The organism is Pseudomonas trutticola BRTCR10 (genome assembly GCF_056155105.1).
The window spans coordinates 3,163,269-3,278,611 of the sequence record NZ_CM149552.1; the positions used below are offsets into that span (position 1 = coordinate 3,163,269).

A 115,343-nucleotide genomic window follows, 5' to 3' on the forward strand; every position below is an offset into this window, starting at 1 on the left:
CAATGCAGCCGCCGGACACGCTGCCCACCACGCGACCGTCGTCACGCAAGGCCATCATCGAACCTGTCGGCCGTGGTGATGAACCCCAAGTGCGCGCCACCGTGGCGAGCAACACACGCTCGCCGCCGGCAAGCCAGTCCCGCGCTGTGCGCAGGACCAGCAAGTCAATGCTTTCCATCAGAAAGTCCTCTTAGCGCATCTGCAGAATGATCGGGCTGCTGCTGGCCGGATCGGTGTGTTCACGCAACTTGCCCACCGTCTGCGCATCAACCGCCGTGCTCTGATTGCCCCAAGTGCTGCGCATGAACGTCAGCACTTCAGCGATCTGCTGATCCGACAACTGCTCACGGAAAGCCGGCATGCGATAGGCGTCCGGCACGCCGGCCGCGACCACTCGTTGAGAGCCATTCAGGGTGATGTTGATCGCCGAGGCACTTTCCTTGGCCAGTGCCGAGGTGGCGCCCGCCAGCGGCGGCATCCATTCGGACTGGCCCTTGCCGTCCAGACCATGGCACGAAGCGCAGCGCGTTACGTAGGTATGAGCACCGGTCGAGTCCAGTCGTTCCGCTGCCGAAACCGCTTGATACTGCCAAGGCGCGCCATCTCGTTCGCGATCGCCGGGAAGCGACTTCAGGTAGTGGGCAATCGCGGCCAAGTCATCATCGCTCATGAACTGCGTGGAGTTGTTGAACGCTTCGGTCATCGAGCCGTAGACCACCGCGTGTTGGTTGCGTCCGGTCTTGAGGAACTGCACGATCTCCGGCTCGCTCCAGCGGCCCAGCCCGGTGTTGTGATCGTCACGCAAGCTCGGCGCATACCAGCCATCGAGCAAGGCCCCGGCGAGGTACGGTTTACCGGATTCATCCAGTGCCTTCTCGTTGAACGCCAGACCACGCGGCGTATGGCAACTGCCACAGTGCCCGGCGCCCTGAACGAGGTAAGCGCCACGGTTCCACCGCTCATCCTGCGACGGTTTGGCCACGTAAGACTCGGTGTCGACAAACACGCCGTTCCACAGTGCAATCGGCCAGCGCAGGTTCAGCGGAAACGGAATCGAACTCGGGACATTCGCCTGTTTGACCGGCGCCACGCCCTTCATGAAGAACGCATACAGCGCACGCACGTCATCGTCACTGAGCTTGGCGTAGGACGGGTAGGGCATCGCCGGGTATAACCGGCGACCGTCGGGTGCCACGCCGTGGCGCACCGCTCGGTCGAAATCCGCGAGGCTGTAGTGGCCAATCCCGGTTTCCGTGTCCGGGGTGATATTGGTCGCATGGATCGCGCCCAGCGGCGTGGCCATTTCCAGGCCGCCGGCGAACGGCGCACCGCCCGGCACGCTGTGACAGGCCACGCAATCGCTGAGCCGGGCGACGTATTCGCCACGCGCTACCAGCGCCGGGTCGATGTCGGCCACGGCGATCTGAGGATTTTCCAGGTGCGAGACGGGCTCGCGGGTGACATACCAGGCCAGCAGGCCTGCCGCGACCAGGCACGGCACTGCCAGCCAGCTTACGGTTCTTGCGAATCGGCTGTTATTCATGGACGCTCCGGCGCTGATCAAGTGAAGGTGTGTCGGCTCATGGGCAGGCTGCGCACCCGCTGACCGGTTAGCGTCGCCACCGCGTTGGCGACGGCGGGCGCGACCGCTGGCAACGGCGGTTCACCGATGCCACCCATTTTTTCCCCGCTCTCGACCACACGCACGTGTACCCGTGCCATCCGCGCAGGCGGCAGGATCGGATACAAGTCGTAGTTGCGCGCCCGGGGTTTGCCATCCACCCACACGGCTTCTTCCACCAGGGTTTGCGACAGCCCCAGCGCCACGGCGCCATTGACCTGCGCCTCGACAATTGCCGGGTTGACGATGCTGCCCGGGTCAATCGCCTGCCAGATGTCATGCACCTTGACCTGGCCGTTTTCGATGGACACCTCGGCGATTACCGCAGTCTCTGTACCGAACGGCGAAGCCATGGCCACGCCGCGCGCACGTCGGCTGCCATCCTCGGCGGTAAACGGACCGCGCTTCCAGCCGCCCGACAGTTCACCCACCGCTTGCAGCAAGGTGGTCAGCCGTTTGTTGTCACGCAGCAAATGCAGACGCAGGTCGAACGGGTCTTTGCCGCCCTTGTCGGCCAGTTCATCAAGAAACGATTCATAGAAGAAGTCGTTGAGGGAATTGCCCACCGAACGCCAGTAGCCGAGCATTGCCGGGCCTTTGACGTAGATCTGCGCGATGCGCTTGTTGGGGATCGCATAAGACTTGCCCGACAAGCCTTCAAGCGCCGTCGGGTCGAGCTTTTCACCTTGCTTGCCGGCGAGGGCCTCGGTCGGACCTTCGGTGGCACTGATCGCTTCGATTGCCAGCGGCCAGCCGTCGTTGTCCAGCGCGGCACGGAAATTCACCGCTGCAACCGGGCGGAGCACATCACGCAGGAACTCTTCCTCGCGACTCCAGATGAGTTTGACCGGGCGGCCAACCGCTTTCGCCAGCGCGATTGCCTGAGGGTAGGGACTGGCCGAATCGTAGAGGAAATGCCGACCGAAGAATCCCCCCAGCAGCGGTGAATGCAAGGTGATGCGCGACGGATCTAAGCCCGTGCGTTTGGCAATGTCGGCACGGAACATGTCCGGCGCCTGATTCGGCAGCCAGACTTCCAGCGAACCGTCCGGGTTGAATCGGGCCAGAGCTGAAGGCGGCTCCAGTTGGCCGTGGTTCAGGTATTGGTTGTGGTAAGTGGCGTCAATCCGGGTCTTGGTCTCTTTGAGAATCCCAGCCACATCACCTTCATGTTCATCATCTTTGGCCGGGCCTTTATCTTCAGCGAGGCGCTTGAACCAGGCATCGCTGGAAAAGTCGGCGGGCATCGGCCGCACTTGGCTGTCGGCCGTTGGCTCTTGCCAGTCGACCTGAATCGCCTCGACGGCACGTTTGGCGTGCCACCAGCGCTCGGCGACCACCGCCACGGCGCCCGGCAGACGATGCACGGAATGCACGCCTTTCATTGCCTTGACCTGGTCTTCGTTGCGCAGGTTGCCCACGGTCATGCCCAGGCGCGGGGCATGTTGAACGGCGGCGTGAAGCATGTCGTCGACCTTCAGATCGATGCTGTACAGCGCCTTGCCGGTGGACTTGTCGTAGGCATCGAGGCGCTTCACCGGTTTGCCGATCCAGCGGAACTGACTCGGATCACGCAGTTGCACGGAGGCCGGATCGGGAACCGGCAGATCCATCGCGCGCTCGGCCAGTTCACCGTAGGCCAGCGAGCGACCGGACTTGGCATGCACGACTTTGCCAGGCTCGGTGCTCAACTCGCTCACAGGCACCCCGAGTTGCTGCGCGCCCGCCTGCAGCAGCATGGCGCGGGCGAGGGCGCCGAGGCGGCGCATGACCGGGTAACTCAGGCGCACCGACATGCTGCCGCCGGTGATGCGCATGCCGTTTTCCAACACCACATAGGCTTCGCCGGGCGGGGCGGCCTCGACCAGAAAGGTCGACGGATCAGCATCTAGCTCTTCGCCGACAATCTGCGCCATCGCCGTAAACGTACCTTGTCCGCCCTCCATGAACGGGCAGAGCAGACGCACGCGGTTGTCCGGACGGATTTCGAGAAACGCCGGCACCTGCGTACCTCGCTCGGCCGTCGTAGTTGCCGCAGCCGCTTGCACGCGTGTTGTACCGAGCGGCAGGCCGAAACCGAGGACCAGCGCGCCGACGGCAGTCCCGGTCAGAAAACGCCTGCGGGATACATTGATCGGTTCGTGCAGATCCAGTACCGAGGCTTGCAGTGAAGGGTCGATGCGAACGGTCATCAGGCGTCTCCTTTGCCGGCAAGCTCATGCACGGCGGCATGAATGGCGTTGTAAGTCCCGCAGCGGCACAGATTGACCATCGCCGCGTCGATCTGCGCATCACTCGGCGTGGGGTTCTGTTTGAGCAGCGCGGTGGCGGCCATCACCTGCCCGGACTGGCAGTAACCGCACTGGGCGACCTGCAGATCGACCCAGGTCGAGACCACCCGTTTGCCCACTTCATCGCTTTCGATGGCCTCAATGGTGGTGACCTCGCGGCCTACCACACCGGCCACCGGCGTAACGCACGAGCGCACCACATTGCCGTCCACCAGCACCGAGCAGGCGCCGCATTGCGCCAGTCCGCAGCCGTACTTGGTTCCGGTCATGCCCAGATCATCGCGGATCACCCACAGCAAGGGTGTATCGGCGTCGGCATCGACCTGATAGGTCTTCTGGTTGATTCGTAGTTCCATGGTTCACCCGCTGATCATCGGTTGACGTGCATTGTTATCAGCGGTGACACGCGGCGAGGCGCATCACCGGTTTTCGTTTAATTCGCGACTGTGCCGAGCGCTTCCGCTTCAAATGGCTGCCCGCGCAGGAGAGCGATGTCACGACTCGGCGCGGTGCCGAACAGCCGGGCATATTCGCGGCTGAACTGCGAAGGACTTTCATAGCCGACGGCAAACGCCGCCCGTGAAACATCCAGGCGTTCTACCAGCATCAGACGACGGGCCTCGTTCAGCCGCAACCACTTCTGGTACTGCAGCGGACTCATGCCGGTGAGCTGGCGGAAATGATGGTGAAAGGTCGGCGCGCTCATCTGCACCCGTGCGGCCAAATCGTCGATGCGCAGGGCATCGGTGTAGTTGACCTTGAGCCAGTCAATCGCCTTGGCGATGCGGTAACCCTGACCATCGACGGCTGTGATCTGCCGCAGCCGCGCACCTTGGTCGGTGTGCAGCAACCGATAGTGGATTTCGCGCAGAATCAGCGGCGCCAGCACCGGGATCGCTTCGGGTTCATCGAGCAATGCCAGCAGGCGATCGAGCGCGCCCTCCAGCGCAGAGGACAGGCTGCCAATCGCGGCGCCCGTGCCCGTTGCTGGCTGCCGCTTGGCCGGCAAGCCACTCTTGGTGATGACTTCGGCGAGCATGCCGACATCCAGTTTCAGCACCAGGCCGACACAGGGCTGCTCGGGACTGGCAAGCATCACTTCGGAGTTGGCGGGCAGGTCCAGCGACGTCACCAGAAACCGCGAAGGGTCATAGCTGTAACCCTGACCACCGACCCACAAACGCTTTTCGCCGCGACCGACGAGAATCAGGCTCGGTTCGATCATGCACACCACGGGCGGCGCCGGTTGGTCGCGTCGAAACAGCGATAGCCCGGGTATGGCCGTGGCGAAGTCACCCGGTACGCTCACACGCGGATCGATGTGCAACGCCAAAGGCGATTCCTGGGGCGGGGGGGTAGGGATCATGTAGGTCACTCCTGTTGGCCGAACTCTAATCCGCGCGCGAGACGTTTCCTATCCATCACCCTGCATCGCCAGAGGATCAGGCAAGCATTCAAGAGGAATGCACTAGGGAAGCGCCGGATTGACCGGGAGAATGTGTCTATCTGTTACAGGGACGGTGCCCGCAAGGGCGACAAAACACTTGTCCCTGCGCATCGCACCCACATGTTTTTTTAGCACCACAGGTAGTTCCCATGACGTTTCCTTCTACAGATCCTTCTAAAAGAACAGGCGGCTGGAGCGCGGTGCTGGCCATGTCGTTGGCCGCATTCGCCCTGGTCGCTTCAGAGTTCATGCCCGTCAGCTTGCTGACGCCGATTGCGGCCGACTTGCACATCACCGAAGGCCAGGCAGGCCAGGGGATTTCCGTGTCCGGTGCCTTTGCCTTGATCACCAGCCTGCTGATTGCGTCGGTCGCTGCTCGCGTCGAACGCAAAAAATTGCTGCTGGGCCTGACCTTGCTGATGATCGTCTCCGGTACGGTTGTCGCGGTCGCGCCGGGTTATCCGTCGTTCATGTTTGGACGCGCGTTGATCGGAATAGCGATTGGTGGTTTCTGGTCGCTGTCGGCGGCGACTGCAATGCGTCTGGTGCAGCCCGATCAGGTTTCCCGAGCGCTGGCCATCGTCAATGGCGGTAACGCGCTGGCCACGGTCATCGCCGCTCCGGCGGGGAGCTTTCTCGGCTCGCTGATCGGCTGGCGCGGCGCATTCTTCTGCGTCGTTCCGGTCGCCGTGCTGGCCGCCGTCTGGCTGCTGATCAGTCTTCCGTCGTTCAAGGTCGAGCGCCAGGCCGGTAGCGGCAATGTCCTGCGGCTGATGAAGCAATTGCCAGTCGCCTTGGGCATGGTCGCCGTCAGCGTGTTTTTCATGGGCCAGTTCATGCTGTTCACCTACCTGCGGCCCTTTCTTGAAGGCGTGACGGGCGTCAGTGTTTCAACGTTGTCCTTGATGCTGCTGGGGTTGGGACTGGCCGGTTTTATCGGCACCTTTCTGATCGAACGGTTTATGGGTCGCGGCCTCTACCGCACGTTGACCGTCATCCCGCTGATCATGGCGGCCATCGCGCTAGCGTTGGTCAGCTTCGGCCATTCACCGGTGCTGACTGCCGTGTTGCTCGGGCTCTGGGGACTGGTTGCTACCGCCGCGCCGGTCGGCTGGTGGACATGGCTGGCGCAAACGCTGCCGGATGATGCCGAAGCCGGAGGCGGCTTGCTCGTGGCCATTGTTCAACTGGCGATCGCGGGAGGGGCAATCATTGGCGGTCTGGCTTTTGATCTGAGTGGTTACAAAGCCACATTCGAGCTCAGTGCTGCGGTGTTGGTCGCCGCGTCTGTGCTGGCCTGGCTGGCGGGTCGCAATGCCACTGAAGTTCATCTTGTTGAGTCGGCAGCTCATTCGAGCGCTGTGTCCGGCGAAGCTGGTTCCCGATTTGTCTGATCAAGCAGGAAGCTGCTCAATGCGCCAATGACGGCTGGGTAGCGACCGAGACAGTGAAGATCACAACAAACAGCACGACGACTGCCCAGAACATCACCATGACTGTCCGCATGACGACCTTAAGGCCTTGATAAAGCCTGCGCAGCCAATGGCCTTCAGGTTTTGCTTCTGCGCGGGTTCTGAGTGCGCCTTTCAAATAAAAGCCGAGCAGCGCCAGCAGTGCGCCATCAATCGCCAGTGCAGGCATGCCGGCTATGGGGAAAATGCTTTCCCACCGATAGAAAGAAGACCGGCTCAGAAAGACCACATAACAAGTCAGACTGCCGTAGGGCAGTGCTCTCCACCATTTGCCGGCCAGCGCGCCGACCATCAGGCACATGATCACCATGAACGGGCTGAGGAGAATATGGAGCATCCACTCCAGTACGTTGGGCAAGTAGTCCGGGGAATGGATGTTGCGCCAGAGGTGTTCCAACATTGTTTGGGTTCCTGCCTTCTAGGGAGTCAGTGCTGCTGCGGTGCTTCCGTGCTGCTGGACGGTATCGGCGTGTTTTCGGGTTACATGAGGGCTGCGCAAGCGATCCACCCATGTGGAGCAGGTCGCGCGTCCCCCAGAAACGACAAAGCCCTGAATAGTCAGGGCTTTGTTGTATCCAGTGGAAGAACGGTTGCATGGGCTGATAGAGAACACCTGCTTTACGCCTCCACTCTCAGCAAAGGGCCGCCCCCCTGATGAACTCATTCACTGAGCATGTCGCCAGTTTGACGTCTTTTCCTTACACAATTGATCGTCAAAAGCACGCCGGCTGCAATGCCTTGTGTTCCGCACATAAGCCAGATTAGGCCTATGTGAAAAAGGACCCAGGCACTCAAACCTAGAATCAGTGTTAACAAAACCCCAAGTAAAAGTAGTGGCAGGTGTTGCACAGAGGGGCTGTCCTCCAGCGAGTCGGAAAAAATGCTCCAGCATGCCCATTGCGAGAACAGCGACAGCAGAAGCCACAACATGATCACCCCCCAACCTGAAAAGGATTGTGAGGTGAACAGGTTGATCGTCAAGGTGATGGTGAACCAGAGAGTGAAGACGAATGTAGTGCTTGAAGGTACGGTATAGGCTGGAAGGGCAATGGCTATCTGAATCAACTTGAGTGTTTGCAATCGAGTCATTCATACGCTCCCTGCAAGTTGAATTTCACCGCTTCCTATGGATTTTTCAGTGACTATAGATCAGGAGTCCTTCGAGGGGGAGCATGCTGACGGTCAGCTTCTGGCCGAAAGCGGACGTTCCTGAGCGGCCACTGTCTGCTGACATTAGGCGAATGGGCCCGTGGCGGTGGCTGCCAGAGAGCGGAAGAAGCTAGCGGCAGATTTGCGACAGGGTGTCGACTCGATTTCCGGGTTATCGATATCGTTCTCGGCATACACCAGCGTGGCATCGCCATTTAAGCTTGCTGAAACGTTTCATCACGTTTATAAAAAGCGCACAACTCCAAGAAAGGCTGCTGCCATGACCCCGCTCAAACTCGTTGTTGCCCTCAGCGCGCTGTCCGCTGCCTCCCACGCCATGGCCTGGGATTACGTTCTGCTCGACACCGACAAAGCCGCCCAGAACTGGCAGATCACCAGCCAGCAACTCGGCATAAAAACCGATAAACCCTTCAGCGTTAGCCTGCGCACCTTGCATGGCGGTCGGCAGGAAGGCGTCAGCATTGTCGACATCGATAACGGTACGATGAAACTCTCGGTAGTGCCGACACGGGGAATGAATGTCTTGCAGGCCTCGGTCGGCAATGTGCGCATGGGCTGGGATTCGCCGGTCAAGGAAGTGGTCAATCCGTCGTTCATCGAACTCAATGGCCGCGGAGGTTTGGGCTGGTTGGAAGGTTTCATTGAGCTGGTCACCCGCTGCGGATACGAATGGGTCGGCCACCCCGGCGTCGACAACGGCGAACTGCTGACCCTGCACGGTCGAGCCGCCAACATTCCCGCAAACAAAGTCACACTGCACATCGATGAAATACCACCGTACGCCATCACCCTGCGCGGCGAACTGAAAGAGCAGGCGTTCAAGAAGGTCGACTTCTCCGTCGCGACGGAACTGGTCACCGAACCCGGCAGCGTAGTGTTCGCCCTCAACGACACCCTGACCAACAACGGCGACTATCCGAAGGAATACCAGGCGCTGTATCACAGTAACTTCAGCACCCCGTTCCTGGAGCAGGGCGCTCGTTTCGCCGCGCCGGTGAAGCAAGTGTCGCCGTTCAACGACAAGGCCAAGGGCGATCTGCCCGAATGGCAAACCTACCGCGCGCCGACCAAGGACTACGACGAAACGGTTTACAACGTGGTGCCGTATGCCGATGCGAAGGGCGATACGTTGACCGTGTTGCATAACAAGGCCGGCAGCCTGGGCATTTCGGTCGGTTTCAATACGCAGACACTGCCGGTGTTTTCCCTGTGGAAAAACACCGATACCCAAGGCCAGGGCTATGTTACGGGGCTGGAGCCGGGGACAAGTTTTTCCTACAACCGCCGTTATCAGCGGCCACTGAACCTGGTGCCGACAATTGGGCCGAAGGAACACAAGCAGTTCCGCATCAGCTACAGCTTGTTGGCGGATAAGGCGGCAGTGGATAAGGCCTTGAAGCAGGTGAGCGAGATTCAGGGTGGGCGCGAGACGGAGGTGCGGGAGACGCCGTTGGTTGATCTGACCAAGGGGTGACTCCGACCTGGGCATTGTCGACCGATGAGCTGCTCGCAACGACAGAGACTGTCGGCTCTTGGCCGACTGCTGCCTTTGGCGAAGGTCAGGCTTGAGTGGATTTCTAATCCTCACGAGAGGCACTAACCGGCCACCTTTGCCAAAGAGCATTGCCAAACGACCACTTTCACCATAAGCCGGCCAGAACAACCTGTAGGCTTACAGGTGTGAACTTTTTGTTAAGTGTCTTCTTGAATTAAAATATAATTACTTATCATGGTCGGTTGGCAGTCGCATCATAATCGTGCTCGTCAGATATATAAATGTTTGCTTTTTGAAACTGCTTTCGATTAGCAGGTAAGCATCATCTGCACTCAGAAGAATATGGGCTTGTCCTTGGTATTGTTCGTTTTTGAAACCAATAACGTCCTCGGTCATTATCTTGTCGAATCTTAGTATGCCCGCGTAAAAGGAAAGCGCCACAGCCGACCCAGCAAGTAAATAGCTATAATCTCGTATTAGCGACCTTCTGAGGGCGACTCTTTTTTTATCTAGAATTCGTTGAATTAGTGTTTTTGGGCGGATAAGTATCCCGCATTTCAGTATGGCGGCTAAAGTTATGCCGGCTACCCATATCCATGTCATCCTGCCAACAGTGGAGTAGGTAAATTTCAAGTATGCAATGTTGAAAATAAAGCTGAATATAATAAAGAAAAATGTCCAGTAAATGAGTTTCTCCGCAATATTGGTTTCTCTGTGCAGACACAAATAGCAGCGAGACTTCCAGTGAGGAAACCGTAATCACAATACCCGCCAACAAAGGCCCGGCAACCCGACCGACAGTAACAACGATGCGCCGGACGCGAAATGCAGCCTCCGCACGATGTTTATCCACGGTTTCCGCAGGATAGATGCCCAACAGAGGCTGGATCATTCCAAATGCTGATGCAGCGATCACATCGATCAGTATCAGCGCATCAAGCGAATACCAGTTAGCGGCAAAAAAATATCGCAATACGCTGGCCATCAAGATCGCAAAACAGCCCACCTTGAGCGCCGTACTACGGCGCATCGACTCAACACGCGGCGCCAGACACAACATCGAAATGATCGCCGCGAGTGCGAGCGCTGTTTCGTAGGCGGCCAGCTCCAGCAGGCTTCCTCGCTGCACGATGATCAGCGGTAGCGTGGTATTCCAGCAACCGAAGGTAGATCCAAAGTAACAAGTCCAGGCAAAGATACTTTCGAAATGTACTCAAGGGGTGACTTCCTTGCTCCGCACCTTGTTGTTTGGGATGTCATTCGCACGCGCCGAATTATCCGCAATGCGGCTGCGCAAATATCAGCTTATACCTGCGCTGACATCCGGTGATGCTCCAGCAAGAAGTCCACGAACAACCGCACCCGCGCCGGCATCGCCGCGCCACCGACGAACACCGCATGAATCGGTTCCTGATCCCCCGGGTTCCACGCTTCCAACAGCGCAATCAGGTCGCCGCGCTGCAGATCCTCACTCACGCTGAACTCTCCGATACGGGCAATGCCAGCGCCCACTCGCGCGAGTTGTGCCAGCGTTTCACCGCTACTGCATTCGATGTTGCCGCTGACCTTCAGGGAAAACGCTTTGCCATCGCGGATAAATGGCCAGTTGGGTTCGGCACGCTTGAAATTGAAGCGCAGGCAGTTGTGCTGTAGCAGGTCTTCCGGTTCCTGCGGGACGCCGTGCCGCTGCAGATACTCGGGCGACGCCACGACGACCTGGCCGGTGTCGCCGATCCTGCGTGCGCTCAGCGGGCTGTCGGGCAGGTGGCCGAAGCGCACTGCGACGTCGGCTTGTCCGGCGAGAATATCGACCACTTCGTCGCCGAGGGTGAGGTCGACAACGATGTTCGGGTAACGCGCGCTGAAGGCTGCGACCAAGGGAACGATGGCCAGGCGTCCATGGACAAGGGCGGCACTGACCCGCAATCGCCCCTTGGGCACGCCTTGGTCGGCAATGGCTTCTTCGACCTCATCCATGTCGGCGAGGATCCGCCGGGCGCCGCGCAGGAACGCTTCGCCCTCGGCGGTGAAGGTGATCGCTCGAGTGGTGCGCAACAGCAGGCGGGTGCCAAGCCGTTGCTCGGTGCGCGCGATGATCCGACTGACAGCCGAGGGTGTCAGGCCCAGTGCACGCGCGGCGGCCGACAGGCTGCCTTCCTGCGCCACGGTGGTGAACACGCTCATTTCACCTGACCTGCCGTTGAAATCCACTTGTGCCTCCTACGCAAAGGTGATTGCCAAAAACGCTATCTACCGCCTTAAAAGACGGGATCGTAGCATTGGCGGCATAGATAAGGAGTTTTCCATGCGTATCAATCCACCACTTGTTGCACTCGCCATCGGTGCCTTCGGCATCGGTGTCACAGAATTCGCCCCCATGGGCATGTTGCCGGGTATCGCCGCGGATCTGGGCGTTTCCATTCCCGCTGCCGGTTTGCTCGTCAGCGCTTATGCGCTGGGCGTATTGCTCGGCGCACCACTGATGACTCTGACCACCGGCAGGATTCCCCGGCGCTCTCTGCTGATCGGGCTTATGGCGATTTTCACCCTCGGTAATCTGATGTCAGCGTTGGCCACCGATTACTACAGCCTCATGATCGCCAGGGTCGTAACCTCACTGAACCACGGTGCCTTCTTTGGCGTTGGCTCCGTCGTCGCCGCCACCCTGGTCGCTCCGGAGAAACGTGCCGGGGCGGTCGCGGCGATGTTCATGGGCCTGACGCTGGCGACCATCGGCGGTGTGCCGCTGGCCGCCTGGTTTGGCGAAATGTTTGGTTGGCGCACCGCTTTCTGGGGCATTACCGGCCTGGGCGTGGTGACGATGGCCTCGTTGTGGTTCGCCTTGCCCAATGTGCGGGCGCCGCAAAGTGTCGGTGTCATGGCAGAAATTCGAGTGCTGGGGCGCGGCCCGGTGCTGGCCGCGTTGGCCCTGACCGTGGTCGGCTCGAGCGCCATGTTCACAGTCTTCACCTACATCGCACCAATCCTCAGCAGCGAGACCCATGCGTCCACCGCTTACATCACTGCCATGCTGATGCTTTACGGTGTCGGGTTGACGCTGGGCAACATGTGGGGCGGCAAGGCTGCTGACCGCTCGATCGATCGCACCCTGATCGTCTCGCTGAGCGTACTGATTCTGGTCTTGCTGGCGTTCACCGTACTGATGCGCTGGCCGCTGCCGGCCGCCGTGGCCATCCTGATCTGGGGTATCGCCAGCTTTGCTTTGGTGCCGCCGCTACAGATGCGCGTCATGGAAGCGGCCAAGGACGCGCCCAATCTGGCCTCGGCGGTGAACATCGGCGCCTTCAATTTCGGCAACGCGATTGGCGCAGCGCTGGGCGGTGCGGTGATCAGCAGCGGGCTGGGTTATCCGGCGATCTCCCTGGCCGGCGCGGCAATGGCGGGCCTGGGGCTGCTGATGGTCTTGGCGTTTGCCTGGCGTTCCAGAATGATTGCAGCCACCGTGGTGTGACAAGCTCGCGGTGAACAGTTGAACAATGCTCGGCGAGTTGTCAGTCCTTGATGGGGTGAGTAAGCTGCCCTCATGAACCAGCCATCTCTATCTACCTCCTCGCCGAGCACTCGTGGCCCCGCCGAGCACGACATTCGTGACCAGATTGTCGCTGCGGCCAACGAACACTTCAGCCAGTATGGCTACGCTAAAACCACGGTTTCCGATTTGGCCAAGGCCATCGGTTTTTCCAAAGCGTACATCTATAAATTCTTTGATTCCAAGCAGGCGATTGGCGAGGCCATTTGCGCCAATTGTCTGGGCCAGATCGCTGCCGCTGTCGAACAGGCCGTTAACGCAGAAGCCATTTCAGCGACCGAGCGTTTGCGCCGATTGGTGAAAACCGTGATCGCCACGGGTGTGGACCTGTTCTTCAACGATCGCAAGCTCTACGACATCGCGGCGTTTTCCGCATCGGAGCGCTGGAACAGTGCCCAGGTGTATGAAGCGCAGATCAAGGGCTTTATCTTCGACATCGTGCGTCAAGGTCGAGAAGCGGGGGAGTTCGAACGCAAGACGCCGCTGGACGAGACCGTCGAGGCGATCAATCTGGCGCTGCGACCTTTCGTCAACCCGCTGCTGTTGCAACACAATCTGGATCTGATCGAGCAAGCGCCCACGCTGACCACCAATCTCATCCTGCGCAGCCTCATGCCTTGACCCTTCCCTGAGCAAAATTCTCAGGCGAATCAATTCCAGGCGACACCCTCTTAGTGACTATTGACTGAATTGGTCATATTAATGATATGACTACATGCACGTCTGGATGTCAGGTAACCATAGCAATAGCGAGTCGCACCCTCAGACGATCGATAGTCCAATATTGCTGCTGGCCAGGATGCAGTTATTTCTCGATAGGTGACCATTGACGATATTGGTCACAAGACTGAGAATATGATGATCATCCTATTCCTCAGTAAGGGAATCTATGCGCCGGCTCCGACCTTTCCCCATTGCCGCATGCTTGTTGCCTCTTGCCCTGACCGCCTGTGGCGAATCTGCCAGCGTTGCAGATCCCCGTACGCAGGCGCCGCTGGTCAGATCCGCTGCTGTTCAAACGTCACCCGATGTCGCTCGCTCTTTCACCGGAGTGGTCGCGGCGCGCGTGCAGGGCGACCTGGGGTTTCGCGTTTCGGGCAAGGTGCTCGAACGTCTGGTTGATACGGGGGAGGTCGTCAAGCGAGGGCAGCCGCTGATGCGTCTCGACCCGATTGATCTCGGGCTGCAAGCGCGGGCGCAGCAGGCGGCGGTCATCGCTGCTCGCGCCAGCGCCAAACAGACAGCCGACGACGAGGCTCGCTATCGCAAACTGGTCGGCGTTGGCGCCATTTCGGCATCAGCCTACGACCAGTACAGAGCCGCCGCCGAGACGGCAAAAGCGCAGCTCAACGCCGCGCAAGCGCAAGCGGACGTAGCGCGTAATGCTTCGGGTTATGCGCTGCTGGTCGCTGATGCGGACGGCGTGGTGGTGGAAACACTCGCCGAGCCTGGACAAGTGGTCAGCCCGGGACAACCGGTGGTGCGCCTGGCCCGCGCAGGGCAACGCGAAGCCATCGTGCATCTGCCCGAAACCCTGCGCCCGGCCGCTGGCTCTACCGCGCAAGCGAGCCTCTATGGGGTGAGTTCAGCGGCGGTGACGGCAAAACTGCGGCTGCTTTCAGACTCCGCAGACCGTACAACCCGCACGTTTGAGGCGCGCTATGTGCTTGAGGGCGCGCTGGCCAATGCGCCGATCGGTGCGACCGTGACCCTCAGCATTGCCGAAGGCGCCACGCAGACACAGGCGTTACAAGTCCCCATCGCCGCCGTTTACGACCCGGGCAAAGGTCCGGGTGTGTGGGTGATCGCCGGAACACCGGCAACAGTGAACTGGCGAGCGGTTCAGGTGCTGGGGGTGAGCGATGATTCGGCCCGCATCGCCGGCGACCTCACTACCGGTGAGCAGGTTGTAGCGTTGGGCGCACATCTGCTGCGCGATGGCGAAGAAGTGCGATTGCCGCAGCAGAGCGCGGCCAGCGTTGCCGGGAGCCGTCCATGAGTCAGGGGCGCTTCAATCTTTCGGCCATCGCCGTGCGCGAGCGGGCGATCACGGTGTTTCTGATTTTTCTGATTGCCGTTGCGGGGACTTTGTCGTTCTTTCAACTGGGTCGAGCGGAAGATCCACCGTTTACGGTCAAGCAGCTGACCGTCATTACCGCGTGGCCGGGCGCGACGGCGCAGGAGATGCAGGATCAGATCGCAGAGCCCCTTGAAAAGCGCCTGCAAGAACTCAAGTGGTACGACCGCTCGGAAACCTACACCCGCCCTGGACTGGCGTTCACGATGGTGTCGTTGCTCGATAGCACGCCGCCCTCGCAAGTGCAGGAAGAGTTCTATCAAGCACGCAAGAAACTCGACGATGAAGCCATCAGGCTGCCGGCCGGTGTGATCGGGCCGATGGTCAACGATGAGTTTTCCGACGTGACTTTCGCGCTGTTCGCCTTGAAAGCCAAAGGCGAGCCACAGCGCTTGCTGGTGCGTGATGCCGAAGCCATGCGCCAGCGTCTGTTGCATGTGCCGGGGGTGAAGAAGGTCAACATCATCGGTGAGCAAGCCGAGCGCATCTACGTTTCGTTTTCCCATGAGCGGTTGGCCACCCTCGGCTTGTCGCCGCAGGAGATCTTCGCCGCGCTGAACAGTCAGAACGTGCTGACGCCCGCCGGCTCCATCGAAACCAATGGGCCACAGGTGTTTCTGCGTCTCGACGGTGCTTTCGACAAGGTGCAAAAAATTCGCGACACACCGGTCTCCGTTCAGGGCCGCACACTGATGCTCTCTGATGTGGCGACGGTTGAACGCGGTTACGAAGATCCTGCCACCTTTTTTGTGCGTAATAACGGTGAAGACGCGCTGCTGCTGGGCGTTGTGATGCGCGAGGGCTGGAACGGTCTCGATCTGGGCAAGGCGCTGGATGCCGAGGCCGCGAGGATCAATGCAGAAATGCCATTGGGCATGACCCTCGCCAAAGTCACCGACCAGGCAGTCAATATCGACTCCGCTGTCGGCGAGTTCATGGTCAAGTTTTTCGTCGCGTTGCTGGTGGTCATGCTCGTTTGCTTTCTGAGTATGGGCTGGCGGGTCGGGGTGGTGGTCGCTGCCGCTGTGCCGTTGACCCTGGCTATCGTGTTCGTGGTGATGGCCGCCACCGGCAAGAACTTTGATCGCATCACGCTAGGGTCATTGATTCTCGCGCTGGGGCTGCTGGTCGATGACGCGATCATCGCCATTGAAATGATGGTGGTGAAAATGGAGGAGGGCTACGATCGCATCAAAGCGTCCGCCTACGCGTGGAGCCATACAGCGGCGCCGATGCTGTCCGGTACGCTGGTGACGACGATCGGCTTTTTGCCGAACGGTTTTGCCCAGTCCACTGCCGGCGAGTACACCAGCAACATGTTCTGGATTGTCGGCATAGCGCTGATCGCTTCCTGGGTCGTCGCGGTGGCGTTCACTCCGTATCTGGGCGTGAAGTTGTTGCCGGACATCAAGAAGGTCGAAGGTGGCCACGCGGCGATCTACAACACGCCGAATTACAACCGTTTCCGCCGGCTGCTGACCGCGGTGATCGCTCGCAAGTGGCTGGTGGCGGGCACGGTGGTCACGCTGTTTTTCGTTGCGGTTCCAGGCATGGGGCTGGTGAAGAAGCAGTTTTTTCCGACCTCCGACCGTCCCGAGGTGATGATCGAGGTGCAAATGCCTTACGGGACCTCGATCGAGCAGACCAGCGCCACGGCCGCCAAGGTCGAGGCCTGGTTGCACAAGCAGGACGAGGCGAAAATCGTCACGGCCTATATCGGCCAAGGTGCGCCACGTTTCTTTCTGGCGATGGCGCCAGAATTACCCGACCCGTCGTTTGCCAAAATCGTCGTGTTAACGGACAGTCAGGAAGCACGCGAAACCCTCAAGTTCCGGCTGCGCGAAGCGGTTGCCGAAGGACTCGCGCCGGAGGCCCGTGTGCGGGCAGCGCAAATTGTCTTTGGTCCTTATTCGCCGTTTCCGGTTGCCTACCGGGTGATGGGCCCTGATCCGGCGAAGCTGCGCGATATCGCCGAGCAGGTCCGCGGCGTGCTGCAAGACAGCCCGATGATGAGAACGGTGAACACTGACTGGGGGCCGCTGACTCCGACATTGCATTTCAGTCTCGATCAGGACCGTCTGCAGGCAGTGGGGCTGACCTCCAATGCGGTTGCCCAGCAACTGCAGTTTCTGCTGAGCGGAGTGCCGATCACCGCGGTTCGCGAGGATATTCGTTCTGTGCAAGTCGTCGGGCGTGCGGCGGGCAATATCAGGCTCGACCCGGCGCAGATCAAAGGTTTCACCCTGGTCGGCGCCGCGGGGCAACGCATACCGTTGTCGCAGATCGGCGAGGTCGATGTGCGCATGGAGGATCCGATTCTGCGCCGCCGCGACCGCACGCCGACCATCACCGTGCGGGGCGACATTGCCGAAGGCTTGCAGCCACCGGATGTGTCGAGCGTGATCCTCAAGCAGTTGCACCCGATCATCGAGACACTGCCTTCCGGTTACCGGATAGAGCAGGCGGGGGCTATCGAGGAATCCGGCAAGGCGGGCAAGGCGATCCTGCCGTTGCTGCCGATCATGATCGCCATGACGTTGCTGATCATCATGGTGCAGGTGCGTTCGATCGCGGCGATGATCATGGTCTTCCTCACCTCGCCGTTAGGGTTGATTGGTGTGGTGCCGACGCTGCTTCTCTTTAATCAGCCGTTTGGCATCAATGCGCTGGTCGGGCTAATTGCGCTGTCGGGGATCTTGATGCGCAATACGCTGATTCTGATCGGGCAAATTCATCACAACACGCAAGAAGGTCTGGACCCCTTTCATGCCGTGGTCGAAGCCACGGTGCAACGCGCGCGGCCGGTGCTGCTGACGGCGCTTGCGGCCATCCTGGCGTTTATGCCCCTGACACACTCGGTGTTCTGGGGGACGCTGGCCTACACCCTGATCGGCGGCACGTTCGTTGGCACCATCATGACGCTGGTGTTCCTGCCGGCGATGTACTCCATCTGGTTCAAGATCCGCCCTGACCACAAGACTCAGCCTGAAACAGTCAAACTGGCGTAGTGACAAAGCCTGAAATCGAGGCCCGCTTTGGCGGGCCTCTTTGTACCCACGTCAAAGCGTGGTGATCTGCCCATTGCGATCCAGTTCATACACCTTGTTGCCCTGCAATTTCTCCTTCAACCACCGTTCCGCCTTGCCCAGCGGCCGCTGCCGCGCCCACAGCAAATCGACACCAATCTGCCAGTCGGTATGCGGATACGCCGAGAGCTGCAGTTCCACCAGCTCACCCTTGGCCAGTTCGCGCTGAATGAGCTGGCGGGGCAGGGTGGCCCAGCCGAGTCCGGCACGGACCATTTCCAATAACGCCAGATAGCTTTCCGCCTGCCACAACTGGGTCGAGCGCAGGTATTCGCTGCTCGGCAGTTTGCTCGCGTGGGCGCTGAAGGCCAGGCGACGATGGACGTGCAGGTCGTCGAACGTGACGTTGTCGAGTTGCGCCAATGGGTGCTCGGGATGGCAGACGTGCAGCATGATCAGTTTGCCCAACTGCTGGAACGCCAGCTCCTTGGGGTAGCCGGGCTGTGAGAACGCCACGCCGAGTACCGCTTCACCGCTGCTGACCAGTTCGCTGACGTCGCCGTAGACCGGGTGGCGGATGATCAGGTCGACAAAGGGGAACGCGGCTTCGAAGGCTTTGAGCACCGGCATGATCGGGCCGTACGGCGTTTCAATGGCGAGCGTTAGGCTGGTTTCGACGTTGTCCGAAAGGCAATCGGCGTGGGCTTCGAAGGTCATGCAGCGTTCGAGCACGGCTTCGGCCTGCACCAGCAATTTGTGGCCGCTGGCGGTCAGGGCGGGGCTGCGGTTGCTGCGGTCGAACAGGTCGACGCCAAGGTCGGTTTCGAGGTTGGCAATCGCCGCGCTGATGGTCGATTGGGTCTTCCCCAGTGTGCGCCCGGCGGCGGAAAACGATCCGCTTTTGACCACCTGGACGAACATCAACAGTTGATCGAGTGAGAAGCGCAAGCGGTGAACTCCCGAGTCGAAGACGAAGGTTTGGAGCGGCTAACGAATGCCTGATTGTGCCATCGAAAAAAGCGATGGTTGCTAATTTGTTTCATCGTAATAAACGTTCAACTATGGCCCCGCGTCAAACGATCTCCGGGGCCGATCTGATTTTCAAACGCCCCTGAGCATGCCCGCGATCTCAACAGATGCCGCACCTTCAGGAGCGTGTGAAATGACCACACAACGCATTCATCCGGTGGACGAGGTTTTGCCACTGCGACAGTTGTTCACGTTTGGCTTGCAGCATGTGCTGGTGATGTACGCGGGAGCGGTGGCGGTGCCGCTGATTCTTGGCAGTGCGATGGGGCTGACTTCGGCGCAGGTGGTGTTACTGATCAACGCCAACCTGTTGACCTCTGGTGTGGCGACATTGATTCAAACCCTCGGTTTCTGGAAATTCGGCGCGCGTCTGCCGTTGATTCAAGGCTGCTCGTTCATTGCCCTGGCGCCGATGATCATGATCGGCAAGGAGTTCGGCCTCAGTCAGATTTTCGGCGCGGTGATCGCCGCGGGCTTTATCACCATCGCGCTGGCACCGGTGTTCAGCCGCTTGCTGCGGTTTTTCCCGCCGGTGGTGATTGGCAGTCTGATCACCATTATCGGCATCTCGCTGATGCCGGCGGCGGCGATCTGGCTGGGCGGTGGCAATCCCGATGCGGCGGATTTCGGTAATCCCGCCAACCTGTTGCTGGGCTTGGCCACGGTCAGCGTGACGTTGGTGATCTACGCCAAATTCAAGGGCTTCATCGGCAACCTCAGCGTGCTGATTGGCCTGTTCGTCGGCAGCCTGATCGCAGCGGCTTGCGGCATGACTCACTTCAACCGGGTCAGCGAAGCGGCGTGGTTTGAACTGAGTGCGCCGATGGCATTTGGCGCACCGGAATTCGCGCCTGTGCCGATTCTGATCATGACTTTGGCGATGCTGGTGATCATGGCCGAGACCACCGGCAACTGTCTGGCGATTGGCAAATTGACCGGCAAACCGACCACGCAACAGACCCTTGGCAACGCGTTTCGCGCCGACGGCTTGTCGACCATGCTTGGCGGCCTGTTCAACAGTTTTCCCTACAACGCCTTCACCCAGAACACCGGTTTGATCGCGCTTTCCAACGTTAAAAGCCGTTTCGTCGTGGCCGCTGCCGGGGCAATCATGGTGCTGATGGGCCTGTTCCCGAAACTCGGCGCGTTGATCGCCGCAGTGCCGACGCCGGTGCTCGGTGGCTGCGCGATCGTGATGTTCGGCATGACCACGGTGGCGGGGATTCAGGAACTGTCGCGGGTGCAATTCGAGGGGACGCGCAACGGCATTATCGTCGCCGTGTCGGTGAGTGTCGGGGTGCTACCGATGTCCTGTCCGGCGCTGTTCGAACACGTCGGCCCGACGCTGAAACTGGTGCTCGACAGCGGGATTTTCCTCGGTGCGATCACCGCCATCGTCCTCAACATCCTGCTCAACAACGAAAAAAAATCGACCGAAACCATCGGCGCTGAACTGGCCGAATGATTGTTTGTTTTCCACTGCCCAGGAGTTACCCATGAATCAATTGACTCAGCTCATCCCGGCCGGCGTCAGCGAGCTTGATCTGACGTTACTGCGCCAAACCATCGCCTTGTCCGAGGCATCGAAACAGCGCGGTCGCCATCCGTTCGCGGCATTGGTGGCCGACCGCAACGGCAAGGTGATTGTCGAAGCAGGCAATAACTCGATGCCCCCGGAAGGCGATCCGACTCAGCATGCGGAGTTGGTGGCAGCGGCGGCAGCGGCAAAACTGCTGTCGCTGCAGGAGCTGGAACTGTGCACGTTGTACACCAGCGCCGAACCTTGCTGCATGTGCGCCGGCGCCGTGTATTGGACCGGGATCGGGCGGGTGGTGTATGCCTTGTCGGAACATGCCTTGCTGGGGGTGACGGGGGATCATCCGGAGAATCCGACGTTCTCCTTACCTTGCCGCGAGGTGTTCGCCAAGGGGCAACGCAAGGTCAGTGTATTGGGGCCGATGCTGGAGGGGGAGGCGGCTGAACCGCACAAAGGGTTCTGGTCATAACGCGCAACGTGCAGGAAGTCGCTATCCCCGCGCCGCGTTCTTGCCACTGGTGATTCGCGGATCGATCCATGGGGTGGCCCTTCAATCAAATGAATGAAGGGCCGGCGCTGATGATCGCCAACCGCAGGGGAAAAACGTAATTATCCTGATCCGAGAAATTGATTGCCCGGTGGTGCACGTTAATGATCGGACACGCCTGGCACATCCATATTGATCTTGCGCCAGAACGCTTCTGAAAAACTGTAGACCGAGAAGGCAATCAGCCCCAGCGCCATCACCATCAAAATCAGCCAACCTGCGGGTAGATTCTGCAGTGCATCAAGTGCTTCCTTCATCCCCGGTGGATCCATGGCCTGATAGGCGGAACCACTGATTGCCAGCAGCACGGCAATCTCGATGAACACCACGCCGCGAGCTATCAGACCGAATCGGGACACCGGACGGACATAGCGCATGACATCTTCGTCGGCCTCGAAATATTGTTCGAACGACGCTTTCCAGCCCTTGATGATGTGAGCAATGCCCACCCCAAGCGGAATGAGAGCGATCAGGTACACCAACAAGTTCGAGTGTTTCCACGACAAGAGATGCGCCAGCCAGTCTTTGGTTTGCCCTCCGCCATCGCCCGAGCTCTGGATGCCGCTGACGAGCAGGCCCAACGCAAAAAACGCCAGCGCCCCGTTGACCAGACCTCCAGCCAACAGACCAGCGCGAATCACCAGACCTTTGAGTTGTTTGCCGTGATGATCGACATCGCGCGTGGCTTGCAGGACACGCCAGGCCGCAAATGCGAGCAGACCCGCCACCACAAGTCCGACTAAAAAATAGCCGAATGGCTGGCCGAGCAAAGCTTCAAGGCTCTTGTGGCTGTCTTTGGCTCTGGTCGAGTCCTGGGCTGCCAGCAATGCGAAGATACCGATGATCAAATACAACACTCCCCGAGCGGCATAGCCTCCCCGGGCGAGTATGACAAGGCTGTGTTGCGCGGACATGGGTGTATTCCTGAAAGGGCATAGAGAGCAGACCCTTCTTGCCAGGAGGGGTTCTATTCGCCTTCCTGACGCTCAAACCCTGGTTACGTGCTGCGAGCTGATGAGGCGCTTATTCAAGGTCGCCTGGCAGTGAATGGCGACTTCCGTCGAGCGGGGCATCGCCTATGGCGGTAACTGCCGTGACGCTTATCGCGCATCACACTGCGGCGCAGGCTCGCCGCTCAACGCATCCACCATCGGCGGATGCTCCTGCACGGCCTGACGCAGATCTTCGGTCACACGCAGTTCCGCCCCTGTCGGCGAAAAAGTCGCTGCCGCTGCAAAAGGTGCGGGATTGGCCGGAACCGGGCGTTTACCGCGTCGCCACAAGAAGAAGGTGACCATGCACAGATTGACCAGTGCAAATACCCAGAACAGGCCATTGGCGCCGAACGAGTTCATCACCGGCGAAATCATCATCGGACTGATCGCCGACCCCAGTGAGTTAATCAGCAGCAAACCCTGAATCATCGGCACCAACGCTTCGGCAGGGGCGCGGTCGGCGGCGTGGCTGACGGCAACCGGATAAAGCGCGAATACACCGCCGCCGAGCAGAAACAACATCGCGGCGAGCAGGGTTGGGGACAAAGGAAGCAGGACGATCACCAGCGATAACACCGAGCACGCCCCCGTCAGCAGGGTCAGCACCTGCAAACGATCCCTACGGTCGGACCAGCGTCCGACCGGGTATTGCAGAAGCATGGCGCCGAGGATTGTCCACGCCATCATGCTGCCGACCTCACCGACATTCAGGCCGCTGCGCTGCAGATACAACGGCAGCAAAGTGTAAATCGCCGCGATGCTGACACCCGAGCCGAAACAGCCGACCAGCCCGGTCGGTGTGACGCCCAGCAGTTGGCGTGGTTTGAGCGGTTCCACCTGATCGAGCAGGGGCGACACGCGCGGCAGGATCACGATCGGCAACACCGACAGCGAGGCGAGCATGCCGGCGACCATGAACGGTGCGCTGTCGCTCAATCCAGTAATTTTGCCCAACGTTGCCTGCCCAAGCACACCGGCGCCATACAGGACGATCATGTACAGCGCGAGCAAGCGGCCGCGGATCTTCGCGTCGCCCGCCAGCAGCAACCAGCTTTCGATCACCAGAAACACACCGACCGTGGCCCAGCCGTTGATCAGGCGCAGGGCGAACCAGCCCCAAGTGTCATAGAACAATCCCTGCAGCAGGATGGTCACGGCGATCAGCGAAGCAAAGCTGCCGTAGGCGCGGATATGGCCGATGCGCAGAATCAAGCGGTCATTGAACACGGCGCCCAGGGTCAGACCGATGAAGTAGGCCGACGAAACGAAACCGATTGTAGTGGCCGAGGCACCGGCGGCATCGAGGCGAAGGGTGGTCAGCGAAGACAGAAAACCGTTGCCCAGGGCAACAATGAACAGCCCGAGCAGGGGCGCCAGCGCCATGGCCAGCAAACGCGGAGACATAAAAACCTCTGGAGATCGAACAGCACAACGTGCGCCTCTGCGCAGGTGATTGCCAAGCCGAAAAAGTGTGTGATGCGAGTGCCCGCCGAACGGGCAGGGTTGTAGAGCCGGACACCCATCAGCGAGGTGTGCCCAGGCATTCAGCTAGACGTCAGTCACCGGTTTCGGCGCCTGCAAGATTGCGCGGGATTCTAAGGCTTGTACGGAATTTGCCAATGGCTGTTGGCTGCGACGGTTGGACGCAGGTGAAAAGCCTTGAGGCCCCCACTGCAGTTGATCAATGACACTGCAAAGTTCTAACGTCGGTTGATGTCGCTCACGGCAGCGAGCCCGAAGCCTTCAAGGCTCTTGCCCAATTTGGCAAAAAAACGGCAGAGCGCTTCGCAGCGTCTGCCGTCCATTCGCAATGCTGTAGTTCAAACCGCAATTTATTCTCTGGGTCACTCAATCCGGACAGGCTCTCCTGCCTCAAGCATGAAATGGATAATCAATGTACCCACGCTGATCCCCGCCGAAAAAGCTACCCGGGTCCGGCGCGTTGAGTGTCAGGCCATCGTGAAGCCGACGCGGCAGGTCCGGATTGGCCAGGAACGGGCGGCCGAATGCAATGATGTCGGCACGATCGGCGATCAGTGCCTGTTCGGCAGATTGCGCATCGTAGCCGCCCGCCAGGATCAGCACGCCGTTCCACGTCTTGCGCAACTGGGCAATGATCGCGTCCCAGCGTGGGTCGAAATTTTCATCCTTGACTGTGCCGACCATCGCCGGCTCGACCAGGTGCAGGTAGGCCAGATTCCATTGGTTGAGCGCTTCGACGAGGTGGCCGAAGGTCGCCTCCGGGGTGTCATCGCCCATGCCCATGAAACGGCCCATCGGCGTCAGGCGTACGCCGACTCGCTCGGCGCCGACTTCTTCAGCCACGGCCGCGACCACTTCCAACAGAAACCGTGCGCGATTCTCCACGTTGCCGCCATAGGCATCGTCGCGCTGGTTGCTGTTGCTGTTAAGAAACTGATCGAGCAGGTAACCGTTGCCGGCATGAATCTCTACACCGTCCATGCCCGCCTGCAATGCGTTGCGCGCGGCCACGCGATAGTCCTCGACGATGCCGGCGATTTCCGCGGTTTCCAGCGCGCGCGGCACCGGTACATCGCCCCAGACACCGTTACCGTTTTCGTCGACGATAAACGTCTTGCCGGGCACCGGCAGCGCGCTAGGCGCAACCGGCAGGCCGGCATCGGGTTGAAAGCTGGGGTGGGACACCCGGCCGACGTGCCACAGTTGCATGAAGATCAGACCGCCGGCCTCGTGCACCGCCGCGCTGACGTCACGCCACGCCTGGACCTGCTCAGGGCTGTAGATGCCCGGCGTCCAGGCGTAGCCCTGAGCCTGCCGGGAGATTTGCGTGGCCTCGGTGATGATCAGTGCGGCGCTGGCCCGTTGGCGATAGTACTCGGCGTTCATGGACGTTGGCACATCCCCCGGTTGGCCGGCGCGTGAGCGCGTCAACGGCGCCATCGCCACGCGATGGGCGAGGGTGTAAGGACCGAGTGCGAGGGGTTGGAACAGGCGACGGGTCATGGGTAGCTCCAGATATCAATAGAGGGAATTCAAGCGCGGCAGCGGTGCCGCGAACCAGTGGCGCTAACTTAACCGGGTGTAGCGGGGCTGATAATCGGTGGCCGGCGCTACGCTGTTTTGCGCAGGGCGCAACGGCACCCGTGCTCATCGGCGATGAACACGGGCGTGGCTCAGGCGGGTGGGTTGGAACGGGTCAGCGGCAGATTCAGCCAGCGCCGGCCGGTGGCGTTGGCGACGGCGTTGCCAAGGGCGGCGGCCATCGGCCCCTGGACGATTTCAGCGGCACCGAGGAAGGGTTCTCCCGGCTGGTCGAGCAAATGCACATCGACTTTTTTCGGCAGTTGCGTGAAACGCAGAATCGGATAACCGCTCCAGTCGTAGCTGCGAATGCCGCCCGCGTCGTAGGCGACTTTTTCATACAGGGTCCAGCTCGCGGACTGGACGATGCCGCCCTCGACCTGATTGCGCAGGCCATCGGGGCTGACGATCTGGCCGACGTCCACCGCCGTCACCGCGTGATCGACGCGGATCTCGCCGGTCTGCGGATGCACCCGCAGCTTCACCGCGATGGCGCAGTAACCCATGATGTTTTTGTAGCGGGCAAAAGCGAAACCGATACCGGCGCCGGGCTCGCCGCTTTTCTGCGGCCAACCGATCTCATCACGCACACGTTCTACGACCGCGCGAGCACGCGGGTCGCTGAGATGGGCCAGACGCAACGTGACCGCGTCGATCCCGGCCCGGATCGCCAGTTCGTCGATACTCGCCTCGATGGCGAAGATGTTGATGTGCGCCCCCAGCGAACGCATGGCCGAGGTGCGAAAGGGCATCTGGGTGACGAAGGTCATGTTGATGCGCGTCGAGTTGAGTTCGTACAGCGGCACCGCGTTGCGATCACCATCGCCTTCGGGCTGGGCGATCGGCACGGAGGGCGCCGAGGCGAAGGGCCGCGCGAGCAAGCGTGCCGGCAACAGACGCCCGGCGTTGACGATGCGTTCGTTGTGCGGCGTGGTCCATAGTTCGTAGGCCCAGTCCTGCAGGCGGCCCTGGCTGAGGCTGGCGTCAACTTCGGTGACCATCGCCGAGCTATACGGCTCCCATAGATTTTCCTGCTCGCGCATCCATTGCACGCGCACCGGCGTACCGGGCATGCGCATGGCGATCAATGCTGCATCGGCGGCGGCATCATCGGCGCCGTTGTGCCCGTAACACCCTGAGCCTTCGGCATGAATACAGCGCACCCGCTCAAGTGGCAGACCGAGCATTTCGGCAATGCCGGCGCGCAGCGGGTAAACGCCCTGGGTGTGGGTCCAGACGGTGAGAGCGCCGTCCTTGAACCAGGCCACTGCGCAAGACGGGCCGATCGAGCCGTGCATCAGATATTGCTTGGTGACCCGCGCCTGAAAACGCGTGTCGGCCGCGCCGCTCGGCGTGCCGTTGTGGCTGATCGGATAGCACCGTGAGGGCAGGCGTTTGAGCAGACCATGAATCTCGGCCGCCTCGGGAATCGCCTCGCCCTCGCTCCATTGCGTCACCTCGCTGGCACGGCGCATGGCTTTGATCGCTTGCCACTCATCACGGGCGACCACCGCCAGATAGTTGCCGTCGCGGATCACCTTGACCACGCCAGACAGCGTTTCGATGGACGCCGCATCGAACGCTTGCAGCGCGCAGCCCTGACGGGGCGGGCGGATCACCCGCGCATGCAACATGCCCGGCAGGCGCATGTCCTGGACGAATGCTGCGCCACCGCTGACCTTCGCCGGGATGTCGAGGCGCGGCAACGAATGGCCGATGAGTTTGAAGTCAGCGGCGGCCATCGCCGGTGACTGAGCCTTGGCATATTGATGCACATCGACATGTCTGACCGCGTCGGCGTAACTCATCCGCTGAGCGGCCGGGCCTTCGACCACACCGTCGCGGGTGCTCAGCAGCGCCGCATCAACCTGCCAACTGCGCGCGGCGGCATCGACGAGCATTTCGCGCACCTGCGCGGCGGCGTTATACAACGCGGTACCGCTGTCGAAAATGCTGTGGCTGCCGGCGGTGTAGCCTTCGTTGGGCGTCAGCGCGGTGTCGGCGGTGAGTAAGTTGATGGAGGATGCCGGTACCTGCAAACGCTCGGCGGCTATTTGCAGAAGTGCGGTTTTCACGCCGGTGCCCAATTCGACCTTGCCGGTGTAGACGGTAATGCCGTCGGCGCCGATGCGGATCCAGGCGTCGAGCCACGGGTTGGTGCGCAGGCTTCCGGGGAGGTCGGGGGCGAGGACCACGGTGCCGAGCGTATCGACTTCCGTATCCGCCAACACACGTCGCGCCACCGGCATCAGGGTGAACGCCATCAGCAACGCGCCGCCGCGCAGGAAGGCGCGTCGGCTTGGGTTCAATTCATTCGACTCACTCATGTCAGGCTCCCGTTGTGCCCGGCCACCTGTCTGATCGCCTCGATAATCCGCAAATGCGTTCCGCAGCGGCACAGGTTGCCGGCCATGTGCTCGCGAATGGTGGCCTCATCCGGGTGTCGATTACGCTCAAGCAACGCCTGCGCGCGCATCAGCATGCCGGCAATGCAGTAGCCGCATTGCGCGGCCTGTTTCTCGATGAATGCGGCTTGCAGGGGGCCGGGTTGTTCCGCGCTGCCGAGGCTTTCCACGGTGCGGATTTTTTTGCCTTCGAGGCCGGCGCAGGGCGTCAGGCAGGCGAACACCGGTTGATCATCGACGATCACTGTGCAGGCGCCGCATTGGCCGAGACCGCATCCGTATTTGGCGCCGTTGAGGTTCAAGTGATTGCGCAGCGCATACAGCAGCGGCATGTCTGGCTCCAGCTCAAGCGGTTGCGCGGCTCCGTTGACGTTGAGGGTGATCTGGCTCATTTCGTCTCCTGACGTAACGCTTCAATAGTGGAAGAGAGGTCGGCCCACGGCTGATCGGGGCTGGCTTGCTGACGCAGATACGCGGCCAGTGCGGCGAGTTGTGCGTTGTCCAGGCTGGCGGCGAATGCAGGCATGACCGGGCCGGGCGATCCGGGTGTGGCGGGCAGACCTTCAAGCACGGTTTTGAGGAAGTTGCGCGAACTGGCCGCTTGCAGCACCGAGGTGTTTTGCAGGCCCGGGCGGTCATCGATGGTGCGCATCGGCGCCGCCGTGCCATGGCAACCGGCGCAGGCGCTGCTGAAGAGCAGGGCGCCGTTCGAAGGGGCTGCCGGTTCACTGGCAGGCGTCTTCGGTGTCGTCTCTATCACCGAACGCGGGTTTTCCAGGCTGAGCAGATACTCGGCAATCGCCTCGGCCTCACTGGCGGGCAAGCGGGCCAGACTCAAGCTGACCGGCCGCATCGGCCCGGCGGGTGTGCCGTGGCCATCGACGATTTCGGCGCGCAGATAGCCCACCAGTTGCTCGCGACTCCACGAGTTGCTGCGTTGGCCCATACCGACCAGCGCGGGCGCTTGCCAGCCATCGACGCTGCCGCCCTGCAGATAGTCCGCGGATTTTTCCGCGCCGATCAGGTTCAGCGGCGAATGGCAGCCGGCGCAATGGCCCGGACCGTCAACCAGATAATGCCCGCGATTCCACGCCTCGCTGCGCTGCGCCAGCGGCGTCAGTGGCTCACCGTGCAGAAACAGCAGGTTCCAGAACGCCACCAACGGCCGAATGTTCATCGGAAAATTCATCCGGTTCTGCTCAGCCGGCGCGTGCACGGCGGGGCCGCTCATCAAGTAGGCATAGGCGTCGGCGATGTCTGCTGGGCTCATGCGCCGGTAGTGCACGTAGGGGAACGCCGGATAGAGGAAGTGACCATCGCGAGCAATGCCCTGACGCATCGCCCGCTCAAAGGCTGGCAGTGACCATTGGCCGATACCGGTCTCGACGTCCGGGGTGATGTTGGTGCTGTACAGCGTGCCGAAGGGCGTTACCAACGACAGCCCGCCGGCCAGATATTCACCACCGGGGCGGGTATGGCAGACCGCACAATCGCCGGCCTCGACCACCCGCGCCCCGCGTTGCAACTGCGCAGTATCGAACATCGTCGGGCGCTCGATCGGCGCAATTGCCGGGCGCCACATCAGCCAAACGGCACCGATCAGGCCGAGCACGGCGACCACTGCCACGCTGATCCAAAGCGTTCTGGACTTCAGGAAGTGGCGGTTCATGGGACAGGGAAAAACGCGGCGGGCAATGGCAGAACGGATGGGATACGGGTCATGACAACGCTCCTTGTGACAGCCGGGGAAGGGCGCCGCTGAGGGCGGCGGCGCCATGGGTCAAAGCGTAGAGATACCGCCGGCGCGGGAGAATCATCGGCGCACGCAACAGCGCGTTGCGCGAGAAGCAACGCCTGCGCCGTTGCGCCGGACGCATCACTGCGTTGCCCGCTGCGTGGATTCTGCGCATCGCCACAGGGCCGTAGCCTTGGCCGCACTTTCCTGAACTCAATGAGGTGTCATCATGCTCACGGGCAACCCGGTCGTTGCGACCAACGCTGAACAGCCGGCTGCACTTTCCGGCCTGATGGTCGCGTTCCTGGCATTCTGCTGCGGAGCGGTTGTGGCCAATCTGTATTACGCCCAGCCGATCGTCGAACTGATTGCACCGCAGATCGGTCTGTCCAGCGCCAATGCCAGCCTGATCGTTTCACTGACGCAGTTTGGTTACGCGCTGGGCCTGTTGTTGCTGGTGCCGCTGGCCGATCTGATGGAGAACCGTCGGCTGGTGGTCAGCCTCACCCTCGCGGCGAGCGTGACGTTGTTGTGCGCCGGGCTGACCCATTCACCGTCGATGTTCCTGGTGTTGTCTTTGCTGATCGGACTGACCTCGGTGGCCGTGCAGATTCTAGTGCCGCTGGCGGCGCACTTGGCGCCGGAGGCCAGCCGTGGCCGCGTCGTCGGCAATATCATGAGCGGTCTGCTGCTGGGGATTCTGTTGTCGCGGCCACTGTCGAGCCTGTTGGTCGACGTGTTCGGCTGGCGCGGGGTGTTTTACAGCGCAGCGGCCCTGATGGCGGTCATCGCTCTGATTACCGCCGTGGCATTGCCGCGTCGGCTGCCGACGCATAAGGCCACGTATGCTGCGCTGATCGGTTCGGTGTTTGCCTTGGCTCGGCGTTATCCGGTGTTGCGTCAGCGCTCGCTGTATCAAGGGCTGCTGTTTGCCAGCTTCAGCCTGTTCTGGACCCTCGCACCGATTGAATTGATACGTCATCAAGGCTTCACCCAGGCACACGTGGCGATTTTCGCGCTGGTCGGTGCGGTCGGTGCCATTGCAGCGCCGATTGCCGGGCGTCTGGCCGATGCCGGGCATGGTCGTCGCGGCACACTGGTCGCATTGTTGCTGGCGCCGGTGGCGCTGTTGATCGCCGCGCTCCCGGGCAGCGGCTATGTCTGGCTGGTGGTGTGCGCGGTGCTGCTGGATTTCGCCGTGCAATTGAACATGGTGCTCGGCCAGCGTGAGGTGTACGCCCTCGATCCCCACAGCCGTGCGCGCCTGAACGCCGTGTACATGACCAGCATTTTCGTCGGCGGTGCGGTGGGGTCTCTGGTGGCGAGCCCGCTGTACGAGCATTTCGGCTGGAACCTGACCGCCGTCGCGGTGGCGCTGTTGCCAGCGCTGGCGCTCGGATTATTCCTGAGCCGCAAGGCCGATGTCTGAACAGCCGGCGAGTGCGGGCAAGCACGGCGGTACAAGACGACGGGGGCACAGTGATGCACAATCATCCGCGTTCCCTATCGACCGGACCCCGCTTATGGACAAGTTGCTGGCACTGAAGATGTTTGTGGAAACCGTGCGCTGCGGGGGCTATTCCTCGGCAGCGCGCAAACTCGGGATATCAACGTCGTCAGTGACACGGCAAGTGGCAGGGCTGGAACACGAGCTGGGCGCGAGCCTGCTCAATCGCACCACGCGCAACACCAGCGTGACTGTTGCCGGCCAGACCTATTTCGAAAAAGCCGTGGCGATTCTCGACGCGATCGACGAAGCCGATGCCGTGGTTGCGGATCGTGGCAGCGAAGCGCAGGGCCGTCTGCGCATCAGCGTGCCGGTGGAGTTTGGGCGACGCCTGATCGCGCCGCACCTGAGCCGCTTGCTCGAGCGGCATCCGGGTCTGGAGATCAGTCTGTCGCTGAGCGATCAGGTCAGTGACCTGCTCAGCGAGCAGATTGATGTTTCGGTGCGCCTGGGGTCGTCCGTGGTCAGTGATGACATCGTCAGCAAACGCGTGGGGCATTTCGAACGCTGGGTGGTGGCCAGTCCGGAGTATCTGGCGCGTAGCGCAGCGCTTTGTCACCCACGGGATTTGCTGGAGCATCAATGCCTGCGTTTCGATTACGGCGCCACACACCAGCACTGGACCTTTCAGAATGAAGATGCGCCCATTCAGCTCAACGTCCACGGGCGCCTGCAAAGCAATAACGCCGACATCCTGCGCGAAGCAGCCATCGGCGGTGGCGGGGTGACGCTGCTGGCTGACTGGCTGGTACGCGACGACGTCGCAGCCGGCCGGCTGACCCGGTTGCTTGAGCATTACGAGGTCAATCCCGGCAGCGCCAGCACCTGCATCAACGCGTTGTATTTACCCAATCACCGAGGGTCCAGCAGGATCAATGTGTTTATCGATTTCCTGATGGAAATTCTCAGCCCGACGGCCGTGACTACCCCCGCAGCGTAATTCCTGTGGCTCAACGGCGCCCGGTTCGTGTACTCACATCCACCTACCTCTGGTGAGCGATTGACGGCGTCTGGAAGGGAACTGAGTAGTTCAAGAAGTGCGGGTGATCAAAGGACCTATTGGGTCCATTATGCTTAGAAGCTGTTATTCAGAAGCCGTTGTTACCTGGTCACTTATAAGCTGAGCCAAAATTCGCACGGGCTCCGTAAAACTCCGCCGAGACCGATGTATCAGTCCGATATCACGGTGAAAGGTATGCTGTCCCAAATCGAGCGCTCGTACACCCGCGGGCCATTCCTGATGGGCTTCCGTCTGTGGCACCAGGGCTATGCCTACACCATTTCCCACCAGCTTGATGATGGCCTCCAGTTCATCCAGTTCGCAAACTTCCTGCAAGGTGAAATGCATTTGCCGCAGGAAACGATCGACCTGCCTGCCGCCGAAGGATGATCGGTCATAGCGAATGAATGGCTGGCTGGACAGCAGTTCCGACCAGTCTTCGCCCTCTAGGTCACGTGGCACGATCAGTCGGTAGGGCTCTCGCGCCAACGTCGTCCAGCGCAGGTCACTTTGAAGGGAGAAGGGCGGGCGAATGATGACGGCCATGTCGATTTCGCCGGCGTCGACAAGGTTCACCATCTCCATCGAAAGGCCCGGGATGACACGTGTGCGGCACTGCGGACACTGTTGGTGAAACTTTGCTAGCGCATCTGGCAAATAGGAGCGCTGCACGGACGCGATCGCACCGATGTTGATCAGCACGCTGGGAGGCTTGCCCAGCGTTGTAGAGCCCAAATTGTCGTAAAGCCTCAGCAGCTCTTGCGCCTGCAGAAGTATCTGGTGGCCCATTTTATTGAGATTGGCCGAACGTCCTTTCCTGTCGAAAATTTCGAACCCGAGCTCGGCCTCCAGGCGCTGGATTTGCGCGCTCACGGCGGCCTGAGTCAGGCCGATCTTATTGCCGGCAGCGGCGAATGTGCCTTCCCGCGCCACGGCAATGAGTGTCTTCAATTCTTTGATCATTCACAAATATTAGTTGTGTTTCTAAGAAATATATATTGATTTTTATGTTGGGTTTTCCGTCCTACGATGTTTCCCATCCCCGGCAACGGCTGAATCCAAAGAGCCAATGACGGTGGGAATGTTCGACAACCAACAAAAAATATTTGGAGTTCTGATGAGCCTCTCGCCATTCCACCTCGCAATCCCTGTTTACGACCTGGCTGCAGCTCGCACCTTTTATGGTGAGGTTTTTGGTCTTGAAGAAGGGCGCTCCAGCACGCAGTGGGTCGATTTCGATTTTTATGGTCACCAACTGGTGATTCACGAACATCCAAAAACCGCTTCGCAGGAGAGCGTCCATAGCAACCCGGTCGACGGACACGATGTTCCAGTTCCGCACTTCGGCATCATTTTAGGTTGGGAACAGTGGGAGGCACTGGCCGAACGTCTGAAGGCGTTTGGTACCGAATTCGTGATCGAACCATACATTCGTTTCAAAGGCCAAGTGGGCGAGCAAGCCACCATGTTTTTGTTTGATCCGTGCGGCAACGCTCTTGAGTTCAAGGCTTTCAAGGATATGAGCCAGCTCTTCGCCAAGTAACAACGCCCATGGCACAACCGCGTTGTGCCATTTGATCTCAAGTGAGCTGGAAGCTCATGAATCTAGCAACTGCGAATAGACGCAGACCTTTCATTCCAACAAGAAGGCTAGACATGAAACGTATTCCCTTGGTGTGGCAAATCGTTGCCGGGCTACTGCTTGGCGTGCTTGTCGGTTGGTACTTCAATACTCATCCGTATTATCAGACGTGGGTGAGTGCGGAGATCCTCAAACCGCTCGGTGACATCTTTATCAAGATGATGAAGATGGTGGTTGTACCGATCGTGTTTTGTTGCATGATCCTGGGCATTGCAGGCGGTGGCGATAACAAGTCGTTTGGCCGCATGGGGATAAAGTCGCTGGGCTACTTTTTTGCGATTACGGCCTTGGCCATTGTCATCGGCTTGTGTTTCGCCAACGTTTTCGAGCCGGGTACCGGCACCGACATTTCCGGTATTTCGCACGGTACTGCGGCGATCACTCTGGAACCGTCCAAAGGCGCATTGGTCATCTTGCAAAACATCGTCCCTGACAATGTGCTGGTTGCTATGTCAGAAGCGAAGTTGCTGTCCGTGCTGTTTTTCGCCGTGTTGTTAGGCATGGCATTGAACGCTCTGCCGAAGGACAAAAGCGCACCTTTCATCGCGGTGGTTCAGAGCCTTTCCGATGCGATGTTCAAGGTCGTCTCAATCGTCATGGCATACGCACCGATCGGTGTGTTTGGGATGATCGGCGCGACCGTGGCGACGTTTGGTTTCGCATCATTGTTGCCGTTGCTCAAGTTGATCGGGGTGGTTTATCTGGCGCTGATTGTTTTCGCATTGGTGATACTCGGCGGCATTTGCTACTTGATTGGCGAAAACATTTTCAAGTTGATCCGCTACTTTCGCAATGAGTTGATTCTGGCGTTTTCGAGTGCCGCATCAGCCGCCGTCATGCCGCAGTTGATGACGCGATTGGAGAGCTACGGTGTACCGCGTCGGATCGTCAGTTTTGTGGTGCCGGTGGGTTATGCGTTCAACCTGGATGGCGCATCGATTTTTCTCGGTGTGGCGACAATTTTCGTGGCGCAACTCTATGGCATCGACCTCTCGCTGTCGCAGCAGATCCTGTTGGTGGTGACGATGGTGCTGACTTCAAAGGGCGCAGCAGGGGTGCCGGGTTTTGCCATCATCATCTTGTCAGCGACATTGGCGTCTGCCGGGTTGCCGTTGGAAGGGGTGGCGTTGATTGCCGGCATTTTCAGGATTATTGACAGCGGCACTACCACGTTGAATGTGCTGGGCAATGCCATCGCACCTTTGGTTATCGCCAAGTGGGAAAGGGTCGAACTGGAACCCGCGCGGGGTCATCCAGCAGCTAGCGTCTAGTCGTTCGTCAGAGATTAAACAGGTCTTTTGGACGACCTGAGGAGAAATGCCTGGTGGTAAAAATCGGCGCGGAAGTGTCCGACCTGTCGGAAGACATGCGCGGTGTATTGGAGGAGGGCACCGCGCTGATCATCCAGAGAATCACGCGCTGTGTTCGACAAGGAATGACTGATGGCTCAATCACTTCGATGCAGACGCCGAAACACTGACTGAATCGCTGTATCGATTGTGGTTGGGGGCATCACTGCTGGTGAAAGTCCGCAATACCACAGCTGCCTTTGACACGGCACTGATGACGAGTGAGCGCCTGCTGGCATAGAGGCGTTTTTTTTTAATATTTTTACTAGACGACCGGTCTAATCAACTGGAGTTTTCATGACTGATATTGCCGTAGGCACCGACCTTTTTTCGCCCATGAATATGGGCGCGCTGCAACTGGCTAACCGAATTGTCATGGCGCCCGTGACTCGCAGCCGTATGGCCGAGGACGGCGTGCCGAATGAAATGCACGCGACTTACTACGCCCAGCGTGCCGGCGCAGGCCTGATCATTGCCGAGGCCACGAACATCTCTGCTCAGGGACGTGGCTATGCCATGACGCCGGGTATCTGGTCGGAAGAGCAGGTGGCAGGTTGGAAGAAAGTCACTGACGCAGTACACGCGGCAGGCGGCAAGATCGTCAGCCAACTGTGGCACGTAGGTCGTTTCTCCAGCGTCGAGTTGCAGCCAAACGGCGAAGCGCCGGTCGCGCCCTCGGCAATCAAGGCCGAAGGTACCACCTATACCAACAATGGCATGGTCGAAGTGTCCATGCCTCGGGCGCTTGAGACTTCGGAGATCCCGGGGATCATCGAGCAGTACAAACATGCGGCAGAAAATGCCAAGCGAGCCGGTTTTGATGGTGTGGAAGTCCATTCTGCCAACAGCTATCTGCTCGACCAGTTCCTGCGTGATTCCACCAACCAGCGGACTGACCAGTACGGCGGCTCCATCGAGAATCGGACACGACTGACACTTGAAGTCACCGAAGCCGTGGTGGCGATTTGGGGCAGTGATCGGGTCGGCATCCGCCTTTCACCAGTAACTCCTGATGCAGGTAACACGCCTCCAGACAGCAATGTCATGGCGATCTACGGTCACCTCATTCAGCAGTTGAACACATTCAATCTGGCCTATCTGCATTTCGTTGAAGGCGCCACCGCCACCTCTCGTACCGTTCCCGAGGGGGTGGATCTGGACGCGCTGAGTGCGCAGTTCGAAGGACCGTACATTGGCAACAACAACTATGACCTGGAAATGGCGCTGGAGCGAAGGGGGCGAGGGCGGATTGATGCCGTGGCATTTGGTCGATTATTCATTGCCAACCCCGACCTGGTAGAGCGCCTGCGTCGCGGTGTCGAGCTGACCATAGCTCCGCGCGAGAGTTATTACGGCGGAGGCGCCAAGGGCTACATCGATTGGCCAACGGCCAACTCCAACTAATTAGAAGTTCCCGATTTGATCGACTCGCCAGGATTGGTAATTGTCGTTTGAGTTTTCCGTGTCCGATTGACCAAAAGGGTCACCGGCAACATGCAACGAGGAGTACATCATGAGCAATCCAACTTACGTCCAGGAATACAACGCGATCGTTGCTGTTCTGAGTCGGTACAACGAAGGTGGTGCCAAGGCTGACAGCACTTTGATGAAGCCCGTTTTCAACGAGCAAGCGACGATGTTTGGGGTCGACGACGACAAGCTCGTCGGCGGTGCGATCCAGAATCTGTACGACGTCATCGACAACTCTTTCCGCCCATCTCCCGAAGCCAAGGCCGCGATCGTTCGCATCGACATCGTGGGCTCTGCCGCCAGTGCTCGCGTCGATACCGACAACGTTTCGGGATTTCGTTTCACCGACTTTTTTAACCTGCTGAAGGTAGAAGGCAAGTGGACGATCGTAAGCAAGATTTACCACACCCATCCTACAAAGACTACCTGACCCTGATCAAAATCGACGGCAACTGGAAGGCCATCGCCAAGGTTTATCACCAGTTCGAAGGTTGAGCGTTCACCGATCCCGGTTGAATCAATACCGGGATCGGAGTTCGTTCATCGTCAAATGTAGAAGCGATCATGATCCGTGCCGCTGGCAAAGTTGCTTGCAGATTCAGAAAATTTCCGTCCGATGATTACGAAGCGCTGACACTGCGAGTGCTTGTAGCGTGGTACATGATTTAACATAATATACATTACACGTAACAAGATGTTTCAGGTTCACGCGGACTGCCTACGAGATTTCAATCTCCAGCACAGCCTCAAAAGCCCTGTCCTTTTGTGGCCCTCCCTTAAATATGGCGCCTAAGGTGGCGCCTAACGTGTTCACCCCGAAAGCCTTGCAATCCGGGCCTTTGCGAGCAATCAACCTCGCAGATATCTCCATTTCAGTGTTTTTTAATTCTGGCGGCATCGGCTAAAACCCAAGGTTTGGTCAATTTTTGTGGGATCGAGACGTCGTATGCCGAGCAAAAAGGCTTCCATGCGTCCTGCTAAGCGTCCATTTAGACCAGGCTCGTTCAGCGCAAAAAAACGCTAGGATGCGAAACCTCTTTTAAAAACGGCTGAACCCTTTAAAAGTGATCACGCCTGTAGCCCAATGAATGCAACGGTTTGCGATTTGCTGAGAGCTGAGACGCGCTCGAAACACGTGACTAGCCGCATAGGCTCAATCGCTCACCGTCAGATCGTTTCAGTCTCAACCGCCGGTGCACGATTATCTACAAAGGTCGAATATCAAGGAGAAAACTCGGGAGCCATACCGAGGTGATGTGAACCTCGCCCTCGGCGTGAAGACTCAGCCTGGTTGCGGACTAACTCCGTCGGCGTGCGTAGCGTGGATAGATGTTGGAGCGCGTGACCAATATGTCAGCTCAGGAGAGATTCAAGCGTTTAGAACAGCGCTATATACGCGGAAGGAGACTATCTAAAGGTGGCTTAAATGCTGAAGCTTCGAAGAAGCTTCATTATAAATCACTAATGGTTTTGAATTTCAATAGTCTTTTTCATGAGCTGATAACTGGTCGTTCTCAAGGAGCCCTTACACATTCAAAACATTAACTTTTAAAAATGGCCGAAACTTTTAAAAATGATCAAGCCCGTTAAGTATGGCGACGAACTGCCGTGCCTCCGTATTTCCGCAGCTGTACAGCTAAACACTTTTAAAAATGCCCGAATCTTTTAAAAGTGACCTCCTAGGTCACGTCTTTCGTGAAGGCCAGCCCATCCATCTAAAGCAGCAGTGGCGCCTCTCAAGATCTGGACGGTTCAAGTGCTGATCCCGCACGGCTTGGGGCGTGCAGCCGTGCGGTCGGAATTTCCTAATTCAGATTCGACCATAACTCTCAATATATAACTAAAGCGTAGTTAGTTGCCTGGCCGCCAGTGAAACTTTCCAAGAGCGTACTTGCAAAGCCAGGCTTGCTGTGTATAACCTACATGACATCGATCAAATGGTAAGGGCTAGGTGATGAGTGATTCATCCAGGCAGACGGACGCGCTCGCCTCGAAAAAACGAAAGAGTAAGTCCCCTACTTCCGATAACTCTCAGAATCGGAAGTGTGCAATCCAGCATTCAAAGAAGAATGGCGAGATGCCGAGCCCACATCCCCTGTTTAATACCTATAAAGAATTCATCAACCACACTAGCGATGAGCCCGACCCGAGCCTACCGCTGGTGATGAACTATTTGGCTAACTTTGATGCTCTGCTAAAACCCATAGACGGTTTCGAAGCCGTCAGTGGTTTTCTGCGTTCATACTCCAACGTCGAGGCTACATTCGTTTCGTATCGCACTCATGCCGAGCGCCTGCTGCTTTGGGCACTGTTGATCAGAAAGAAGTCCCTCATGGAGCTGCGTCGCGCAGACGCCGAAGCTTTCTTGGAATTCTGCATGAATCCACCCACGGGCTGGCTTGGCCCCGTGACACGCAGTAGATTTCTGATCAAGGCGTCAGACAAAGATTCAGGGTTGTGCCCAAATCCACGCTGGCGTCCATTCTCGGTGAAGTCAGCGAATTCCGCGGATCTTGACGGCTCGGGTACCAGCGCTCCGTATCAGCCATCCCGAGGGAGTATTTCCCAGGTTTTCTCGGTTTGCAGCAGCTTGTACGAATATGGTCTCGATGAGGGGCTGACGTCGTCGAATCCCTTCAGAGCGATCAAACAGAAGTCGCGCTTCAAAGCGTCGCGCTCAATGGAGCAAACCGGACGCGCCCTTACGCCTCTTCAATGGGACTTCGTACTTACCACCGCTGAAAAAATGGCAGCAACGGCTCCTGAGCGCTATGAACGCACCCTGTTCATCGCCGCGACGTTGTTCTCGATGTACCTACGCGTTTCAGATGTCTGTGGTCGAGTGAATTGGCAGCCCACAATGGGCTCATTCAAAGCAGATCATGAAGGCAACTGGTGGTTCCACCTCATTGGTAAGGGTGACAAAGCCGCCAAGGTAGCGGTTAGGCCGGAATATATTGATCGGTACCTAAAGCGCTACCGGCGGTTCATGGGGCTGTCCGAACTGCCGCTACCTAATGAACAAACCCCTCTGATTGCGACCTTGAATGGTCGTCCAGGGTTATCCACTCGAATGGTTCATTCGATCATCAAGGAACTGTTCGACCGAGCCATTGATGAGATGGTGAGCGAAGGTCGTCAGTTGGGCGAAATCGAGGCTCTGCTACTGGCCTCCACTCACTGGTTAAGGCATACGGCTGCGACACTTGATGCCCCCTGGCGAGACGCCAAGGACTTACAGATGGATCTACGTCACAACAATTTGTCGACAACTCAGGACATCTACTACAGCAGTTATGAAGATAAGCGCTCGTATTCGCTTAAAAAATTGGGTTTGAAAAATCGCGACTAATTTCCAGAGATAACAATAAAGCGCCAAAAGTGCCTACTAACGTTTTTTTTGCGTGGTGTGGTTAGGATTTAGCAAACCTGCCCTACTCTTTGCGGGTTGTTTCTAGTAAGTCTTTATAGCTCAACTAAATAGTTATTTAGTTGAGCTAAGTATATTAATTTGTCCGTGGGCTGATTCTCTGCATCAGGCACACGACTTGATGTTGAACGCTATCTTGACTTGGCATTGCTCCTCCTCAGCGAGTGCCGGGATACGTTGTTTAGGCAACACTCCTCTTATTAGGCTTACGTGCAGCAAATTGGTCGCATAGTCGATGCTCAGCAGCCCTCCCTTTTCGCGTACAAGGAACCACTCAAGCGCAGCTACGTACCCATACTGTTTGTTTTTCTGCTCCTCGGGTTGGTCGAAAAGCACCGCTTGGCGCACGTCACCAACCATTCGGACGTCGATCTGCGACTCAAGAAATTCATGGACGATTTCCCAGTCGTAGCCACTCAGATCTTGCACCTCGTCGATAAGAATTTCGTCGTAAAGAGACTCAAATCTTCGTAACAACACCGGCGTGGCGGCCAACAACTCTCGCGCGAGGTGTCCGAGCTCGCATGCGAGTTCAGGGAGGCCTACAACCCGCTCGTTGTCTCTAAGAGATCCAGTGGCTCACGCCCCATCGCCTCCATCAGCGCATTGGCAAGCCACACCGCGTCGATCATGCTGAACGAATAGCACATGAAGTTAAAAATCAGCTCAACTCCCCCCTCTTCAATTGTGTAGACGCTTACCTTTTCAGTTGTGTCGCTCTCTTCTGTCGCGAGTTCAACAACGTAGCCTTCTTTTTCCGCTTCGTGACAGTCGAACTTGCCATCGGCGAAGTAATGCCACTCTCCAGACACTCTTTTTCGATATCTCCTTTCAAGAATGCTTTCGCGATCCGCTGGCGTCGGTACAAACCCTGCAAGATTTCCCACGGTTATGAGTACGGCATCGTAAAGGCAGCGCGCGATATCTTCAGCTACGGCGTCGGCAAATCTAAAAGGCATGATGTCTAACTTTAGACTGACATACTGATCAACCTGCCTGGATACTTGACACGGATACAGCTCGTCAAATTCACGACCACGCCAGCATATGAATTCGCGTTCTGCAAAAAAAGCTGCCGATTGCATTTCAGTTTTGCTCACAAAATTCACCATCGTTATGTTCATAAAAATAACAACGGATGCTTTGTAGAAAAACTTTAGCGAAAAGTTGGAATAATTTTTTTGGGGGGGCTAGAGCTTTAAGAATCTGAGCTAGGGCCGGGCGAGGTTTGACCACCTAAGCTTGAGATCAAGCTACGAATCCGCAGGAAAAGTCTGAGCCTTAGCCGAGCCTGCTGGGCCCGAACAGGCGACAATCGATCGATGCACACTGACCTTATTTTCTGGTTGCGTCTTTGTCACGGCAAGACCGAATGATAAAAAACCTAGGACATCTACCCGCTCATCAGCAATCATGCCCCCATAAATCTTGGCGTTCAGAGAAAGACATGAATAGGCTCGAGCAGTGCATGGCGTGGTTTTGGCGGGACAAGAGGTCTCGATCTGAGCGGACGCGTGAGCGTGCGTTTATCGACTCAGTAAACGGGTTGAAGACTTTGAAGGTCACGCCTGACGGCGGTATGTCGATAGATCCCCAAGAGATACGCGACCGTGTAATTGCGAGTCGTCATGCGCTTAAGCATTTCGTTAGGAAAACGTAAGGAAACCTCCCCTCTGCGGGCTACCATCCGCCCGTTTCCGGCCGCGAGGATCCGCGTTCCCTCGCGCTTTCGGGGCCTTACTGAGGCTAACTGTAACGTAACTTTTTCACTTGTAACGTAAGCAACGTTACAGAGCAAAAAGAACGTTACAGACCAATGAATTCAGGCATTTCGTTGAAATGAGGTATCTGACCAAGCTCGAGGCCGCTTATGACATCTAACCCGTTCCTCTCGAAACAACTCCGAAATCAGGCCTAACCTGCCCATCAATGACAATGCAGTCATGGGCAATGGAAGCTGGAGCGCTGCATGAGGTTGCTAGGTCTATTCATAAAGGTCGTTTGTCGAGACAAAAAAACCATGTGCAAAAAATTGTCCTCGCTAATAATCATGGCGATCATTTTGAAATCGGCGTGATGAGAAAATACGCGACAAGCTATCCCTGCCCTCTCATATTGGTCTTCCACCGAGATGCGTAAACTCTTGTGGAAGGCTGTCGCATCCCAATCTGTGAGCGTCAGCGGCAGCGGCGAATTTCAAAACCATTGGAGACCGCATTTTAAGATTCCAGAGCTAGGATCTCTCGCGCTGCGATGATGCAAGCTATCGGATGCTATCGCCAGGTGGAACCAGAGCCACAATGCCTGCTTTGCAGTGAATTCCATCATGAGATCGCCAAATACCATCTCAATGGTTTCACCAATTTCAGTCGCTACAAACATTCGGAATGTGGCACCTTCTCGACTGCGAAATTCAATCCTTGGGTCGGGGTCAACAAACTCACCACCAGCAATAAACAAGTAACCGGGATCAGACAAAATCTCTAAGGATCCCTGCTCATTTTCCGGAAGTATCGTTCCGCCAACCCTATCGCTAGCAAAACACTTGAATACTTCTATATATGTTTTTTCCTTGGTGGAATCGATAGGCGAGAAGAGTCTAGGATTAATCTCTTCAATTGCTACGAGCGCATCGAAAATTCGCCAGGCAACACCAGCCGCTTGATGCAGCGTATAGTACTGTTCGAAATCATCCAATGTCATTCTGATTATCTGGCCTTGCAATGCTACTGATGCTTCGTAAGTTTCACCAGTACCTCCCAGCCAATGGAATTCTTCAAATTCCTCGAGCTCCAGATCACTCCCGTATTCAAGATCGCAAACATTCTGTGAGTAACTCATCACGCATCTCGCTTCGACAATCGTATTTATGCTTAATAAAAGCAACGGATTAAAATGAGCAAAACTTTAGCGTCGAGGAAAAATAAAATTTCACCCATCTGAAACTCAATGCGTGGTTTCAATTGAGAAAAATTTTTGTGATCACCCTTCCCCACAGACATAACTATGACCTGATGCAACTATTACTAAACGATCGTCACTCTGTCGAGCTCAAAACGGGCATCCGTTAATGCCCCAAAAATGGGACATTAAGTGTCAAAAACGCGGTTAATGTCCCTTTTGGGGGTCTTTCAGCAGGGCGAAAATTCATCAACTTAAATCCCGTTACGGTAAAAAAATCTCCTATCGCGCTCAAGGTTTTTCAAAACGATCCGTTTTTCATCTGTATGTACACAGTGAGAAATCAGCATTGAGCCTATCGACGATTGCATTCATCCAGCGTCTGCAGAGCGCTATTCCGTTTTCCGAGACGACCCAAGGAAATCGACAAAGACGAGCGTGGGAGCGACTGATCGGTTACATCGAAACATCCGCCTCCCTTGTTGAATTTGACAAAGCTGCGGCCCGAGCGGAGGGGTATGTACAGGCACTTGTAGATAGCGAGCAGATCGACACCAAGTCTACGGAACGAGACTTGGTGATTATTGCGACAGTGGATGAATGGCGCCGGCACCACATCCACTCGGCTGCTCCGATCAGCCGATAGCCACTGTCCTCCACCAAGGAAATCCATGCCTGAAACATTTGATGGATGAACCAACAGAATTTATGTGGATGTCAACTGAGCTACTGAGCTGCTGACGCCTTCTGTTGGCTCAAGCGCTAGAAACTCCAGCTCCATCCCAGCCATCGACTCCTGCGCTAGCGCCAGCACGTGCTCAGAACTCGCTCTTTAAACTTTTCGTTGACCTCAGTCGATCCTAACCTTGCAATCATGGGTAGTGCTCAAAAATTAGCGATCGCGAGAGAAGCTTTGGCGCTCGTCTGCAGACATCACGTGAATGTCAGTGTATTGCTTGCCGTCGTCGTATTGGCCAAGGGTGTAGGTCATCCACACCGGCTGTGCCAGCATGCCCATGTTGGAATCCACGGACGCCTTGGCGAAGCATTTTTTGCGCCCCGATTCCTTATCGGTCGAAAGGCTCTCGACTTCGTGGATACCTGAAACTTTGGCCCAGACGTCACGGCCTTGTCGGTTGAGCATGTCAACGTAGCTGTTGCGGGCGTTTTGAGCCTTGAGAGCTAGCGCCGCCTTGACCTGTGGGTCGGAGCAGGTTCGGCTGTCCGCTAGAGCAATGCCGGAGCACATCATGGACAGGACTGCGTAAGCAGTGACTCGAGTGAGGGGATGTTTGAACATTGTCGCAATCCTTGGTTCGGTATGCTGTTTTGCGGGTTGCTTTGAGGTGTAGCGATAATAAGGCAAAATGCCATCAATGATGTCGATGAATTCAAAACCTCCATTCCCCACCATATGAGGAGATCAGTTGCCTCTGCGCTGGTCATGCTTCGGGGATCGCGATGCGTTGGCAATCACCAATCCCATGGTCACGAGCATGGCGCACTGCGATACCTCGATACGCTTCCATTCTTCTAGAATGGCACTCTCCAGTGTATCGACGCTCAATGGGACTTGCTCATATCAGGAACGTGCTTATGTCGCTCAAAATTGCTTTTGCTGCTGTGCTTAAAGCGATGCGCGCCGGCAAAGGATTGACTCAGAGAAACCTTGCCGAAGTCAGCAGTCGAACATACGTCTCGAAATTGGAGCGAGCTCAGTCAAGCCCCACGCTGGAGATGATTACTGCTCTGAGTGACCCACTGAATGTGAATCCTCTCACTCTCGTGGCCCTAACTCTCTGCGCCGAGTCAGGGCAGTCAGTTGACGCATTGCTGCGTCGTACCCAAGAAGAACTGGCGGATCTAGCCCAGGCGGGAGTTCTCAAGGAATTGAAGATTCCGTCTGACGGGCTGCTAGTGCCGCCCCCCTCTACTGAGCCCTCAAGGAATCGCTCGTCGACGACTTCTCAGCAAGTTGAATTCTGCTTTGCTGAATAGATTGCATTCGTAGCGCCTTATCTCCCCTCTCCTGATTTCCAGCTGTGCTTTCCACTGTCTGATGACTACACGAAGCACGCCAAGGTTGTGACCGAAGTGCTGCAATGGGCTGGGAGTTATTGTGCGAGCTCGCATAAGACGAAGGCTTGTGGCCCAAAAATGTTCGCAACTACCCTACTGACGCGACAGATCTAAAGACGTAGGGCAACGAAGCTTTCCGTTCCATCATGCACTCCTAGATGCCCGGGACATTACGCAGATGTACTGCAGGTAGCTGGAACTTTAGATAGGGGTCTGCATGACAGCTTTTACTTTTTTTAATAAAACGATTTATTTTGAAGTCAAAAGTGTAGCCGCGCCTACGTCGCGAAAGTGCGATTGGCTGATGCACCAAAGGCTTTGTCGCCTCACCACCTTGTTTGATGAGCGAAAAAATCTAAAATCCGAAGCAAAGATTGGAAAGAAAAAGAGCAAAAGCTAAGCAATCGGATTGATCGTCCCAAGGCCACCAAAATACAAAGAAGTGTGCGCCTTATGAGACTGATGCTTTTTTTGGTTTCAAATATAAAGCTCCGTTTCTTTTTTGGCTTTTAAGAGGGGGGCAGAGATTTTTTTTGAGGTGAGTTTTCAAGCGGATCAGCCTGCTCTCCATGAAACCTATAGGCGTTTGGCCATCATGTCGAAACGTGGTCTATGCTCGGTACTGCACACATAATTGTTAGCCCTCTCGATCTAAACGCTTCTTGTCGCGCGCGTTTTGATATCAGTCCCCAGCAATGGGCCCGGCGCAAAGTGTGGGTGGGGAAAAGTGAGGCGTCATCGCCCTCGGCGGGGACGATTGCTTTGAAGGCAATCTAAAAGCAGGAGATTCATCGTGGAGCAAAAATGGATGTTGGTCGCATTACCCCTAGCTGCTTTCATCGTTGCGTGGATACTTGCCAGCTGGCGCGCGCAACGCAGCCAGCAACAGATGATCAAGGATATTGAGATCACTCGTTCCGCTTTAGAACAGGCCAAGGCTGAGTTAGTAATCCAAGAGGCAAAGCTCGCTCAGTTGTTGGAGCAAAAAGCCGCCCTGGATATCGCCTATGGACGAATGGAAACGGATCGGGACAACAATAAAGATCAATTAGCCAGGCTGGATGCGGAAATCGTTGACCTAAAAACGGAGCTCAAACTCGCCCAACAATCCGAACAGGCAGTGCGTGAGAGCAACTCTAGGACGCAGGAAACCGCTGCGAAGCTACAGGATCAAATAACCAGCAACGCTGTCACATTCACTGAACGATTGGCCGAGCGCGATCAACAGCGCGAGAAATTGGAAACTCAGCTATCGACGGTCGAAACTCAGATCAAACAGACCGCATCCCAGCTCGGAGAGACGCGCGAGTTGCACGCGCAGGCTCAGACCCGGTTACTAGAGAAGCAAAATGAGCTGAGCACCTATAAAGCGTGGTGGGAAACCACCAAATCTGAACTCAAAATTGCGCAGGAAAACTACGCTGCCCTAGAAAATGCTCACGTAAAACTCAATACTTCATTGCAGGAAAAACAGCTGAGTTTTGACGCTCAATTCAAGCAGTTGAACGAAAATAGGGAAAGTCTTACTAAAGAATTTGAACGCTTGGCCAACGATGTGCTGGAGCGCAAGGGAAAGGCTTTCAAAGAGCTCAACCAAGAAAGCATCAACAATCTGATTGCCCCACTGCAGACGGAGATGAAAGGTTTCCGCTCGCGTATCGAAGACATCCATACCAAGGACGCCGAACAAAGAGTTGAACTGCGCACCGAGCTGAAGAACCTCCAGATCTTGAACAAAGACATCACCGACCAGGCGGAAAAGCTAACTACGGCCCTGCGTGGCCAGAAGAAAGTCCAAGGCAACTGGGGTGAGTTGATGTTGGAAAACGTTCTCGACAACTCCGGCTTGCGCTTAGGCACTGACTACAAACGCGAGGTGAGCTTCAACACGGAAGGCGGACGCCAGCGTCCGGACGCCATTGTTTATCTGCCGCAGAACAAGCACATGGTCATCGACGCCAGGACATCGCTGGTCGCTTACACCGATTTTATCAATGCCGAGGATGACTTAATAAGGGCCCAAGCTTTGGCCGCCCACACCGCAGCCGTGCGTGACCGCATCAATGAGCTAGCCGATCGGGATTATTACCGCCTCGCAGGACTGAATTCGCCGGAGGTGGTGATCATGTTTATCCCGATCGAATCCGCCTACGTTGAAGCACTACGCCATGATGAATCGCTTTTCCAGCGGGCGATTGAGCGAAATGTACTGGTAGCTACTCCGACTACATTGTTGACCAGTCTGAAAATCGTCAAGCAGCTGTGGAGCTTTGAAGATCGCAACAAACATACCGCAGAACTGGCCAATCGAGCCCAACGCTTCTACGAGAAGCTCCATGGTTTCCTGACAAGCATGCTGGCTGTAGGCAACCAGCTTGATAAAGCTAAGGATACTTACGAAAAGGCGTTGGGACAGCTTTACACAGGTAGGGGTAACTTGATCAAGCAAGCGTCTGAGTTCAAGGAACTGGGCGTGTCCGTGCAGAAAGAGCTACCAGCTGAACTGCTGGAGCGGGCAAAGCTGGAACTCGATACAGATATTGCGCTTGCAGTCGAAGCAGAGGTAGCCAAGCCGTTAATAGCCGCGTCATAAAAAGCTGCGGGTAATGTGAGATTTTCTGAGCATGCGAGTTCCCGGAAAATCTCGTCTCCGCTATCGAGTTAAAGAGCGATACTAGCCAAAATTAGGTGGACACCCTCGCCCCCATTCCCAGAACTGCAATTCGCAAACAAACTTCTCATTCCAAAGCCTCAGTAAACTCATATCCTCCAAAAACACCGGCGACCTGCTATTGATAGCCATGGCGCCAGCGCCGTGGCTATCGCACATTTAGCCCACGGTCGGTATCTATTCAGTTTTCAAGCTGCGGAACTTACGTTTCACCGGCGCATTGTCCCAACAGTTCATACGAGGGCTCATGCTCTGGTGCATGCGGTAACGCTAGAGCCGTTGGCGGAACTGGTGGCTGCCGTCTTGCGATCCCTGATCCGAGTGAAACAGCAGCCCTTGTGGGGCCGCAGTGCGAGGCGAGGCAGATGATCTGAAAAACCAATCAGCCGGAAACTATGCCCGAACGACGCCCCTTCTTGATGCCATCAAACCAAGCGTTGCGGGGATGGACAGCTGCTCCGAAAGAGGAGCCACCATGCTTGCAGGCCCTCCCCTGAATAGTACACTGATGGCGTATGGCCAGACACAGGATGCTAGAAGTGTCAGTAACATTTGGAGCGCAACCGTATGGGATACCACGCAGTCGCCTGCGGGGCGACCGTGGCTTCAGGCTCGATATGAAATGGGATCGGATCCGGCTTTGACATGAGGAGTGAGTATGGGCATCAAAATGGATCACGCCTTCGACCACAACGGCGACAGATGGGAAGCAGACACATACACCAAGGGCACGGGTGCCGAACCTCTACAATGCAGATGCGGTACACCAGTCGCTCACAACCCACCGTACACCCGGGAAATGTATGACAAGTCTGTTTTCGTCCAGGGCTATTTTCGCCTCTATCCCAAAGGAACTCACGCTGCGAATTGTCGATTCGGTGTGGACGAGGAAATTAATGAAATTGCCAGCACCTCCGAAGATCTGATCGAGAGCATCCAGCACAATCGCTACCGGATGCGTCTGGTCATGATCAAGGAAGCCTTAGAGAAAGGTGGTCGGAGTTTCGAGGATGATGGAGGCACTCGGGCGACAGCCGGGCGGACTTACACCCACAACCCAAATCTTCTTCCTGCGTACATCAACTCCGCCAAGCGAGCCCTTAAGCTCCGCGCACTCTGTGACAAAGACCAAGACATCGAACAGCATCTGGAGCTGGTGTTTGAGGGCAACGTGAAGGTCGCCTGGAATCAGTTCTATTTCGAGCCGGAGCGCCACGCGGAAGCGTATTACGCAGTGTCGCACAACGCCGTTCAACACCCCATCGCGATTCAGGGAGCGGTTAGCAGCGTCAGGACTGAAGTCAGGGGTGACAAAACTAAGAACGTTATCAATCTGCAGATGAACAAGTTCCGAGTCGATCCGGATGACGCAGAAAATGGCATTGGCCTGGAGGTGAGCATTTGGGCCAGGGATCCAGCGTGGTTCAAAGGCATTGAAAAGGACGATGAGCTCGTAGTTCTGGGCATGTGGAGACACTCCACAACTGCACCCGAGAAAGCCCCTAGGGAGGGACGCTTCAAAACCCTCACTAAACGCAGATTGACGTTGACCTTAGTTCTGAAAGCTCAGGTCTCCAAAATCGACCGATGAACGTTTACCCCCCTACCTAAGGTCAAACAGGAAACGCTCATGCCGGCTATTACCAAACTCGTGCTGCACAATTTCAAAAGCTTTGGCGATCTGACTCTTCAGTTTGATGCCGGTACCAACGTATTGATCGGGGACAATGAGACGGGCAAGAGTAGCGTCCTACTGGCCCTTGACCTCGCATTGAGTGCGAGTCGCAGCCGGGTCGAAAACATTGGCTACGAAGCGCTACTGAACCAATCTGCAGTGAGGACATTTCTGGCAGGCCCAGCTCGACTCGATTTGCTGCCAGAGGTGATAGTGGACGTTTTTCTTGAGGCGGGTGATGACCAAGGCCTGTACGGACGCCAGAACTCGACGGGGGCAGACAGCGATGGTCTCCGCATGGCCATCGTTCCGTTGGTGGAGGATTTCGGCGGAATAATTCTTGAATTGCTCCAAGATAACAAAGAGAGCTTTCCATACGAATACTACGCGGTGCAGTTCTCCACCTTCTCCGGTGCATCCCACGTCAGTTATCGAAGGCCTGTGAAACACCTACTTATCGACAGCTCTCGAATCGACACCGAATACGCCGCGCGGGAATACACACGGACTGTGTTCGGATTTCACACCCAGGTGCCAGACCGCCATCGACTCGAAAACCAATACCGTCAGGGCAAGGAAGGGTTCCAGAGAGAAAATCTCAAGGAGCTGAATGCCACGCTGGGCGAGTACCAGTTCGCTTTGCGAACCAGCATGCGCTCGAATCTAGAAACTGACCTGGTAATCACAAAGGAAGGGATCCCAATCGAAAACCGTGGCAAGGGTGAGCAGTGTTTCATCAAGACCAATTTTGCGCTGCAGAAACATGATGCCAGAGGTGGGCTACACGCGTTGTTACTCGAAGAACCAGAGAACCATCTGAGCCACACGAACATGAAGCGCCTGGTAGAGCGTCTGACCCGCACCCAGGGAACCCAACTCTTCATCGCCACCCACAGTAGCCACATCTGCTCACGACTTGATCTTCGTCGTGCCCTACTCCTTGGAACCGAACAAAAGGCAGGTCGACTCAAGGATCTGACGGAGTCCACTGCCGAATTTTTCATGAAGGCCCCGGACAACAATGTGCTTGAGTTTGCGTTGTCGAACAGGGTCATTTTGGTCGAAGGGGATGCCGAATTCATCCTTCTGGAACATTTCTACAACAAGCACACGGGAACCAGTCCGCAGTCAGACAACGTCCACATCATCTCGATCGGTGGTACAAGCTTCAAACGCTATCTAGAGCTCGGCAAGCTCCTCGGGATCAGAGTCGCGGCAATACGGGACAACGACCATGACCATCAGCAGAATTGCGTCGAGAACTACAAAGCTTGCCTGTACGACGGTGCCAGGATTTTCGCTGACGGGAACAATGAGCGCTCTACGTTCGAGATCGGCCTTTATCTCGATAACCAAAAGATCTGTGACGAGCTATTCGGGGGAGCGCGCAAGACCCTGACGGTTCAGGATTACATGCTTAAGAACAAGGCGGATGTGGCGTTCGAGCTCCTCACGAAAAAGCCAGATGCACTCGTCGCACCCGCCTACATCCAGGAGGCGATCCAGTGGATAAGAGCGTGATTTTCGCGGTAGCCGGATCCGGGAAAACCAGCCTGGTGATTGATCGCCTGAGCCTTGACCAGCGCGCCCTAATCGTCACCTATACCGAGAACAACTATCGCCATCTTCGACACCGCATCATCCAAAAATTCGGGACGATTCCGCCCAACATCACCGTCATGACGTACTTCTCCTTTTTGCACGGTTTTTGTTACCGCCCATTGCTGCAATTAGAGCTGGATACCCGGGGCATGAACTTCCGACTACCAACCAACCCCCGGACACCACTCAGCGACATGGCACGCTTTAGGGATGGCAGTCGAAGGCTCTACTACAACCGTCTGGCTAAATTGCTGGAAATGAGAAAATGCATACCGGCGATACGCTCGCGGGTCGAGCGTTTCTATGACTGTGTCTACGTCGACGAGGTGCAGGACTTTGCCGGCCACGACTTCAACCTACTGCTGGATATCTCGAAAGCAAAGGCGGGCATGACATTTGTTGGTGACTTCTATCAGCATACTTACGACACCAGCCGGGACGGTTCAGTTAACAAATCGCTGCATGACGACATCACTAAGTACGAGAAACGATTCCGTGACGCCGGAATCAAGGTGGACAACACCACTCTGGGACACAGCTGGCGGTGCTCAACAACCGTCTGCGATTTCATCAACGCGAAGCTGCAGATCACCATGGGCGCGCAGCAGGAGCGGGTCAGTGAGATCATTACGGTCGAAGAACCTGGACAAGCCGCGACCCTTCACGCCGATCCAAACGTCGTGAAGCTCTTCTTGAAGGAGCACGACAAATACGATTGCCACTCGCTGAACTGGGGAGCGAGTAAAGGCATGGATCACTTCGGGCACGTGTGTGTCGTGTTGGGCGCCGACACCTGGAAACGATACTTGAATGGCAATTTACACGAAGCCAATCCTCAGACTCGAAACAAGCTGTACGTGGCTTGCTCGCGCGCAAATGGCGACCTCTACATCGTTCACGACAAGCTTTTCAAACCGTTCAAGAAAGCCCGGTAGCCGGCTTAGTCGTCTTTCTGGGCAAGATGGTGGTGGTAGCTACATAGGCCGCCAAAATCTTGGTCATGGACGCCTAGGCTACTGCTGCACACAGCGCACCCCGTGTAGTCCAGCTCAGCAAAGCAGATTGCACATTGCCAATGCTCCACTAGAAATGTGTCGTTACCGCACTCGTGGCACGTTTCGCTGCAAGCATCCCCACCATCTTTTACGTTCACGTGATTGATGCCGGCTAGCGATTCCACTAGGGCAGGCACCATAACCGCCTCGTAGCTGCTGGATTCCAGGCACACCATGCAGACGAATTCCAACCCCTCGGGGTCGAGCGTCGGATCGTCGACTCTAACCAGCTGAGAGTCGCACTTGGGACAGCGAATTTCGCCAACAGCATTGGCAAGCTCGGGGAAAACCCAGTCAATTTGCTCCAACGACTCCAAGCATGCTTTGTATTGTTGTGCGTAGACCTGCTCGACCTCCACTAGGGATTGCCAGCATGACCGCCCCAACAGCTTCGCAGGATCTTCGTCCAAGTGGGGCTGGCAGAACTGGATGATGAGCTGCAACGAATTAGCGATGGCCTCCTGCATCTGGGAGTGAGAGACCAGACTGTAATAATGCTCAGTTGAATTCCGTATTTTCTGAAGATTTTCAAGCAGCTTCCACTCAACCCCCGCAATGCCGAGCGATGTAAGCCTATTCTGGATCTCCATGTAATCAACGGTTTTCTTGCCCTTGCCCTGCCAGATCACGGCCTGGGTCTGAGGGTCGATGACTGGGCTGATATCGGTTTTCAACAAAACCTCATCCGACCCAGGTGGACTGAGTTGCTGCAACTTACATTTAAATAGCAGCAGCAAGCCCGCATAGAGGTTGCGAATTGCCGAGAGCACCCGTCTCGGATCGTCGCTATGAAAATCCTCCACCCCAAGCTGAATGGATGTGACAGCGTTCTGCATCATGCTCATTCGTAAGGCTCCAACGAACCTAACTGCTCCAAATTCGACAACCGTCGCTGTGAACTGCTATGCCGAGGATAAACGCAGTGATACCCATGCCCTTGATATACGCCGCCATGGCATCCGCCCTGCGTCAGCCTGGGTTAACAGCTTACTGGGTTGGCAGATCATCTATCGACGAGGGCCACCCCAGGCCGAGGCCCTGGCAGATATCGGAAGGCTAGCATCAGCCCAGTAGACTGGTCTGCTAAATGGGTGTCCGGTTTCATTAGACCACTACACACACAGCTCGATACCATCGAGAACATTTATGTCGTCGAGCACTCTGGGGCTTCCTGGCAAGAGAGAGGCTAGTGCCCTGAGCGCCTTTCGTCTGGCCATCCCTCGATAACTGAACTCTTCGTCACGACTCATCGCAATCAATCTCCAACCGACTTGGAGGCTGCTGTCAGGCGCTGGTAAAGCTCAGCAAGAAGTCTGGCATCGAGCAAGCCATGATGTGGAAGCTCGGGCAGCGCAATATCACTGATGTCATCGGCTTCAAAATGCCTGAACAAATGGATCAGATTGGTAGGCCTGTTCTTCACATTGCTCGGCCACTTGTGATCGACATATGCAAGCTGACAGAAAAACTCCCAGTCCCATTCTGGAGCGTCCGAGCAGACCTCCAGTTGGCCTTCAATACTGCAGAGGAAAACCCTCAGCGCAGCTTGGGCATCAACGAGTGACATTCCGTAGCGAGGTAGACTCAACTGCGGCAAGACATTCCGGATTACGAAGTCACTGCAGTCATCGATCTGGTAGGTATCGGTAAGCTCTACATAGAACTCGTCTCCAGCTTCTGAGACCAATGCTAACGAGATCAGCTTTGTATCCTGGTTGAGCTGAGTGAACTCACAGTCCAAAAATAGCTTCATCGCACTCTCCCCATGTGAGGTCTCATCCGAGAGAGATCTAAGTACATGTTTATTCAAGAATCCATAGGGCCTTGGCTAGGGAAAGGGAGGTCTATACGGGTACTCACAGTCTTCCCACTACCTTTTTCTTCAATGCATCCAGTCTTCTCTTTACCCCTATTTTTGGGTTCAAAACGATTGCATCCTCATAAACCTTGATCGCCTCATACGGTTCGTCCAACGCCTCGTGCACGAGACCTTGCACTTTCAACGCGTTTGGCCTCCATGCAGGATTGGCATCAGCTCCAAGTGAGCGAGTTCGAATCACTGCATCAAGAGCTTCTCGAGCACGCGCTGCGGAAAGTCCTGGCTCGTTCAATATTTCTTCAGCTGCACGAATAACCCGACTGTAATCTGATGAGCCAAGATTTGCCTCGACCAGGTTACCAGCGTCGACAAAGTTACCATCCCTGTCATACTTGAATTTACCAACCCCCTTCACGTCCGCAATCAGTAGCTTCTTATCCTCGTCGAATGCGTAGCTTTCCATCCCTCCGGTTTGAGGGGTAACGCAAAACAGTTCCTTACCGGCCTCTAGGTCAAACAGAAAAATTTTGTAACTGTGTTCGGTCTTGCTATTGGCTGTCGCGCAAAAGGCAAGCTTGCCATTCCTGGAAATGCCGCTGTCGAGAATATTCGCCGTTAACTCTTTGCTTATGATGGGCATACCTTTGCTGTCGAAGACGCTGAAGGTTCCTGACAGAGTATTTCCAAAATGCCAGTCTTCAAGACTGAAGGAGCCGTTGTCTGCGACGGAACCATTGTTAGGTCTTTGCATTTTTCCGTGCGCAGATACGACATCGCTCGCCAAGTCAGCCAGGACAAATTCGCCAAGCCCGCTTTCACGCTGACCTCCCCGACCAGCACTGGGGTATGAATCCCACCATGAAATAGCCCATTGTTTTGATTTGGACTGTCGGTAAAGGCCATCGTAGTCAATTGAACTGACGTGCATGAAAGACTTACCCAGATCAACAGTCTGAAGGCTAGCCTTGATTACGCCTGCCCGTGGCACGTCGGGATCCTTCTTTTTGTACAACCAGTCGAAGATACCCATCCTTGCCTCCTTCGGAAGATTCTACTCATCGCCTGACCACGTTGTAAGAATCATATAACTGTTAATGGCCATGAAGTAGGGGTCGTCTTCGACGCTGTAATTTTCGAGCGATAGCAACTCGAATCGAATGCCATCCGCCTTCAGGGCAGTCTCAGCCGTGTACGTTTCCTCATCGAGCCGACCGCCTTTTTCTATGACCGCCAAAATAGCCCGATCTGGCCTAAGTCGCTCCGCAAAGTGAACAAAGTCCTCTATGTGAGCGGCCCGCAGACTGCGCCACGCCGACTTCACCTCGCAGAGAAAGGATTCCCCATCAACGACAGCAAGCAGATCCGCTTCCACATCTGGATTTCTGGAGTCTGGCAAGTAGCCAAAGCAAGTCGGCCCAAGATACATGAACGACGCACTCGCTCGATCACAATGAGCTGACAGGAGCCAAACGAGTGACAAAACACTACGAGAGCGAAGACTTCAATTAGGAAATCGTTCGGTCGAAAATGCCAAGGTATGCCGACGGGCAGCTCTTTTTCAGCTCGACAAACATCGCACACAACAGCAGGCGACAACGCCTGATAATCAGTCCAATCGCGATGCTGACAGATATGGCAGATCCAAGGGTATCCTCGAAAAAGCATTCGACGCGTCCTTATTTCAGCAACCAGCCCTGGTTTGCAAGAACGCTATCCGCGCGCCACTTCTAAACGCCGAACAAAAAGGGCGCTATCACAGCGCACCTCGGGTACTACTCAACGTTTCGCGCTATCGCTCTTTCGATACGCTGACGTCCCGCATGGGCGAGCTTACCGATCCCAGCTTCCTTGGCCACCGCATAAATCACCCCCTCACCAACATGCCCGCGCTTGGTTATTTCCGCTACAAGGGCACTTAGTTCCGGCAAACAATCTCTGCAAGCGGCCGAGTCGAATCGTCATCACCTAGCCTGTGGAAGACGACGCTAGCATCAGAGTGGAGGTGAGCGGGCCAGAAGAAGGTTCCAGACTGCTCCTCATCATGATAACGGAATCGTGCCCGCGCAATTTGATCGACACGATCGCGAATGCGTGAGCCGGTTCAAACCCAGCCATGAGCGCGCGATACGCCTCGCAAGTGCCGTATCGAGCACTGGCCCCTCTTCAGCCACCCCCTGGACAATCATCTGCTCCAAGGTAGGTGTGTTCACCGTTCGCTTACTTAAATGGGTGTGAATGGGTGTGTAATTGGACTTTAGGCGCTTACCCTGGGGTTGTGCGCCGGCGAAACGGCAGGTAAGCCAATGGAGAATGTCAGGCTAGTGCGTCATGGAGAAAGCGCGGCCAATGCAGGTGAAGTAACCCTTGATCTCGCAAGTATCCCGCTCACCGAAAAGGGGATCGAACAAGCTAAACGAGTGGCGCAATCCATCGGCCGTGCACCTGAGTTAATCATTGCCTCCCCTTTCTGTCGGGCTCGAGCGACGGCGGATGCGACCATCTCCGTATTCCCTGAAGCACCATTCGAAACATGGCCAATCGAGGAATTCACCTACCTTGATCCGACTAGGTGTGTGAACACCACCGTAGTGCAACGGAAGGCATGGGTCGAGCAGTATTGGGCGAACGCAGATCCGTCCTACATTGATGGAGAAGGTGCTGAGTCGTTTCTGGAGCTTGTTGGCCGCGCTCGACTAGATCGCCTAGTCATTCACCAGGCACATGACATCTTGGATTTTTCGCACGGACAATTTCTCAAATGCGGTAGCTTGGCTCATCAAGCGCAAACCACTTCAGGTTGATGCCCAAACGATGATCGAATGGCGCAGGTACGAGATCGATAATCGCGTCCGTAATGGCTGTGGGTGTGTCGTGACCCGTGCTCAAGGTGATTCGTCGTGGGCAGTGAGTGATTCAATCGACATAAATGGGGCGATTAATCTCAACAAGCTCCAGAATTATCCAAACGCGGCTTGGGCATCGGTTAGCTACGATGCAAGACAGCTTGAGCGCGATGCAGGCTTTGCTGCCTGCCATTCCCTGTACGAAGGCGCACCACATTTCAATGCCAGGAAATGGCATGCCGGCCTTTGCGACGATCGACCTAAATCACTTAAGCAAACGGTAGAGTCGTTGGGCTTGGTTTGGCAGGGTACCTATCACCGAAAAATCGACAATGCTAGGAACGTTGCAACCATCATTAAGGAAATGCTTGGCTGATTATGTGAGCCGGGGCCAATAGTCCGAATAAGCGATCCCCTCACTTACGTCAAACCACAGCTAAGCTATGTGCACACAGTGGTAGTACGCTAAATGGATTGAACACGACCTCCCCTCTCACCACTGCTAATGCCAGCCAGGGCCGCGCTAGGGCTAGCTTGAGGTGATCAATTGGTAGGCTAGGTAGGAACCACTTGATCGATGACAGCACTTTTGACTCCAACTTGAAACCAGGCGTCGTTGGCCGATGGCAACGGTAATTCTTCGTTTTCCTTTTCGGTGGCAAAGAGCCATATTAAGTAATCGAGGGTTTCTGATCTGCACACCACGGAGCGGGCAAAATGAAGGTAAAAATCCTTCCGGCTGTATTCCTGTTCCTAGGATCATACTTTCCGTTGAGCGTGATCTTGCTACTCCAAGACGTCTCCGATGCTACATGGAAGCAATCAATCTGCTGGTCGCTTCACAACTGCACCATGCCTGTCCTAATGAATGCGGGTCGCTCGCTGATGCTATTCATCATATGCCTGATAAGCCTCGCCTTCTTCACCTGGGTTCTCAAAAGCTTGCCGGCCGATCATGAGCTCACCGTCAAGGAGTCAAAGACGGTTCCCAATGACCTGATCAATTACGTTTTTCCCTACGTCGTATCGTTCATGGGTCTTGACTTGGGAAGCGACGGTAAGTTTTACGGCTTTATAGTGTTCTTGGCCTGGATGTTTCTCATCACCTACAGATCTGGCCAAATTCTCATGAATCCTCTGCTCTTGGCGATCGGCTGGCAGTTGCATGAACTAGAAGTAATCACCTCCGGTAGGGAGCGCAGCGTTATCGCCCTTGCCAAGACCAAGGTCTACCCTGGGGACAAACTTAGCTCTTGTGTCATCCACGGAATTTACGTTCTCACAAAAAAGGAGTAAGTGATGGCTGCAGTTGAAGCGTTGAACAGGCTGCGGGGTTTAGATATGACAAACGCTACATTGAGCGTTTGGGCGTTCAAAAAGAGCGCCAGTAAAGCCGCCAAATTCCGAGCATACTCGGTGGTTGCGACGCCCGAGTTGGAGATTGAGCTCAGGCGAATTGCTCGACAATGGATTGATCGGTGCACCGAGGTCGAGGATTACAGCCTCATCGCAACGATCAACGAGAGCTCCTGCCTCTATCTTGAATCCGATGAGACGATTTTCCCTCAGTTGGAAGATCTCGTCAGCACTCCACCCGAGGAGCATCTTATTGAGGCCATCTCGGATCTGGAGGGAAGCCTAGGGTACCTCGTTCGCCTGACTATCGGCACGGACACGCTACATTGCGTGTGCCGTCTCGGGAACGACTGGAAGGTGAAGAAACGCGCAAATGTTCTCAACCTTGTGCTAAACCGCAACCAGCTCGACCTGGCGGGAGATGAAGCATTCATCATTCCCAAACGGTTTGATTTCTTCGTTCTCAATACCGACATTCTGGTCACCAACAAAGGTAACTTCGAATCGATCCTTGAGTACAAACAAACTTACGTCACCTCGTTCACCGAGCTGCGGGCTGACGCGGGCTTTCAGGCGATCTTCTCTGACATGGCAGTGTTGGTTGACCATGTAGGTAGCAATACCATGCATTTACGCAGGATGGCGGTGGTACAGGAGCGTGCGTACTACAACGACGTCGCTTTTATGGAAAAACTACGGTTAGTCAACAATGAGCGGCAGTGGAATATAACGTTTGACGCCAATGGCAAGATTGTCCCATCCGTCGAGTCGGTACGCGCAATAATTCAAGTTCTGTTGAATCACAGGCTTCATTCAGAGCTGACCGGGCACGACTTTGACGTGCCCTCGGCGAACCCTATCGCATGAGGTTTTTCAGCCGATAGGCTTGATATCTGCTAGGTGAAGACACCCAATGAGAGGCGCTTGGAAACCAATATTTAACTCGATCGATGTCTCCCTACCGATACTCAAGTGACAGTTGCAAGCGGGCCCAAGACTGCTTTCGCTTTCCCCACCCTTATTCATCCTGGTGAGTGCGGGCTCACTTGTCTTTGCAACTCCCAAATGGCCACTACCTAGCCGTCGTTAGGGAGCGATATAAGCAAGGCTTGGGCAAATAGGATAGGCAGATCTGACGGCAGAATTTCTTCAGTGCTAGTCCTCAACTCATTTTCCGCCCACCATCTGATCTCACATATGACCTCTCGCTCCCGGGCGCTCCACCGTGCTGTCGAACATTGCTCAACAGCTGTACGCACCACATAGTAATTTTCAACTGCAAGCACACGTTCTCCGTCCGGCATTTGCCAGATGAACTCCTTATGTGCAAAACAATGCCCCACCGACTGAGTGCGAATGCCTGTCTCCTCATAAAGCTCACGAAACGCTGCCGCCTCAAAAGACTCACCACTACGTAGCCCGCCACCAGGCGTGGCCCAGTAACACCTTCCAGCCATCGCCCCCGTTTTGTAGCAGACCTTGAAAAGCAATAACCGCTGGGACGAGCTAACGAGCAAAATTCGTGAAGCTACACGGCGTCGTGGCATACCCTTTCCAATCGTTCAGATGAGCACTACTCAATTACGCCCAAGACTTCAATGCCCTTCATGCGTCGGACTTCGACCACATAGTCAGCGATGTTTGGAACAGCGTAATCTACTACCAGCTCGACGACATCTTTAACCGGCTTGCCGGAAGGTTTCACTGGGTAATCTGGAATTCTACAAAAAATCTGCGTACCGCGACGATGCGGCATGGGCCAAGTATTGCCCGAGTTCATATGGCACAGCCAAATGGCCTCTGCATATGCGGGAATTAACGTCGTCGAATCCAGAGTCAGGACATCGTGTTCGAGCCTGCGATAATCACGAGCCCCAAGCAAACCATGAAGGCGCTTTTCCTCAGCCCAGAAGAAAACTTTGCTGTTGATCAACTCATACCACTGACGTGGTGTTGTCCCATCCGTGAGGGCCCTAATCAAGCGTCCCTCAGGCATGGGCTTCTGATCACGGAGCACGATGTGGGAAGGGTCTCCAGCTCTCACATCCATCTTCTCCCCACGATGTTCGCTCTCGTATCGAGCTCGGTCGCCACCTCCCACTGCGAGGTGATCCAGGACTGCTGTGGCACTCATCAAACCGCGCGTGCGAATGCTGTCCCAGGCACCGCATTCGGCCATGTGGTAAACCCGAGGGTAAAGCTCGATCAACTTGCCCAGATCCATTGCCTATCTCCTGTCAGAACGTGCAGTCCAATTGCGTCGATCAATCAGTGACCGTAAATCGCTGGTGTCTGGGTCTCGGGGAAATCTTGTGTTTATTAGAGATACAGGGGCTTGAGACACACGCTCCAACTCCTCGACAAACTTGATCGTGTCCGGGTCAAGCTGCTCGAATCTACGAGCTTTACTATTAGTGGACTTCAGATAGTCTGCGAATGTAAGGACTATATCGGTGGGGGCGTTGAGCGCGCAGGCTCTGCGGAATTGATCCCACTCAAACCAGCCCACTCGCCTGTTACGCTTTGTTGTGGAAGTCTTCTCTGCCGAGTTCAATGCCTTGGCCTCCAGTCCCGCATCCTCCGCGATCGCATCAAACGTTGTCGCATGCTTGAGGGGCCCAGACGTATGGCCGCTGCTACCATCCGGATTTCCAACGCGGATAGGCATCGGGCGGACGACCATGAGTATTTTGCGAATTCGGCTGGGTGATATCCCAGCCTCAGCCAGACAACCGGCAACGTTCGTGTCGCGGGACGTTACATGCGGATAGTCCCCGTGGAAAATGCTCAACCCGCTACCTTGAGTACCCTCCAACAAAATAGAGTGGCCATTGCGATAAGCTTCCTCCAGACGGTCTGAGGTGCAGCCACGATAATTTCCTGGAATTCCGACGTATGGGCGGAGTACTTCCACGTCTCGCGCAAGCCGGATCTCCTTACCTCTGTTCAAAATACGTCGAGCTGCCGCGACTCCACTTCCGCTTCCTGTGGATGCGATAGTTGAGACAAGGTGTCCTTTTTTCTCAGTCCCTATGTCCTCATCCTCAATGATGGTGGCTTGAGGATCGATGAATAGTCGGTCTTCGCTGATACCACACTCATCGATCTCTCTTAAAAGACCAGGCAAGTGAATGGTCATGCCTGGGCCGAGGAGGAGCCGAGCGGTCACATCTCGCGACCCTGAAGGCAGATGATGGTATGTATAAGGCCCAGCCGAACTGGCAACGGTGTGTCCGGCGTTAGGCCCACCAACGCGAACCATCACATCGTACTCACGCGCCAGGTAGGCGACGATGTTGCCCTTACCCTCGCTTCCATACTGCCCGCCAATGAGCACATCTACACACCTGATTCCTGGTGGCGCGTACAGATGCAAACGGGCAGCGACACGCACGAGCGTGTCATTTGAGTCGGAACGATCGGTGTAGATGCGGACGTCAGCATCATCTTTAAGAGCTTGAATTTCCGACTGATCCCTGAGTTGATTGACCTCATCATACGGCGATGGATCGGAGTCGCCCTTGACCCGATTTCTATAACGCTCGTGCAGTGTCGGGTCACTCGCGTAGAGGTGCACATGCACGAGGTCGGTTCCGAACGCCTGTCGAAACTTCAGCACCTGTTCGAGTGCATTTAGGTGATCAACCACTAACGGTCGGCCAGCCTTTTCCTTCTTGCACATAGCATGGGTTTCAAGAAGCATCCACTGGTCGAAGTCGACATCATCGAGTTCGCGCCGCCGACCAAGCATCTCTGGTTGTTCCATCCGGAGACGCCACTGTGGGTCATCAATGAGCCGGCGATTGCTGACCACGGCAAAACCAAATTCCTTTTCCAACAAATTGGCCAATCCACTCTTGCCGCTACAGGTCTTGCCGCTAATCACCACAATCTGCCGAGTTTCCATGCGCTACTTCTCCCAGATACTCATGATCTGATCTGCAATTTCCTCCGAGGTGTACTCTTCGGTGTGCAGAATTTTGTCCGCAAAGCCTGAAAGCGAACGCGCAGTCTGCTCGTTCGGGTGCAGTACACTTGCCCGGTAGTCTTCGAGAGGGTTTAAGTCACGGGCAGCATAGCGCTGCTCAAGAACAGGATCTGGCGCGACGATATGCACATGCTTCACTACATCTCCGAAGCGAAGCCTGAATAGCGCTACTTGTTGGGGTTTTCGGACTGCATCCAACAACCAGTTATGAGCATCTGGTCGAGCTTTAATGGCCGGACTTGCCACAGACTCTATGAGCCAGGAAAAGTCAGTTGTTCTGTCGAGGGAGTCACCGAGCTCTTGGAGATGAAGGCGATCAATTGGCTCATTCTGGGCAGCGAGCTGAGCCCGCAAAAAAGCGCCACTGCTGATGGGAACAAACCCATGACGTTCTTGCAGCGAGGCAGAAACTGACGTCTTGCCACCGGCAATCGGGCCGCTCAAAAGAAGTAGTCGCTTCACGTGCTGACGATCCCTGCCCTGCGAATTCACGCTATAGCGTAGCTTGCCCAGCTAAGTTGGTATGTTTTTTCCACACAAATCAGGCAGTAGCTCATCCGGCGAATTCACGCATCCGGAAAAGGATCCCTTATCACGTCTGCCCCAGGGTTTTCATCGCTAACATAGAGGTTAGATCTCAATAAAGGCGTCCGACATAGACATTACTAAGTCTCTCTGCAGATATCTAATGAACCCGCCCCCCTAGCCTGCTGCGTGTCCTTCCCGGCTCGCCGGTCTGACTCATTTCAATGCCAAAAAATCGCATGCAAGCTTATATAACGATCGACAGAAATCACTTAAGCAAACGGCAGAGTCTTAGGGCTTGGTTTGGCAAGGTACCTATCACCGTGAGATAGACGATGCAAGGAACGTTGCATCCATTATCAAGGAGATGCTCGGCTGATTAGGTGAGCCGGGCCCATTGGCCCGAAGGAGCGAGCTCTCCCTTCCAGGTCATCATCAAACCCCTGCTACGCTTTGCTCTTAACCCGAACGGAGTCGAGTCATGGCCGAGCAATATTCCCTTCCCGACGTATTGGCAAGAATGTACGAAAACCAACTGGCGATCGAAGCGGCACTGATGGAGCTCGTCCTGCTGGAGGAGCAGCGCGGGTCATCTGAGGCTTGCGACAATGCACGTGTTGCACTGGAAAAGATTGGCGAGAATGCCGGGTATATCAAGCAGGGGATTGCTAAGTTGGGGGGAAATCCTGGGACGTCGATTTATTAGCCATCACACCTTGAGCAAGCATCGTCGCCTCCAAAATAAAGTGCCCCGAACCCCAACGACCGAAGCCTCGCTTACAGAAATGATGATGCGCTCAGTCAAGGATGAACCGTGACAACGCATACCTCCAATAACGCCTAGAAATGACTCGCAGTGATGTGACGTACAGACAACGACTGCTTACTCTCCTCAATGCGGGAATGCCGAAGCTTGGAATTCTTAACAAACGGGAAAAGGTAAGCGCTTGGCTGCGCAAGCAGCCCCTCTAACAGCAGCGCGGGGTGACATAATCTCGAGCAAAAGACTGTGAACTAATTAAATTATTGGCAAGCCATAATTATCGCCACGCCATAATTCTCAATAATTTTGCACGTATCAAAATCGGAGCCTATCAGTCAATTTTGATCACCATTCATAGGCGGGCATAAGGCCCGAAGGGACGACGTCTCCACATACGGCCCCGCGATTATGACGCGCCTTTCTGCTACGGAAGACGCATTGCGATTCACTACCGGCAATGCCATATTGCCACCATCTCGTTCACGGTCTGTCAAACGCCTGACGAAAACGCCGTAGACCACCCCTAAAGCAACGCCTTAAAGACTCATTCAGCGCAGTCGATACCGTACGAGTCGCCAGAATGGGCAGCATTGCGCGCGCTCGGCTAACCCGCACTCCGCCTTTGAATCAGGTTTCTCTGCATGTATCCAACACGAAAGCTTGTCTGCGAAACCACGGCACTGAAAGGTCAATACGTTTCATCCAGGGTTTCCAGGTTTTTTGTGTTCATGGCACTCGCCATCTGCAGCCTGCTGTTCGATTCCTCATCAGCCTATGCGTTGTCGGCGAGCTGCACGACGCTTAACGGTTTGAGCGGTTCGGGTACGTTCTCACGCTCCTTTCCTGCTGGTTCCTTCTCCGCCGGCGAGAGTGTCTCGGTCACGTTCAGTGACAACGGCGGCAACGTCGGCAACAGCAATCCGTCGTCCGCCGATAACGTGATCCTGCGCAATCCGAGCACCTTCTCGCCCTACTTCGATTACCGCAGCAACACGGGGAGCTCAGGAAGCCACACTGGTACCGCATCTGCTGCGGATCTCACTAACGGTTTGTTCATCAACATCAAGGTCGGTACTTACCTCAGCACGGTGACCATCAATTGCGGTGCGGCAGTCTCCAGTGATGCCACCCTGTCTAACCTGATCCCCTCAGTCGGTACTTTGTCACCTTCATTTTCATCGGGCACCAGTACCTACAACGTCGCGGTTGCGAGCAACATATCGTCAATCACTCTCACGCCGACGGCCTCCGACAGTAATGCCACAATCACGGTCAACGGGATGAACGTCGGTTCGGGCGCTACATCTCCAGGCATCAGCCTGAACACGGGGCCGAACACGATCAGCGTGATGGGCACCGCCCAGGACGGCAGCACCACGCACCTGTACACCATCACCGTCACTCGGGGCGTCGCCGCACCGAATGCGAGCAATGTGAGCACAACCGTGGCTGCCAACAGTTCCGGTAACCCGATTACATTGGCCCTCTCAGGCGGTACTGCGACGTCGGTCGCCGTTGCATCTGGCCCTGTACACGGGGTTGCCACCGCTAGCGGCACCTCCATCACCTATACGCCGGCTGCGGGTTATTCGGGAACGGACAGCTTCACTTACACGGCGAGCAATACGGCGGGTACCTCTTCGGCAGCCACCGTATCCATCACCGTGACACAGCCAACGCTGGCGGTGACCCCGGGTTCCTTGCCCGCAGGCCAGATCGGTACAGCCTACAGTCAATCGCTCAGCGCTATGGGCGGAACCGCGCCTTACAGCTACGCAAGTTCAGGGGCTGTTCCGACCGGTTTGAACCTTGATTCGGCCAGCGGCATGTTGAGCGGTACACCCACCAGTGTCGGCAGTTTCAACTTCACGATTACGGCCACCGACAGCCATGGCGCAACGGGTAGCATGGGCTATTCGGTCAGCATCGTCGCCGGCGCACTGCCCGTCACCGGTGCTGTTTCTGCCACGGTTGCCGCCAATGCCAGTACGCCAGTGAACCTCGCGCTGTCCGGCGGTGCTGCAAGTTCGGTTGCTGTCGCTTCTGCCCCGCTCCACGGTTCTGCGGTTGCCAGTGGCACCACGATCACCTACACCCCCGCGACAGGTTACTCAGGCCCAGATAGCTTCACCTACACCGCGAGCAACTTGTCAGGCACCTCCTCCCCCGCGACGGTCACGCTCACGGTGACGGCGCCGACACTGGTGTTGACCCCGGCTGCCGGTGCGTTGCCTGCCGGTCAGGCGGGAACGGCCTACAGTCAATCATTCAGCTCTACCGGGGGCTCGGCGCCTTACAGCTATACAAGCTCCGGAGTTCCCGCCGGTCTGACCCTCGATGCAGCCAGCGGCGTTCTGAGTGGTACGCCCACCAGTCCTGGCAGCTTCAACACCTCTGTCAGCGTGACGGATCGACATGGCGCCGTCGGCAATGCCAATTACACGCTAAGCATTGCAGGTGGGCCAGTGCCTGTGGCCAACCCGGTTTCCGCCGCCATCGCTGCCAATAGCAGCGGCAGCATTGCGCGGTCACTGGCGGGGGGAACAGCCACGTCGGTCGCGGTTGTCACGGCGCCATTGCACGGCAGTGCGATGGCCCGAGGCCTGACGATCACCTATACGCCAGTCGCCGGGTTCTCTGGGACGGACAGCTTCACCTACACCGCCAGTAATGCCTCAGGCACCTCACCGGCAGCGACGGTCAACCTGACGATTTCGGCCCCTACCCTGATCGTTTCCCCCGCCGCTGGGTCGCTGCCAGCGGCAACAATCGGTACACGTTACTCACAAGCATTGAGCGTAAGCGGTGGCAGCAGCCCCTATCGTTTCAGCGCTATCGGACTGCCGTCGGGCCTGAACATCGATGCTTCCTCCGGGACAATTTCCGGCACACCTTCGGAAACAGGCTCGGCGAGCATTGCCGTGCAAATCACGGACGCCACCGGTGCGACGCTCAATGTCGCTTACAGCCTGAGCATCGGCGGCACGTTGCCAAGCGGCGCCGACCGCAGCGCATCCTTGTACGCTGGGCAGGCCGTCACCGTGAACTTGGCCGATGGCATCAGCGACGGGCCATTCACCGGCGCGGCATTGGTGGACACGCCTTCCAAAGCCATGGGACAGACGACGCTCAGCGGGACGAGTCTGACCTTTGTGGCTGCCGCACAAGCTTCAGGCGCTGCGATCATCCGTTACACCCTCAGCAATCGCTGGGGCGCATCGCACCCCATCACTCTGACGCTGCAAGTGGCCGGACGTTCCGACCCGAGCAAAGACCAGGAAGTGATCGGCATGCTCGGCGCCCAAGCGCAAAGTGCCGCACGTTTTGCCCGCGCACAGATCGACAACTTCAACGACCGCCTCGAACAACTGCACGACAAAGAGAACCGTCGTGGCAGCAGCTTCAGCTTGCAACTCGGCTTGCCGCAATCACGCCAGTCACGCACCGGCAATACCAGCGCCTCGGAGATGTACCAGGCACTGTCGTCACTCAGTGGCAGCGATCGCACAGCCTCCCCACAATTGTCCGCAGCGCCCGGCTCAAACAGCAGACTCCTAGGAGATGAGAACCTGTCGTTCTGGAGCGGTGGCTACGTCAACGTCAGTGATACCCGCCGAGACGATGTGAAGCTCGACAGCACCATGGTCGGCATGAGTGCCGGCGTCGACTATTGCTTCTTTGATGCCTTCACCGCCGGCATCGGTTTCGGGTATGGCCGGGACTCCAGCGATATCGGTTCCCAAGGCAGCCACAGCAAAGGCGATTCCTTCAGCGGCGCAATCTACGGCAGTTTCCACCCGGGGCGCGTATTCATCGACGGCTTGCTCGGGTACAGCAACCTGTCGTTCGACAGTCGCCGCTATGTGACCGATAACGGCGGATACGCCAAGGGCTCGCGTGACGGCGATCAGTTCTTCGGTTCGCTCAGCTCGGGTTATGAATTCAGGGAAGACACCTTGCGTATCGCACCCTATGGCCGCGTCGACGTGTCATCGACGAATCTCAATGGATACCGTGAGTCTGGCAGCGGCGCGTTCGACCTGGCATACGCGGCACAACGCATGAACGTGTTGTCAGGTACTGGTGGTCTGCGCGGACAATACGGCTTTTCACTCAAGCCGACCGAGCTGACCCTGCGTGGTCGCCTCGAATACAGCCACACCTTCAGCGGTGACAGCACGGCACGCATGGGGTACGCCGACATCAGTGACTCCACCTTTGGTGTGTCCACTCAGGGGCAAAGCGAAAACTTGATGACCGTCGCGCTGGGAGCTGACGTTGCCCTGCCAGGCGGGTTGACGACAGGCGTAACCTACCAAGGCTCTTACGGGTTGGGGGACGATTCCAGATCCCATGCACTGATGCTCAGGCTGGGGACTCGATTCTAAATCAGGAAGTGGCTTACGTAGTTCGCGACACGGCTTGGGCAGGTAACTCAGGTAGTTCTTTCAGAGCATACGGGCATCCGAGGCGGTGGAAATTCGTTTTGAAAAAAGTGAGCATTCAGCCAAGCTCTGCGCGAACTGCGTTCTTCTTTTCATCTGGAGATGAGATGGTCTCATCGCCAGTAGGAAGATCATTACTGTTCAGAACCTTGCCGACGCAATCGGTCGCGACTTACGGTCAGTGTTTGCGCACTCTAGAGTCAAGGAAGACAGCGGTTTACTTCCCTAACTTAATTGAACTGACTTTCAGCCTCACATTGCACCCAAGAAACATCGCACTGAACTCAATGCTGAAGTGCATACCGACGACAGTGCTCTAGGTAACCCCGCTCATGGTTACCGACCAACTGAACAACGCTAGACCAAAGCCAGGATGGGGCATCAAGTGTTTTGGATCTGCTAGCTTGCAACTCTTTAATCCAATCCGAACGGGTCGCCATATCCATCTGCCGGGCATGTGCCATGCCTACGACTCGGGCAAGATAACCTGCTGCCAACTTTGCTTCGTTTTGGCTCAGTTGGTCGAGCTCAAGCTTCATATCCTGTGGCAAGAGTTCACGAACGAAAAAGCCATGGTCAAGCACTCGCGTGGCAATCATGCGGTTGCCCAACCCAGGCGAAAGAAACCGGGCACCTTCGACCACTCTCTTTGCGTTGTCGCGGGGCATCGCTGCCTTGGCGACACGAGGAGCAGCGGCTGCAACGGCCTCTTTTACATCGAGCAGACAATATTCCTGCTCATCTTCCTCACCCACCCCTAAGAGCATCGCATAGCGCTTGAGCCCCAACGAGCTGCATCCTTTTACCCAGTAAGCCGAGTCAAGCAGTGTTACGGTGTCTGCCTTCGATCGTCCTTTTAACGAAGTCACCAACGTGTGAATCTCTGGCGTGTCGCACAGCGTTTTGAGTGACGCACGCTCAGATCGTGAGAGTGACCAAAAGTGTTTGCCCAAAGGGATCGTTGGTTTGACATTCTCGATACGCTCTTGAGCCAAATGTTTCCATGTTCTGCGAACCGCGCTCCGAATGCCTGCCTTCACCTGGTCAGGTCGCGCAGGCTCTTTACCGGTATCCTCTTCAAATGCCCTTTCGTAGCCACGCATCATTTCCTCCAGCATCCGTGCTGTTGCGACACCCGGCAAATCAGATCCGCGAGCCGCTGTCGCTAGGGATAGCGCCAGTCTGACGAGATCATGAACGGGGTTCCCTATAACAGTCTGATCAAGATCGCGAATGTGAATATCAATCTGACCTTTCAGATCCCCAGTCGGCCCAAGATTGCCTGCATGACAGTCACCACAAATCCACACAGAGGGCCCTGATGGAAGACGGCGCCCCGGCTGACTATGCAACCACTCATAAAACTGAACTGTGCTACCTCGAACATAAGCATGAGCAGATCTCGCCATCTTCAGATTTCTAATCTGCGAGAGCGTCTCAAGGCGTTCGGATGGGCGAGGAATTTTCATTTGAAGCTCGCTGATGGTTGAATACTTTCGACCTTGGCCCACTCCAAAATGTTTCAAAATATTACAAAGCCCCCCCCCATCCTATTCAGCGGGTAGAACAAGCGCGGCATGCTTCACCCCCCATTTCTTGGGAGCTTGATCTACCAGTTCCATGACTTGTAATAAATCGACATGATCACTGACGCTCACCTAATTGGCAGCGGTCACGATCAAAAGTGGAGGTTAGCCTATTGCCCACAGGATCATCCTGGGTTGACCACGCCAAAAGGGACAGCGGTTTCATAAACGCTCAAAGGACAAATTCTAATCCTTGGCGCTGAAAAGGGAGGAAAATCTGCTGTAATCGTTCTGCGGCTAGGAGCCTAGTCTGGTGTTACTTTTCACAGGGCTAGCAACGCCTCATGCGCTTCGATCAAAGGGACGCCAACATCTATCTGTCTTTCTTTAAGCCAATCCCTCGTTTTATGAACATCAAAAATCTGTCCCTGTTCCATCAAGGTCAGTAGGAGCTCATCCGATATCCGGTAGTGGCCACATTCTGGACAGTGCCTTTCTTCCCAAGGGCCAGTGCACTGAATACGCTCCGCCGCTCCCACACAGATAAGACAGTTCATTGACTTCACCCCTTTTATTTATGCCCGTTCCTTGGTTGGCCGCTGCCAAGGCTCGAAAACTACCCTCAAACTCTTGCAGATCACATTGATCTTTTGTCGACTCACCAAATCGAGCAGAAGTTCAGGGCGGTGACGCTTTCAGTGCAAACAGGTCGCAGCCACTCATACGCGTTCCCCTGGTCTCATATCTGATTTTTGGCCCACGAGTTCTTCAACATCACCCAGCTCAGATAACGGTTGAGCGTCGTACTCACCACGAATGCTTACTAATAGATTCTCGTGTCCCCCAAGGGACAATGGAGTACTACGCTATACAAAGAAGAGCTGGAAAACCAGCCGTCAACTTCTCTACCGATTCCGCTGCCCTAGGTGGGAACAAGCGATATGGGATTTCATCAATGATTCTCACAAAATACACCCTCTAGAGTGAACCTAGGAGATCGAAGATGGCTCTCATCCACCTTTTTCCTAAGAGATTCAGATGACGCTTCTGAAAAACCCAGTAAGCGGCATGTTTAACGGGCATACCTCCCAAATTCCAGATACAGCCTTATCCAATTGTGATAACTATCGAAAACGGATTGAGTATATTTGCTGAGAATCGCTCCTCCTCCACTGACGTTTTATAAAGAATGTGGCCGGTAGGTATTTCGTTTACAGAAACGTATTCCTCACCAAGATTTAGATCAATTCGAAGTGTTAACCCGTCACCCATCCGCCATCGTGCTGAAACGGCTTTATCACCTAAAACCTGCGCATCAATTGGATGAGCACCCTCCAGCCTCGGGATAAGTTCTCGATGACGGATCTCCAAAAGTTCACGGTAAAACAGTAACCAATTGCAGTGACTTTGACTTAAATCGTTCGCTCGACTCAGCGCATCAAACGCAGGCCTAGATCTTACAAAGGTGGATTCAGCGTTGGGATCCGGAATGCGATCTCGCTGACTCTGATCAGCAAACGCGGTGAATCCCTCAAATTCCTTTCGGCGGCCCTCACATACTTTCTCCGCCAATTCATCATGAAAGTCCGTGAAAAAAAGGAAGGGTTCATCCGCCGCCCACTCATCACCCATAAACACCAGCGGGATCATCGGGGAAAGCAATAGCAAAGCCGTCGCCGCTCGCAGCGCTGGTTCGTATGTGATGTGCGCCAGCCGCTCACCCATAGCACGATTACCAATCTGATCGTGATTCTGCAAAAAGAGTACAAACGCGCTTGAGGGCAAATGACCGCTTGGCTCGCCCCGAGAATTTCCATCTGGTGTGAGCTCGCCTTGGTAAACGAATCCCTCACTCAGCAAACGGGCGAGTTTCTCTGTGGTTGCTACGGCAAAGTTAGCGTAATACGAATCGGTTTCGCCTGTAAGCAAGACATGCAGTGTGTTATGGCCGTCATCGTTCCACTGCGCATCGAAACCTTGTTCGAGGCGGTGCGCCTCATTTAGCTCATTCTCTAAGATAAGCCAAACCTGGCGGGGCTGTTGACATTCTCCTCGAATGCGAGCCGAAAAATCTGTTAAAAACGTTGGGTCACCAATGGCGTGAACGGCGTCTAAACGCAAACCATCAAAGCGATATTCAAACAACCACATAAGGGCACTATCGATGAAGAAATCGCGCACCTCACGGCGGCTGTAATCGATAGCATCGCCCCAAGGGGTTTTCTCGTCAGTGTGGAAAAACTGTTTGGCATAGACATGTAGGAAATTACCGTCTGGGCCGAAGTGGTTGTAAACAACATCAAGAATGACCGCCAGACCTAATCCATGTGCTGCGTCGATTAAAGACTTAAGCTCTTCCGGAGTGCCGTAAGAAGATTGAGGCGCATAGGGTTGCACGCCGTCATAACCCCAGTTGCGGTCACCTGGAAACTGCGCCAGTGGCATCAATTCAATGGCGGTGAAGCCTAGGTCAGCCAAACGCGGCAGTATTCTTTCCGTCGCAGGGTAGCCGCCGATGAGCCCAACATGGAGCTCGTATATGACGGCTTCATGCCAAGGTCGCCCGCACCATTCCGAGTGCTGCCAGCATCGAGCTTCTGAGTCGACTACAACGCTATAACCATGAGCATCCTTTTTTTGCGCTCTTGCAGCGGGGTCTGGAACCTCAACATCATGGTTGATCTTGTATTTGTAGAGGGTGCCAGCGGGGCATGACGTTTCGAGGACAAACCAGCCATCGTTTTCCGGCAACATCGCAAACGATCGACCATCGTTTGTGACAACATTGACCGCGTCTGCATCAGGAGCCCATAGAGCGAAACGAGTAAGATGTTGATCAATTACCAACGCTCCATGGCGTCCGCTCATTTCGTTGTGCAGAGTCATTCGTCACTCCCCTCACACTGCTACTTCGCATGCATAAATTGGAGAGGCTGATTGGATTTGCACAACGGCTATGGACGCTTTCAAACCCATCTCTACCTAGACAGGATCGCTTGTCCGATGATACGCGGCCTCCTCTCCCCATTACCCATGGATCAAGCCACCCGTAACCCGTTCCATATTTTTCAGGACACAAGCTATTGCCTGAGTCCGGATGGGAATTTAGCCATTATCTCGGTAGTGTTTAATCGCTCGTAGGAGGACAGTGAAGGCCAAGATCCCTGTCAACTGTATCAACAGCCCCGATATCGACCGCGTTACGACTTGAATAGGTACCCTTCGCTTCCCCCGAAGCACGATACGACGTATTCGACGGCAACGCCGAAGATCACGCGTTCGCTCGGGGTGCGATCGAACCAACTGACGCGGCTGGCCGAAGCCCTGGTCTACTTCTAAGCACCGGATTACTGCTCTCCCCCCCCCTGGTCATGCCGGAGCTGTATGACGTTTATCATTTAAGGAACCAATCAACCTAACGGAAGAAGTGACGCCTCAAAGGGAGCGCTGTCCAAACTATTAAATGGGAGTTGCTAGAAATGAAATCAATGTCCGCCTTTCCCCTCGCATCGATTGTATTAACCAGCCTATTGGTGGTGGGAGGCTGTGCTCAAAACCTGGGTGGCGACTCTTACACCAGGGAGGATGCGCGGGCAGCACAGACAGTCCGAATGGGCACGATCTACTCCTTAAGACCTGTCAAAATTGAGGGAACCAAAACACCCATTGGGGCGGGTGCAGGAGCCGTTGTCGGTGGCGTTGGAGGTAGTGCGATTGGCGGCGGACGCGGCAGTATCGTCGCAGCGGTCATAGGTGCGGTGGCTGGCGGATTGATAGGCTCTGCGACTGAGGAAGGGTTGATGCGCACTCAAGGGGTAGAGATTACCGTCCGAGAGGATGACGGTAGCATGCGAGCCTACGTTCAACAGGTACAAGAAAATGAAGTATTCCGAACAGGAGAGCGGGTGAAAATATTGACTGTGAATGGCACAAGTCGGGTGACTCACTGACGGGCAGCTCTTGCTCCTAGTCTCCAACTCCAGCTCCAGCTCCAGCTCCAGCTAACCAACAGACAAATTGGCGTCTGGTTATCCAGCATGGTGATCAAATAACGTCACTCTCACGCCGAAACCGGTAATTTGACATGACCACCAAGGTGCTATTGCTCTGATCCGATTTCCTTTTGCTTGGATACATGGCCTATTCTGATGCTGATTGGGGAACGGTTTACTGACAGGTAACAGATCGCAAATCAATGCTTGGGTTAGGAGCCCCTATTATGTCGATCGTCAAAGCCGCAGCGCTGGCCAAAGCAAAAAGCCATTTTGACTTTTTTCAGAAGCCAGAGACGAAGCAGCACTCAACAAGCTGTACAGCGGCGCGTTCGGGAATTGCCAGGCTATTTTGAAGATCGGATTAATTACAGAAGACGAACTAACGTGCCTCAAGGAAGAAGCTGAGAACGCCCGAGCAGAATGGTACCGTCGCAATTCTCCCTTAGCCTAACGATTTCTAAGGAGAAGCCGAGTGAGTATTTTGGTTCACAAAAACAATCCATCTTTCAAAGCATTCATGTTGCTCTCTTACGGCTTCTATCCATTGTGGCCCTGAAGTCGTGCCAGCGGAGACTAACATCATCATTCTACATGTAGCTGCATCCAATTCCAAAAGCAGCTCATGGGAGTGAATTCTAAAATCGTCAATATCGTTCATTTTTAAAACCCGCAAACGCTCACAGTCCGCATGAACTGATATTTTTTAGACTGGGTGAGAATAAGAATGCTTCAACGGAGCGACGAACGGCGTTCGCAGGTGATTTTACTCTCGTCTTGATGCTTCCAAAAAGTGGCCAAGTATTATCGCGCTTTTGACGAGCGCAATTATAGTAAATGCAGTTTTTGCGAAAATGATCGAACACATCACACTACGCCTCAGACTGCTTCATTGCTAAATAAACCCAAGACGTAATAAAGCTTTATCTTGATCCAGCAATGACTTTACTTGCTTCACGGATCAGTTGACGCCATTCTGTAGCTGAAATGACTCCGTTATGCTCCAGTCTGTCAGCCAATTTTAACAGCTTCTCGTAATGTTCCTCGGGAGTGAAATCAATTTGCGGGCTCATAAATAGCTCGCGCCACGCTATAAGCATTTCTCGCTTATGATCAGCATGCATATAAATAGCCCCCGTTATCACTTATTAGCATTTACGTTCAAACCCGATGCATCGTCTCGTGCTGCACAATCTCAGTCACTTGCAGACGACTTCGTGTGCGCGCCCCACCCCGTTGATCCCTGCTTTAATGAGGCATTGAAGGTTGGAGGGAGAATGCGTTTTCGACGTTCGTTTTTTTTCATACCAATAATCGGTTTGCTGGGGTTCCTAGCCATTTTCGTAAACACCTGCGCCTCGACCCTCTTGAACGATCATTCGAACTATACGAGGCATTTTCTATCAGAATCATAGAAAGCGCGATTCAGCGATAGGGACGGAAACTCGGTACAGTGCGACGATTGTGCCAAATCGAGGAAATTATGGATAAAGGCGCCCCGTTGCCGGCAGACGAAGCCATACGCTTGGCAAAAGTCGCTGATTTATGCCCCTTTGAAAGTAACTCAGATGAGGTCTTCGATAAGGTCGTATCGATGACTGCAGAGTTTTTCGATGCCCCTATATCCTTGATAACCATTGTTGAACGTCACCGTCAATGGTTCCGCGCACGTGTCGGTATCGATGTCAATGAGACGCCGCGAGAAACCTCATTTTGCGCATATTCCGCTCTCACAAAGCAGCCTTTGGAGGTACTCGACGCTCGCCTTGACGATCGCTTCAAGGACAATCCCCTTGTGACAGGCCCTCCCTTTATCAGGTATTACGCAGGCGCCCCATTGATGACTGAGGATGGCCTCAGTCTTGGAAGCTTGTGCATCATAGATACAAAGCCCAGGTCTGCGCTGAATAAACGTGAAAAGTCCATGCTTGTTTATTTCGCAGAGCTTGTAATGATGCGGATAATGGGCGTCCGTGTACGAAACTTTGTCGATCAGCCGACAGGATTATTCAACAGGCTTCGACTAGAAGAAGATATTAGAGAAGTACTGCGCAACGGCGAAACTTCACAACTTGTAGCAATTGACGTACTAACACCAAAATTCCTCAATGACATGGTCAAGGCACTAGGGTACAGTTTTGCTCAAGACCTAGTGCTTGCCATCAAAGATCGATTGTTGAAATTCTTGCCTGAGCACTGTCATTTATACAAAGTAAGCCCCACGCGCTTTGGATTTATTTCCCCTGGCTTACGTCCGCTCGCCCAGCTGTGCAATCCAATAGTTGAGGACTTCAAGGAGCCTATTGAGTGCGACGGCATCCCTATACTCATGCAGGTGGGGGTGGGTGTATTAGCGTTAGAAAACAAGAATCAACTGTCCCAAGACTGGTTAAGGCTGGTTGTTAGCACCGCTGATAACGCTCGGGATCGTAAAACGGGCTGGGCGGGGTATGAAAGTAAGTTCGACGAAGCCCACCAAAGAGCGTTTATGCTCCTGAGCTATTTATCCAATGCATTGAAGTGCAACGGTCAACTGTGGCTCATGTATCAACCACAGATTGATCTGAAAACAGGACAATGTACGTGTGTAGAAGCATTATTGAGGTGGACGCACCCCGTTCTCGGACTGGTGAATCCTGCCGAGTTCATCCCACTCGTTCAAAAAACTGCCCTTATGCAGCCACTTTCGGAGTGGGTGCTTCACGAAGTCATACGTCAAGCAAAAGCGTGGCAACTGGAAGATAGACCTGTTCGAATAGCTATGAATATAACAGTTAGCGATCTTGAAAGCCCAGCCTTTGTTGACCGTGCAGAAAGCTTGCTGGAGGCATTCGATTTGGAAGCCAATAAAATAGAAATGGAATTCACAGAAAGTGAGCTGATAACCAATGCTGCCGAAGTATCTACTCAGTTGCAGCGCTTGAGGACGTTAGGCATGGAAATTTCTATAGATGACTTCGGCACAGGCTACAGCAATTGGACATATCTGCGTCAAATTCCAGCAACGACAGTTAAACTAGACCAGTCTTTGACCTCACGTTTGAATGAGGATGAAAAAAACCAACGTCTCGTAAAAACCTTAATTGAGCTTGCCGATCGATTAGATTATCGCATCGTAGCTGAAGGTATTGAGACAGAGGAGGTTCTGAGGTTAGTCAAGGAATGGGGCTGCACAGAAGGCCAAGGCTATTTGTTCGCAAAACCAATGTCTGCCGAATGCCTTGTGGCCTGGCTTGACTCACGAGCTTTACGTGATGATCAGCGCGTACTGCTAACCCGATCAGGATAGAGGCGTATCAGCAAGACTATATTTCCTGATAGCACTCTAAAACATTGCCTGCATCCGTCAGCCGCTCGCAAATGGCACTTTGAAAAAATGCAGCTATACTTTCTTAAATGAATACTTGTCTGAGCAAGCAATCATGCAAAAAAAACCGTTCATATTTACACTGGTACTAATTCTAACAATCCTCGTGACGGGGACAACGTTTTCGATTATTAGCTTGCTAGAGCGTCACTTACTGTAGAAAGCCAATTAACAGCGGTTTTACGCATGCTACCTCCCTAAAAATGGCGACAAAGATATAAAAATAAAGTCTAGCTGGGGCAAATGATGACAATAAATATCACCAACATCAGTTATTTAAGGGACACGTTTTTAGGCCCCATTTCGAAAAGTATTGAATGTGGTGTTGTGATCACGCCAATCACCCCGGGCGCTTTCCAAATACAAATTGTCGCTCCGTATCCAAGCGACTTACACAAAGCGTGCCACTTGACTATAGATACCCCATCAGGAAAGCTATCCGGCGCAATTGTTAATACTCGAAAAATACAAAATGGCAATATAGAGTTTCAAATAGATATTTAACGCAAGACAATTAAATACAAACGCTTTAGTGCAGCGTTCTCATGCGTTAACCAGTCCTCTTTGCAAAACAAGCCCCGGTTATTAGCCGGAGCTTGAATAGAGTCAAACCTCATTAAGACTTCCGCCCTCCTCCACTATGCTCTCCACCTTTTTTCCCTGCTTCAGACGCTTTTTCGCGGTCATCGGCAAAATTGCCACTGCGTCCGCTGCCTTGGCCGCCACTGGTGGATTTATCAGCGGTTTGGGATTGATGACCACCGGAAGCTTGACCTCCTTTTTTGCCCGCTTCTGAGGCCTTCTCCCGATCATTGGCAAAACTACCAGGTTTGTCCTTTCCTGAGTTAGCCATTTCTGTCACCTCACAGTTGGTATTACGAGCATTGGCTCGTTCAATTGGGAGGTTGGACGAATGTAAAAGTTTGCACGATGTTCCGTACGGAGCGACGAGCGGACACGAGCATTGGTTCAGAAAATATACCGAACATTTGGCTACTTCCGTCACATTTTTTAGCCTGCTTCTACGACTGCTGATTAACAAAAATTACTAATGTTTTACTACGCTTTGAAGAACACGACTCATTTTAGAAACGGGGGGTAAAAATGACTGAACATATCGTTCATTTTCATTGCCAGATTGACCAAAACACCTCTGAACGCTTCCGAGACTGTTGTCTTGAGGCCATTGATCAAGGCGCAACCTCTCTGCTGCTCAATCTCTCCACGTCGGGGGGAAGCACCAATTTCGGCTTCACGCTTTATACGTTCTTAAAATCTCTTCCCGTTCCACTGTGTGCCATTAACGCTGGCAATATCGAGTCAATGGGCAGCATCATGTTTCTCGCTGCTGGCAGACGAATTACGTCTCCTCACTCGCGGTTTCTCATTCATCCGATGAATTGGTATTTCAGTCAAAGCTCGGTCGACCACCAACGGCTGCGCGAGTACCTGTCGAGCCTCGATAATGACCTTGCCCGCTACGTTCAAATCTATGCTCTCGAAACGGCTGACGCTGCGACAAAACTTGATATTTTTCATTGCTTATCCGCTGAAGAAAAAGTTATCGCCGCGCATGAGTCCCTCGCCTATGGTATTGCACACGAAATGAAGCAAATGGTGTTTGCCGATGACATAAAGCATTGGAAGGTGAGTGGCGCTTAACTCCCCCCCCTCCCCACAATTTTCATGATGTATATGGCACGGCCCTGGATATACCTGGTCAAATCAGCGACTTATCCGCTAAAAAACAGCGGTACTGATCAACTGATCAAGCGTAAAGGGAGGAGGTTTTGGAATATCAGGATTGGGTTCAATGGCCCGCGATGGTTGTGACGGTGGTCGCCGCATGGCTGATTGGATCACAACGGCCAGGGCGACGGATGAGTGGATTCGTATGCTTCAGTCTAAGCAACGCACTCTGGGTGGTATGGGGGGTACACGCGGGAGCCTATGCATTGATCGTCCTGCAGATCTGTCTTTTCCTGATGAACCTTCGGGGTCTCAGGAAAAACTCGAGGGGGAAGGAAAACGAGCACTCTCAGGACTGACGATGGCCATCCAAATTCTTTTTAAAGCCTCGGGCATTCATTCCCAAAAGAATGCATTCAAGGAGAATTAGCGCATAGGCCTCGGCGTGAAGCCCCCAAATAACCCATAGCGCATTACTGAGGATGAACCCCCAAAAAGCGATCATCCGCCGGTACGCTCGTTGCGATCCGATAAACCAGGCAGAGGCTACCGTAATCACCATGGCAGGCCATTGCACGATATCGATGTAATCCATCTTGATCCCTCCAACACACGGGGCTTGTTAAATAGCGACGCCGGCACTCACATGTGGATCAAGAGCAGGTAATCCAAGGGACGAACCCAGATTGACCAGATATTCGCCAAACCCTCCACGACATTTGTAATCCTTTCGGGCGCTTGTGATGACTGGATTGGTCGCAGTCCAAACGATATGAGCACCGATCCTCTTGAGGTCAGCGACCAAGCGGACGTCCTCGTGCGCGGTCAGATGCTGGAACCCGCCGGCGTTACGGTAGGAGTCGGCACTCAGGCCAAGATTAGCGCCGTGGATATGCCGATGGTCTTCAATGAAATGGTAAAGCTTCATGTACTTCGAACGTACTAATTCACCGTGGTCATTCCAGCTATCAACCTCGACTGTCCCACAGACTGCATCGGCCTTGAATTCAATCTGGCGGGCCAACCAATCACTTGGCACTACGGTGTCGGCATCAGTAAAAGCAAGCCAATTCGCGCCGGCTGATAACAGGTGATCTGCACCGGTGGCCCTTGCCTTGCCCACGTTCTTAAAAGAAACCTCAATACCGCTGACGCCATGGGCTGAAACGATTTGCTCAGTCTGGTCGGAGCAATCGTCTAAAACGACGACTATCGAGACTGGCTGGCCTCCCAACCTCGGATGTTCAGCGGCTAACAAAATAGATGAAAGACAGGCAGTGATATGGCTCTCTTCATTATGGGCAGGTATCACCACACCGATCATAAATTATCCCCGGTTACCAGAGTTCACAGGCTCCAGCAGTCGACCATCCGATGCCCCAATAGGTTTAAAAAATTACGAGAGCGGATATACCGCCGACCGCTAGTCATTCCCAACTCTTTCTCTATGAACTTACACTCCCTGCGACTCCTCTCCCATTAACATCCAGCTGAAGTTAGGGGTAGGACATCATGAGAGCACTCACGTATCACGGCGCACGCAGCGTCAAAGTCGACACCGTTCCAGATCCGGTAATCGAGGAAAATGACGACATCATTCTTCGGGTCACCGCGACCGCGATTTGCGGATCTGACCTTCATCTTTATCGAGGAAAAATTCCAACCGTCGAGCATGGCGATATCTTCGGCCATGAGTTCATGGGGATCGTCGAGGAGACAGGCTCAGCGGTGACCGCCGTCCAACCAGGCGACCGAGTGGTAATTCCCTTTGTAATCGCCTGCGGCAGCTGTTTCTTCTGCGCAATGGATCTCTTCGCGGCCTGCGAAACGACCAATACGGGGCGAGGAGCGATCATAAATAAAAAGGCGATACCACCAGGAGCCGCGCTGTTCGGCTTCAGTCATATGTACGGCGGCGTTCCTGGCGGACAGGCCGAGTACGTGCGCGTACCGAAAGCCAACACCGGGCCCTTTAAAGTGCCAGGGACGTTGTCGGACGAAAAGGTTCTTTTCCTCTCCGACATCCTCCCGACTGCGTACCAGGCCGTAACGAATGCAGGGATTGGTAATGGCTCCAGCATCGCCATCTATGGTGCAGGCCCCGTTGGTTTGTTGAGCGCCGCCTGTGCAAGGATGCTCGGTGCCGACCAAATTTTCATGGTGGATCACCACCCCTATCGCTTGGCTTACGCGCAGAAAACGTATGGTGTAATTCCGATCAACTTCGATGAAGACGATGATCCTGCAGATACGATCATTCGGCAAACCAAAGGAATGCGGGGCGTTGATGGCGTCGTGGATGCGGTCGGGTTTGAAGCAAAAGGCAGTACGACGGAAACAGTTCTCGCGACACTCAAGCTTGAGGGCAGCAGCGGTAAGGCTTTACGTCAGTGCATCGCCGCCGTTCGGCGCGGTGGCATTGTCAGTGTTCCTGGCGTTTACTCAGGGTTCATCCATGGCTTCCTGTTCGGAGACGCATTCGACAAGGGGCTGACCTTCAAAATGGGTCAGACCCATGTTCATCGCTTCCTACCTGAGCTCCTCGACCACATCGAAACTGGTCGTCTATCACCGGAAATCATCATCAGCCATCGCATGTCACTGGAACAGGCCGCTGAGGGATATAAAATCTTTGATAAAAAAGAAGAGGACTGCCGAAAGGTCATTCTGACACCTGGCAATAGCGACGTGGTTTTGCCAGAACACGATGTCAACGCAACGGTGTTGGCCACCTAGGTAGGTTGAAAAAGGAAGGACGTGAAGAATCGACGTTTACCGAAAGCTTCCGTCCTTTTTCATCTGCATTAGAGCCAAACTGATTGCGGTCGAGTGATCTCCCCGTCACCAACCCCCTGTACGTTTGAGTTGCTGGCCCAAAACTGTGATCAGGATCATCAAAACTACAAGAACTGAAAAAGACAGGGTGCTCAATCACGAATACATTTGGGTGCTGACTCATCTTAAGCCGCCTGCTAGGCATGGCCAAAGGATTCTCTGATTGAACGTACAGTGGGAAGGTTTCCTCCCTATCGAGGGATCAGTACTGGTCATAGAAGACGATCCGACGCTGAAAGCTTTGATGGTAGAAATCGTATCCGGAGTCGGAGGGAAGGTAATCTCGTTTGAGACTGCCGATGACGCACTCAGCTATCTGCTCCAAACTCCTGACAGTTGTCGTTTGGTGATCGCAGACCATGGCGTACCAGGCCAAATCCAAGGGATTGAATTCATCGAAATGGTGACCAGTCGATGGCCTTCAATTTCCGCGATCCTAACATCCGGGTATCAAATCGGTGCTGGGGCTATACCCGCTTGCAGCATCTATCTTCACAAACCATGGTCATTGGATGATTTCGTCGTTGCTATGGCAACCTTGCTGCAGTCGGGCATCCCGATTTGTAAAGCCTAATTCTGGGGTGGGTGATGTCAGGAGGTTGGGTTGGAAGGATTACGCCCCATCAGCAAGAGTTTGGTCATTGCTTCCTCTATCTCATCAGCGGCACCGTGCTTGTGCTCAGGTAGTGACCAAAGCCAGTGACGACCGGCCACCAATCCACCCACTGCTTCTGCGCATAACGCATCACAGCTAACACCCATTTTTGTCGCTGATGCGATGACCGCCAAAAGAGCCTGTTCGAGTTGCTGAGTTCTATGAGAGGACACAAGACCGGCTTCCTGAAAAATGAAGCCATTATTAGTCGATATCAGTTTGATATCAAAGATGATCGGTCAGGCTAATCATTGATGCATTGATGCGCTCATTCCCCCTCGCCCTGCACTTTCAAAACTGGCTTTTCGTAAATCCATCTCGCTGCGAAGCTCGCCTACCAGGTTAGCAATCGCGCGAATGGAGGTAAGCGGTGTCACCGCTACCCCCGTGACCAATAACTCAACACTACCTGAGACAGGTTCAGTGATCGTGATCATTAGCGAACCATCCATGTTCGGCTTGCACGTGCAAGACAATGGCAGGAAAGCACATTCGATGATGTTGCGAAGCTGAAGAGCAGAGATCATCGAATTCGTACCGAAGCAGTGTTCATAGATCGTCCAAATGAGGAGTCAAAAATTCCAGAAGGCATCACTCGACAAGAGCATTTCTGGATGACTTGACTGAAATGCTCCACCATCGCCAGCGTTGCAAACCGTGTCTTGAAAAAAAAGCACATCGTTCTGACCGCTCTAAAACGCTGACGTTCAGGGTATTGAAGAGAGAGCGGCCCGATTTCGAACGCAAAAGACCAGCCGAAAAAATGTGCTCAGCGGAAGCATGCAAAATATTGGAATTATTTCCGGGAGCACCACTCTTTTGGCTATCAGCGTACGGAGAAAGTCATGAGCCAAACGGATATTTTTGTCATCGATTACAAACATCACGGGCAGCCAAAATCATTTGTCATTCGAGCCAAAACAATGCGAAACGTCGATGCGTGGCACTGGGCAAGTTGTGATGCGGGGCTAGCACCCGTTCCAAAACCTGGTAAGCCTCCATTGAAGGTCGTCTCGAAACCTCAAGCCGAACGCTTCGGAGTGACAGAAGTGAGATGGCGTGAAACCGCGATCTTGGAGTGGAATGAGGTATAGACAGGTCTTTGGCCGTCCCGACACGCCAACGAGCCATTGGGCCAAAGAGGTAAATTTCGATGCTCAAGCAAATTGGAAAAACGGAAATCCGCGCCATTCATCGTGCCAGTTGCCATTGCGGCGCAGTGATCCTGGAGATCCACTTGCCGAACGGCATTCCTTCGCCCCACCGGTGCGATTGTTCCTTCTGCAAAAGAAAAGGCGCTATCGTTTCGGCTGTTCCGGCCTCAGACATAAAGGTAATACGAGGTGAAGCTGCGCTTCGACGTTATCAATTTGGCAAGCAAATGGCCGAGCACTTTTTCTGTGGCAACTGCGGTATCTACACGCACCATCGACGGAGCACCAACCCGGAGGAGTTCGGGTTCAACGTTGGATGTCTGGAGGGTATAAACCCCTACGATCTGAACGATGTCCCTGTCGAAGATGGAGGCCCTTGGCAAACACCCTGATCGGATGCTGTAACGATCGTCATGCACCTGGATTGGTGACTTGGATGTAGATTGCCCAAATGGCAAGTAATACCCAAAACGCTGCAAATATCCACGGAGTACGTACTGAAAAAAGCAGCGCCTGACGGTATCCCTTATGGCTGGATTCTCGCTCACAAAACAAAGGCGATTCATCATAGGCCAACCCCATCACCGGTTCACTTCTCAGCAGTTCGCTCTGCTTGTAATACCAATGATCGATGATGTCATACGCTGCGCGGATGCCGGGCCAAGCATTCAATGAACTGAGAATGCCCAGAAGCGCCAAGAAGGGAGGCACCACTAGCGTAAATAACTTGCCCCATTCAGGGTTGCTATTGGCCATGCAAGAGGCAAACGCGATCACCAAAAACGATTGCGCCGTCAGGTACGCGTTTGTTCGATTGGACAAGATGGCGGTTTCGTACTGGATCTCTCGACGGTAGAAATCGAGGCGTTCTTTGGGAGACCCAAACATCTTTGCGTCGCGCGCTGTGAGGTCAGTATCGCTTACTTGAGAGGTCAAGATTCTCGGCAAACCGGCGTTGTCCTGAAGAAAGGGGTGGAAAACTGATTCCATGAAAAAACGGTGACGATGTTGCCACCGCCACCGAGGGTCAGATCTCGATATGTCGGTAGCTAGCCTTTCTTTTCCAGAGTCGCGGCTTGATTACCACCTTGCTCGGCAATCTTGCTAAGTTTTTCGTCGGCTCCTTTCTCCTCAACGAGTGTGGCAGCCAACAGAGATGCTGCATCATCGAGTTTTAGATGCTTCGCCATCGCTATCAAGGTGCCATAGGCCGCAATTTCGTAATGCTCCACCTTTTGCGCTGCGCCGATCAATGCGGCATCGAGCACAGCCCCTTTGTCGATTTCTTCCAGCAGCTCCTTCGACTCTTCAACCAAGCCTTCCATCGCGACGCATTTCATGCGCTTGAGTTTTATTCCAGTCAATTCCACGAGCTGATCAATGCGTTCAATCTGCCCATGTGTTTCTTCCAAGTGAGAGGTGAACGCCTCCGCCAACAACGGGTTGGTCGCAGCCTTCGCTAAGCGTGGCAGTGCTTTGGTAATCTGTTTTTCCGCGCTGTAAACATCGGACAGCTCGTGAATAAACAAATCGTCGACAGTTTTTCTAGCCATTTTCAAACTTCCTTTTGGTCAATATGGCGTCGCCCAAAATGGCGTTCGCATTGGATCACCCTGCAAGTAAAACTGGCCGTGCATGGAGACTGACTCGCCTTAGAGAAAAGGTGTTCAGAAAATCTTCGAAATGCCGGATGGGAGGTACAGGGTCAACCCAAAGCCGTATCGAGAAACATCATGACCCCGAACCCGAGCATCAACCCGAGGGTTGCAGGTGTTTCATGACCATTGCGATGGGTCTCAGGAATGACCTCGTGCGACACCACGAAAATCATTGCGCCCGCCGCTAAACCAAGTGCTATGGGATATCCCAATGCGAAGGTGCTTGAAATCCCCAAGCCGACGATGGCTCCCATGGGTTCCATCAACCCTGAGCCCACCGCAATCAGTGACGCGCGCAGTGCTGAAATGCCTGTCACCCGCAATGCCAAGGCAACCGCCAGGCCTTCGGGAATGTCTTGAATGGCGATGGCCGTTGTCAGCGGCAGTCCTACCTTCATATCGCCGTTAGCGAAACTCACCCCTATGGCCATCCCTTCTGGCAAGTTATGCAGCGTGATCGCCAAAACGAACAGCCAAACGCGATTGATGCGCTGTGCCTCGGGCCCACGGCGGCCGCTTTTCTCATGTTCGTGAGGTATGAAGCGATCCAGGCCGACCATCAGCGCGACCCCCAATCCCAATCCTGCGACGACCACGCTGGCTGCGAGCAGCTGGTTTCCGCAGAGTGCCTGGGCGGCTTCGATACCCGGAATAATGAGCGAAAATGAACTGGCGGCCAGCATCATACCGGCGGCAAAGCCGAGCATGATGTCTTGCGTTCGGGCCGCTATATCGCGCAATGCAATCGCTAACACCGCGCCTATGGCCGTCGCAGCGAAGCCCGACAACCCGCCAAGGAATGCAAAGTGCAGATTTTGTTTATTGGCACCGACAAAGGCGCCATACCCACTGATTAACAGCAGGACTGTCACGCCAATTAGAATTGACCAAAAGGCTAGCCCGCCCCATCCGGATCCTGAAAACCGGGTGAACCAGGAGCGATGTGGTGCGCCTGTTGAGGTCAACGGCTCAGACATCGCAGCCTCCTATTTTCCTGAGCCGATTTTGTCAGTGGATGCGGAGAGTGATTTCAAGAACTGCTTGGACACACGCTGTGCGTCACGTTCATAGGCGATGCCGGTGGCATAGAACATCTCAGGCGCAATCGGATTCCGGTGCGCCGATTTTTTAGTAACCATGATGTGAATCCTCTTCGAATTAGATGGCGAACCGCACGCCAGATGGCGTGCGGTCTCCTTATCAGGGTTGTGGATCGCCTTGCACGCCCGCCCCCAAGTCCGCGCCCGTGATCGGATTGCTATCTGGGTCGGACATCGTCCTGGCTTTCATATCCATGAGCAGCGCTTCATCCTCGGCGCTCAATTGCACCGTCGCCGTGCCGTCGCCTCCATCCACAGCGGGCGCTGGATTTTCTACGAACTCCCAGTCCTCCCCTTCGTTCCAAGGGCCGCGCGTGCTGCCTTCGCCCTGAGACATGTTGAAGTAAACGTTGGTGAACTCCGGCATACCCGGCAGTTTGCCCTGAGGGAAATTAGGCTGGATGGCGTGCAGCGCTTTTTCAAAAGACAGTTGATGGGCGATTTCACGCGTCATCAGAAATCCGAGAGCCTCCCTGACACCCGGGTCATCTGTGACATTCATCAAACGCTCGTAGACGATTTTCGCTCTGGCCTCAGCGGCAATATTGGAGCGCATGTCTGCAGTGGGTTCGCCGATGGTATCGACGTAAGCCGCCGACCAAGGAACGCCTGCCGAGTTAGTCAAAGGAGCGCCGGCGCCGTACAACAGACTTGTGATGTGGGAATCGTTGCCGGCTCCGTTGATGGCGCGATACAGCTCGCCCTCTTCTTCGACACCTTCGGCCATTTGTCCTTTGGCGCCCTTGTTCAACATCACGATAATCGACCCGACGATCTCAAGGTGGCTGAGCTCCTCGGTAGCAATATCCATCAGCAGATCCTTCCTGCCCGGATCATCTTCTGCCAATGCCTGCGTGAAGTAGCGCGAAGCTGCAGCGAGTTCCCCTTGGGCTCCCCCGAATTGTTCCAGTAAAAGGTTGGCTAACCCCGGATTGGGCTGAGCAACGCGCACCGTGTATTGAAGTCGTTTGTTATGTAGAAACATGACATTCTCCTCAGGCGAATCAGGGCTGCGGTTCACCCGGCAAGAGACCGAATGCCAACCCACATTCATCTGAAGCAAATGCACCGGGGTTAATTTCAAAAACCTTTCGCCCTATCGACCAACGGGTGCTGCTTACCCTTTGCAGTGTTCAGGCGACGACGGCCCTTCCTTGATTCCACGAGGCCCTGCGACACCCCAAACGATTAGCCCGATGACCGGGAAGACGATAAGCCCGATAGCCCAAGCGGCTTTGATCCCGACCGTCTTGTCGCTGCGGAACACGCTGACGATGGCCCATAGATCAACGAGCAAAATGATCACCGCGACGGCGATCGCGAAATAGCTGGAAGCTTGCGACATGATTAAGCACTCCTCTGACTGATAATGCTTAGGCTCCACGCAACCAAAGGTGTTCGGGTAATCTCGCCAATCGAAACCATCGAGTCAGTCTTCCTGGGCAATCACGGAGATCTTGCCGTTGCGCTCAAGGATTGCGAACTTGATCTCTTCGAGCGTCTCGATACCCTGGCTAGAACGTGCAGCCTCCATTACATCCGCTTCTAACAATCGCGCCCGACGAAGGCGTTCGTGGAGAAGTTTTCCGTTTTCAACGATGATCGTTGGCTCGCCATCAATAAGCCGAGAGATCCAACCCGAACGCTGTTTGAGCAGGGACAGCCCCACGTCGATGGCGATCAGGGTCACGATGACAATCATGGAATTGGTCAGCGAAAAATCATCGCCCAAAAGCGCTTGCTGAGTCGCCTCGCCGATCATCATCAACAGAACGAAATCGAACGTGGTCAGCTCCGCCAAGGAACGCCGTCCAGCGATTTTAAATAGCACCATCAGTGCCAAATACATGACACCCGCACGTAACACCGAATCCATAAGTCACCTAAGGGAAAATGAACTGATCAAGCTTTACGCCGCTGGTACCTGGAGAAGCGACTTGACTGCGGAAAAAACCGAGGCCATCCCCACGCAGTGTGATGTACAGCGTTGCCTGACCTCCAAGGTCGGTCTGCAGCCAGAGTTTGATACCCTGGGAGGAGCTTCTTGCGCGCAGAGGTTCAGGTTGCAACGTTTCGATACTAAAGCCATCCAACAACTGGCCTGCAAACTCCAGTTCCACTGCCGAGTCCGGCGTAGCATTTACAGTGATTTTCATGGAGTTGGTGGATCCGTTTCGATGGAACATTTCATATTCCACCCTGAGCCTGCCCTCCTCACTTCGCACGTCTTTTGAACTGATCAAACCTCTCGAAAAAACGCCCCCCAAGCTCATCACTACAACCAACATCAACACGTACCAGCCCACGCGCTCGAATCGCCAGACTTTCAGTTGAAAAGCCATGTCTTCTTGTATCGGATATTTCCGACTGCGCAGTTCCGAGTGGTCGCGATCATCTCTCATCGGCCTCACCTTTCTTGCCCTGCAAGACGCGTTGATGAAAATGCACTAACCACTTCAAGGCATATTCGGTGGCTTGCCTCTGCACGTCGCAGCGTCCGCCAGAAAACAAATGCTGGTGACTGAACACGTGACATTGATTTGCGATTTGGAAGGCCCATGCAAAGCAAATTGTGCCAGCCGGGATACCGTCGACATCCTCCGGCCCAAGAATGCCGGTTGTAGCGATAGCGGCATTGGCGGTGCTGTCGCGCAATGCACCCGTCGCCATCTCTCGTGCGACTTGCACGCTAGTCAGATTGAAGACCTCGATGGTCTGCGGATTCACATGCAACAAGCGCTGCTTAGCCTGTGGAGAATAAACAACGTAACCGCACTCAATGAAGTTGCCGCTGCCTTCGACCTCGGATAAAGGCGTCACGATCTTGCCTGCGGTGCATGACTCAGCTGTGGTGAGCACCAAAGCATTGGTACGCAGATATTGAACAGTATCGTCAACGATAGACATGAGTTGCTTGACCTCAGTGTTAACCCTCACCGGTAACTGAATGCACACACGTTCGTCTAGATGAATTCGCAAAACGCGCATCCGGCATCTCAGCAGATCCAACCAATCCATTTCGCCGGCCTGGCGCGGCAGCGCATCGGATGCTGACCCATACGTGTTATTCAACCTTCAAAAGCACATTGCCAAAACATCCAACGCCAGCAACCTTAATAGCTGTAAGGTAACAACCTAATCTCGCTGGATCTCATCACATTACCAACCTCTTCCCGGTGGAGCTCTCGACTTCGAGGAAGTTTCAACCGTTTGGTGAGACAGCCAATCCTAGTAATGCAAAGAACGAGAAGCCCCTTGCAGGGCTTCCGTTTGTTTTGATTTATGAAGTCCCTAATCCGCGCGAAATATCCGCACTTGCTGTGTTTGTAGAGCTTCTTGACGTTTCAATCCCCTCTCCTGCGTCCTGCTCCGTCGTCTTTGTGACACTGTCGCGCACGGCTTCGAAGCCTTCTTGAGCTTGCTTCTTGACCTTATCCACCAAGCCAGCACTGGTACGACCCAGGTAGCGCTGCTCTGTTGAGGTGGTGGGCAATGCCGCCCCAATCATTGCTCCCAACGCGATACCTGCCGCTGCGACCACTAATGGCTGCTCTCTGAGTACTTGGTTAAACTGCTGTCCCACCACGTGAGTAGTACGATTTAACCGGTCGCCTACTTCATGCATGGCATGACCTAGATTTTCGCCGGCGGTGCCGACATTGTCCCCGAGGTGACTAGCCTTGCTTTTCAAGGACTGGTATCCCTCTTTCAAGGAGTCGGCAGTGTGGTGCAGGCCATCGCGCACACTGTCGATCCCTTCAGCCAGGCCATCCGCCCATTCACCCGCCCTGTCCTGATCCGGCCCGGTGCGATATACCGGTTGAGCAACTGGTGGGCGATTCTGACTCATCATCATCCACAGCAACCCAATTGAAGTCAGTACTGCAGGAACCGGGTTATTGCGAACACTGGTGCCGAGGTTCGTGATGAACGTCGAGCCGTTGTTTTGCATCATGCCCCATGCCTGATCAATCATCTGACCGGGGGTAAATTTGCTTTCGAGCTTATCGACGATATTGCCGATGCTTTCACGCTGCGCATCGATTTCCCGTTCAATTTGTTCAGGGCTTTTTTCGGATTCGATTTCCAGATCACTTTTCATGAGACTTTCCTCCGCAGCGCTTCCTGATCTTTATTCAAGGCGTCCAGCGTCCGATCAGGCTTGAAGTGAGACGGCTCGAATTGTTTTTTGCCTGACTGCAGCATCGCGAAGCCGATGATCATCACGACAACACCGACAATGAGGGCAGCCAACCACGGTGCCATGAACAAGCTCAAACCGTAGACCGCCGACATCAGCAGGATGATGAAGCCCGCCAGAAACACAATTGCTCCACCCGCTACTGCAGCGATTCCAGCTTTCAATGAGTTGAGGCTGGATTGAAGCTCGACTTTGGCAAGAGCGAGTTCCTTGGTGAACAAAGCGGGCACTTCTCGGGATAATTGACGCAGCAGGCCAACCACGGAAGCGTCTTCGGGCTGATTCAACGGCCTTGAGCCCGGCAGTTCTGAATCGTCTCTGTTCATCACAACTCTCCTTTTGCGTTTTGCGAACCCGATGTCGTTGACCCGGCAAAGTCCGTGGGATGATCGGATTCGCTTGGCGAGCTCGGTGTGATACCGGTAGCCAATCCAGGCTGCGGATCAGATGACGATGGAGAGGACGTCTCGAAAGGTCGGTGAGCACCAAATCCCGTTGTTGACGGTGTCGAGGTGCCCGCTGCAGAATCTTGACTCGCAGAGACGGTCGCAGCGATGGAATTGCCGGCCTTTAAAAACCGCGACAAGCCGAAGCCCAAGGCGATGCTGCCGGCAATAAATAATCCGGGATTGTTTCGCGCCAGGTCAGCTGCATCGTGTAGCAACTGTTCAGCACTTTTTCCCCGCAGGTTTCCTGCCAAGCCGGTCATGGATTCCGCCATGTCTGTTAAATAATCGGACATGCCAAAGGTGTCCTTGTCCTCGATTTCGGAAACAAAGCTTTTTGCACCTTGGGCTAAGGCCTCAATCTGATCGGCGGCAGTGTCGCGGTACTGTCCGAATTGCTCATCTGCATGCTGCCTTGCGCCACCCAGCGCTTCGGCCACATCGTCCTTCAAATGTTGAAAATCCTGAGACTTCCCATCATCCGGGGTAGCTGATGGGGCCCCAGCCGTACTATCTGAAGTATTCATGTTGTCCCTCGCTTTCTGTTGAAAACGTCAACGGGACTGCGCAGCAAAAATGCCCTGAGCCCCTCAAAGCAGAGGACGGGTCAGGTAATGAGAGAGTTCAACATGGTTGATGAGCGTAAATTACTGCGTCACCCGGGGAGCCCTTGGGGCGAAATTCGTCAGGCGAATCGCCGAGTGGTGTAATGATTCAAAAAGCACAGTTTTATGCAAAATTCGTTGCAACTGGTTGCGCTGAAGGGCATCCGACGAAGAGTTAAATTGTAAGAAAGAATTTCAGGCGTTGCAGATGGTCTACCTCATACCAATCAAAAGAGTTCGCAACCATGAAATTCGCACGTTTCTGCCAAGCCCTGTCGAACTGGGCTGGCAGCTCAAAAACATTCCTTGCAGCAATCGCCTTGATAGTCGTTTGGGGGCTGACCGGGCCCTACTTCCATTACAACGACACCTGGCAACTCATCATCAATACCTCTACAACCATCATTACCTTCCTGATGGTGTTCCTCATTCAGAACACCCAAAACCGCGACAACGACATTTTGCATCTCAAGATTGACGAACTGATACGAGCCACCAAGGACGCGCAAAACGCGGCTCTATGCCTGGAACAAATGGGCTCAAGAGATTTACGCAAGCTGCGAGAACGATACAGCTCTCTCGGGAAGGATGAGCAGGTCAATCTTGACTCTGTCGCAGCAGAACAGCCAATGACCGTCTCTGCTCCCATTCAGTCAACAAAGCTTGAATCGGATATGAATGATTTGCAGCGATAAGCAAGATCTCGACATTCTTCAGAAGCTGCCCGCTTCAACGGCATGAATTGTGGACTAGGTGTATAGGGCGCAGTTGAATGATCTGAGCTACGATTTCATCGTTCACCTCGCTGGTCGCAGCCCAAACAGCTCGTCCCTGAAGCGACCGGCGAGGAGGACACCTCTCCTACCTAGTGTCACTAATATCAATACACAGCTAACAAAGGGCGCCAAGGCGCCCTATCCGAGCGTTCTTTGGATAAGCCGTCCAAGTACTCCAACGGCGGAAATTTTTACTGGTATTTGTCCAAGCGAGTCTCTGCGCCTTCTCTCACCACCGCCTGCGCTTTCCCAAAGCTTTCCATCAGACACTTGTATTCTGGGCACACATGATCAGCCAGGATTTCAGCAAAACGCGAACCTTCCGCGCGGTTCCATGTCTGCATCAATTCAGCCACGATGGCAAACGTGTCAGTGGGAATTGCCCCGGCCTGAACGACGCGGGCAATTGTGGTATCAGTTGCCAGCTTGCTCCAGTTCCCGGAAGCGTCAACAACACAATATGCCTTGTAACCCGCCTGAACCGCGCTGACTGCGGGAAAGGCCATGCAAACGCTTGTAAGCGTGCCGGCGATGATGAGCGTCTTTCGACCTGTCTTCTCAACTGCCTCAACAAATAGAGGATTGTCCCATGTGTTGATTTGGCCTGTTCGCGGTACATAGACCGCGTGAGGAGCATGCTGATGGATTTCTGGGATCAGCGGGCCGTTCGGCCCATCAGGTACAGACGCTGTGGTGATCACAGGGATGTTCAACAGTGTCGCCGTTTTTGCGATCGCTATCACGTAATTACGAAGATCGGGGATGAGCACATCTCGTACAGTGTTAAATAAACCGCTCTGGTGGTCGATGAGCAAAATGACAGCATCGTCTGGGTCTAGCATTCCATTTAGGGTGGTCATGTTATTACCTCGTCTGTCTGTTTTTGACACTGAAGTACCTCACCAAATGGATGAGGCCCTTCAACTCTAGACCAACAGAACGATTGCGCCTGGAAGGCACATTGGTGAACTGACTCAACCGAATGCCACGACCGTCTATGATCGGCAGCGAGCGCCGCGCGCTGCCAATCGTTGTCGAGGCTCGCACAAACGCGTGGCATGCTTTAAGGATCACCTTTGATGCCTGCATGTCTCATAGATTCAGGAGGGTCTCAATGCCACTGAGCTACAAAAAACGCGCGACCTACGATGTGATGTCAGGGCACGTTCCTATCGGTCGCATAATCGCGGGGCAATACTACGACTGGCCCTACGATGCCTGGGAGCGGGGTGAGGGGCCCGATCTTTCAACCGTCACTGGAACCTTCGACGGGAAATTTTTTCGCTACAACGGCAGTAAGAATGCTCGTTTCCGAGATGGGCTACTCATTCGTGAAAGCGACAGTGCCATTTTCAAGCTCATGGAGGTAGAAGCCTGATTCACATGTCGCGAGAATCGCCGTGGAGCTCTAGACCGCCCGCCCTCCCGTTTGTCTACTACACTGCACGAGAACACGGAGGGCCGATATGAAATGTCTAGTTTGTAACGCCGATGCGGTAATGCAGGTTAAATCAAATGAATGGGTCGAGATTCACTGCAATCGCGGGTGCGGGAGCTTTCGTATATCGGCCAATTAGTTGAGCGACTCCTTTCTACTAGATCGGGCTTCAATATATCAAGCACAAGAAGCTGGTTAGAACAAGCTCGACTCGGCAATTCAATGCCCTATATATCCTGCTATGACTATAGCGCGTCATTGCTCGAAAACCTCCAACATTGACTATTGCCCCAGCCCCCTACTCAAACCGAGCGCACGTAAAAGACCACGTACAGTGCCCCTCTTCAAGAAAACCCCTTTCTTGTATATGCGATGTTTGTGGCTTGATCGCTCAACTTAATACTGCAACCACTTTAAAATAAGCTCATCAAGTCTAGGTTTTTTTAGTATTAGAGATGCTTTACCGAGCTTCAATCCAAACCGAGACTTCACATCCGGAGGGCTTAAATACTCCAAATTATTAGTGCAATATTGCGATGACCATGCTGACGATTGGCCGAGACCACGCTATTTTACCCAGACAAGCTTTTTCATAAGGAAATGATGTGAAGCGTGACGTCCACCTCGTTATTCTGTTGTTAACCATCATCGGTCTCTCTCTTGTGTCACTGACCATCTGGAAAGTGGGGGCGTCGAGGGAACGGGCCTTGCGAGAGGCTGATACTCATGGTTTGAATCTCGCGCAGGCCCTGACCACCTACTCAGAAAGTGTTGTTAGACAGAGCTCACTGCTTTTGCTTGGTCTGGTGGAGAGGCTTGAAGCGGAGGGAAGCGAGCCAGCTAAAATCCAGCGACTGAGGGCTCTCATTGAACGGCAACAGCCGCTAATGCCCCAATTAAGCGGCGTCACCATTTACGATCGGCAAGGCCATTGGTTGTTATCTTCGAACAAGGCCATTCCCGCTGGGGCCGACAGCAGTGATCGAGCTTTTTTCATTCATCACAGCTCTGATCCATCACGTGAAACGTTTATTGGTTCGCCAATTCGCAGTCGTTCAAATCAAGAATGGGTCATTACCGTCAGTCGCCGTTTCAACGACGCTCACGGTCACTTCGCTGGCGTGGTGGCAGTGACTTTAGGCGTTGAAAATTTTCTAAAGCTTTTTGGAACAATCGATTTAGGGCGAGATGGAGCCATTGGTTTGTCCTCCACTGACGGCACACTCTTGGTTCGTTATCCATTTCGCGAAGAGGACATGGGGCGTAATTTTTCGCATTCGCCGATTTATGTACGCTACCTGGTGGATCAATCCGTAGGAACGGCTTCGTTCACCTCCAGCCTGGACGGCGTGGAACGGCTTTATGCTTTTCGCAAAAGCGATGAACAACCATTGATCACCACCGTCGCTCTGGGTAAGCGTGAGGCCTTGGCTGCCTGGCGTATGGAGGCAATGTTGTCTTTTGCAGTGGTGGGAAGCCTGATGGTAATCACCGCGATTATCTGCTGCATGTTGATTAGGCATATTCACAGACGGATCAAAGTGGAAGCGGAACTGCGGATTGCTCAGCAACAACTTGTCTCTTCGAATCGACAGCTGGAATTGCTGGCAATGAAAGACGCGTTGACAGGACTCGCGAACAGACGCTGCTTTGATGAGACCCTTGCAATGGAAATACGCAGGTCTCGCAGGGAGGGGGTCTCCTTGGCGTTGTTGATGATCGACATCGACCATTTCAAGCTTTTCAATGATTCCCTGGGGCACATTGCAGGTGACGCTTGTCTACGCTCGGTCAGTAAACTGTTAGAAGAATGCGTGCGTCGTCCCCAGGACTTGGTCGCACGTTATGGTGGAGAAGAGATGGGCATTATCATGCCCCACACCGATCGGGTGGGTGCTACGGTTGTAGCAAAAATGATTTTGAATCGGCTTCTGAAAGAAAACATTTACCATCCCAGCAGCCCCCTCGGGCGAGTGACGGTAAGTATTGGCATTGCGGTTGCCGAGTATGGAGGCCCGACCCAATCACAGCAGCTGGTGGAAGCTGCAGATGCAGCGCTCTATGAGGCTAAGGCAGGAGGTCGAAATCAGTTCCAATGACATGGCCCCTCCCCCGAAAACTATCTTTTTGATTCGCCCCCCAAGGCATATCTTTTAGGTTCGCTGACTCACCATTTTTGGACAATTTCCAACACGTGCGACTCGCTTCCCTAACGTGCACTATGATGAATGGAATTTACCGATAAGGAAGTGACATGCCAGCCATTCGGGTGACTGCCATTCTCACGTTTGCGGTGGCAGCCTCAGCGCAGCTTATTCGGCGCGTTTTGTAGGAGAGCAGATTGAATATCTGTAAGAAAAGCTCGCTCCTCCCGCACAAAATTTTGATTTTGCTACCGATTGGACACCCATCGTCAGCCCCCTTCCATCCTTGGAAGACCAGCTCAAGAATTCCTCTCAGAGCCCTGCCTCACCGACACTGGTGAACTTTCCTTTAGAAAAAGAGCTGATTCGCTCGTAACATTAATTTCACATTTCCCGATGTACCTTTACGAAAGCTCCTTTTGGTCGCTTACCGGCCCGCACTCCTTGCGGGCCTTTTTTTGGCAAAACCTCTGGGTGCAATCACGAGAAGCATTTCTCCCCCGCGCCCGTGCGCGTTGCAACCTGTGCTGGTTGCCTACACACGCCATTTTGATGGCTTCCCCAGATAGTAGGTTCGCTTTCAGCGGGGATCTTGCTGTTGATCCATCACAGCATTATCGGTTTCTTCCTTTACTCGATCAGAATCGAGCTCGACGTCGTCGTCATCAAGCGGACGTTCACCTTCATTATCAGGAAGATCGTCAATTCCGCCTTCTTTGGTTGGGTCAACCTCTGTGCGGCCAGGGCTCAACGGATCGGGTGACGTTGGCATCGGGTCATCCTCTTCCATACCGCCTTGTAGTCTCGGATCATTGCTCATACACACCTCTCAATACCCGCAATGTTGGGGGTATGTAGCTTGGAGAAGCTTGCGAATAGGGGCGTTCGATTTATTGGCGTACCGATTGTCGACATCCCTGCATCATGCCTTTTGGTCATCTCATGGGAACGTCCCGCCTATCTCTTCCTCTACCTCTAACCAAGACCAGGGGTGAAGAATGAAAATAGTGACACCAGACGGTCATTACCTCGTTGTCAAAGGGAAGCTGTGGCGTTGCAGCGATCCATCTCTGGACGAAGAGCTTCTACAAAGTCTCATAAGCGAGCTCATGACTGCTCGGCGCGAGATAAAGGAGGCTAAGGTTTCCCACGATACATTGCGTATGAGACGGGCTCGGGAGAGAGTACAGAAAGCAAAAGTAGCGCTCGGTGAACGAGGCCCTGTGTGGTGGGAAGATGGCAGCCCTGACCTCAACAGGCATTCGGTTGGCAAATCCCCTTATGCCGATTGGTTTAGCTCACTGCCGGAAAACGCGGGTAAGGGCTAACCGTTCTTTTAACTCTTTGCGTCGATTACCAATCGCAGGATGTAACATCGATAGCTGAATTGGTTTTACCGCCATTGAAACTGAAAAGGGCCCGATTAGGGCCCTTAGAGTCACGTCAAGATCAGTTGGTCAGCCAAGACTCAACGGTGTCGGAACCGTGTTTAGCTTTCCATTCTTTCAGCCCCTTGTGGTTGCCGCCCTTGGTCTCAATCACTTCCCCGGTATGAGGATTCTTATAAGTTTTCACTGAACGAGCCTTACGGGTGCCCTGCTTTGGCGAAGGCGCCGCAGGACGACGACCGGCTTGCGGATCCAAGAGATTGATCACGTTTTTCAGACTGAAACCATATTCAACCAGTAGGTCACGAAGCTTGCTTTCGAACTCAATCTCCTTCTTCAAACCAGAATCGCTTTTCATCGACTCTAGCTCAGCCATTTGAGCAGCCAGTTGCTGTTCGAGTTTTCGATATTCAGCCAAGCGGGACATAGGGAGCTTCCTTAAACAAATTACGTGAAGTGGATTTACATAATAAAGTGTTTAGAGCCCTAAATCTCTAGCAAGTTGATCTTCCTGGATCTCTTCGGTTGCAAAACCGCCGTTCACCAAGTACCCTTGAAGTGACGGACATATGTGATCACTCAGTCGAGACCTCAACTGAAGGTAGCCGCAGACATCCGTAAAGGGCTCAATTTTAAATCCCCGTTGCAGCAGCGCTTTCGCCAGCACTCGCACACCGACAGCACCAATATCGGACGTATGTAACCGCACCAAAGGGTCAAACCCTGGCTCTCTCTTGAAGCTATCCACGGCCTGCTGAATCAATGCCTCGACTGCCGCAGCATCACATGCTTCTTGCACTAAAAGCCACAGACAGATTCACGCTCACGGTGCATCGAAATTCCCGCGTATTGGCATTTCATGAGCTTTAAAACTGGTTCGAAATAATCGGTATCCATCGCATTGCGATCGAAAATGGTGAGAGGTTAGCTGAGAGGAAATCAGGGGTAATGATTTAAGAAAAATTTATAACCCCTGATTTATGGGCAATCGTTAATTTCTTGGCTGCCCCATCCTTCCTTTAAAGAATTGGCTTGCCGCCTGTAACACCGTAACGCTCCCCAGAAATGTAACTACCTGCGTCAGACGCCAATAGCACATAAATTGGGGCGACCTCTACAGGTTGTCCTGGTCGACCTAAAGGGGTATTGGCACCAAAGTTTTTCACGGTGTCTTCTGGCATCGTAGAGGGGATCAGAGGTGTCCAGATAGGCCCTGGCGCAACGCTATTCACTCGAATACCCCGCTTACCCAACATCTGAGCGAGTCCGGCGGTAAAATTCGCGATCGCACCTTTGGTGGTTGCGTAAGGCAGCAACGTCGGATTGGGAGAGTCGGAGTTGACGGAGCTGGTGTTGATAATTGAGCTCCCCTCGGCCATGTGAGGAAGAGCCGCCTTGCAGATACGAAAAATAGCAGTGATGTTGATATCGAAGGTTTTGACCCAATCGTCGTCAGGAATTTCTTCGAGCGTCTCGTAGGTCATCTGGAAAGCAGCGTTGTTCACCAGCACGTCAATACGACCGTATTTGGCTACCGTGTCATTCACGATCGCGCCACAGTGTGCAACATCACTAAGGTCACCCGGCAGCAGAAGACATTGCCTTCCAGAAGCTTCTACCCACCGCGCTGTTTCTTTCGCATCTTCATGCTCATCCAGATAGGCGATTGCAACATCGGCACCTTCACGCGCGAAGGCAATTGCTACAGCGCGTCCGATGCCGCTATCTCCTCCGGTGATTAGCGCAATCTTGTTCGCAAGACGGCCACTTCCTTCGTAACTTTTCTCACCGCAATCAGGATAGGGATCCATCGCACCCTGCTTGCCAGGTACCTCCTGCTGCTGAGGCTTGAATGGGGGTTTAGGATAACTTTTCATCGGTTTCTCCTTTTCTCGTTCGAGCGCGCCGGCGTTCGGCCTAATACTCCCCCGGCTGCGCGCTATCCGCGACAGCGTCGCGATTTTTGGCTTCCACAGTCCCACGCTTCAGCATCTGATGCGTCGGCTCCAGAAAGGCCGCTCTCATTTTTTTGTCGGTAGCATCGCTCCCAATACCTGCTTGGCTGTTTGCACAATCACTCCCGCCTCATCAGGGTCGCCCTGGAGTAAAGTTCCGGCAAATTTCTTCGCTTGTTCAAGCTTGATGTGTGGTGGCAAAGGTGGGACGTTGGGGTCGGTCTTGAACTCAATCAGCACTGGTGTTTCTGAAGCCAGCGCCTGTTCCCACGCCGCAGCAACATCCTCTTCCCGATCAACGAATATCCCTTTGAGGCCGATAGAAATAGCGAACAGATGGTAAGGAACATCTGGGATGCTTTGAGAGGCCTCGAATTTCGGATCGCCTTCCATTACCCGCTGCTCCCAGGTGACCTGATTGAGGTCTTCGTTGTTAAACACAGCGCAGATCCACTTCGGACTGTCCCACTGCCGCCAGTATTTGGCGACGGTGATGAGTTCTGCCATGTTGTTCATTTGCATTGCGCCATCTCCAACCAACGCGATGACCGGGCGCTCGGGAAATGCAAACTTTGCCGCAATCGCGTACGGCACCGCTGCCCCCATCGAAGCCAACCCTCCGGACAATGAACACTTCATCCCACGGCGGATCTTCAGGTCGCGTGCATACCAATTGGCACAGGAGCCCGAGTCACTCGTGATGATTGCCTGGTCAGGCAAACGGGGTGACAGCTCGTACACTACACGCTGTGGATTGATGGGATCGGCCTTGACCATGGCGCGTTTTTTTAGGGTTTTCTCCCATTTGCCACACCATTCCTCAACCTTTGTCCGCCACTTGCGCTCTGTCTTTTGCTCAAGCATTGGGAGTAACGCCGCTAGCGTTTCGGACGCATCACCGACAAGGTTAACCTCCATTGGATAACGAAGGCTGAGCATGTCCGGTTGCAGGTCGATCTGCACACCACGAGCCTGCCCCTCCTTGGGCAGAAACTCGGAATACGGAAAGCCCGAGCCGATCATTAACAGCGTGTCGCACTGATTCATCAGCTTGTAGCTGGGCTCGGTACCCAGCAGACCGATACTACCAGTGACCCATGGCAGATCGTCTGGCAGCGCCGCCTTGCCCAGCAATGCCTTGGCCACACCGGCACCAAGCTTTTCCGCTATTGCAATCACTTGATCGGTGGCGGCCAAAGCACCAGCACCAACCAGAATCGCGACTTTTTTTCCGCTATTCAAAACATCCGCTGCGCGCCGCAGGTCAACCTCATACGGCAATATTTTCGGCTTTGTGTAACCGACGCCCGAATGCGCCGTTCCATGAGCCCTCTCCGGCTGTTTGAAGGTCTCATCCTGCAAATCGTTGGGTAATATGATAGCGGTGACGCGGCGCTCTCCGATTGCAGTGCGTACTGCTCGGTCGAGCAAATGGCGAACTTGCGAAGGCGCCGAGGCCTGCTGCACAAACGCCCCTGCCACGTCCTTGAACATCGACACCAAGTCGAGTTCTTGCTGGTAGTGACTCCCTAATGCCGTGCGTGCCTGTTGGCCTACAATCGCCAACACTGGCATGTGATCCATTCGTGCATCATAAAGACCGGTAATCAGATGCGATGCGCCAGGGCCCGACGTCGCAATACACACCCCCAACTCGCCGGTGAATTTGGCATGCGCTGCAGCCATGAAAGCAGCCATTTCTTCATGCCTAGCCTGTACGAACTCAATTTTTCCCTTAGCCCGGGCTAGCGCTCCGAATACGCCGTTGATGCCATCCCCCGGGTAACCAAAGATTCGCGTTACACCCCACTCACTGAGTCGCTCAATCAAAAAGTCGCCTACTGTACTCATGGTTCCCCCGATCGACTGTGAGTCAATTTTTCCGACGAGGGTCTCGTCGGCCTACGTAGGTTTCTGGACAGTCGGGTGGCGAGCGAAGTTCGGGCGCAAATGCGCCGTATCAGACGGCATGGGTGATTTGGGCAATCTGCAACGCCAAAGGCGATCACATTGGGCACTTTGCACGAACTGGTCAAAATAGAAGGGGCTGAAACCAACACTCAATGCACCTCAACACCCTGCTCGCCTCTGGCACGGGAAATGCGGCAGCTTGGTTGGATGTACGGTAAACGCCTACCAACAGACGTTGCCTTCTCGAATTCGCAGAGGTCATAACAATGAACGCCATCGATCTTTTGAAAGCCGATCACGAAAAAGTTAAAGCGATTCTTGCCCAACTGAGCGAGTCAACTGATCGGGCCACAAAAAAGCGCACTGAGTTGCTCGGAAAGCTTGAGATGGAGATTTCCATTCATACCAAGCTTGAAGAGGAAATCCTTTACCCTGCTTTCAAGGCTGCAGGAGCAAAAGAACAGGACGTGATGTATTTCGAAGCGAAGGAAGAGCACCGCACCGTGGATTCGTTGGTGCTGCCCGATCTCAAATTGACTGATCCTGGATCAACAGAATTTGCAGGCCGGGTGAAAGTGGTCAAAGAACTATTGGAACATCACATCGAGGAAGAGGAGACAGAAATGTTTCCTCAGGCAAAAAAACTGCTTGGTAAGGCCACGCTCGATGAGCTTGGGAAAGAAATGGAAGAAATGAAAGCCAGCCATAAGAAAAACTGGGCGGCGGATAACGCTGCGGCTTGAGACCAAAAATTTGCGAAGCCTGACGTTATGCCGGGCTTCGCAAATTGAGAGCCCGTCGACGCACTCCCGTCATTTATTATCCACCCGAACCTTGCCGCTAAAAATGCTGAAACCGAAGGTGTTGTAGAGAAGCGTTATGGGGATCAACACAGCAAACCCGATCAGCATGAAAATCTGGCTGTTGGGGCTGGATGCAGCAGCACGCAACGTTAGCTGTGGGGGAACAATGAGGGGGTAAAGCGTCACGATCATCAATGCAAAAGCCAACGTGAAAACGCCCAATGCAGCAAACAGTGGCAGAAAATCATAATGACTTTTCAGTCCTATCAAAAAACAGACCAGGACAGAAATGAGTGCCGCAGTTGCGGGTATCCACACACTGGCTGCTGCAAGCCGTTGCGCGTATCGAATGTCCAGTGTCGTAGTCCAGGCGACCAAGACCATTAATAGAATCAGCGCGAGAACAGCCAGTGTCTCAGCTTGACGCCGGGATCGGCGCTGCAACTCCCCAACCGTGCGCCAATACAGCCAGCAGGCTCCCAGCCATGAGTACCCGACTACCAACACTACGCCGCAATAGAGTGGAAACGGATTGAGCCACTCAGCGCCACTTCCGTTGTATTGGCCAGCTTCATTGGGCACCCCCTGTACAAGCGTACCCAGCACAATGCCCTGCGCCCCGCCGGCGACGACAGATGCACACATCTGCAGGCTATCGACCAAACGCTTGATGCGTTCATTGGGCGTGTGATCGCGATACTCCAATGCCATCGCCCGCAGCATGAGGGCCAAAAACATTACGATAAAAGGGAGATAAAGCGCTGGTAGCAAGATAGCGTAGGCCATCGGAAAAAGCGCAAGCAAGCCGCCTCCTCCCAGTACCAGCCACGTCTCGTTGGCATCCCATATCGGCAGAATCGTAACAGCCATCGCCCGGCGCTCATCAGCCTTTGGCGTAAGACCCATCAATATTCCAACACCAAGATCAGTGCCATCGAGCAGCACATAGTTGAGTACCGAAAACGCCAGTGCTCCGGCAGAAAGCAAGACAACCCAATCGTTATCCAACACAGGATTGGCTCCTCATGACTGACCTGTCTCGTCTGCAAGGGTCGGTTGCGGCCCAGCTTCGTCTTCGCCCGGTGGATCTCGCAATATTCGTATCAATACCCAAAAACCGATGAAGAAAATCACCAGGTAAAAAACCAGAATGATCCAGGTTGAATGGATGACCTGCTGACGTGAAACCGAGGACACACTATCGGCTGTGCGCAACAAACCGAAGATGGTAAACGGCTGACGACCCACTTCGGTGACCACCCAGCCGCTGAGCATTGCAACAAAGCCGGCGGGAGCCATCAGCACACAACCTCTGAGCATCCAGCGCGTCGAATACAATCGCCGCCGCCACCGCAGCATCAGACTGGCCAAACCCACCCCAGCCATCAGCAGACCTAAACCGACCATGACGCGAAAAGCGAAAAACACGATCGGCACGGGGGGAATTTCATCTACCGGGAATTCATCGAGCGCAGCAATGGTGCTTGTCAGATCGTGATGCAGGTAAAGAGAGCCAATGCGCGGGATAACCAACTCCCAATGATTGCGCTGCTCGACCATGTCGGGGATAGCGAACACCCGTAGAGGCTCACCCTCACCCTCTGCAGGGCGCGTCCAAGAGCCCTCAATGGCCGCGACTTTCTGCGGCTGAACCTTGAGGCTGTGCTGGCCATGAAGGTCACCCACCATCATCTGCAGCGGGGACAGTACAACGACCATCCATAGGGCCATGGAAAACTGCAGCCGAGCTCGCGAATTCTGTGGCCGTCGTAATAACTGCCAGGCGCTTATACCGGCCACCATGGTGGCGGTGCCTAGAAATGCGGCCAGCGTCATATGAGCCAGTCGATAAGGAAATGAGGGATTGAAAATAATTGCCCACCAGTCATCCGCTATGAAACGTCCGTCCGCGCCGACCGTGTAGCCGGCAGGCGTTTGCATCCAGGAATTAGCCGACAGTATCCAGAAAGCGCTGATCAGCGATCCGAGGGCAACCGCGCAGGTTGAGAAAAAATGTAGACGAGGGCCGACCTTTTTCAGGCCAAACAGCATGATGCCGAGGAATCCCGATTCCAGGAAAAAAGCAGCCAGTACTTCATAGAACATCAATGGCCCTAAAATATCGCCTGCTTGAGTCGATAGCCGCGACCAATTCAGACCAAACTGATACTCCAGAATCAAGCCGGAGGCAGTCCCTACTGCGACGTTGAGGGCGAACACTTTCAGCCAGTAAAGGTAGACGTCCAGGTAGATCTTTCGCCCGTGCCAAAGCCACAACGCTTCGAGCACCATCAAAAAATTTGCCAGCCCGATAGACAGGGCAGCCAGCACGATATGAAAACTTATAGTGATCGCGAATTGCGCCCTTGCGGCGACCAATACCGAATCAATAGTATTCATGCTCACGCTCACGAGGGTGCATCAAAAGTTTTCTCTTATGATCGAGAGGCGGAACCTCTGGGCTTGCTCGTGCATCCGTAATCACGTCCGCCCTCTTCCATCCAAGCCTCGAACTCTCAATATCGGCAAAAGGCTTAGAAGATCTCAGCTTCGGCACGCTGATAACGGCCCTGCTCTCACACGGAAGGATCGTGGCGAAATTACATCGATTGCTGCGACCTGAATGCAATGCCCACATTCCTTGAAATTCAGCGGTGACCGGGTAAAGCAGTTCATTCCACCTACAGGCTAGCACTGCGAAGATGGGTCGTAGGCTTCAGTCATTCGTTGATAATGAAACTGTCAGATCCAAAGCATTGCGCAACGCCGCTCCACTCGCGGTGTTATCAAAAATGCACCAGACCGATGATCCTGCCCTCGTAGCCAGTCGAATGTGGGCAGCAAGGCTCTCCAAGCGTGGCGCCTCATAGGCGCTGTGGTAAATGCGCGGCGAACCGTGCAGCCGCCAATATTCAACGTCTGTGGCGCCTGCGGGCGAGCCATCAGTGCTCAGCCTCGACGGGTCGACAGCTGCCTGAGAGATCCGAAAAGCTTTCAACAGGGATGTAGCCTCAGACCACGATTCGTGCCGAGGCTCCAAGATGACCGTCCCACCGTAAAGCTTCGTGAGGGCTTTGAAAAATTCCTCTGCCACCGCTTCGTCGTAGGTTAACGAGGGAGGAAGCTGGACAAGCACGCATCCCAATCGCTCGCCCAACCCACTGCATTGATCAATGAATTCTTCCAACAATTGGTCGCAGTTTCTGAGCCGCAGTTGGTGAGTGATCTGCTTGGGGGCTTTGACACAAAACCGAAATCCTTCCGGAACGGACTCTGCCCATCGCATGTAGGTTTGCTTGCGGTGAGGACGGTAGAAGGAGCTGTTTATTTCAACGCAATTGAGTTGGGTGGCATAACGTTGCAGATGGGTACCTGTATCAGGAAAAAAAACCGCCTGCTCACGTCCGACGCTCCAGCCTGCACACCCGATGAAAATCGCAGAACGATTCAAAGGCTCCTCCTCTTTCACTCCCGTCCGCCGAAATAGTCGCTACCCGCAACCGCGTGAAGATAAGCCTCATCGGCATCTTTTCGCAGATCCCTGTGCTCCTCCCAACTGACAAGATGCTGTCGATCCATCTCATCGGCCTGGCGCAGCAATTCTTCGTGGTAGGCATCCGGGCAGTTCATGCGCAGCGCACTGTTCTCCAACGCTAGATGCCATGATTCCAAAGCACTCAGCTTTTGCTCCTGCTCTGGTGTCATCTGGTTCTTGTATGCGTTCATGATCAAGTGCGTCCCGGAGGTATTTCTGTGTGGATAGGACACCTGCAATGTGCGTTCAAGTCGTCTGACCAAAGGTGGTGGTCATCGACCGGGCATCAACTCTTTTGAATTTTCATCTCAAGCGCTCGCTCTGACGTAGATATCAAGAAAGATTCGGAAGGCATCCCATGACATCCTTACAGCTTCCATTGAATAAACGTCCCATGATGGAAGGATCCACGGGAAGCCATTATTCGCTCTATCAACAGTTGACCCGTGCGCCTAACGAGATCGATCAGGATTTCATCCGCGAGTACCTTGCTGATCAATTGAACGCAGCAGAGTTTCTTGCGACCGATCTACCCTCTGACTTATCGGACTTGATCGGGTGGGTTACCGCCAAAAGCCATGCGGCGGCGGCGAATTACCGCACTTATCTAGAGGGTCGAAAAAATGGGGAGCGCAGAAAATACTTCACGAATCGCGCCCATGCCTTGTATTTCCTACAACACGTAGCACCTACCAAATTGGTAGACGGCGCATGGCTGTATGGCACCATAAAACATACTCAAGATTGGCGATTTCGAGGCTTGGTTCGTACCTACCTGGAGGAGCTGGGGGATGGTGACCCCGCACTCAACCACGTTTATCTTTACCGTAACCTACTCGACGAACACGACTGTTTTTCAACCCTTCCGCTCGATGATTCGCTCTACTGCCAAGGCGCAATCCAGCTTGCACTTGGGTTGGTAGTCGATGAGTTTTTGCCGGAAGTGCTCGGCTACAACCTCGGATACGAGGTATTGCCACTGCATCTTCTAATCACCGCTTTTGAGCTCAACGAACTTGGGATTGATCCACATTACTTTACCCTGCATGTAACCATCGACAATGCAAGTTCAGGGCATGCGCTAAAGGCCGTCGAAGCAATTCTAAACCTGGCGCCAAACGATAGTACGAGAAGTGAATTCCTGAAACGTTTGCGAGCGGGTTACCTGTTGAACGATTTGGGGAAAAACTCCACTGACGTCATTCAGTCCTTTGACATCGAGCGCGAGGTCGTCGCAATGCTCGAACACAAAGCCACCTTCGGGCGACACATGCATTCGGATTACTGCCAACTGGAAGGACGCTCAATCAACCAATGGCTTTCGACACCCGGACAAATTAGAGAGTTTCTAACCGCCCTCGAAACCAAAGGTTGGATAAAACGTCATCAATGCCCTCAGGACAGTCGTTTCTGGCAACTCATTGAAGGCCCCTCCGCAGCGATGTTTGGGGTTTTCAATGGCTACGAGAAACAGCTGATGAAAGACTGGATTTCAGGCGATCGGCAAAAAACCGTCGTCCAAGCAGCCGAAGTGTTTCGAAACCAATTTCGCCGCCGGGAGACACTCGACTATAAGGTCGAACTGTCGCCCTCATTGGCCTCTGTATCTGATGAGGATCTCATCGCTCTGATGGCGCCGAGCTCACACGCTACGCCAGAGGGTTTGGCTGCGACCAAGATTTTTTCCCAGCGTTATTCTCACGGAGCTTTGACGTCATGAGTCAAACCGATGCGATCGATTTGCACCAAGACAAGGATGAATCGGCAAGTCAGGATTTTGATCGCGCCCTGCTTCAGCTGGGGCAGCGATTGCAATCGGCTCAGTATCGATTTGTGACAGTCACGCCATTAACCCACCAACGGGTCAATGAACGAGAGGCAAATCGCAAAGCCCGTAGCCTGCGAGACATATTTGGATGGAGTCGCCCTTTTGAGAGCGGGTTACTTCCGCAGGCCGAACAGGATGAGCTAGCAGCTTACGGTATTTTGCGCACTGAAGGAGGCATGTGGGTCAGCAACGTTCGATGGTCAAGCCTCGATTCGATGCTTTTTCTTCATTCGAGTTATCCAACTTCGGCGAATGACTCGGTTTTTTTTGGGCCTGATACCTATCGTTTCGCACAAGCAGTGAAAGATTTCCTCCATTCCAGCGCGCATCCCATCCGAAAAGCTGTGGACATTGGATGCGGGAGTGGCGTTGGTGCCATCTTGATTGCCAAGGCGAGACGAGCTGCACAGGTGCTAGCGCTGGACATCAACCCTAAAGCTTTGAGATTCACAGCCCTGAATGCCGCTCTGGCGCAGGTGGAAAATGTCGCCGCCTTTCACAGCGACATCCTGGCGAGTACGTCAGAAACTTTTGATCTGATCGTAGCCAATCCACCGTACATGCAGGATAGCCAGCGGCGCGCGTACCGGCATGGTGGAGAAAGCCTGGGGTCGGAGTTGTCGGTGAGGATATTGGAGCAGTCCATCGAGCAGTTATCACCAGGCGGCAGTTTGCTTCTATACACCGGTGCACCATATGTGGAAGGGGTGGACTTGTTTCTGGAGCAGGCACGCCCCTTGGTCGACAAGCCAGATCTGACCTGGTCGTACCGAGAGTGTGATCCCGATGTGTTTGGTGAGGAACTGGAATCCGAAACGTATTGCGAGGCAGAGCGAATTGCGGCGGTAGTGCTCACAGTGACCAAGAGATTGAACTCATGAATGGTCGCAGGGCAAGCAGTCACCCCCAAAGGCCACCACAGAATGTCTGTCTCTTCGCATACCGTTAAATCACATCATTATGAAGAGCATAAAGTTCAAATACCGGAGGGCCGGCATAGCCCCTTAAAACCAAAGCAAGTTTTTGAAGTTACCCTATGGCGGAGAGCTTCTCATGGACAAACGACAATCTGTAGATACTCAAGTACAGACACTATTGCTGCAGCGTAACGACTGGGTACCTAACAACCCAGACCTTCCGGTAATCATTTATCATCAAGCCGTGCGCCTTGAAAACATCGACCCTGCAGCTTTGTTCGAGGAAATCTTTGCCTCAAATGGCTGGCCGCCGCAGTGGCGATATGGGATATACGATTATCATCATTACCACACTCAGGGCCATGAAGTTCTGGGTATCGCCAGCGGCCACGCACGTTTGATACTGGGCGGCCCTGACGGCCAGATAGTGGAAGTCAGCGCTGGCGATGTCTTATTGCTACCTGCGGGTACAGGCCACTGTAATATAGGATCAAGCCCCGATTTTCTGGTAGTCGGGGCGTATCCACCTGATCAGCATGCAGACATCTGCCGAGAAGCGCCGACATCGGATCAACTGTCGAATATTCGAAAATTGCCTTATCCCAAACGAGATCCGGTTCAAGGATTGAAAGGGGCACTGTCGCAATATTGGACGTAAACTCAGTTCTTGATTAATGGCCTATGATTTGGCATCGCACACGACTGGAATCACGCATTCAGTTTGCTCACCTTCCAATCGAGCGGGTAACACATCACACGCAACCGCCAGTACTTGTCATTCGTCTGGTGCCTGAAATGGTGTCATCCCAATTTCAGGCACACAGCCACCATCAAAGAACGCTCAGCTAACCGTTCACGGCATCGACCGAGTGGTTCAAATCGCCTGAATCCAAACCCGAATCAGAGAAAACAAGCGGTCAAGCTCGATAGGCTTAGCCAAATAATCGTTGGCTCCAGCCGCTAAGCACCTGTCCTGATCATCCTTCATCGCTTTAGCCGTTACAGCGATGATTGGCAATCTGCGCCAGGCTGGGTTTAGTCGGATCCGCTTCGTGGCTTCGTAGCCGTCCATTTCCGGCATCATGATATCCATTAAGACAAGATCAATACCTTCGACCGTGTTCAGCTTTTCGATCGCCTCCACGCCATTGCGTGCGATCACAATCGCCGCTCCTTTGTGCTCCAGGGCGCTGGTTAACGCGAAAATATTTCGCACATCATCATCAACGATTAATATCGTCCGCCCCTCAAATGCTCGCTCATGATTGCGAGCAATTTTGAGCATTTTCTGCCGTTCATTAGAAAGGTTTTTTTCGACTTTATGTAAGAACAAGGTAACTTCGTCGAGAAGTCGTTCGGGCGATCGTGCCCCTTTAATAATGATTGTGCGTGAGTAGCGTAGTAGTTCCACTTCTTCATCACGGGAAAGACTTCGACCGGTGTAGATAATAACTGGCGGTAGCGAGGGAAGCGCTTCCATTGCCATCTGCTTGAGCAGATCGTTACCCGACATATCCGGAAGTTTAAGATCGATAATCATGCAGTCGAAAGGCCGCTCGCGTATCAATTCGAGTGCCTCCTGACCCAGCTCCACCGCTGTAATCTCTACATCATCATCACTGATCAATTGAACGACGCTTTCACGCTGCCGGACGTCATCCTCCACGAGAAGGACATGCTTGAGCTTCTGAGTTAGTTTGGACTCAAGCTTGCCAAACACGTCTCGGAGCTCTGTCAAAGTAGTAGGTTTGACCGCATACCCCATGGCTCCCAGGTGCATGGCTGCTTCCTGACGTTCTTCAACCGATATCACATGGACAGGAATGTGTCGGGTGGAGGAGTTTTCCTTCAACCGCTGCAGCACGGTCAAACCGGAATGATCGGGGAGCCGCATGTCCAGAAGAATAGCGTCCGGAATGAACTGAGAGGCCAACTCATATCCTTCATCCGCACCATGGGCCACAAGGCATTGATACCCTCGATCATGCGCAAGGTCAAAAAGGACGCGAGCGAATCGCTCATCATCTTCGATCACCAAGATCACTCGCCTGTCCGAAGGGACTTGCTGTCGATCGTCTTCAAAACTACGGATCGGCAGCGCCAAAGGGACATCAGCAGCGGTGGCTACAGCTGTTGGGGATGCAATGATCGCTTGAGGTGCGGGCACAGTGCTAAGCGTGACCTGGCTTGGTAATGCCGCTTCGTCGTGTCGCTCCGGAATCACCAAGGTAAAAATGCTTCCCTCTCCTGGGGCACTGGAAACAGAAATAGCTCCTCCTAAAAGCTCTGCCATGTGGCGAGAGATCGACAACCCTAATCCGGTACCGCCATAGCGCCGATTGGTGGAACCGTCTCCCTGGTGAAACGCCTCGAAAATGTGCTCAAGTTGATCTGATGCGATACCTATACCCGTGTCCAGAATGCTAAACGCGATCCCTCCGCCGGGCTGCGAAGAAACGGTCATCTCAACCCGGCCAGATTCAGTAAACTTAATCGCATTCGCCAGCAAGTTTTTCAGAATCTGTTCAAGGCGCTGCTGATCTGTATTAATTGCAACAGGTACTCCGTCTTGGAGATCCATGGAAAAGTGCAATTTCTTATCGGACGCGAGCGGCTGGAAGGTTGTCTCCAAACTGTCGAGCAACCGTGCCGTAACAATCTCGCTGGGAAACAAGTCAAACCTTCCAGCTTCCACCTTGGCTATATCGAGAATGTCATTGATCAGATGCAGTAGATCATTGCCTGCTGAATAGATCGACTCAGCATATTTCACTTGCTCGGATGTGAGATTTTGACCGTCGTTATCCGCCAACAATTTTGACAATATCAAAGAACTATTAAGCGGTGTTCGCAGCTCGTGCGACATGTTAGCTAGGAATTCAGATTTATATTTGCTTGCCCGCTGCAGTTCCAACGCCTTCGCCTCAAGTTCCTCTTGAGTTTTGTGAAGCTGTTGATTATTCCGGTCTAGATCGTCGCGCTGGCGTGCCAGCTCCAGGCTTTGATTGACTAATTTCTCATTGTTTTTTTCAAGCTCGACTTGCTGAACCTCCAGACTCGCTTGGGACTCCTTAAGCACGCGGGACTGTTCTTCGAGCTCTTCATTTGAGGTGCGCAGTTCTTCCTGTTGAACCTGGAGCTCCTCGTTCAACTGTTGTGTCTCTTCAAGGATCTCATGAATCCGTTGTCGGTAATGCGCGGACTCAACGGCAAGACCCACGTCACGGGCAATTGCCTTCAACAATTCAGCATCCCGGGGTGCCAATGCCCTTATGAAACCCAATTCGATTACGCCATTGGCTCCTTCGTCGTTAGCGACAGGTGCGATCAGCACGCTGTGAGGCGCTCCTTCACCTAAGCCAGAGTTCACTTTCAAATAACCAGGAGGAAGATCATCAAGCATAATGACTTCGTTCTGCTGGGCGGCTTGCCCTACCAAGCCTTCTCCCATTTGGAATTCTTGAGCCGACGACTCATGCTCCCGTGAGAAGCCCAAAGTGGCAGTTCTATAAAGACGCCCGTCCTTTTGTCGAACATAAATAGCGGCAACGGCAGCACCTAAATAGTCCGAAAAAAACTGCAAAACGTTCTTACCCATCGAGCTTATTGTGTGCTCCCCCAAGATAACTTGGGCTAGACGGCTTTGACCTTCTTTCAGCCACGCTCCATATTCCATTCGGGCTTTGATTTGATTTTGGTTATCCAGGATGGTGGTGTATGAACTGGAAAGGCGCATCAGCTCACGTCGACCGAGGAAAGCCAAGAACACATTGGCCACCAGTATAAACAACACGAAAATGCTGATCGTCGCAATGGTGGTGCGGCTTACCGTTTCCGTACGCAATAACCGCAGCGACTGTTCCATTGTGATCAGATCGGCGAACTCTGAACGCAGTTCATCTGCTAGTTGCTTTCCTTTTCCCAAACGCATGACACTTTCAAAATCGCCGTTGTTTCGCTTGATCTCGATAATGCGCTGCGCACGCTCAGCCCATGCAGCATGTAAGGTTCCAATCCGATTAAGGCGATCAACTTGAGAAATATTATCCGACACGAGTTCCTGAAGCGCCCTTATGCTTTCCGGCACACGGATCCGAGCCAATTCATAGGCATCAAGGTAACGATCATCGCCGCTGAGGAGATATCCACGTACTCCGCTTTCCATATCTGCCGCAAGCTTTTGCGTTTCATGGGCATTGTTGATCACTTGGTCGGTATGCTCTACCCAATCGATTTGATTGAGGAGATAACTAATCAATGAGACGAAGAGAACAACACTAAAAAGTCCGAGCAATACGGGCGTCAAGACATTCCGACGCAATATTCTACGAAAACTGCGCTCGTCAACAGCTCCTGAATGCATATCCGGGATCCTGGAATGGGAAAGCAGAGCAGCTTAGCCCATTAGCATGAAATGCTCATCACCCGTGAGCTGGAATCCACGCAAATCTCTGTCTCGTCCTTGCGGGTAGAGACATCACTGCATTGCAAGTTAAGAAAGCTAGGGCGAAAACGCCCTAGCAGACAGCAGATCTTACTTTTTCTTTTTTGCCGACTTTTCTGGTTTCTCTGACTTCTTCGCCTTATCGGGCTTGCTATCAGCTTTTTTTGCAGACTTGTTGGGCTCAGCGTCTTTTTTCTTATCTTTCTTTTCGGAAGATTTTGAAAGAGCCGAGGCTGCAGCTGATTTCTTCGTAGATGAGGACTTTTTGTCTTTCAGTTCCTTGCTAGCCTTCGAAGCATCACCTTTGCTTTTCTTGTCGTCTTTAGCCACGTCAACCACCTCTCGGAGCATGCCGGTCTTGGCACATCGGCTGTGGAAATGTCCACCAGCTAATCATTAGGCGAGCGCGCTGAAAACCCGTTCAGTTTTTATGCGACGATGCAGATGGAGCTGCATTGCATCGCTCAGCCCAGCTGACAATTTCACTGCTCTAAGCAAGGTTTGCGTCACAAGGTGAGATCGACCCAACGCTTCCTCGCGAGCGCGGCAGGCGTGGCTTGACAGAGCCATTGGCGAACATGGGTACCGACTCCTCATCATCGTGCTGCTGACAGAGGAAATCACGAATTAGTTTGGCAGTTCGCACCGCACTGGTGACCACGAAAAAGTGGCCCTCTCCCTTCAAAATGCTCACTTCGGCATGCCGGATGGCATGACTGAGGATTCGCACGTTGTAAATCCGTACCAAGGTGTCACGGTCACCGGCGAGGATCAGAGTGCGCGTACGCATTCGGAATAGTCGCAGGCCTTCTCAATATCATTGGCGGCGTAGTGGATCTCTGCGACCCGTTCAAGCGCGATTAGGCGCTTCGAAACATTGACGTCGGAGAAGTGTGAGGCATCGGCAAGCGAATGAAAGCTCATCTGGAGGTGATGGGCATAAAGACGGCAATGGATTTAGCAAAAGCCGACCCAACGATGCTGCGCCAGAAGTTCAGCGTAGTGATAGAGAAGACAGCGCGGGAGCTGGCCGGTATTCCTTGTCTCGAACTAGGTGAAGTTGACCCACCGAAGCAGGAAATCTGCTGCAGCCGGATGTTCGGAACACGCCTCACCGCCATGGAACCAATCAAGGAGGCAGTGGCCACTTACACCCAGCGTGCAGCGGAAAAACTCAGAGCCCAAATCTCGCTCTGCAAAAAGATCCGCGTGAGCATTCGAACAGGAATGTTCAATCCTGAAGAGGCGAAGTACGCGAATGGCGCCCTTGTCGAATTACCGTACCCAACAAACGATGTGCGGCTTATGACTAAGGCTGCGACCGAAGCCGTAAATCGACTGTTTCGACCGGGCTTCAAGTACAGCAAGGCGGAAGGTCTGTTGATGGATCTGCGACAACCTGGTGAATTTACCGATGACCTGTTTGCGCATTCGCAGCCAGCGATTGCTGACAAGGTGATGAGTGTTTTGGATGAGATCAATGGCCGTTGGGGAAAAGGTGTTCTGCGGGTAGCCAGCGTTCCGGCGGCGCCTGGTTGGGCAATGCGCCGAGAATTGATGAGCCAGAGTTACACGACGAAAGTAGACCAACTGTGGACGGTGAAGGCTAGGTAGCAGGCCGGCATAAGCCGCCGACACCGTACCTAAGCGGGATACCCTGACCAGCTGCTTATAGCCAGCACCAGACGCTTGCAGGCGATCATTTACCGCCAATACCGAACAGATGATTTCTAACGTTGATCTGCTTTCGGGAGCAACTCTTCAATCACATGGTGCAAAGCATCCAGATGCACGGGCTTGGCTAAGAATCGCGCATTAAGCGGGAGAAAACCGGCTGGGAGCACCGTGTTTCCAGACATCAAAACGACAGGTAGTTCAGGCCATCGCAACCAAATCGCTTGAGCCAAGTCCAACCCATCGAGCCTGCCCGGCATGCGCACGTCCGTGATGACCAAGGCAATGAGTGTAGCGCTTTCCAATGCGATTAACGCTTGGTCAGCACTGGATCGCTCGATCACCTCATGACCGAGAATCTTCACAGCCTCCGCCATCACTGAGCGCAAAAATCCGTCGTCCTCGACCAGAAGTATGTTGAATGGCACGGTGAAACTCCCTTGGGCTCAAACAAGATGTCGACCATTTATCAATCAAGAGCTCATCGACTTTTCGATGCCTTCATTCAGGTCTAGTCTATAAAAGCTACTTCGCTCGACGTCACTACCTCCGCATAAATCCAAGGACAACGATGAGACTGTACCAGTTCATTCTAGAGCATATCGAGCAGATTCTCGTGGCTTGGGAAAGCTTCGCCCGCTCCGTGAAAACCCCGCTGCCTACCATGGATGCAAAGGGACTGAGGAACCATTCTGAGCACATCTTGAAGACGGTAGCTCAAGATATGCAAACCCCTCAGTCCGAGCCTCAGCAGATTGCTAAATCTCTTGGTCATGGGCCGACGGCGGAAGGAGATTCGGCTGCGCAGACGCATGCGGTGACGCGCTTTGTGGCAGGATTTTCCATGGATCAGATGGTTTCAGAATATCGGGCCCTCCGATCTAGCGTGCTCAGACTTTGGCTGGCGGAGTCTCGTATCGAAGATGAGCATGATGTGCAAGACATCATCCGATTCAATGAAGCAATAGACCAAGCGCTCGTGGAGTCGATTGCGAGATACGGTGAGGCCGTGGAGAGCACGCGCAAGACTGTTTTGGGCGTACTCGGTCATGACCTGCGATCACCGCTTGGTGCCGTATTGATGGCCAGTGACATGCTACGTAAAAACGCCAATATGGCTGACAAGGATCGGAGGCTTGCAGAGCAAATCAACGCGAGTGTAAGCAGAGCCAATCACATGGTCGGCGATTTGCTCGACTTGGCCCGCTCCAATCTTGGCTCGGGTATACCAGTGAATCCAGAAGATACTGATCTATCGATTGTGTGCGCTTCTGTTGTAGAAGAGTTACGCACCGCGTTCCCTCAGGCGAAAATCGTTTCGAATGTGAGTGGACGAACACCGGGGCGGTACGATCCGTCGCGCATCGAACAAGTCTTCACTAATCTGATCGGCAATGCGGTCAGGCATGGTGACTTGCTGCAACCTATCCATGTGACCTTGTCTCAAGATGACGATTGCACAGTCTTCAGCGTGCAGAATCGCGGCGAGCTTATACCTGCAAGCGTAATGCCCCATCTTTTCAATCCCCAGGCCCGTTACTCAAGCTATGCAGCAACTGAAAAAGGTTCGACCGCCGGCTTGGGGCTGGGACTGTTTATTGCGTCGGAGATCGTGACAGCTCACGGAGGACAAATCGGGGTGGTTTCAACACCTGAGCAGGGCACCATCTTTAGGGTACAGCTCCCAATCATCCAGTGATTCAACTCACGCTCTCTAGTGGG

The 115,343-nt window shown here is 54.4% G+C and carries 102 protein-coding genes and 6 pseudogenes (1 of these 108 only partly in view); 46 read left to right on the forward strand and 62 right to left on the reverse strand.

The genetic code is table 11. The features are described 5' to 3' along the window. From ACVVH8_RS14160 to ACVVH8_RS14180, 5 genes are all read right to left on the reverse strand, one after another. Window positions 1-178, reverse strand: partial view of an XdhC family protein gene (locus ACVVH8_RS14160; protein ID WP_475230890.1) — the start only. 827 nt of this gene lie to the left of the window's left edge; the window shows 178 of its 1,005 coding nt (coding positions 1-178); the start codon lies at window positions 176-178; its stop codon lies beyond the left edge, outside the window. A 12-nt stretch (window positions 179-190) separates the two neighbouring features. Continuing rightward, window positions 191-1,543, reverse strand: a complete 1,353-nt coding sequence (locus ACVVH8_RS14165) for a c-type cytochrome (protein WP_475230892.1) — start codon at window positions 1,541-1,543, stop codon at window positions 191-193. A 17-nt stretch (window positions 1,544-1,560) separates the two neighbouring features. Further along, window positions 1,561-3,813 carry a xanthine dehydrogenase family protein molybdopterin-binding subunit gene (locus ACVVH8_RS14170; protein WP_475230894.1) on the reverse strand — a complete coding sequence of 751 codons (2,253 nt, stop codon included), beginning with the start codon at window positions 3,811-3,813 and terminating at the stop codon, window positions 1,561-1,563. Then, a complete protein-coding gene (locus ACVVH8_RS14175; RefSeq protein ID WP_213028643.1) occupies window positions 3,813-4,268 on the reverse strand; it encodes a (2Fe-2S)-binding protein in 456 nt (151 codons plus the stop codon). Before ACVVH8_RS14175 ends, ACVVH8_RS14170 begins: the two co-directional genes overlap by 1 nt. 77 nt (window positions 4,269-4,345) lie before the next feature. Further along, entirely contained in the window at window positions 4,346-5,278 is a 933-nt protein-coding gene (locus ACVVH8_RS14180; RefSeq protein ID WP_475230896.1) for an AraC family transcriptional regulator, read from the reverse strand. A gap of 230 nt (window positions 5,279-5,508) precedes the next feature. Between ACVVH8_RS14180 and ACVVH8_RS14185 the strand changes: the two genes are divergently transcribed. Beyond that, window positions 5,509-6,753: an MFS transporter gene (locus ACVVH8_RS14185; RefSeq protein ID WP_475230898.1), complete on the forward strand. Its 1,245-nt coding sequence runs from the start codon at window positions 5,509-5,511 to the stop codon at window positions 6,751-6,753. A 16-nt stretch (window positions 6,754-6,769) separates the two neighbouring features. Here the strand turns inward: ACVVH8_RS14185 and ACVVH8_RS14190 are convergent, their stop codons facing one another. Next, window positions 6,770-7,231 (reverse strand): hypothetical protein, encoded by a 462-nt coding sequence (locus ACVVH8_RS14190; RefSeq protein WP_475230900.1) that lies wholly within the window; start codon window positions 7,229-7,231, stop codon window positions 6,770-6,772. A gap of 260 nt (window positions 7,232-7,491) precedes the next feature. Beyond that, entirely contained in the window at window positions 7,492-7,920 is a 429-nt protein-coding gene (locus tag ACVVH8_RS14195) for a hypothetical protein (protein WP_475230902.1), read from the reverse strand. Window positions 7,921-8,260: 340 nt separating this feature from the next. On the opposite strand from ACVVH8_RS14195, the gene ACVVH8_RS14200 reads away from it, so the two are divergent. Continuing rightward, window positions 8,261-9,475, forward strand: coding sequence for an aldose 1-epimerase family protein (locus ACVVH8_RS14200; RefSeq protein ID WP_475230904.1), 1,215 nt, complete (start codon window positions 8,261-8,263; stop codon window positions 9,473-9,475). Between the two features lie 526 nt (window positions 9,476-10,001). On the opposite strand, the gene ACVVH8_RS14205 is transcribed toward ACVVH8_RS14200, so the two are convergent. Then, window positions 10,002-10,625 (reverse strand): MFS transporter, encoded by a 624-nt coding sequence (locus ACVVH8_RS14205; RefSeq protein WP_475230906.1) that lies wholly within the window; start codon window positions 10,623-10,625, stop codon window positions 10,002-10,004. A 176-nt stretch (window positions 10,626-10,801) separates the two neighbouring features. After that, window positions 10,802-11,707, reverse strand: a complete 906-nt coding sequence (locus ACVVH8_RS14210; RefSeq protein WP_475230908.1) for a LysR family transcriptional regulator — start codon at window positions 11,705-11,707, stop codon at window positions 10,802-10,804. A gap of 94 nt (window positions 11,708-11,801) precedes the next feature. Here ACVVH8_RS14210 and ACVVH8_RS14215 point away from each other — a divergent pair, with 94 nt between their 5' ends. The 4 genes from ACVVH8_RS14215 (at window position 11,802) to ACVVH8_RS14230 (ending at window position 18,131) form a co-directional block, all read left to right on the forward strand. Continuing rightward, window positions 11,802-12,968: an MFS transporter gene (locus ACVVH8_RS14215; protein WP_475230910.1), complete on the forward strand. Its 1,167-nt coding sequence runs from the start codon at window positions 11,802-11,804 to the stop codon at window positions 12,966-12,968. Window positions 12,969-13,040: 72 nt separating this feature from the next. Further along, a complete protein-coding gene (locus tag ACVVH8_RS14220) occupies window positions 13,041-13,667 on the forward strand; it encodes a TetR/AcrR family transcriptional regulator (RefSeq protein ID WP_103301970.1) in 627 nt (208 codons plus the stop codon). Between the two features lie 268 nt (window positions 13,668-13,935). Then, window positions 13,936-15,045 carry an efflux RND transporter periplasmic adaptor subunit gene (locus tag ACVVH8_RS14225; RefSeq protein WP_475230912.1) on the forward strand — a complete coding sequence of 370 codons (1,110 nt, stop codon included), beginning with the start codon at window positions 13,936-13,938 and terminating at the stop codon, window positions 15,043-15,045. Then, window positions 15,042-18,131, forward strand: a complete 3,090-nt coding sequence (locus ACVVH8_RS14230; protein WP_475230914.1) for an efflux RND transporter permease subunit — start codon at window positions 15,042-15,044, stop codon at window positions 18,129-18,131. The genes ACVVH8_RS14225 and ACVVH8_RS14230 overlap by 4 nt, the downstream gene beginning before the upstream one ends. A 51-nt stretch (window positions 18,132-18,182) precedes the next feature. Here the strand turns inward: ACVVH8_RS14230 and ACVVH8_RS14235 are convergent, their stop codons facing one another. After that, window positions 18,183-19,097 carry a LysR family transcriptional regulator gene (locus ACVVH8_RS14235; RefSeq protein ID WP_475230916.1) on the reverse strand — a complete coding sequence of 305 codons (915 nt, stop codon included), beginning with the start codon at window positions 19,095-19,097 and terminating at the stop codon, window positions 18,183-18,185. 214 nt (window positions 19,098-19,311) lie between these two features. Between ACVVH8_RS14235 and ACVVH8_RS14240 the strand changes: the two genes are divergently transcribed. Together ACVVH8_RS14240 and ACVVH8_RS14245 are read left to right on the forward strand one after the other, a co-directional pair. After that, window positions 19,312-20,643, forward strand: a complete 1,332-nt coding sequence (locus ACVVH8_RS14240) for a nucleobase:cation symporter-2 family protein (RefSeq protein ID WP_103301973.1) — start codon at window positions 19,312-19,314, stop codon at window positions 20,641-20,643. A gap of 31 nt (window positions 20,644-20,674) precedes the next feature. Further along, entirely contained in the window at window positions 20,675-21,184 is a 510-nt protein-coding gene (locus ACVVH8_RS14245; protein WP_475230918.1) for a nucleoside deaminase, read from the forward strand. Between the two features lie 179 nt (window positions 21,185-21,363). Here ACVVH8_RS14245 and ACVVH8_RS14250 read toward each other — a convergent pair whose 3' ends face one another. From ACVVH8_RS14250 to ACVVH8_RS14275, 6 genes are all read right to left on the reverse strand, one after another. Continuing rightward, window positions 21,364-22,176: a DUF1206 domain-containing protein gene (locus ACVVH8_RS14250; protein WP_475230920.1), complete on the reverse strand. Its 813-nt coding sequence runs from the start codon at window positions 22,174-22,176 to the stop codon at window positions 21,364-21,366. Window positions 22,177-22,362: 186 nt separating this feature from the next. Next, on the reverse strand, window positions 22,363-23,661 hold the full coding sequence (locus ACVVH8_RS14255) for an MFS transporter (RefSeq protein ID WP_475230922.1): 1,299 nt from the start codon (window positions 23,659-23,661) through the stop codon (window positions 22,363-22,365). A gap of 468 nt (window positions 23,662-24,129) precedes the next feature. Further along, window positions 24,130-25,242 carry an N-ethylmaleimide reductase gene (locus ACVVH8_RS14260; RefSeq protein ID WP_315445428.1) on the reverse strand — a complete coding sequence of 371 codons (1,113 nt, stop codon included), beginning with the start codon at window positions 25,240-25,242 and terminating at the stop codon, window positions 24,130-24,132. Window positions 25,243-25,412: 170 nt separating this feature from the next. Then, entirely contained in the window at window positions 25,413-27,647 is a 2,235-nt protein-coding gene (locus ACVVH8_RS14265; RefSeq protein ID WP_475230924.1) for a xanthine dehydrogenase family protein molybdopterin-binding subunit, read from the reverse strand. Beyond that, window positions 27,644-28,117: a (2Fe-2S)-binding protein gene (locus tag ACVVH8_RS14270; protein WP_475230926.1), complete on the reverse strand. Its 474-nt coding sequence runs from the start codon at window positions 28,115-28,117 to the stop codon at window positions 27,644-27,646. Before ACVVH8_RS14270 ends, ACVVH8_RS14265 begins: the two co-directional genes overlap by 4 nt. Next, window positions 28,114-29,352, reverse strand: coding sequence for a c-type cytochrome (locus ACVVH8_RS14275; protein ID WP_475230928.1), 1,239 nt, complete (start codon window positions 29,350-29,352; stop codon window positions 28,114-28,116). The genes ACVVH8_RS14270 and ACVVH8_RS14275 overlap by 4 nt, the downstream gene beginning before the upstream one ends. 337 nt (window positions 29,353-29,689) lie before the next feature. Here ACVVH8_RS14275 and ACVVH8_RS14280 point away from each other — a divergent pair, with 337 nt between their 5' ends. Further along, complete coding sequence (locus tag ACVVH8_RS14280; protein WP_475230930.1) at window positions 29,690-30,889, forward strand: MFS transporter; 1,200 nt, start codon at window positions 29,690-29,692, stop codon at window positions 30,887-30,889. Window positions 30,890-30,983: 94 nt separating this feature from the next. Continuing rightward, window positions 30,984-31,907: a LysR family transcriptional regulator gene (locus tag ACVVH8_RS14285; protein WP_103301981.1), complete on the forward strand. Its 924-nt coding sequence runs from the start codon at window positions 30,984-30,986 to the stop codon at window positions 31,905-31,907. A gap of 144 nt (window positions 31,908-32,051) precedes the next feature. Here ACVVH8_RS14285 and ACVVH8_RS14290 read toward each other — a convergent pair whose 3' ends face one another. After that, a complete protein-coding gene (locus ACVVH8_RS14290) occupies window positions 32,052-32,930 on the reverse strand; it encodes a LysR family transcriptional regulator (protein ID WP_475230932.1) in 879 nt (292 codons plus the stop codon). 154 nt (window positions 32,931-33,084) lie between these two features. Between ACVVH8_RS14290 and ACVVH8_RS14295 the strand changes: the two genes are divergently transcribed. The 7 genes and pseudogenes from ACVVH8_RS14295 to ACVVH8_RS14325 all read left to right on the forward strand — a co-directional run bounded on the left by ACVVH8_RS14295 (window position 33,085) and on the right by ACVVH8_RS14325 (window position 39,780). Further along, window positions 33,085-33,510, forward strand: a complete 426-nt coding sequence (locus ACVVH8_RS14295) for a VOC family protein (RefSeq protein WP_401296353.1) — start codon at window positions 33,085-33,087, stop codon at window positions 33,508-33,510. A gap of 113 nt (window positions 33,511-33,623) precedes the next feature. Beyond that, complete coding sequence (locus tag ACVVH8_RS14300; RefSeq protein ID WP_315445434.1) at window positions 33,624-34,880, forward strand: cation:dicarboxylate symporter family transporter; 1,257 nt, start codon at window positions 33,624-33,626, stop codon at window positions 34,878-34,880. Window positions 34,881-34,915: 35 nt separating this feature from the next. Beyond that, window positions 34,916-35,199, forward strand: a pseudogene (locus ACVVH8_RS14305) (TetR family transcriptional regulator C-terminal domain-containing protein); the annotation flags it as partial. Window positions 35,200-35,255: 56 nt separating this feature from the next. Beyond that, window positions 35,256-36,362 (forward strand): alkene reductase, encoded by a 1,107-nt coding sequence (locus ACVVH8_RS14310; RefSeq protein ID WP_475230934.1) that lies wholly within the window; start codon window positions 35,256-35,258, stop codon window positions 36,360-36,362. A gap of 109 nt (window positions 36,363-36,471) precedes the next feature. After that, the gene (locus ACVVH8_RS14315) at window positions 36,472-36,858 is read left to right on the forward strand and encodes a nuclear transport factor 2 family protein (RefSeq protein WP_475230936.1); all 387 of its coding nucleotides are present in this window, start codon (window positions 36,472-36,474) and stop codon (window positions 36,856-36,858) included. Next, window positions 36,843-36,923: pseudogene (locus tag ACVVH8_RS14320) on the forward strand (nuclear transport factor 2 family protein); the annotation flags it as partial. The gene ACVVH8_RS14315 and the pseudogene ACVVH8_RS14320, both read left to right, overlap by 16 nt. 1,582 nt (window positions 36,924-38,505) lie before the next feature. Next, the gene (locus ACVVH8_RS14325; protein WP_475231179.1) at window positions 38,506-39,780 is read left to right on the forward strand and encodes a tyrosine-type recombinase/integrase; all 1,275 of its coding nucleotides are present in this window, start codon (window positions 38,506-38,508) and stop codon (window positions 39,778-39,780) included. Window positions 39,781-39,963: 183 nt separating this feature from the next. Here the strand turns inward: ACVVH8_RS14325 and ACVVH8_RS14330 are convergent. The 4 genes and pseudogenes from ACVVH8_RS14330 to ACVVH8_RS14345 form a co-directional block, all read right to left on the reverse strand. Then, window positions 39,964-40,365 (reverse strand): annotated as a pseudogene (locus ACVVH8_RS14330) (UvrD-helicase domain-containing protein); the annotation flags it as partial. 35 nt (window positions 40,366-40,400) lie between these two features. After that, window positions 40,401-40,958: a hypothetical protein gene (locus ACVVH8_RS14335; RefSeq protein WP_475230938.1), complete on the reverse strand. Its 558-nt coding sequence runs from the start codon at window positions 40,956-40,958 to the stop codon at window positions 40,401-40,403. 1,096 nt (window positions 40,959-42,054) lie between these two features. After that, a complete protein-coding gene (locus ACVVH8_RS14340) occupies window positions 42,055-42,699 on the reverse strand; it encodes a hypothetical protein (RefSeq protein ID WP_475230940.1) in 645 nt (214 codons plus the stop codon). Window positions 42,700-43,651: 952 nt separating this feature from the next. Next, the gene (locus ACVVH8_RS14345; protein WP_475230942.1) at window positions 43,652-44,059 is read right to left on the reverse strand and encodes a hypothetical protein; all 408 of its coding nucleotides are present in this window, start codon (window positions 44,057-44,059) and stop codon (window positions 43,652-43,654) included. A gap of 296 nt (window positions 44,060-44,355) precedes the next feature. Here ACVVH8_RS14345 and ACVVH8_RS14350 point away from each other — a divergent pair, with 296 nt between their 5' ends. Next, entirely contained in the window at window positions 44,356-44,757 is a 402-nt protein-coding gene (locus ACVVH8_RS14350; protein WP_475230944.1) for a helix-turn-helix domain-containing protein, read from the forward strand. Window positions 44,758-45,631: 874 nt separating this feature from the next. Next, window positions 45,632-47,431, forward strand: a complete 1,800-nt coding sequence (locus ACVVH8_RS14355; RefSeq protein ID WP_475230946.1) for a DNA recombination protein RmuC — start codon at window positions 45,632-45,634, stop codon at window positions 47,429-47,431. Between the two features lie 258 nt (window positions 47,432-47,689). On the opposite strand, the pseudogene ACVVH8_RS14360 reads toward ACVVH8_RS14355, so the two are convergent. After that, window positions 47,690-47,851 (reverse strand): annotated as a pseudogene (locus ACVVH8_RS14360) (IS3 family transposase); the annotation flags it as partial. Window positions 47,852-48,167: 316 nt separating this feature from the next. Here ACVVH8_RS14360 and ACVVH8_RS14365 point away from each other — a divergent pair. Genes ACVVH8_RS14365 through ACVVH8_RS14375 form a run of 3 tightly spaced genes read left to right on the forward strand, consistent with a single transcriptional unit; the run spans window position 48,168 to window position 51,721 of the window. Further along, window positions 48,168-49,100, forward strand: coding sequence for a hypothetical protein (locus tag ACVVH8_RS14365; RefSeq protein WP_475230948.1), 933 nt, complete (start codon window positions 48,168-48,170; stop codon window positions 49,098-49,100). A 39-nt stretch (window positions 49,101-49,139) separates the two neighbouring features. Further along, the gene (locus ACVVH8_RS14370; RefSeq protein ID WP_475230950.1) at window positions 49,140-50,705 is read left to right on the forward strand and encodes an ATP-dependent nuclease; all 1,566 of its coding nucleotides are present in this window, start codon (window positions 49,140-49,142) and stop codon (window positions 50,703-50,705) included. Beyond that, window positions 50,690-51,721, forward strand: a complete 1,032-nt coding sequence (locus ACVVH8_RS14375; protein ID WP_475230952.1) for a DNA helicase UvrD — start codon at window positions 50,690-50,692, stop codon at window positions 51,719-51,721. Before ACVVH8_RS14370 ends, ACVVH8_RS14375 begins: the two co-directional genes overlap by 16 nt. Window positions 51,722-51,726: 5 nt before the next feature. On the opposite strand, the gene ACVVH8_RS14380 is transcribed toward ACVVH8_RS14375, so the two are convergent. From ACVVH8_RS14380 to ACVVH8_RS14400, 5 genes are all read right to left on the reverse strand, one after another. Then, the gene (locus ACVVH8_RS14380; protein ID WP_475230954.1) at window positions 51,727-52,686 is read right to left on the reverse strand and encodes a hypothetical protein; all 960 of its coding nucleotides are present in this window, start codon (window positions 52,684-52,686) and stop codon (window positions 51,727-51,729) included. Between the two features lie 410 nt (window positions 52,687-53,096). Beyond that, window positions 53,097-53,594 (reverse strand): hypothetical protein, encoded by a 498-nt coding sequence (locus tag ACVVH8_RS14385; RefSeq protein WP_475230956.1) that lies wholly within the window; start codon window positions 53,592-53,594, stop codon window positions 53,097-53,099. Between the two features lie 103 nt (window positions 53,595-53,697). Continuing rightward, window positions 53,698-54,690: a hypothetical protein gene (locus ACVVH8_RS14390; RefSeq protein ID WP_475230958.1), complete on the reverse strand. Its 993-nt coding sequence runs from the start codon at window positions 54,688-54,690 to the stop codon at window positions 53,698-53,700. A gap of 21 nt (window positions 54,691-54,711) precedes the next feature. After that, window positions 54,712-55,032, reverse strand: coding sequence for a hypothetical protein (locus ACVVH8_RS14395; protein WP_475230960.1), 321 nt, complete (start codon window positions 55,030-55,032; stop codon window positions 54,712-54,714). A gap of 667 nt (window positions 55,033-55,699) precedes the next feature. After that, window positions 55,700-55,870: a DUF3320 domain-containing protein gene (locus ACVVH8_RS14400; RefSeq protein ID WP_475230962.1), complete on the reverse strand. Its 171-nt coding sequence runs from the start codon at window positions 55,868-55,870 to the stop codon at window positions 55,700-55,702. Window positions 55,871-55,963: 93 nt separating this feature from the next. On the opposite strand from ACVVH8_RS14400, the pseudogene ACVVH8_RS14405 reads away from it, so the two are divergent. The 3 genes and pseudogenes from ACVVH8_RS14405 to ACVVH8_RS14415 all read left to right on the forward strand — a co-directional run. Continuing rightward, window positions 55,964-56,567, forward strand: a pseudogene (locus tag ACVVH8_RS14405) (histidine phosphatase family protein); the annotation flags it as partial. A 653-nt stretch (window positions 56,568-57,220) separates the two neighbouring features. After that, window positions 57,221-57,799, forward strand: coding sequence for a hypothetical protein (locus tag ACVVH8_RS14410; protein WP_475230964.1), 579 nt, complete (start codon window positions 57,221-57,223; stop codon window positions 57,797-57,799). Window positions 57,800-57,802: 3 nt separating this feature from the next. Then, a complete protein-coding gene (locus ACVVH8_RS14415; RefSeq protein ID WP_475230966.1) occupies window positions 57,803-58,726 on the forward strand; it encodes a Kiwa anti-phage protein KwaB-like domain-containing protein in 924 nt (307 codons plus the stop codon). Window positions 58,727-58,935: 209 nt separating this feature from the next. On the opposite strand, the gene ACVVH8_RS14420 is transcribed toward ACVVH8_RS14415, so the two are convergent. The 4 genes from ACVVH8_RS14420 to ACVVH8_RS14435 are packed head-to-tail and all read right to left on the reverse strand — an operon-like array spanning window position 58,936 to window position 62,309. Beyond that, complete coding sequence (locus ACVVH8_RS14420) at window positions 58,936-59,406, reverse strand: NUDIX hydrolase (RefSeq protein WP_475230968.1); 471 nt, start codon at window positions 59,404-59,406, stop codon at window positions 58,936-58,938. A 26-nt stretch (window positions 59,407-59,432) separates the two neighbouring features. Then, window positions 59,433-60,083 carry a DUF7002 family protein gene (locus ACVVH8_RS14425; RefSeq protein ID WP_475230970.1) on the reverse strand — a complete coding sequence of 217 codons (651 nt, stop codon included), beginning with the start codon at window positions 60,081-60,083 and terminating at the stop codon, window positions 59,433-59,435. Window positions 60,084-60,086: 3 nt separating this feature from the next. After that, on the reverse strand, window positions 60,087-61,766 hold the full coding sequence (locus tag ACVVH8_RS14430) for an adenylosuccinate synthetase (protein ID WP_475230972.1): 1,680 nt from the start codon (window positions 61,764-61,766) through the stop codon (window positions 60,087-60,089). Window positions 61,767-61,769: 3 nt separating this feature from the next. Next, complete coding sequence (locus tag ACVVH8_RS14435; protein WP_475230974.1) at window positions 61,770-62,309, reverse strand: AAA family ATPase; 540 nt, start codon at window positions 62,307-62,309, stop codon at window positions 61,770-61,772. Between the two features lie 544 nt (window positions 62,310-62,853). Between ACVVH8_RS14435 and ACVVH8_RS14440 the strand changes: the two genes are divergently transcribed. Continuing rightward, on the forward strand, window positions 62,854-63,078 hold the full coding sequence (locus tag ACVVH8_RS14440) for a hypothetical protein (RefSeq protein ID WP_475230976.1): 225 nt from the start codon (window positions 62,854-62,856) through the stop codon (window positions 63,076-63,078). 785 nt (window positions 63,079-63,863) lie between these two features. Then, window positions 63,864-67,523 (forward strand): autotransporter domain-containing protein, encoded by a 3,660-nt coding sequence (locus tag ACVVH8_RS14445; RefSeq protein WP_475230978.1) that lies wholly within the window; start codon window positions 63,864-63,866, stop codon window positions 67,521-67,523. A gap of 341 nt (window positions 67,524-67,864) precedes the next feature. Here the strand turns inward: ACVVH8_RS14445 and ACVVH8_RS14450 are convergent, their stop codons facing one another. Beyond that, a complete protein-coding gene (locus tag ACVVH8_RS14450) occupies window positions 67,865-69,049 on the reverse strand; it encodes a DUF2252 domain-containing protein (RefSeq protein WP_475230980.1) in 1,185 nt (394 codons plus the stop codon). A 1,164-nt stretch (window positions 69,050-70,213) separates the two neighbouring features. Further along, window positions 70,214-71,992: a malto-oligosyltrehalose trehalohydrolase gene (treZ, locus tag ACVVH8_RS14455; RefSeq protein ID WP_475230982.1), complete on the reverse strand. Its 1,779-nt coding sequence runs from the start codon at window positions 71,990-71,992 to the stop codon at window positions 70,214-70,216. Between the two features lie 602 nt (window positions 71,993-72,594). Between treZ and ACVVH8_RS14460 the strand changes: the two genes are divergently transcribed. Next, window positions 72,595-73,056 (forward strand): outer membrane lipoprotein, encoded by a 462-nt coding sequence (locus ACVVH8_RS14460; RefSeq protein ID WP_475231181.1) that lies wholly within the window; start codon window positions 72,595-72,597, stop codon window positions 73,054-73,056. 269 nt (window positions 73,057-73,325) lie between these two features. Continuing rightward, complete coding sequence (locus tag ACVVH8_RS14465) at window positions 73,326-73,454, forward strand: hypothetical protein (protein WP_475230984.1); 129 nt, start codon at window positions 73,326-73,328, stop codon at window positions 73,452-73,454. 567 nt (window positions 73,455-74,021) lie between these two features. Here ACVVH8_RS14465 and ACVVH8_RS14470 read toward each other — a convergent pair. Next, complete coding sequence (locus tag ACVVH8_RS14470; RefSeq protein WP_475230986.1) at window positions 74,022-74,171, reverse strand: hypothetical protein; 150 nt, start codon at window positions 74,169-74,171, stop codon at window positions 74,022-74,024. A gap of 410 nt (window positions 74,172-74,581) precedes the next feature. Between ACVVH8_RS14470 and ACVVH8_RS14475 the strand changes: the two genes are divergently transcribed. Further along, a complete protein-coding gene (locus ACVVH8_RS14475) occupies window positions 74,582-76,387 on the forward strand; it encodes a sensor domain-containing phosphodiesterase (protein ID WP_475230988.1) in 1,806 nt (601 codons plus the stop codon). Between the two features lie 694 nt (window positions 76,388-77,081). Here ACVVH8_RS14475 and ACVVH8_RS14480 read toward each other — a convergent pair. Beyond that, window positions 77,082-77,318 carry a con-10 family general stress protein gene (locus ACVVH8_RS14480; RefSeq protein WP_475230990.1) on the reverse strand — a complete coding sequence of 79 codons (237 nt, stop codon included), beginning with the start codon at window positions 77,316-77,318 and terminating at the stop codon, window positions 77,082-77,084. Window positions 77,319-77,569: 251 nt separating this feature from the next. Between ACVVH8_RS14480 and ACVVH8_RS14485 the strand changes: the two genes are divergently transcribed. Together ACVVH8_RS14485 and ACVVH8_RS14490 are read left to right on the forward strand one after the other, a co-directional pair. Further along, the gene (locus tag ACVVH8_RS14485; RefSeq protein WP_475230992.1) at window positions 77,570-78,127 is read left to right on the forward strand and encodes an ATP-dependent Clp protease proteolytic subunit; all 558 of its coding nucleotides are present in this window, start codon (window positions 77,570-77,572) and stop codon (window positions 78,125-78,127) included. 128 nt (window positions 78,128-78,255) lie between these two features. Further along, entirely contained in the window at window positions 78,256-78,513 is a 258-nt protein-coding gene (locus ACVVH8_RS14490; protein ID WP_475230994.1) for a hypothetical protein, read from the forward strand. Here the strand turns inward: ACVVH8_RS14490 and ACVVH8_RS14495 are convergent. Together ACVVH8_RS14495 and ACVVH8_RS14500 are read right to left on the reverse strand one after the other, a co-directional pair. Continuing rightward, a complete protein-coding gene (locus tag ACVVH8_RS14495) occupies window positions 78,504-78,749 on the reverse strand; it encodes a hypothetical protein (RefSeq protein ID WP_475230996.1) in 246 nt (81 codons plus the stop codon). The two genes, ACVVH8_RS14490 and ACVVH8_RS14495, sit on opposite strands and share 10 nt — an antisense overlap. A 27-nt stretch (window positions 78,750-78,776) precedes the next feature. Next, the gene (locus ACVVH8_RS14500; protein ID WP_475230998.1) at window positions 78,777-79,478 is read right to left on the reverse strand and encodes a glycosyltransferase family 2 protein; all 702 of its coding nucleotides are present in this window, start codon (window positions 79,476-79,478) and stop codon (window positions 78,777-78,779) included. Window positions 79,479-79,666: 188 nt separating this feature from the next. Between ACVVH8_RS14500 and ACVVH8_RS14505 the strand changes: the two genes are divergently transcribed. After that, window positions 79,667-80,890 (forward strand): zinc-dependent alcohol dehydrogenase, encoded by a 1,224-nt coding sequence (locus tag ACVVH8_RS14505; protein WP_475231000.1) that lies wholly within the window; start codon window positions 79,667-79,669, stop codon window positions 80,888-80,890. Between the two features lie 262 nt (window positions 80,891-81,152). Beyond that, window positions 81,153-81,563, forward strand: coding sequence for a response regulator (locus ACVVH8_RS14510; protein WP_475231002.1), 411 nt, complete (start codon window positions 81,153-81,155; stop codon window positions 81,561-81,563). A 329-nt stretch (window positions 81,564-81,892) separates the two neighbouring features. Here ACVVH8_RS14510 and ACVVH8_RS14515 read toward each other — a convergent pair whose 3' ends face one another. Further along, window positions 81,893-82,171, reverse strand: a complete 279-nt coding sequence (locus tag ACVVH8_RS14515; protein WP_475231004.1) for a DUF1652 domain-containing protein — start codon at window positions 82,169-82,171, stop codon at window positions 81,893-81,895. 318 nt (window positions 82,172-82,489) lie between these two features. Between ACVVH8_RS14515 and ACVVH8_RS14520 the strand changes: the two genes are divergently transcribed. Together ACVVH8_RS14520 and ACVVH8_RS14525 are read left to right on the forward strand one after the other, a co-directional pair. Then, window positions 82,490-82,738 carry a DUF6555 family protein gene (locus ACVVH8_RS14520; protein WP_475231006.1) on the forward strand — a complete coding sequence of 83 codons (249 nt, stop codon included), beginning with the start codon at window positions 82,490-82,492 and terminating at the stop codon, window positions 82,736-82,738. Window positions 82,739-82,797: 59 nt separating this feature from the next. Continuing rightward, window positions 82,798-83,190 carry a GFA family protein gene (locus ACVVH8_RS14525; RefSeq protein WP_475231008.1) on the forward strand — a complete coding sequence of 131 codons (393 nt, stop codon included), beginning with the start codon at window positions 82,798-82,800 and terminating at the stop codon, window positions 83,188-83,190. Window positions 83,191-83,209: 19 nt separating this feature from the next. Here the strand turns inward: ACVVH8_RS14525 and ACVVH8_RS14530 are convergent, their stop codons facing one another. The 12 genes from ACVVH8_RS14530 to ACVVH8_RS14585 form a co-directional block, all read right to left on the reverse strand. Continuing rightward, the gene (locus tag ACVVH8_RS14530) at window positions 83,210-83,746 is read right to left on the reverse strand and encodes a RipA family octameric membrane protein (RefSeq protein ID WP_475231183.1); all 537 of its coding nucleotides are present in this window, start codon (window positions 83,744-83,746) and stop codon (window positions 83,210-83,212) included. A gap of 101 nt (window positions 83,747-83,847) precedes the next feature. Continuing rightward, on the reverse strand, window positions 83,848-84,351 hold the full coding sequence (locus tag ACVVH8_RS14535; RefSeq protein ID WP_475231010.1) for a YciE/YciF ferroxidase family protein: 504 nt from the start codon (window positions 84,349-84,351) through the stop codon (window positions 83,848-83,850). Between the two features lie 152 nt (window positions 84,352-84,503). After that, window positions 84,504-85,433 (reverse strand): ZIP family metal transporter, encoded by a 930-nt coding sequence (locus ACVVH8_RS14540; RefSeq protein ID WP_475231012.1) that lies wholly within the window; start codon window positions 85,431-85,433, stop codon window positions 84,504-84,506. A 9-nt stretch (window positions 85,434-85,442) separates the two neighbouring features. Further along, window positions 85,443-85,595, reverse strand: coding sequence for a hypothetical protein (locus ACVVH8_RS14545; protein ID WP_475231014.1), 153 nt, complete (start codon window positions 85,593-85,595; stop codon window positions 85,443-85,445). A gap of 61 nt (window positions 85,596-85,656) precedes the next feature. After that, complete coding sequence (locus ACVVH8_RS14550) at window positions 85,657-86,541, reverse strand: manganese catalase family protein (RefSeq protein WP_475231016.1); 885 nt, start codon at window positions 86,539-86,541, stop codon at window positions 85,657-85,659. A gap of 132 nt (window positions 86,542-86,673) precedes the next feature. Further along, window positions 86,674-86,901 (reverse strand): PLD nuclease N-terminal domain-containing protein, encoded by a 228-nt coding sequence (locus ACVVH8_RS14555; RefSeq protein WP_475231018.1) that lies wholly within the window; start codon window positions 86,899-86,901, stop codon window positions 86,674-86,676. A gap of 84 nt (window positions 86,902-86,985) precedes the next feature. Continuing rightward, window positions 86,986-87,432, reverse strand: a complete 447-nt coding sequence (locus tag ACVVH8_RS14560) for a DUF421 domain-containing protein (RefSeq protein WP_475231020.1) — start codon at window positions 87,430-87,432, stop codon at window positions 86,986-86,988. A 7-nt stretch (window positions 87,433-87,439) separates the two neighbouring features. Further along, entirely contained in the window at window positions 87,440-87,958 is a 519-nt protein-coding gene (locus tag ACVVH8_RS14565) for a hypothetical protein (protein WP_475231022.1), read from the reverse strand. After that, the gene (locus tag ACVVH8_RS14570; RefSeq protein WP_475231024.1) at window positions 87,948-88,463 is read right to left on the reverse strand and encodes a CinA family protein; all 516 of its coding nucleotides are present in this window, start codon (window positions 88,461-88,463) and stop codon (window positions 87,948-87,950) included. Before ACVVH8_RS14570 ends, ACVVH8_RS14565 begins: the two co-directional genes overlap by 11 nt. A gap of 373 nt (window positions 88,464-88,836) precedes the next feature. Continuing rightward, the gene (locus tag ACVVH8_RS14575) at window positions 88,837-89,658 is read right to left on the reverse strand and encodes a DUF3618 domain-containing protein (RefSeq protein ID WP_475231026.1); all 822 of its coding nucleotides are present in this window, start codon (window positions 89,656-89,658) and stop codon (window positions 88,837-88,839) included. Beyond that, the gene (locus ACVVH8_RS14580; RefSeq protein ID WP_475231028.1) at window positions 89,655-90,083 is read right to left on the reverse strand and encodes a phage holin family protein; all 429 of its coding nucleotides are present in this window, start codon (window positions 90,081-90,083) and stop codon (window positions 89,655-89,657) included. Before ACVVH8_RS14580 ends, ACVVH8_RS14575 begins: the two co-directional genes overlap by 4 nt. Continuing rightward, entirely contained in the window at window positions 90,083-90,730 is a 648-nt protein-coding gene (locus ACVVH8_RS14585) for a hypothetical protein (RefSeq protein ID WP_475231030.1), read from the reverse strand. Before ACVVH8_RS14585 ends, ACVVH8_RS14580 begins: the two co-directional genes overlap by 1 nt. Before the next feature lie 323 nt (window positions 90,731-91,053). Here ACVVH8_RS14585 and ACVVH8_RS14590 point away from each other — a divergent pair, with 323 nt between their 5' ends. Then, complete coding sequence (locus ACVVH8_RS14590; RefSeq protein WP_475231032.1) at window positions 91,054-91,503, forward strand: low affinity iron permease family protein; 450 nt, start codon at window positions 91,054-91,056, stop codon at window positions 91,501-91,503. Between the two features lie 272 nt (window positions 91,504-91,775). On the opposite strand, the gene ACVVH8_RS14595 is transcribed toward ACVVH8_RS14590, so the two are convergent. After that, complete coding sequence (locus ACVVH8_RS14595; protein ID WP_475231034.1) at window positions 91,776-92,444, reverse strand: isochorismatase family protein; 669 nt, start codon at window positions 92,442-92,444, stop codon at window positions 91,776-91,778. Between the two features lie 254 nt (window positions 92,445-92,698). On the opposite strand from ACVVH8_RS14595, the gene ACVVH8_RS14600 reads away from it, so the two are divergent. Next, entirely contained in the window at window positions 92,699-92,962 is a 264-nt protein-coding gene (locus tag ACVVH8_RS14600) for a hypothetical protein (RefSeq protein WP_475231036.1), read from the forward strand. Between the two features lie 665 nt (window positions 92,963-93,627). Next, window positions 93,628-95,121 (forward strand): sensor domain-containing diguanylate cyclase, encoded by a 1,494-nt coding sequence (locus ACVVH8_RS14605; RefSeq protein WP_475231038.1) that lies wholly within the window; start codon window positions 93,628-93,630, stop codon window positions 95,119-95,121. A 625-nt stretch (window positions 95,122-95,746) separates the two neighbouring features. Here the strand turns inward: ACVVH8_RS14605 and ACVVH8_RS14610 are convergent. Continuing rightward, window positions 95,747-95,986, reverse strand: coding sequence for a hypothetical protein (locus tag ACVVH8_RS14610; protein WP_475231040.1), 240 nt, complete (start codon window positions 95,984-95,986; stop codon window positions 95,747-95,749). Window positions 95,987-96,164: 178 nt separating this feature from the next. On the opposite strand from ACVVH8_RS14610, the gene ACVVH8_RS14615 reads away from it, so the two are divergent. After that, window positions 96,165-96,494, forward strand: coding sequence for a hypothetical protein (locus tag ACVVH8_RS14615; RefSeq protein ID WP_475231042.1), 330 nt, complete (start codon window positions 96,165-96,167; stop codon window positions 96,492-96,494). A 121-nt stretch (window positions 96,495-96,615) separates the two neighbouring features. On the opposite strand, the gene ACVVH8_RS14620 is transcribed toward ACVVH8_RS14615, so the two are convergent. From ACVVH8_RS14620 to ACVVH8_RS14630, 3 genes are all read right to left on the reverse strand, one after another. Beyond that, on the reverse strand, window positions 96,616-96,981 hold the full coding sequence (locus tag ACVVH8_RS14620) for a histone-like nucleoid-structuring protein, MvaT/MvaU family (RefSeq protein ID WP_025109742.1): 366 nt from the start codon (window positions 96,979-96,981) through the stop codon (window positions 96,616-96,618). A 592-nt stretch (window positions 96,982-97,573) separates the two neighbouring features. After that, window positions 97,574-98,431, reverse strand: coding sequence for an SDR family oxidoreductase (locus ACVVH8_RS14625; RefSeq protein WP_475231044.1), 858 nt, complete (start codon window positions 98,429-98,431; stop codon window positions 97,574-97,576). Window positions 98,432-98,575: 144 nt separating this feature from the next. Next, a complete protein-coding gene (locus ACVVH8_RS14630; protein ID WP_475231046.1) occupies window positions 98,576-100,360 on the reverse strand; it encodes a thiamine pyrophosphate-requiring protein in 1,785 nt (594 codons plus the stop codon). 326 nt (window positions 100,361-100,686) lie between these two features. Here ACVVH8_RS14630 and ACVVH8_RS14635 point away from each other — a divergent pair, with 326 nt between their 5' ends. Then, window positions 100,687-101,163, forward strand: a complete 477-nt coding sequence (locus ACVVH8_RS14635; protein WP_475231048.1) for a hemerythrin domain-containing protein — start codon at window positions 100,687-100,689, stop codon at window positions 101,161-101,163. Between the two features lie 69 nt (window positions 101,164-101,232). Here ACVVH8_RS14635 and cydB read toward each other — a convergent pair whose 3' ends face one another. The 4 genes from cydB to ACVVH8_RS14655 all read right to left on the reverse strand — a co-directional run bounded on the left by cydB (window position 101,233) and on the right by ACVVH8_RS14655 (window position 104,949). Beyond that, complete coding sequence (cydB, locus tag ACVVH8_RS14640; RefSeq protein WP_475231050.1) at window positions 101,233-102,234, reverse strand: cytochrome d ubiquinol oxidase subunit II; 1,002 nt, start codon at window positions 102,232-102,234, stop codon at window positions 101,233-101,235. Between the two features lie 12 nt (window positions 102,235-102,246). After that, window positions 102,247-103,623 (reverse strand): cytochrome ubiquinol oxidase subunit I, encoded by a 1,377-nt coding sequence (locus ACVVH8_RS14645; protein WP_475231052.1) that lies wholly within the window; start codon window positions 103,621-103,623, stop codon window positions 102,247-102,249. Window positions 103,624-103,939: 316 nt separating this feature from the next. Continuing rightward, window positions 103,940-104,674, reverse strand: a complete 735-nt coding sequence (locus ACVVH8_RS14650) for a DUF72 domain-containing protein (RefSeq protein ID WP_475231054.1) — start codon at window positions 104,672-104,674, stop codon at window positions 103,940-103,942. 14 nt (window positions 104,675-104,688) lie between these two features. After that, window positions 104,689-104,949, reverse strand: a complete 261-nt coding sequence (locus ACVVH8_RS14655) for a hypothetical protein (protein ID WP_475231056.1) — start codon at window positions 104,947-104,949, stop codon at window positions 104,689-104,691. Window positions 104,950-105,116: 167 nt separating this feature from the next. On the opposite strand from ACVVH8_RS14655, the gene ACVVH8_RS14660 reads away from it, so the two are divergent. The 3 genes from ACVVH8_RS14660 (at window position 105,117) to ACVVH8_RS14670 (ending at window position 108,161) form a co-directional block, all read left to right on the forward strand. Further along, window positions 105,117-106,478 carry an iron-containing redox enzyme family protein gene (locus tag ACVVH8_RS14660; protein ID WP_475231058.1) on the forward strand — a complete coding sequence of 454 codons (1,362 nt, stop codon included), beginning with the start codon at window positions 105,117-105,119 and terminating at the stop codon, window positions 106,476-106,478. Then, entirely contained in the window at window positions 106,475-107,467 is a 993-nt protein-coding gene (locus ACVVH8_RS14665; protein ID WP_475231060.1) for a methyltransferase, read from the forward strand. Before ACVVH8_RS14660 ends, ACVVH8_RS14665 begins: the two co-directional genes overlap by 4 nt. Before the next feature lie 172 nt (window positions 107,468-107,639). Continuing rightward, window positions 107,640-108,161 carry a cupin gene (locus tag ACVVH8_RS14670; protein ID WP_475231062.1) on the forward strand — a complete coding sequence of 174 codons (522 nt, stop codon included), beginning with the start codon at window positions 107,640-107,642 and terminating at the stop codon, window positions 108,159-108,161. A gap of 216 nt (window positions 108,162-108,377) precedes the next feature. Here the strand turns inward: ACVVH8_RS14670 and ACVVH8_RS14675 are convergent, their stop codons facing one another. Then, window positions 108,378-111,866, reverse strand: coding sequence for a response regulator (locus tag ACVVH8_RS14675; RefSeq protein ID WP_475231064.1), 3,489 nt, complete (start codon window positions 111,864-111,866; stop codon window positions 108,378-108,380). 171 nt (window positions 111,867-112,037) lie between these two features. After that, window positions 112,038-112,286: a hypothetical protein gene (locus tag ACVVH8_RS14680; RefSeq protein WP_475231185.1), complete on the reverse strand. Its 249-nt coding sequence runs from the start codon at window positions 112,284-112,286 to the stop codon at window positions 112,038-112,040. A gap of 468 nt (window positions 112,287-112,754) precedes the next feature. Here ACVVH8_RS14680 and ACVVH8_RS14685 point away from each other — a divergent pair. Further along, window positions 112,755-113,561: pseudogene (locus ACVVH8_RS14685) on the forward strand (DUF4113 domain-containing protein); the annotation flags it as partial. 116 nt (window positions 113,562-113,677) lie between these two features. Here ACVVH8_RS14685 and ACVVH8_RS14690 read toward each other — a convergent pair. Continuing rightward, window positions 113,678-114,049, reverse strand: coding sequence for a response regulator (locus tag ACVVH8_RS14690; protein WP_475231066.1), 372 nt, complete (start codon window positions 114,047-114,049; stop codon window positions 113,678-113,680). A gap of 143 nt (window positions 114,050-114,192) precedes the next feature. Here ACVVH8_RS14690 and ACVVH8_RS14695 point away from each other — a divergent pair, with 143 nt between their 5' ends. Then, on the forward strand, window positions 114,193-115,320 hold the full coding sequence (locus ACVVH8_RS14695) for an ATP-binding protein (protein ID WP_475231068.1): 1,128 nt from the start codon (window positions 114,193-114,195) through the stop codon (window positions 115,318-115,320). Window positions 115,321-115,343 lie beyond the last annotated feature (23 nt).

Coding starts and splice junctions, on each gene's coding strand:
- ACVVH8_RS14165 (WP_475230892.1), bottom strand. CDS start 1,543: ATGAATAACAGCCGATTCGCAAGAACCGTAAGCTGGCTGGCAGTGCCG.
- ACVVH8_RS14170 (WP_475230894.1), bottom strand. CDS start 3,813: ATGACCGTTCGCATCGACCCTTCACTGCAAGCCTCGGTACTGGATCTG.
- ACVVH8_RS14175 (WP_213028643.1), bottom strand. CDS start 4,268: ATGGAACTACGAATCAACCAGAAGACCTATCAGGTCGATGCCGACGCC.
- ACVVH8_RS14180 (WP_475230896.1), bottom strand. CDS start 5,278: ATGATCCCTACCCCCCCGCCCCAGGAATCGCCTTTGGCGTTGCACATC.
- ACVVH8_RS14185 (WP_475230898.1), top strand. CDS start 5,509: ATGACGTTTCCTTCTACAGATCCTTCTAAAAGAACAGGCGGCTGGAGC.
- ACVVH8_RS14190 (WP_475230900.1), bottom strand. CDS start 7,231: ATGTTGGAACACCTCTGGCGCAACATCCATTCCCCGGACTACTTGCCC.
- ACVVH8_RS14195 (WP_475230902.1), bottom strand. CDS start 7,920: ATGACTCGATTGCAAACACTCAAGTTGATTCAGATAGCCATTGCCCTT.
- ACVVH8_RS14200 (WP_475230904.1), top strand. CDS start 8,261: ATGACCCCGCTCAAACTCGTTGTTGCCCTCAGCGCGCTGTCCGCTGCC.
- ACVVH8_RS14215 (WP_475230910.1), top strand. CDS start 11,802: ATGCGTATCAATCCACCACTTGTTGCACTCGCCATCGGTGCCTTCGGC.
- ACVVH8_RS14220 (WP_103301970.1), top strand. CDS start 13,041: ATGAACCAGCCATCTCTATCTACCTCCTCGCCGAGCACTCGTGGCCCC.
- ACVVH8_RS14225 (WP_475230912.1), top strand. CDS start 13,936: ATGCGCCGGCTCCGACCTTTCCCCATTGCCGCATGCTTGTTGCCTCTT.
- ACVVH8_RS14230 (WP_475230914.1), top strand. CDS start 15,042: ATGAGTCAGGGGCGCTTCAATCTTTCGGCCATCGCCGTGCGCGAGCGG.
- ACVVH8_RS14240 (WP_103301973.1), top strand. CDS start 19,312: ATGACCACACAACGCATTCATCCGGTGGACGAGGTTTTGCCACTGCGA.
- ACVVH8_RS14245 (WP_475230918.1), top strand. CDS start 20,675: ATGAATCAATTGACTCAGCTCATCCCGGCCGGCGTCAGCGAGCTTGAT.
- ACVVH8_RS14250 (WP_475230920.1), bottom strand. CDS start 22,176: ATGTCCGCGCAACACAGCCTTGTCATACTCGCCCGGGGAGGCTATGCC.
- ACVVH8_RS14255 (WP_475230922.1), bottom strand. CDS start 23,661: ATGTCTCCGCGTTTGCTGGCCATGGCGCTGGCGCCCCTGCTCGGGCTG.
- ACVVH8_RS14260 (WP_315445428.1), bottom strand. CDS start 25,242: ATGACCCGTCGCCTGTTCCAACCCCTCGCACTCGGTCCTTACACCCTC.
- ACVVH8_RS14265 (WP_475230924.1), bottom strand. CDS start 27,647: ATGAGTGAGTCGAATGAATTGAACCCAAGCCGACGCGCCTTCCTGCGC.
- ACVVH8_RS14270 (WP_475230926.1), bottom strand. CDS start 28,117: ATGAGCCAGATCACCCTCAACGTCAACGGAGCCGCGCAACCGCTTGAG.
- ACVVH8_RS14280 (WP_475230930.1), top strand. CDS start 29,690: ATGCTCACGGGCAACCCGGTCGTTGCGACCAACGCTGAACAGCCGGCT.
- ACVVH8_RS14285 (WP_103301981.1), top strand. CDS start 30,984: ATGGACAAGTTGCTGGCACTGAAGATGTTTGTGGAAACCGTGCGCTGC.
- ACVVH8_RS14290 (WP_475230932.1), bottom strand. CDS start 32,930: ATGATCAAAGAATTGAAGACACTCATTGCCGTGGCGCGGGAAGGCACA.
- ACVVH8_RS14295 (WP_401296353.1), top strand. CDS start 33,085: ATGAGCCTCTCGCCATTCCACCTCGCAATCCCTGTTTACGACCTGGCT.
- ACVVH8_RS14300 (WP_315445434.1), top strand. CDS start 33,624: ATGAAACGTATTCCCTTGGTGTGGCAAATCGTTGCCGGGCTACTGCTT.
- ACVVH8_RS14310 (WP_475230934.1), top strand. CDS start 35,256: ATGACTGATATTGCCGTAGGCACCGACCTTTTTTCGCCCATGAATATG.
- ACVVH8_RS14315 (WP_475230936.1), top strand. CDS start 36,472: ATGAGCAATCCAACTTACGTCCAGGAATACAACGCGATCGTTGCTGTT.
- ACVVH8_RS14325 (WP_475231179.1), top strand. CDS start 38,506: ATGCCGAGCCCACATCCCCTGTTTAATACCTATAAAGAATTCATCAAC.
- ACVVH8_RS14340 (WP_475230940.1), bottom strand. CDS start 42,699: ATGAGTTACTCACAGAATGTTTGCGATCTTGAATACGGGAGTGATCTG.
- ACVVH8_RS14345 (WP_475230942.1), bottom strand. CDS start 44,059: ATGTTCAAACATCCCCTCACTCGAGTCACTGCTTACGCAGTCCTGTCC.
- ACVVH8_RS14350 (WP_475230944.1), top strand. CDS start 44,356: ATGTCGCTCAAAATTGCTTTTGCTGCTGTGCTTAAAGCGATGCGCGCC.
- ACVVH8_RS14365 (WP_475230948.1), top strand. CDS start 48,168: ATGGGCATCAAAATGGATCACGCCTTCGACCACAACGGCGACAGATGG.
- ACVVH8_RS14370 (WP_475230950.1), top strand. CDS start 49,140: ATGCCGGCTATTACCAAACTCGTGCTGCACAATTTCAAAAGCTTTGGC.
- ACVVH8_RS14380 (WP_475230954.1), bottom strand. CDS start 52,686: ATGAGCATGATGCAGAACGCTGTCACATCCATTCAGCTTGGGGTGGAG.
- ACVVH8_RS14385 (WP_475230956.1), bottom strand. CDS start 53,594: ATGAAGCTATTTTTGGACTGTGAGTTCACTCAGCTCAACCAGGATACA.
- ACVVH8_RS14390 (WP_475230958.1), bottom strand. CDS start 54,690: ATGGGTATCTTCGACTGGTTGTACAAAAAGAAGGATCCCGACGTGCCA.
- ACVVH8_RS14410 (WP_475230964.1), top strand. CDS start 57,221: ATGAAGGTAAAAATCCTTCCGGCTGTATTCCTGTTCCTAGGATCATAC.
- ACVVH8_RS14415 (WP_475230966.1), top strand. CDS start 57,803: ATGGCTGCAGTTGAAGCGTTGAACAGGCTGCGGGGTTTAGATATGACA.
- ACVVH8_RS14420 (WP_475230968.1), bottom strand. CDS start 59,406: ATGCCACGACGCCGTGTAGCTTCACGAATTTTGCTCGTTAGCTCGTCC.
- ACVVH8_RS14425 (WP_475230970.1), bottom strand. CDS start 60,083: ATGGATCTGGGCAAGTTGATCGAGCTTTACCCTCGGGTTTACCACATG.
- ACVVH8_RS14430 (WP_475230972.1), bottom strand. CDS start 61,766: ATGGAAACTCGGCAGATTGTGGTGATTAGCGGCAAGACCTGTAGCGGC.
- ACVVH8_RS14440 (WP_475230976.1), top strand. CDS start 62,854: ATGGCCGAGCAATATTCCCTTCCCGACGTATTGGCAAGAATGTACGAA.
- ACVVH8_RS14445 (WP_475230978.1), top strand. CDS start 63,864: ATGGCACTCGCCATCTGCAGCCTGCTGTTCGATTCCTCATCAGCCTAT.
- ACVVH8_RS14450 (WP_475230980.1), bottom strand. CDS start 69,049: ATGAAAATTCCTCGCCCATCCGAACGCCTTGAGACGCTCTCGCAGATT.
- treZ (WP_475230982.1), bottom strand. CDS start 71,992: ATGACTCTGCACAACGAAATGAGCGGACGCCATGGAGCGTTGGTAATT.
- ACVVH8_RS14460 (WP_475231181.1), top strand. CDS start 72,595: ATGTCCGCCTTTCCCCTCGCATCGATTGTATTAACCAGCCTATTGGTG.
- ACVVH8_RS14465 (WP_475230984.1), top strand. CDS start 73,326: ATGTCGATCGTCAAAGCCGCAGCGCTGGCCAAAGCAAAAAGCCATTTT.
- ACVVH8_RS14470 (WP_475230986.1), bottom strand. CDS start 74,171: ATGAGCCCGCAAATTGATTTCACTCCCGAGGAACATTACGAGAAGCTG.
- ACVVH8_RS14475 (WP_475230988.1), top strand. CDS start 74,582: ATGGATAAAGGCGCCCCGTTGCCGGCAGACGAAGCCATACGCTTGGCA.
- ACVVH8_RS14480 (WP_475230990.1), bottom strand. CDS start 77,318: ATGGCTAACTCAGGAAAGGACAAACCTGGTAGTTTTGCCAATGATCGG.
- ACVVH8_RS14485 (WP_475230992.1), top strand. CDS start 77,570: ATGACTGAACATATCGTTCATTTTCATTGCCAGATTGACCAAAACACC.
- ACVVH8_RS14495 (WP_475230996.1), bottom strand. CDS start 78,749: ATGGATTACATCGATATCGTGCAATGGCCTGCCATGGTGATTACGGTA.
- ACVVH8_RS14500 (WP_475230998.1), bottom strand. CDS start 79,478: ATGATCGGTGTGGTGATACCTGCCCATAATGAAGAGAGCCATATCACT.
- ACVVH8_RS14505 (WP_475231000.1), top strand. CDS start 79,667: ATGAGAGCACTCACGTATCACGGCGCACGCAGCGTCAAAGTCGACACC.
- ACVVH8_RS14515 (WP_475231004.1), bottom strand. CDS start 82,171: ATGATCTCTGCTCTTCAGCTTCGCAACATCATCGAATGTGCTTTCCTG.
- ACVVH8_RS14520 (WP_475231006.1), top strand. CDS start 82,490: ATGAGCCAAACGGATATTTTTGTCATCGATTACAAACATCACGGGCAG.
- ACVVH8_RS14525 (WP_475231008.1), top strand. CDS start 82,798: ATGCTCAAGCAAATTGGAAAAACGGAAATCCGCGCCATTCATCGTGCC.
- ACVVH8_RS14535 (WP_475231010.1), bottom strand. CDS start 84,351: ATGGCTAGAAAAACTGTCGACGATTTGTTTATTCACGAGCTGTCCGAT.
- ACVVH8_RS14540 (WP_475231012.1), bottom strand. CDS start 85,433: ATGTCTGAGCCGTTGACCTCAACAGGCGCACCACATCGCTCCTGGTTC.
- ACVVH8_RS14545 (WP_475231014.1), bottom strand. CDS start 85,595: ATGGTTACTAAAAAATCGGCGCACCGGAATCCGATTGCGCCTGAGATG.
- ACVVH8_RS14550 (WP_475231016.1), bottom strand. CDS start 86,541: ATGTTTCTACATAACAAACGACTTCAATACACGGTGCGCGTTGCTCAG.
- ACVVH8_RS14555 (WP_475231018.1), bottom strand. CDS start 86,901: ATGTCGCAAGCTTCCAGCTATTTCGCGATCGCCGTCGCGGTGATCATT.
- ACVVH8_RS14560 (WP_475231020.1), bottom strand. CDS start 87,432: ATGGATTCGGTGTTACGTGCGGGTGTCATGTATTTGGCACTGATGGTG.
- ACVVH8_RS14565 (WP_475231022.1), bottom strand. CDS start 87,958: ATGAGAGATGATCGCGACCACTCGGAACTGCGCAGTCGGAAATATCCG.
- ACVVH8_RS14570 (WP_475231024.1), bottom strand. CDS start 88,463: ATGTCTATCGTTGACGATACTGTTCAATATCTGCGTACCAATGCTTTG.
- ACVVH8_RS14575 (WP_475231026.1), bottom strand. CDS start 89,658: ATGAAAAGTGATCTGGAAATCGAATCCGAAAAAAGCCCTGAACAAATT.
- ACVVH8_RS14580 (WP_475231028.1), bottom strand. CDS start 90,083: ATGAACAGAGACGATTCAGAACTGCCGGGCTCAAGGCCGTTGAATCAG.
- ACVVH8_RS14585 (WP_475231030.1), bottom strand. CDS start 90,730: ATGAATACTTCAGATAGTACGGCTGGGGCCCCATCAGCTACCCCGGAT.
- ACVVH8_RS14590 (WP_475231032.1), top strand. CDS start 91,054: ATGAAATTCGCACGTTTCTGCCAAGCCCTGTCGAACTGGGCTGGCAGC.
- ACVVH8_RS14595 (WP_475231034.1), bottom strand. CDS start 92,444: ATGACCACCCTAAATGGAATGCTAGACCCAGACGATGCTGTCATTTTG.
- ACVVH8_RS14600 (WP_475231036.1), top strand. CDS start 92,699: ATGCCACTGAGCTACAAAAAACGCGCGACCTACGATGTGATGTCAGGG.
- ACVVH8_RS14610 (WP_475231040.1), bottom strand. CDS start 95,986: ATGAGCAATGATCCGAGACTACAAGGCGGTATGGAAGAGGATGACCCG.
- ACVVH8_RS14615 (WP_475231042.1), top strand. CDS start 96,165: ATGAAAATAGTGACACCAGACGGTCATTACCTCGTTGTCAAAGGGAAG.
- ACVVH8_RS14620 (WP_025109742.1), bottom strand. CDS start 96,981: ATGTCCCGCTTGGCTGAATATCGAAAACTCGAACAGCAACTGGCTGCT.
- ACVVH8_RS14625 (WP_475231044.1), bottom strand. CDS start 98,431: ATGAAAAGTTATCCTAAACCCCCATTCAAGCCTCAGCAGCAGGAGGTA.
- ACVVH8_RS14630 (WP_475231046.1), bottom strand. CDS start 100,360: ATGAGTACAGTAGGCGACTTTTTGATTGAGCGACTCAGTGAGTGGGGT.
- ACVVH8_RS14635 (WP_475231048.1), top strand. CDS start 100,687: ATGAACGCCATCGATCTTTTGAAAGCCGATCACGAAAAAGTTAAAGCG.
- ACVVH8_RS14645 (WP_475231052.1), bottom strand. CDS start 103,623: ATGAATACTATTGATTCGGTATTGGTCGCCGCAAGGGCGCAATTCGCG.
- ACVVH8_RS14655 (WP_475231056.1), bottom strand. CDS start 104,949: ATGAACGCATACAAGAACCAGATGACACCAGAGCAGGAGCAAAAGCTG.
- ACVVH8_RS14660 (WP_475231058.1), top strand. CDS start 105,117: ATGACATCCTTACAGCTTCCATTGAATAAACGTCCCATGATGGAAGGA.
- ACVVH8_RS14665 (WP_475231060.1), top strand. CDS start 106,475: ATGAGTCAAACCGATGCGATCGATTTGCACCAAGACAAGGATGAATCG.
- ACVVH8_RS14670 (WP_475231062.1), top strand. CDS start 107,640: ATGGACAAACGACAATCTGTAGATACTCAAGTACAGACACTATTGCTG.
- ACVVH8_RS14675 (WP_475231064.1), bottom strand. CDS start 111,866: ATGCATTCAGGAGCTGTTGACGAGCGCAGTTTTCGTAGAATATTGCGT.
- ACVVH8_RS14695 (WP_475231068.1), top strand. CDS start 114,193: ATGAGACTGTACCAGTTCATTCTAGAGCATATCGAGCAGATTCTCGTG.